Source organism: Pseudomonas sp. JQ36 (assembly GCF_053851495.1).
On the sequence record NZ_CM132642.1, the window covers coordinates 5,518,395 to 5,630,000 of the forward strand.

93 protein-coding genes (1 of these 93 cut by a window edge) are annotated in these 111,606 nt (G+C 61.6%); 42 read left to right on the forward strand and 51 right to left on the reverse strand.

Annotation, left to right across the window (positions count from 1 at the left end):
* The 9 genes from ACS4NR_RS24910 to cbiE all read right to left on the reverse strand — a co-directional run.
* On the reverse strand, positions 1-1,554 hold the 5' portion of the coding sequence (locus ACS4NR_RS24910) for a TonB-dependent receptor (RefSeq protein WP_456018579.1). Its footprint begins 570 nt before the window's first position; 1,554 of the gene's 2,124 nt are visible here — the first part of the coding sequence; it begins with the start codon at positions 1,552-1,554; its stop codon lies beyond the left edge, outside the window.
* Between the two features lie 219 nt (positions 1,555-1,773).
* Entirely contained in the window at positions 1,774-3,153 is a 1,380-nt protein-coding gene (locus tag ACS4NR_RS24915; RefSeq protein WP_456018580.1) for a PepSY-associated TM helix domain-containing protein, read from the reverse strand.
* 153 nt (positions 3,154-3,306) lie between these two features.
* Positions 3,307-5,427, reverse strand: coding sequence for a TonB-dependent copper receptor (locus ACS4NR_RS24920; protein ID WP_456018581.1), 2,121 nt, complete (start codon positions 5,425-5,427; stop codon positions 3,307-3,309).
* Between the two features lie 85 nt (positions 5,428-5,512).
* Positions 5,513-5,947: a DUF2946 domain-containing protein gene (locus ACS4NR_RS24925; RefSeq protein ID WP_456018582.1), complete on the reverse strand. Its 435-nt coding sequence runs from the start codon at positions 5,945-5,947 to the stop codon at positions 5,513-5,515.
* A gap of 21 nt (positions 5,948-5,968) precedes the next feature.
* Positions 5,969-6,448 (reverse strand): copper chaperone PCu(A)C, encoded by a 480-nt coding sequence (locus tag ACS4NR_RS24930; RefSeq protein ID WP_456018583.1) that lies wholly within the window; start codon positions 6,446-6,448, stop codon positions 5,969-5,971.
* Positions 6,449-6,495: 47 nt separating this feature from the next.
* Entirely contained in the window at positions 6,496-6,894 is a 399-nt protein-coding gene (locus tag ACS4NR_RS24935) for a DUF2946 domain-containing protein (protein WP_047600578.1), read from the reverse strand.
* A gap of 350 nt (positions 6,895-7,244) precedes the next feature.
* Positions 7,245-7,973 (reverse strand): cobalt-precorrin-6A reductase, encoded by a 729-nt coding sequence (locus ACS4NR_RS24940; RefSeq protein ID WP_456018584.1) that lies wholly within the window; start codon positions 7,971-7,973, stop codon positions 7,245-7,247.
* Positions 7,970-9,067 carry a cobalt-precorrin-5B (C(1))-methyltransferase gene (locus ACS4NR_RS24945; RefSeq protein ID WP_456018585.1) on the reverse strand — a complete coding sequence of 366 codons (1,098 nt, stop codon included), beginning with the start codon at positions 9,065-9,067 and terminating at the stop codon, positions 7,970-7,972. Before ACS4NR_RS24945 ends, ACS4NR_RS24940 begins: the two co-directional genes overlap by 4 nt.
* Positions 9,060-10,271, reverse strand: coding sequence for a precorrin-6y C5,15-methyltransferase (decarboxylating) subunit CbiE (gene cbiE, locus ACS4NR_RS24950; protein WP_456018586.1), 1,212 nt, complete (start codon positions 10,269-10,271; stop codon positions 9,060-9,062). Before cbiE ends, ACS4NR_RS24945 begins: the two co-directional genes overlap by 8 nt.
* Positions 10,272-10,503: 232 nt before the next feature.
* Here cbiE and ACS4NR_RS24955 point away from each other — a divergent pair, with 232 nt between their 5' ends.
* The 6 genes from ACS4NR_RS24955 to ACS4NR_RS24980 all read left to right on the forward strand — a co-directional run bounded on the left by ACS4NR_RS24955 (position 10,504) and on the right by ACS4NR_RS24980 (position 23,104).
* A complete protein-coding gene (locus tag ACS4NR_RS24955) occupies positions 10,504-11,160 on the forward strand; it encodes a hypothetical protein (protein ID WP_095138173.1) in 657 nt (218 codons plus the stop codon).
* A 119-nt stretch (positions 11,161-11,279) separates the two neighbouring features.
* Positions 11,280-12,578 (forward strand): precorrin-3B synthase, encoded by a 1,299-nt coding sequence (gene cobG / locus ACS4NR_RS24960; protein WP_456018587.1) that lies wholly within the window; start codon positions 11,280-11,282, stop codon positions 12,576-12,578.
* Entirely contained in the window at positions 12,571-13,197 is a 627-nt protein-coding gene (locus ACS4NR_RS24965; RefSeq protein WP_096794809.1) for a precorrin-8X methylmutase, read from the forward strand. Before cobG ends, ACS4NR_RS24965 begins: the two co-directional genes overlap by 8 nt.
* Positions 13,194-13,928 carry a precorrin-2 C(20)-methyltransferase gene (locus ACS4NR_RS24970; protein WP_095138175.1) on the forward strand — a complete coding sequence of 245 codons (735 nt, stop codon included), beginning with the start codon at positions 13,194-13,196 and terminating at the stop codon, positions 13,926-13,928. Before ACS4NR_RS24965 ends, ACS4NR_RS24970 begins: the two co-directional genes overlap by 4 nt.
* On the forward strand, positions 13,928-15,628 hold the full coding sequence (gene cobJ, locus ACS4NR_RS24975; protein WP_456018588.1) for a precorrin-3B C(17)-methyltransferase: 1,701 nt from the start codon (positions 13,928-13,930) through the stop codon (positions 15,626-15,628). Before ACS4NR_RS24970 ends, cobJ begins: the two co-directional genes overlap by 1 nt.
* Before the next feature lie 408 nt (positions 15,629-16,036).
* Positions 16,037-23,104 carry a TcdA/TcdB pore-forming domain-containing protein gene (locus ACS4NR_RS24980; protein WP_456018589.1) on the forward strand — a complete coding sequence of 2,356 codons (7,068 nt, stop codon included), beginning with the start codon at positions 16,037-16,039 and terminating at the stop codon, positions 23,102-23,104.
* Between the two features lie 98 nt (positions 23,105-23,202).
* On the opposite strand, the gene ACS4NR_RS24985 is transcribed toward ACS4NR_RS24980, so the two are convergent.
* A complete protein-coding gene (locus ACS4NR_RS24985; RefSeq protein ID WP_027613585.1) occupies positions 23,203-23,799 on the reverse strand; it encodes a MarC family protein in 597 nt (198 codons plus the stop codon).
* A gap of 258 nt (positions 23,800-24,057) precedes the next feature.
* Between ACS4NR_RS24985 and ACS4NR_RS24990 the strand changes: the two genes are divergently transcribed.
* Together ACS4NR_RS24990 and ACS4NR_RS24995 are read left to right on the forward strand one after the other, a co-directional pair.
* Positions 24,058-24,846 (forward strand): hypothetical protein, encoded by a 789-nt coding sequence (locus ACS4NR_RS24990; RefSeq protein ID WP_456018590.1) that lies wholly within the window; start codon positions 24,058-24,060, stop codon positions 24,844-24,846.
* Positions 24,827-25,621: a hypothetical protein gene (locus ACS4NR_RS24995; protein ID WP_456018591.1), complete on the forward strand. Its 795-nt coding sequence runs from the start codon at positions 24,827-24,829 to the stop codon at positions 25,619-25,621. Before ACS4NR_RS24990 ends, ACS4NR_RS24995 begins: the two co-directional genes overlap by 20 nt.
* Before the next feature lie 30 nt (positions 25,622-25,651).
* On the opposite strand, the gene ACS4NR_RS25000 is transcribed toward ACS4NR_RS24995, so the two are convergent.
* From ACS4NR_RS25000 to gcbA, 12 genes are all read right to left on the reverse strand, one after another.
* A complete protein-coding gene (locus tag ACS4NR_RS25000; protein WP_456018592.1) occupies positions 25,652-28,426 on the reverse strand; it encodes a response regulator in 2,775 nt (924 codons plus the stop codon).
* Positions 28,427-28,525: 99 nt separating this feature from the next.
* Entirely contained in the window at positions 28,526-29,821 is a 1,296-nt protein-coding gene (gene purD / locus ACS4NR_RS25005) for a phosphoribosylamine--glycine ligase (RefSeq protein ID WP_095138182.1), read from the reverse strand.
* A 149-nt stretch (positions 29,822-29,970) separates the two neighbouring features.
* Positions 29,971-31,578 carry a bifunctional phosphoribosylaminoimidazolecarboxamide formyltransferase/IMP cyclohydrolase gene (gene purH / locus ACS4NR_RS25010; RefSeq protein ID WP_253150113.1) on the reverse strand — a complete coding sequence of 536 codons (1,608 nt, stop codon included), beginning with the start codon at positions 31,576-31,578 and terminating at the stop codon, positions 29,971-29,973.
* 82 nt (positions 31,579-31,660) lie between these two features.
* A complete protein-coding gene (gene fis, locus ACS4NR_RS25015; protein WP_003221275.1) occupies positions 31,661-31,981 on the reverse strand; it encodes a DNA-binding transcriptional regulator Fis in 321 nt (106 codons plus the stop codon).
* Positions 31,978-32,988, reverse strand: a complete 1,011-nt coding sequence (gene dusB, locus ACS4NR_RS25020; RefSeq protein ID WP_253150112.1) for a tRNA dihydrouridine synthase DusB — start codon at positions 32,986-32,988, stop codon at positions 31,978-31,980. The genes fis and dusB overlap by 4 nt, the downstream gene beginning before the upstream one ends.
* 185 nt (positions 32,989-33,173) lie before the next feature.
* A complete protein-coding gene (locus tag ACS4NR_RS25025; RefSeq protein WP_456018593.1) occupies positions 33,174-34,466 on the reverse strand; it encodes a DUF3426 domain-containing protein in 1,293 nt (430 codons plus the stop codon).
* A 30-nt stretch (positions 34,467-34,496) separates the two neighbouring features.
* Positions 34,497-35,375 carry a 50S ribosomal protein L11 methyltransferase gene (gene prmA / locus ACS4NR_RS25030; protein ID WP_456018594.1) on the reverse strand — a complete coding sequence of 293 codons (879 nt, stop codon included), beginning with the start codon at positions 35,373-35,375 and terminating at the stop codon, positions 34,497-34,499.
* 266 nt (positions 35,376-35,641) lie between these two features.
* A complete protein-coding gene (gene accC / locus ACS4NR_RS25035; RefSeq protein WP_095138185.1) occupies positions 35,642-37,000 on the reverse strand; it encodes an acetyl-CoA carboxylase biotin carboxylase subunit in 1,359 nt (452 codons plus the stop codon).
* Positions 37,001-37,017: 17 nt separating this feature from the next.
* On the reverse strand, positions 37,018-37,479 hold the full coding sequence (gene accB / locus ACS4NR_RS25040; RefSeq protein ID WP_027613594.1) for an acetyl-CoA carboxylase biotin carboxyl carrier protein: 462 nt from the start codon (positions 37,477-37,479) through the stop codon (positions 37,018-37,020).
* A 48-nt stretch (positions 37,480-37,527) separates the two neighbouring features.
* Positions 37,528-37,980, reverse strand: coding sequence for a type II 3-dehydroquinate dehydratase (gene aroQ, locus ACS4NR_RS25045; protein WP_003221283.1), 453 nt, complete (start codon positions 37,978-37,980; stop codon positions 37,528-37,530).
* Between the two features lie 241 nt (positions 37,981-38,221).
* Positions 38,222-40,168: a methyl-accepting chemotaxis protein gene (locus tag ACS4NR_RS25050; RefSeq protein ID WP_456018595.1), complete on the reverse strand. Its 1,947-nt coding sequence runs from the start codon at positions 40,166-40,168 to the stop codon at positions 38,222-38,224.
* 51 nt (positions 40,169-40,219) lie between these two features.
* On the reverse strand, positions 40,220-41,890 hold the full coding sequence (gene gcbA, locus ACS4NR_RS25055; protein WP_095138187.1) for a diguanylate cyclase GcbA: 1,671 nt from the start codon (positions 41,888-41,890) through the stop codon (positions 40,220-40,222).
* A gap of 426 nt (positions 41,891-42,316) precedes the next feature.
* Here gcbA and ACS4NR_RS25060 point away from each other — a divergent pair, with 426 nt between their 5' ends.
* From ACS4NR_RS25060 to ACS4NR_RS25090, 7 genes are all read left to right on the forward strand, one after another.
* Positions 42,317-43,384, forward strand: coding sequence for a DUF2333 family protein (locus ACS4NR_RS25060; RefSeq protein WP_007963034.1), 1,068 nt, complete (start codon positions 42,317-42,319; stop codon positions 43,382-43,384).
* Between the two features lie 3 nt (positions 43,385-43,387).
* Positions 43,388-43,945: an NUDIX hydrolase gene (locus tag ACS4NR_RS25065; protein WP_456018596.1), complete on the forward strand. Its 558-nt coding sequence runs from the start codon at positions 43,388-43,390 to the stop codon at positions 43,943-43,945.
* A gap of 188 nt (positions 43,946-44,133) precedes the next feature.
* The gene (locus tag ACS4NR_RS25070; protein WP_007914613.1) at positions 44,134-44,505 is read left to right on the forward strand and encodes a translation initiation factor Sui1; all 372 of its coding nucleotides are present in this window, start codon (positions 44,134-44,136) and stop codon (positions 44,503-44,505) included.
* A 216-nt stretch (positions 44,506-44,721) separates the two neighbouring features.
* On the forward strand, positions 44,722-46,635 hold the full coding sequence (gene speA, locus ACS4NR_RS25075) for an arginine decarboxylase (protein ID WP_095138189.1): 1,914 nt from the start codon (positions 44,722-44,724) through the stop codon (positions 46,633-46,635).
* A 230-nt stretch (positions 46,636-46,865) separates the two neighbouring features.
* The gene (locus ACS4NR_RS25080; RefSeq protein ID WP_456018597.1) at positions 46,866-48,203 is read left to right on the forward strand and encodes a contractile injection system protein, VgrG/Pvc8 family; all 1,338 of its coding nucleotides are present in this window, start codon (positions 46,866-46,868) and stop codon (positions 48,201-48,203) included.
* On the forward strand, positions 48,200-48,994 hold the full coding sequence (locus tag ACS4NR_RS25085; protein WP_204894439.1) for a DUF4123 domain-containing protein: 795 nt from the start codon (positions 48,200-48,202) through the stop codon (positions 48,992-48,994). Before ACS4NR_RS25080 ends, ACS4NR_RS25085 begins: the two co-directional genes overlap by 4 nt.
* Positions 48,995-49,006: 12 nt before the next feature.
* Complete coding sequence (locus tag ACS4NR_RS25090) at positions 49,007-49,882, forward strand: alpha/beta hydrolase (RefSeq protein ID WP_456018598.1); 876 nt, start codon at positions 49,007-49,009, stop codon at positions 49,880-49,882.
* Here the strand turns inward: ACS4NR_RS25090 and ACS4NR_RS25095 are convergent.
* Both ACS4NR_RS25095 and ACS4NR_RS25100 read right to left on the reverse strand, forming a co-directional pair.
* Positions 49,876-51,225, reverse strand: a complete 1,350-nt coding sequence (locus tag ACS4NR_RS25095; protein WP_456018599.1) for an MATE family efflux transporter — start codon at positions 51,223-51,225, stop codon at positions 49,876-49,878. The two genes, ACS4NR_RS25090 and ACS4NR_RS25095, sit on opposite strands and share 7 nt — an antisense overlap.
* A 151-nt stretch (positions 51,226-51,376) precedes the next feature.
* Positions 51,377-51,670, reverse strand: a complete 294-nt coding sequence (locus ACS4NR_RS25100) for a hypothetical protein (protein WP_007963021.1) — start codon at positions 51,668-51,670, stop codon at positions 51,377-51,379.
* Positions 51,671-51,909: 239 nt separating this feature from the next.
* Here ACS4NR_RS25100 and ACS4NR_RS25105 point away from each other — a divergent pair, with 239 nt between their 5' ends.
* The 5 genes from ACS4NR_RS25105 (at position 51,910) to ACS4NR_RS25125 (ending at position 56,449) form a co-directional block, all read left to right on the forward strand.
* Positions 51,910-52,212, forward strand: coding sequence for a MazG-like family protein (locus tag ACS4NR_RS25105; RefSeq protein WP_007951009.1), 303 nt, complete (start codon positions 51,910-51,912; stop codon positions 52,210-52,212).
* On the forward strand, positions 52,212-52,961 hold the full coding sequence (locus ACS4NR_RS25110) for a methyltransferase (RefSeq protein WP_456018600.1): 750 nt from the start codon (positions 52,212-52,214) through the stop codon (positions 52,959-52,961). Before ACS4NR_RS25105 ends, ACS4NR_RS25110 begins: the two co-directional genes overlap by 1 nt.
* A 12-nt stretch (positions 52,962-52,973) precedes the next feature.
* Positions 52,974-53,588 carry a DUF4136 domain-containing protein gene (locus tag ACS4NR_RS25115; protein WP_456018601.1) on the forward strand — a complete coding sequence of 205 codons (615 nt, stop codon included), beginning with the start codon at positions 52,974-52,976 and terminating at the stop codon, positions 53,586-53,588.
* Positions 53,589-53,639: 51 nt separating this feature from the next.
* Complete coding sequence (locus tag ACS4NR_RS25120) at positions 53,640-54,197, forward strand: DUF4136 domain-containing protein (RefSeq protein ID WP_456018602.1); 558 nt, start codon at positions 53,640-53,642, stop codon at positions 54,195-54,197.
* A 254-nt stretch (positions 54,198-54,451) separates the two neighbouring features.
* Positions 54,452-56,449: a pilus assembly protein TadG-related protein gene (locus ACS4NR_RS25125; RefSeq protein WP_456018603.1), complete on the forward strand. Its 1,998-nt coding sequence runs from the start codon at positions 54,452-54,454 to the stop codon at positions 56,447-56,449.
* Here the strand turns inward: ACS4NR_RS25125 and ACS4NR_RS25130 are convergent.
* Positions 56,446-59,193 (reverse strand): PAS domain-containing protein, encoded by a 2,748-nt coding sequence (locus ACS4NR_RS25130; RefSeq protein WP_456018604.1) that lies wholly within the window; start codon positions 59,191-59,193, stop codon positions 56,446-56,448. The two genes, ACS4NR_RS25125 and ACS4NR_RS25130, sit on opposite strands and share 4 nt — an antisense overlap.
* The gene (locus ACS4NR_RS25135; protein ID WP_047600510.1) at positions 59,190-59,633 is read right to left on the reverse strand and encodes a TadE/TadG family type IV pilus assembly protein; all 444 of its coding nucleotides are present in this window, start codon (positions 59,631-59,633) and stop codon (positions 59,190-59,192) included. The genes ACS4NR_RS25130 and ACS4NR_RS25135 overlap by 4 nt, the downstream gene beginning before the upstream one ends.
* 75 nt (positions 59,634-59,708) lie before the next feature.
* On the opposite strand from ACS4NR_RS25135, the gene ACS4NR_RS25140 reads away from it, so the two are divergent.
* Both ACS4NR_RS25140 and ACS4NR_RS25145 read left to right on the forward strand, forming a co-directional pair.
* Positions 59,709-60,179 carry an A24 family peptidase gene (locus ACS4NR_RS25140; protein WP_456018605.1) on the forward strand — a complete coding sequence of 157 codons (471 nt, stop codon included), beginning with the start codon at positions 59,709-59,711 and terminating at the stop codon, positions 60,177-60,179.
* A gap of 119 nt (positions 60,180-60,298) precedes the next feature.
* Positions 60,299-61,084 (forward strand): response regulator, encoded by a 786-nt coding sequence (locus tag ACS4NR_RS25145; protein WP_456018606.1) that lies wholly within the window; start codon positions 60,299-60,301, stop codon positions 61,082-61,084.
* 60 nt (positions 61,085-61,144) lie between these two features.
* On the opposite strand, the gene ACS4NR_RS25150 is transcribed toward ACS4NR_RS25145, so the two are convergent.
* From ACS4NR_RS25150 to ACS4NR_RS25160, 3 genes are all read right to left on the reverse strand, one after another.
* Positions 61,145-61,552: a response regulator gene (locus ACS4NR_RS25150; RefSeq protein WP_095138201.1), complete on the reverse strand. Its 408-nt coding sequence runs from the start codon at positions 61,550-61,552 to the stop codon at positions 61,145-61,147.
* Positions 61,553-61,618: 66 nt separating this feature from the next.
* Positions 61,619-61,831, reverse strand: coding sequence for a Flp family type IVb pilin (locus ACS4NR_RS25155; protein WP_095138202.1), 213 nt, complete (start codon positions 61,829-61,831; stop codon positions 61,619-61,621).
* Positions 61,832-61,950: 119 nt separating this feature from the next.
* Positions 61,951-62,157: a Flp family type IVb pilin gene (locus ACS4NR_RS25160; RefSeq protein ID WP_047600497.1), complete on the reverse strand. Its 207-nt coding sequence runs from the start codon at positions 62,155-62,157 to the stop codon at positions 61,951-61,953.
* 336 nt (positions 62,158-62,493) lie between these two features.
* On the opposite strand from ACS4NR_RS25160, the gene cpaB reads away from it, so the two are divergent.
* The 9 genes from cpaB (at position 62,494) to ACS4NR_RS25205 (ending at position 72,579) form a co-directional block, all read left to right on the forward strand.
* Positions 62,494-63,429, forward strand: a complete 936-nt coding sequence (cpaB, locus tag ACS4NR_RS25165) for a Flp pilus assembly protein CpaB (protein WP_095138204.1) — start codon at positions 62,494-62,496, stop codon at positions 63,427-63,429.
* A gap of 20 nt (positions 63,430-63,449) precedes the next feature.
* Entirely contained in the window at positions 63,450-64,673 is a 1,224-nt protein-coding gene (locus ACS4NR_RS25170) for a type II and III secretion system protein family protein (protein WP_095138205.1), read from the forward strand.
* Positions 64,670-65,860 (forward strand): pilus assembly protein, encoded by a 1,191-nt coding sequence (locus ACS4NR_RS25175; RefSeq protein ID WP_456018607.1) that lies wholly within the window; start codon positions 64,670-64,672, stop codon positions 65,858-65,860. Before ACS4NR_RS25170 ends, ACS4NR_RS25175 begins: the two co-directional genes overlap by 4 nt.
* Positions 65,857-67,125 carry a CpaF family protein gene (locus ACS4NR_RS25180; RefSeq protein ID WP_202370059.1) on the forward strand — a complete coding sequence of 423 codons (1,269 nt, stop codon included), beginning with the start codon at positions 65,857-65,859 and terminating at the stop codon, positions 67,123-67,125. Before ACS4NR_RS25175 ends, ACS4NR_RS25180 begins: the two co-directional genes overlap by 4 nt.
* A gap of 18 nt (positions 67,126-67,143) precedes the next feature.
* Positions 67,144-68,028 (forward strand): type II secretion system F family protein, encoded by an 885-nt coding sequence (locus ACS4NR_RS25185; protein WP_166496082.1) that lies wholly within the window; start codon positions 67,144-67,146, stop codon positions 68,026-68,028.
* Position 68,029: 1 nt separating this feature from the next.
* Complete coding sequence (locus tag ACS4NR_RS25190; protein WP_166496083.1) at positions 68,030-68,914, forward strand: type II secretion system F family protein; 885 nt, start codon at positions 68,030-68,032, stop codon at positions 68,912-68,914.
* Positions 68,915-68,936: 22 nt separating this feature from the next.
* On the forward strand, positions 68,937-69,659 hold the full coding sequence (locus ACS4NR_RS25195) for a tetratricopeptide repeat protein (RefSeq protein ID WP_456018608.1): 723 nt from the start codon (positions 68,937-68,939) through the stop codon (positions 69,657-69,659).
* A 17-nt stretch (positions 69,660-69,676) separates the two neighbouring features.
* A complete protein-coding gene (locus tag ACS4NR_RS25200; RefSeq protein ID WP_095138211.1) occupies positions 69,677-69,949 on the forward strand; it encodes a DUF3613 domain-containing protein in 273 nt (90 codons plus the stop codon).
* A gap of 227 nt (positions 69,950-70,176) precedes the next feature.
* A complete protein-coding gene (locus ACS4NR_RS25205; protein WP_456018609.1) occupies positions 70,177-72,579 on the forward strand; it encodes an autotransporter outer membrane beta-barrel domain-containing protein in 2,403 nt (800 codons plus the stop codon).
* A gap of 223 nt (positions 72,580-72,802) precedes the next feature.
* Here the strand turns inward: ACS4NR_RS25205 and ACS4NR_RS25210 are convergent, their stop codons facing one another.
* The 4 genes from ACS4NR_RS25210 to ACS4NR_RS25225 form a co-directional block, all read right to left on the reverse strand.
* Complete coding sequence (locus ACS4NR_RS25210) at positions 72,803-74,473, reverse strand: ShlB/FhaC/HecB family hemolysin secretion/activation protein (RefSeq protein ID WP_456018610.1); 1,671 nt, start codon at positions 74,471-74,473, stop codon at positions 72,803-72,805.
* Between the two features lie 134 nt (positions 74,474-74,607).
* Positions 74,608-76,167 (reverse strand): collagen-like triple helix repeat-containing protein, encoded by a 1,560-nt coding sequence (locus ACS4NR_RS25215; protein ID WP_456018611.1) that lies wholly within the window; start codon positions 76,165-76,167, stop codon positions 74,608-74,610.
* Positions 76,168-76,473: 306 nt separating this feature from the next.
* On the reverse strand, positions 76,474-77,328 hold the full coding sequence (locus tag ACS4NR_RS25220; RefSeq protein WP_456018612.1) for a MaoC family dehydratase: 855 nt from the start codon (positions 77,326-77,328) through the stop codon (positions 76,474-76,476).
* Between the two features lie 2 nt (positions 77,329-77,330).
* Positions 77,331-78,683 (reverse strand): 3-oxoacyl-ACP reductase, encoded by a 1,353-nt coding sequence (locus ACS4NR_RS25225; RefSeq protein ID WP_456018613.1) that lies wholly within the window; start codon positions 78,681-78,683, stop codon positions 77,331-77,333.
* Positions 78,684-78,967: 284 nt separating this feature from the next.
* Here ACS4NR_RS25225 and ACS4NR_RS25230 point away from each other — a divergent pair, with 284 nt between their 5' ends.
* The 3 genes from ACS4NR_RS25230 to ACS4NR_RS25240 all read left to right on the forward strand — a co-directional run bounded on the left by ACS4NR_RS25230 (position 78,968) and on the right by ACS4NR_RS25240 (position 82,900).
* A complete protein-coding gene (locus ACS4NR_RS25230) occupies positions 78,968-80,245 on the forward strand; it encodes an acetyl-CoA C-acetyltransferase (protein ID WP_456018614.1) in 1,278 nt (425 codons plus the stop codon).
* Between the two features lie 324 nt (positions 80,246-80,569).
* Positions 80,570-81,466, forward strand: a complete 897-nt coding sequence (locus ACS4NR_RS25235) for a PA4780 family RIO1-like protein kinase (RefSeq protein WP_025111724.1) — start codon at positions 80,570-80,572, stop codon at positions 81,464-81,466.
* A gap of 231 nt (positions 81,467-81,697) precedes the next feature.
* On the forward strand, positions 81,698-82,900 hold the full coding sequence (locus ACS4NR_RS25240; protein ID WP_456018615.1) for an MFS transporter: 1,203 nt from the start codon (positions 81,698-81,700) through the stop codon (positions 82,898-82,900).
* Here ACS4NR_RS25240 and cueR read toward each other — a convergent pair.
* The 3 genes from cueR to ACS4NR_RS25255 form a co-directional block, all read right to left on the reverse strand.
* On the reverse strand, positions 82,854-83,267 hold the full coding sequence (cueR, locus tag ACS4NR_RS25245) for a Cu(I)-responsive transcriptional regulator (RefSeq protein ID WP_047600471.1): 414 nt from the start codon (positions 83,265-83,267) through the stop codon (positions 82,854-82,856). The genes ACS4NR_RS25240 and cueR overlap by 47 nt on opposite strands.
* On the reverse strand, positions 83,264-85,657 hold the full coding sequence (gene cueA, locus ACS4NR_RS25250) for a copper resistance metal-translocating P1-type ATPase CueA (RefSeq protein ID WP_456018616.1): 2,394 nt from the start codon (positions 85,655-85,657) through the stop codon (positions 83,264-83,266). The genes cueR and cueA overlap by 4 nt, the downstream gene beginning before the upstream one ends.
* A 69-nt stretch (positions 85,658-85,726) precedes the next feature.
* Positions 85,727-86,110 carry a hypothetical protein gene (locus ACS4NR_RS25255; protein ID WP_456018617.1) on the reverse strand — a complete coding sequence of 128 codons (384 nt, stop codon included), beginning with the start codon at positions 86,108-86,110 and terminating at the stop codon, positions 85,727-85,729.
* A gap of 149 nt (positions 86,111-86,259) precedes the next feature.
* On the opposite strand from ACS4NR_RS25255, the gene ACS4NR_RS25260 reads away from it, so the two are divergent.
* Both ACS4NR_RS25260 and ACS4NR_RS25265 read left to right on the forward strand, forming a co-directional pair.
* The gene (locus tag ACS4NR_RS25260) at positions 86,260-86,457 is read left to right on the forward strand and encodes a heavy-metal-associated domain-containing protein (protein WP_443531650.1); all 198 of its coding nucleotides are present in this window, start codon (positions 86,260-86,262) and stop codon (positions 86,455-86,457) included.
* A gap of 237 nt (positions 86,458-86,694) precedes the next feature.
* Complete coding sequence (locus ACS4NR_RS25265) at positions 86,695-87,897, forward strand: multidrug effflux MFS transporter (RefSeq protein ID WP_456018618.1); 1,203 nt, start codon at positions 86,695-86,697, stop codon at positions 87,895-87,897.
* A 5-nt stretch (positions 87,898-87,902) separates the two neighbouring features.
* On the opposite strand, the gene ACS4NR_RS25270 is transcribed toward ACS4NR_RS25265, so the two are convergent.
* From ACS4NR_RS25270 to ACS4NR_RS25280, 3 genes are all read right to left on the reverse strand, one after another.
* Entirely contained in the window at positions 87,903-88,076 is a 174-nt protein-coding gene (locus ACS4NR_RS25270) for a hypothetical protein (RefSeq protein WP_166496092.1), read from the reverse strand.
* Between the two features lie 153 nt (positions 88,077-88,229).
* The gene (locus tag ACS4NR_RS25275) at positions 88,230-89,243 is read right to left on the reverse strand and encodes a zinc-binding alcohol dehydrogenase family protein (protein WP_456018619.1); all 1,014 of its coding nucleotides are present in this window, start codon (positions 89,241-89,243) and stop codon (positions 88,230-88,232) included.
* 32 nt (positions 89,244-89,275) lie between these two features.
* Positions 89,276-89,569, reverse strand: a complete 294-nt coding sequence (locus tag ACS4NR_RS25280) for a putative quinol monooxygenase (protein WP_456018620.1) — start codon at positions 89,567-89,569, stop codon at positions 89,276-89,278.
* A gap of 118 nt (positions 89,570-89,687) precedes the next feature.
* On the opposite strand from ACS4NR_RS25280, the gene ACS4NR_RS25285 reads away from it, so the two are divergent.
* The 3 genes from ACS4NR_RS25285 (at position 89,688) to ACS4NR_RS25295 (ending at position 93,173) form a co-directional block, all read left to right on the forward strand.
* Complete coding sequence (locus ACS4NR_RS25285; RefSeq protein WP_456018621.1) at positions 89,688-90,617, forward strand: LysR family transcriptional regulator; 930 nt, start codon at positions 89,688-89,690, stop codon at positions 90,615-90,617.
* A gap of 315 nt (positions 90,618-90,932) precedes the next feature.
* Complete coding sequence (locus ACS4NR_RS25290; RefSeq protein ID WP_253149942.1) at positions 90,933-91,664, forward strand: ArsR/SmtB family transcription factor; 732 nt, start codon at positions 90,933-90,935, stop codon at positions 91,662-91,664.
* A 126-nt stretch (positions 91,665-91,790) separates the two neighbouring features.
* Positions 91,791-93,173, forward strand: coding sequence for an MFS transporter (locus ACS4NR_RS25295; protein ID WP_456018622.1), 1,383 nt, complete (start codon positions 91,791-91,793; stop codon positions 93,171-93,173).
* 120 nt (positions 93,174-93,293) lie between these two features.
* Here the strand turns inward: ACS4NR_RS25295 and ACS4NR_RS25300 are convergent, their stop codons facing one another.
* From ACS4NR_RS25300 to ACS4NR_RS25310, 3 genes are all read right to left on the reverse strand, one after another.
* Positions 93,294-94,247: an adenosine deaminase gene (locus tag ACS4NR_RS25300; protein ID WP_003221371.1), complete on the reverse strand. Its 954-nt coding sequence runs from the start codon at positions 94,245-94,247 to the stop codon at positions 93,294-93,296.
* Between the two features lie 82 nt (positions 94,248-94,329).
* Positions 94,330-95,295 (reverse strand): 2-oxoglutarate and iron-dependent oxygenase domain-containing protein, encoded by a 966-nt coding sequence (locus ACS4NR_RS25305; protein ID WP_456018623.1) that lies wholly within the window; start codon positions 95,293-95,295, stop codon positions 94,330-94,332.
* Between the two features lie 144 nt (positions 95,296-95,439).
* The gene (locus ACS4NR_RS25310) at positions 95,440-96,513 is read right to left on the reverse strand and encodes a BMP family ABC transporter substrate-binding protein (protein ID WP_166496097.1); all 1,074 of its coding nucleotides are present in this window, start codon (positions 96,511-96,513) and stop codon (positions 95,440-95,442) included.
* 287 nt (positions 96,514-96,800) lie between these two features.
* On the opposite strand from ACS4NR_RS25310, the gene ACS4NR_RS25315 reads away from it, so the two are divergent.
* Complete coding sequence (locus ACS4NR_RS25315) at positions 96,801-97,892, forward strand: calcium:proton antiporter (RefSeq protein ID WP_456018624.1); 1,092 nt, start codon at positions 96,801-96,803, stop codon at positions 97,890-97,892.
* A 125-nt stretch (positions 97,893-98,017) separates the two neighbouring features.
* Here ACS4NR_RS25315 and ACS4NR_RS25320 read toward each other — a convergent pair whose 3' ends face one another.
* From ACS4NR_RS25320 to ACS4NR_RS25360, 9 genes are all read right to left on the reverse strand, one after another.
* Entirely contained in the window at positions 98,018-99,376 is a 1,359-nt protein-coding gene (locus tag ACS4NR_RS25320) for an 8-oxoguanine deaminase (protein WP_204894466.1), read from the reverse strand.
* Positions 99,377-99,635: 259 nt separating this feature from the next.
* Positions 99,636-100,322, reverse strand: coding sequence for an SDR family oxidoreductase (locus ACS4NR_RS25325; protein WP_095138233.1), 687 nt, complete (start codon positions 100,320-100,322; stop codon positions 99,636-99,638).
* 248 nt (positions 100,323-100,570) lie between these two features.
* Positions 100,571-101,497: an ABC transporter permease gene (locus ACS4NR_RS25330; RefSeq protein ID WP_456018625.1), complete on the reverse strand. Its 927-nt coding sequence runs from the start codon at positions 101,495-101,497 to the stop codon at positions 100,571-100,573.
* On the reverse strand, positions 101,497-102,603 hold the full coding sequence (locus ACS4NR_RS25335; RefSeq protein ID WP_003221387.1) for an ABC transporter permease: 1,107 nt from the start codon (positions 102,601-102,603) through the stop codon (positions 101,497-101,499). Before ACS4NR_RS25335 ends, ACS4NR_RS25330 begins: the two co-directional genes overlap by 1 nt.
* A gap of 15 nt (positions 102,604-102,618) precedes the next feature.
* Positions 102,619-104,166: an ABC transporter ATP-binding protein gene (locus ACS4NR_RS25340; protein WP_456018626.1), complete on the reverse strand. Its 1,548-nt coding sequence runs from the start codon at positions 104,164-104,166 to the stop codon at positions 102,619-102,621.
* A 605-nt stretch (positions 104,167-104,771) separates the two neighbouring features.
* Positions 104,772-105,353 (reverse strand): IMPACT family protein, encoded by a 582-nt coding sequence (locus tag ACS4NR_RS25345; RefSeq protein WP_095138236.1) that lies wholly within the window; start codon positions 105,351-105,353, stop codon positions 104,772-104,774.
* A 7-nt stretch (positions 105,354-105,360) separates the two neighbouring features.
* On the reverse strand, positions 105,361-106,011 hold the full coding sequence (locus tag ACS4NR_RS25350) for a TetR/AcrR family transcriptional regulator (RefSeq protein ID WP_027613646.1): 651 nt from the start codon (positions 106,009-106,011) through the stop codon (positions 105,361-105,363).
* 87 nt (positions 106,012-106,098) lie between these two features.
* On the reverse strand, positions 106,099-107,487 hold the full coding sequence (locus ACS4NR_RS25355) for a uracil-xanthine permease family protein (RefSeq protein ID WP_456018627.1): 1,389 nt from the start codon (positions 107,485-107,487) through the stop codon (positions 106,099-106,101).
* A 130-nt stretch (positions 107,488-107,617) separates the two neighbouring features.
* Complete coding sequence (locus ACS4NR_RS25360; protein WP_095138239.1) at positions 107,618-108,538, reverse strand: LysR family transcriptional regulator; 921 nt, start codon at positions 108,536-108,538, stop codon at positions 107,618-107,620.
* Positions 108,539-108,676: 138 nt separating this feature from the next.
* On the opposite strand from ACS4NR_RS25360, the gene ACS4NR_RS25365 reads away from it, so the two are divergent.
* Both ACS4NR_RS25365 and ACS4NR_RS25370 read left to right on the forward strand, forming a co-directional pair.
* Complete coding sequence (locus ACS4NR_RS25365) at positions 108,677-110,026, forward strand: aminotransferase class III-fold pyridoxal phosphate-dependent enzyme (RefSeq protein ID WP_456018628.1); 1,350 nt, start codon at positions 108,677-108,679, stop codon at positions 110,024-110,026.
* Between the two features lie 77 nt (positions 110,027-110,103).
* Positions 110,104-111,597: a CoA-acylating methylmalonate-semialdehyde dehydrogenase gene (locus ACS4NR_RS25370; protein ID WP_003221397.1), complete on the forward strand. Its 1,494-nt coding sequence runs from the start codon at positions 110,104-110,106 to the stop codon at positions 111,595-111,597.
* Positions 111,598-111,606: the final 9 nt, after the last annotated feature.

The following is a 111,606-nucleotide window of genomic DNA, read 5'->3' on the forward strand; positions in this document are numbered from 1 at the left end:
TTTCAGGCCGACCTCGGTCTGGCGCGCGGTCGAGAGGTCGTATTGCTGCTGGCTCGGACTGAGGGATATCAGGCCGCCGATGCCGTCGGTGCTGGTCGCGACCTGACCGTAGAACGAAGTCTCGGGCGTCAGGGCAAACACCAGTCCGGCCTTCCAGTTGTTGCCGGTCAGAGTCTTGTCGCTCTGGCTGTCGTCGATCAGGTTGTTGCGATCCACGTGTACGTAATCGCGGCGCACTCCTGTCACCAACGACCAGCGCTCGCTCAGTTGCGTGCGGTTTTCGCCGAACACTGACATCTGCTTTGTGGTGCTGTCGAACTGGTCGCGGTACGGGTTGGCACTTTCGAAGTAACCCTGTTGCGGGTGATACAGATCCAGCGCCTGACCGTTTGGCAGCACATCGTTGAACGGTGAGTTGCTGTTGAGCTGGAAGCGGATGCGGTTGTAATCGACGCCAGTCACGGTCTGGCTGTCGAGGCCGAACAGCGAGTGCTTGAAGGTGAAGGTCTGGCGATCACCGACCTGCTCCTGCTGATGGCCGATGCCGAAGTAGCCGCTGCGGCTGAGTTGCTGGCTGTCGCGGTCGAAGTTGTAGTTCTCGGCGTTCTGCCAGCGGCGCTGGGCCTTGAGGTAGTACAGCTCGTTGCTGGCACTGACCGCGTCGTTGATCTGCCACTCGGTGGTCAGACGCGTCCACTGATCGTTGTAGTGCTGCTGGTCGTCACGCACGTTGTAGTTCTTGTTGCGCAGGCTGTCCTGCAATCGGCCGTTGATCAGCGGCGTGCCGAAGTAGTTCTGCGGGCGCTGATCGCCGTAGTCGTGGGCGAGGGTGAACGCCAGGTCGTCGGTGGCCTGCCAGCGCAGAGCGGCGCTGATGAAGTCGCTTGATGAATCACCGCGATCGATCCAGCCGTTGCTGCGCAGGCGATTGAGATTGAGGCGATAGCTCAGGGTGTCGCTCAGCGAGCCGCCGCTGTCGAACGCCTGCTGCTGGCTGTCGTAGGAGCCGTAGCCAACGCGCAGGTGATTTTCGATGTCGCCCTCGAACGGCTTCTTCGGAATCACGTTGACCACCGCACCGGTCGCGCCTTCGCCGTACAGCACCGAGGCGGGGCCGCGCAGCACGTCGACGCGCTGCACCGACCAGGTGTCGACCGGAAAGGTCACGGTGCCCATGCCGGTGTACATCCGATTGCCGTCATACAACTGCATCACCGAACTCTGCCCGGTAAAACCGCGTGCCTGCAACGAGGTACCGCCATCGCCCGGGGTGCCGGTGCGGCTGATGCCAGTGCTGCGCGACACGGCGTCCTGCACGCTGCGATCACCCCGGGCACGCACCTGCTCGCCGCTGAGGCTTTCGACGCTGGCCGGAGTTTCCATGGCCGTCAGGTTCAGGCGCGAGCCGGCGGTGGTCGGCGTGGTCAGGCTGACACTTTCTTCGTCAATCGCAGGCGCGGAGATGGTGCCGGTGGGCAGCGTCAGCGGCTGGCCGTCAGCGTTGGCGTTGTTCAGGGCGAACAGGCAGAGGCTGGACAAGAGGTACTTGTTCATCGGGGCGGTGAATCACTTCTTCAAAAGAAAGCCCGCAACTTGTGGCTGCGGGCAGAGCGGCAATTGTGGGAGCGGGCTTGCTCGCGAAGAGGGCGTGCCAGACACCATGTTCGTTGAATGATACTCCGCCTTCGCGAGCAAGCCCGCTCCCACAGGAATCTGCCGGAGTTTAAGTCCCGGCAGTTTAAAGATCTGTCTGAAACGCGCATCTCGCCTGCTTCACGATGAAGTTGAGGCAGATTCAGTTTGGCGGCCCAGACGCGACAACAGCAGGCGATCCAGCAGCCAGACCAGTACCAGCGAAGCGCCCACCAGCGGAAAGATCACGGCCAGCGCGAGCATGATCGCCACGCCGGTTTTCCATTTCGGCAGGTCATGGCGCAGGAGCGGCACGCCGAACTTGCCTTGCGGCCGCCGCTTCCACCAGATCACCACGCCGCTGACGGTGCTGAGCAGAATCATCAGGCAGATCAGCAGCACGATGATCTGGTTGAAGGTGCCGAACATCTTGCCTTCATGCAGCATCACGCCGATTTCCGTGGCCCGCGCCACTGCGCCGTACTGCTCGAAACGCACATCGGCGAGGACCTTGCCGGTGTACTGATCGACATGCAGGGTCGCATCGTTACGCGGGTCGTCGGCGAACACGGCAATGGTGAACACGCCGGTCGCGGTGGTCGGCAGAGTGATGCTGTAGCCGGGCTCGACCTTGCGCTCAATTGCGATGTTCTGCACCTCTTGCAGGCTGATCGCGGGAGCAGCGGGGCCGTGTTGCATGCCGCCGTGGGCCATGTGCTCGGCATGGTCACCGGACATCGGCATCGGCGTGTTTTCCATTGCCCACGGCACGGTCTGGCGCGCGGCGTTATTGAGGCTGCCGGCCTCGACGTCGGAGGTCGGCACGTTGTTCCACATCGCCGCCGGGAACACGTTCCACACCTGGGCGTACTGCTTGCCCCAGAAGCCGGTCCAGGTCATGCCGCTGAGCAGCATCACCAGCAACAATGCCGCGCCCCAGAACCCGGTGACCGCGTGCAGATCACGCCACAACACTCGACCGCGACTGCTCAGGCGTGGCCACAGAATTCCGGCGGCCTGACCGCGCGGCCACCACAGAAACACCCCCGACACCACCAGCACCACGCCCCAACCGGCGGCGAGTTCGATCAGGCGATCACCGAGCGTACCGATCATCAGTTCGCCGTGAATGGCGCGCGCGACGGCTTGCAGATTTTTCTTCGCATCCTGCTCGCCGAGGATGTCGCCGTGGTACGGATCGATGAACACATTGAGTTCGTGACCTTCATTCTTCACGACAAATTGCGCGCTGCGTTCGGCGTTGGCCGGCGGCAGGTATTGGGTGATCTGACCCTGTGGATAAGCGCTCTTGACCCGTTGCAGCAGATCATCGGCCGGCACCGTGTGATGCCCGGCGGGGACGTTGAGCAGGCTGCTGTACATCAGTGAATCGAGTTGCGGTTTGAACAGGTAGATGATGCCGGTCAGGGCCAGCATTACCATGAACGGCGCGACGAATAGGCCGGCATAGAAATGCCAGCGCCAGGCCAGGTTGTAGAAATTCGGTTTGGGCTTTTGCATCACGTTTGCTCCGCTTGGCTTGGATCTTTTAGTTGTTCTGCAACCCTTGTGGGAGCGAGCTTGCTCGCGAAGGCGTCGTATCAGGCTGCATCTATGTTGGATGTGCCGTCCCCTTCGCGAGCAAGCTCGCTCCCACAGGGTGGGATTTGACTGTTAGAAACTCATATCGACCTTGGTCCAGAGCGTGCGCCCCGGCTCGTTGATCGCTTGCGGGTCGTTGGCCGGGTAGCCGAAACCGGCGTTACCGGCCAGGTTCAGGTGCTCGGCGTAAGCCTTGCCGAACAGGTTGTCGACGCCGGTGCTGACCTTCCAGTTTTTGTTGATCCGGTAGGCGCCGTTGAGCGAGAACACGCCAAAGCCGCCGCTCTTGTCGTAGTCCTTGCCGACCACGTTGCCCTTGTTCTGGTCGATGCGCTTTTGCGCCGCGACCACGCGCCACAGCGCCCCGGCGCTCCAGTTGTCTTCGCTGTACGTCAGGCCGAAACGCGCATCCAGCGGCGGCATTTGCGGCAGGGCCTTGCCATCGCTGCTGTTCTTGCCCCAGGCGTAAGCCAGGGTCGCATCGGCTTTCCAGTTATCGGTGAGTTTGTAGGCGGCGCCGAGTTCGCCACCCATGATCCGTGCGTCGATGTTTTCCGCGCGCGAAGTACTCATGCCCATCATCGTTGGCGTGTAGTCGAACAGGATGTAGTCGCGCACCACACCGACGTAACCCGAGGCCCAGGCTTCGAGTTCGGCGGTCTTGTAGTTCACGCCGAAGTCGAACTGGGTGGTCTTCTCCGGTTTGACCGAGTCGAACGCATTCAGCGAACCGGCCGGGCCGGACTTCGGTGAAAACAGCTCCCAGTAATCCGGGAAGCGCTGCGCGTGACCGAGGCCGGCGTACAGCGTGGCGGGGCTGTCAGCAAGGTCATGCTCGTAACGCACGAAGCCACTCGGCAAGGTGTCGGCGCGGGTCTGGTCGGCGGTCGGGTTGGGGCGGCTCATCATTCCGGAGCCAATGCGCTGCCGGTAATCCTTGGCCGAGGCGCGGTCGACCCGGGCGCCGGTAATCAGTCGATCACGGTCGGCGGCGTACCAGGTCATTTCGCTGAACACGCCGTAGTTATGGAAATCGGCGTCCTTGGTGTAGGGCTGATCCTTGTAGGTGTCGATGCCCATGCCGCTGCGCTGGCGATGCTCGTTGGTCTGCGCATCGAGACCGGTGATCAGCTGGATGTCGGCCCAGCGCCAGGTCGCCTTGATCCGCGCGCCGAGGGTGCGACGGTCGACGTTGGAGGCCATGGGCCCGGCCATCATCCCGGTGCCGGATGGTGTGCGCAGGCTGTAGTTGTCCATCACGTGGTCGGCGTAGTTGTAGTAGACCTGTGCTTCGAGTTTCTCCAGCACATCAGTGATGTTGGATTTTTCGAAGCGCAGGCCGAGGCTTTCGCGCAGGAACTGCGAACCGTCCATGCCGCGTCCGGCGTAGCGCGCTTCGCCATCGCCCTTGCCGGCGGTGAGTTCGATCAGGGTATCGGCGTCCGGGGTCCAGCCGACGGCGATGTCACCGTTCCACTTGTCGTAGCGCGACGGCACGCTGTCGTTGTTGCCGTCGCGATAGTCGTCGGAGTGCGCAGTGTTGCCGATCACTCGCACGTAGCCCAATGGCCCGCCGGCAGCGGCGTCGACGACCTTGTCGAAACGTCCGTTGGAGCCGGCCAGCACGCTGGCATTCACCCGCGTGCCGAGTTCGCCGAAGCTTTCCGGCTCACGGTCGAAGAGGACCGTGCCGGCCGATGCGCCTGGCCCCCAGAGTACGGTTTGCGGGCCCTTGATCACCGTGAGTTTGTCGTAGGTTTCCGGCGAGATGTACGAGGTCGGTGCGTCCATCCGCCCCGGGCAGGCGCCGAGCAGCATGCTGCCGTTGGTGAGAATGTTCAGCCGCGAACCGAACATCCCGCGCAGCACCGGATCACCGTTGGTGCCGCCATTGCGCACCAGGGCGAAGCCGGGAATGGTCTTCAGATAATCGCCGCCGTCACTGGCCGGCACCGGTTGGCGTGGGTCTTTTGGATTGGTGACGATGGTCAGTGGCGAGCTCGGCGCAATTGCGGTGATCACCGTCGGACTCAGTTCTTGGTTGTGCCCGGCGTGGTCATCGGCCAGCACCAGCGGCGACAGCAGGACGCCGCAAAGGACGGCGGTGGCGTGCGAGAAACGAATGCGCGATGCGTTCAGCGCGAAAGACGCCTGGGCAGAACCCGAGCGTGGAACAGCAGAAAACCTGGACATGACAATTTCCATCAAACAGTCGTAAACGACACGGCCGGCAGCCTGAAGCTGTCTTCTCAACCGTGTGCAATCAAAGGTGCGGTGTTTACGCCGTGATGGGCGGGGCGCGGGTGCGGGCGCCGGGGAAGAAGGTCTGCCGGGCATGGCCCAGGCGTGGAGAGGATGGGGTGAAGGTGTTGACGTGGGCGACGCTGAACGTGGCGAAAGTGCCGCCCCCGGTCAGCGCCGGGCAGTTGAACAGCAGGCTGCAATAACCGCATTTTTCCCACAGGGCGTGGTGCGAGGATTGTGGCGGGCAGTGTTCGGCAGCCGGTTGTGCGCCGTGCGCGGCATGATCCATGCCCGGCATGTCCATGTCCATCGCCATGGAAGTCGAGGCGTGCTGATCCATCGGCATCGACTGAGAAATCAGCGGGCCGATGAAGATCATCAACATGGCGAACAGGGCGATCCAGCTACCGCGGGTCAGAGTCTGGCTCTGGCGATGCAGGCGGGACGCCCCGGCGCGTTGCGGGCGCACGGGCGTGGTCAGCCGGATCGGTTACTGGGCGTGATCGTGTGCCTGGGTGTCTTGCGGTGGTTTCTTCTGCACCGCGACTTCGACGGTCACGTCACCGGCCTTCTCGAAATGCAGGGTCAGCGGGAAGCGTTTGCCGTCGCTGAGCAGGCTGCGGTCTTTCGGGTTGAGCAGCATCACGTGATAGGCCATCGGCGCGAACGTGACCTTGCCGCCGGCAGGAATCACCACGTCGGGCACCTGCTGCATTTTCATCAGATCGCCCTGCATCACGTGCTCATGCAGTTGCGCTTCGGCGGTGATCGGCGAGTCGACGCCGAGCAGGCGGTCGTCGGTCTTGCCGGGATTGCTGATCACGAAATAAGCGGCGACGGTCGGCGCGTTGGGCGGCAGCTCCTGCGACCACGGGTGAGCGATTTCCAGCTCGCCGGCCTTGTATTCGTGGGCATGGGCGAAGCACGCAGGCAGCAACAGCGCAGCGATGACGAAGAGTTTGTTCAACATGGCAGTTCTCCAGAACGATGTGAAACGCAGGTCAATTGCGAGACAGATCAGACCAGAGGCGAGGCGCGGGGATTGAGGCTCGGCCATTGCTGGCGCGGTGTCGGTGTTTGCAACGAGGGCGGCGCCACGCTGCGATTGCTTTCGTAGCGGGCGAAATACAGCTGCGGCGTATGGCCCGGCAACGCCACCAGCGGCGCAGAACCCGAGCAGCACCAGCAATGCTGCATGTTGGAATGGCTGTCGTTGGACGGGGCTTTCTGCTCCGTGGTGCCGATGTTGATCGCTACCATCTTCGTCCCGCTGCCGGTGCAGAAACTGCTCCACAGCAATTGCTCGGCCGGTGAACTGGCCGCCTGCGCCATCGCCCCGGTCATCGGCATGGCGAGCATGTTGAACAGCACTGCGAAGCAGGCGATCCAGGCAAATGCAAGCCGGTGTCGGTTCATGGGACAGATCCGTTGGGTGGGCAATCAGGCGCGGGCTATTTAGCCTGATCAGGGCCGATAAGTAAAAAGGCGTCGTGCGGTTTGGTGTCGCAGATCAATTGAAAGGAGTGTAGCGGTGGAAATTCGCTACGCCATTCTCATCCGCCGATCCTGTAGGAGCTGACGAGTGGAACGAGGCTGCGATCTTTTGATCTGTCTTTTCAACGTTCAGCATACGAGCTGTCAGGGACGGCGCCTTCGCGAGCAAGCCCGCTCCCACAGGGTTTCTGGCATACACAGACTATGCAGTTGCCGCCGACCACTGTGGGAGCGGGCTTGCCCGCGAAGGCGTATTCGAGATCTGCGCCTGGCTAAAGCCGGGTGACGGCGGCAAGGGCAGCGAGGACTTCAGACGTCGTCAGAAACTCCCGATCAACCCTCGGCAACACCGGTCGCTTCAACACCATCACCGGCACGCGCAACTCCCGCGCCACTTCCAGTTTCGGCTCGGTCGCGGTGCTGCCGCTGTTCTTGCTGATCAACACATCGATCTGCCGGCGTTCAAACAGCGCGCGTTCTTCCTCAAGCAGAAACGGCCCACGGGCGCCGATCACTTCGCAGCGTTCGTTGCCGGGGTAGACGTCGAGGGCGCGCAGGGTCCAGAACTGGTTGGCAGGGATCTCGTCGAGGTGTTGCAGCGGTTCGCGGCCGAGGGTGAACAGCGGGCGGCGGAACGGTTTGAGGGCTTCGGTCAGTTCGGCCCAGTCGCTGACTTCACGCCAGTCATCGCCCGGTTGCGGCCGCCACGCGGGGCGGCGGAGGGCCCAGCAGCGAATGCTGGCGAGTTGCGCGGCACTGGCGGCGTTGCGGCTGATTTGCGCGGCGTAAGGGTGGGTCGCATCGAACAGCAGGTCGATGCCTTCAGCGCGAATGAATTGCGCCAGACCTTCGGCGCCGCCGTAGCCGCCGACGCGCACCTGACAGGTCAGGTCGGTCGGCACTCGGCCCACGCCGGCCAGACTGTAAATGTGTTCTGGCCCCAGCGTACGGGCGATGGCCAACGCCTCAGTGACGCCGCCGAGCAACAAGATGCGCTTCATGCAAAACCTCCGGCGTGGCCGACAATGCCGCCCTGACGATCAATCGCAAACACCTCGACCTGTACCTGCGCCGGCACCACGCTGCGGGCGAAATTCAGCGCATGGCGACAGACCTCGTCGCCGAGGGCAATGCCCGCCGCGCTGGCCATCGCCAGGGCCTGCTGACTGGTGTTCGCTTCACGAATGCTCTGCTGCAATGCCTGATCGGCACCCATCGCCGCCGCCCATTCAGCCAGTTGCGGCAGGTCGATGCTCGAATGCCGCGAGTGCAGATCCATGTGCCCGGCCGCCAGTTTGCTGATCTTGCCGAAGCCGCCACACAGGCTGAGTTTATCCACAGGCACTTTGCGCAGATGCTTGAGCACCGCGCCGACAAAGTCACCCATTTCGATCAAGGCAATTTCCGGCAGGTCGTAGACCCGGCGCATGGTGTCTTCGCTGGCGTTGCCGGTGCACGCGGCAATGTGCAGATAGCCATTGGTTTTGGCGACGTCGATGCCCTGATGGATCGAGGCGATATACGCCGCGCAGGAAAACGGCCGGACGATACCGCTGGTGCCGAGGATCGACAAACCACCGAGAATGCCCAGACGCGGATTCATGGTTTTCAACGCCAGCGCTTCGCCGCCCTCGACGTTGACCGTGACCTCGAAACCGCCGGCATAAGCGCTTTCGGTGGCGAGCAGCGTCAGGTGGTCGCTGATCATCTTGCGCGGTACCGGGTTGATCGCCGGTTCACCGACGCCGAGCACCAGCCCCGGTCGGGTCACGGTGCCGACACCTGCGCCCGCGACAAAGCGAATCCCCGGCTCGGCCAGCAGCCGCACGTGTGAATAGAGCAGCGCACCGTGAGTTACGTCCGGGTCGTCGCCGGCGTCCTTGATCGTTCCGGCCTCGGCGCCGCCTTCGGTCAGCCGGCAGAACTCCAGGCGCATCTGCACCTGTTTGCCTTTGGGCAGGACGATCTGCACCGCATCCGCCGACGTACCGCCGAGCAGCAGACGGGCGGCGGCGAGGCTGGTGGCGGTGGCGCAGCTGCCGGTGGTCAGACCGCTGCGCAGGGGCGCGGGTTGTTCGGCGGTTTCGTCACGCATCGAGGGGTTTGACCAGATCCAGCAGGGTAATCGGCAGCGCCTGACGCCAGGTGTCGAACTCGCCCAGCGGTTGCGCCTGGGCGACATGGATTCGGGTCAGTTCGCCGCCGTGGCGTTCGCGCCAGTGCATCAGGCTGATTTCACTTTGCAGGGTCACGGCGTTGGCGACCAGCCTGCCACCGGGCTTGAGTTGTTCCCAGCAGGTTTCAAACACGCCTTCGCGGGTCACGCCGCCGCCGATGAAGATCGCGTCGGGGCGCTCCAGTCCGGCGAGGGCTTGCGGCGCACGGCCACGCACCAAGTGCAGACCGGGCACGCCCAACGCGTCGCGGTTGTGTTCGATCAAGGCCTGTCGGCCTTCGTCCGCCTCGATGGCGATGGCGCGGCAGCTCGGGTGCGCGCGCATCCATTCGATGCCGATCGAGCCGCAACCACCGCCGACATCCCACAGCAGTTCGCCGGGAATCGGCGCGAGGCGGGCGAGGGTGATCGCGCGTACATCGCGTTTGGTCAGTTGACCGTCGTGCTGGAATGCCGAGTCGGGCAGTCCGGCAAGACGCGACAGGCGCGGCGTCTGCGCATCGGCCAGGCATTCGATGGCGATCACATTCAGATCGGCAATCGCCGGGTCATTCCATTCATTGGCAGTACTTTCGATGCGCCGTTCGGCATCGCCACCCAGGTGCTCAAGTACAGTCAGGCGACTGCCGCCAAAACCGCGCTCGCGCAGCAGCGCCGCGACGGCCGCCGGACTTTGCCGGTCATTACTCAGCAACAACAGACGCACCCCGCTGAACAGCTGCGCATTGAGTGCCGCCAGTGGTCGCGCCACCAGCGATAGGGTGACCACCTCTTGAAGCGGCCAGCCGAGTCGGGCGGCGGCCAGGGAACAAGAGGAGGGCGCGGGCAGGATCAGCATCTCGTTACTCGGCACGTGTCGCGCAAGGCTCGCGCCGACGCCGTAGAACATCGGATCACCACTGGCCAGCACGCACACCGCTTCGCCGCGCTGCTCCAATACCGGCGCGAGGGAAAACGGACTCGGCCACAAAGTGCGTTCGCCGCGAATGCACACCGGCAGCAAGTCCAGTTGCCGCTGGCCGCCGATGATCCGCGAGGCGCCCATCAGGGCCCGCCGGGCATTTTTGCCCAGGCCCTTGAAGCCGTCTTCACCGATTCCCACAACCGTCAGCCAGGGTGTCATGCCGTTCCTTAATTCCGAATAGATCTTCACGGGCGGCATGATAACGCGGCTGCCGGCATCTGACGCGGGTCTGTCGTCGCGGCGTGTCGAGAGCAACGCGGAAACTTAATGTCGAGTAATAGTGATTTTTTAAACTTCCGTTTTTGTTAGTTTGATTCAAGTCAGTTCTTTTTAATAAGTCTGGCGCAATGAAGCTATGAATTTAATACGTGCCAAGTTGGCAGGGAACGATATGGATATCAATTCAGCTACACGTTTAAGTCAGAATAATGCAGTTGCCGTTAATAATATGTTGTTCGTCGGGCTGGAGGGGCGGGCAGAGGCCGATAACAGATTTGTGAGGAACTGCATTTATCTCGCGCAGATTGCGGCGGACAGCCGTTGTGACAGCAGCCTGCAGCCTGCAGAGTGGTTCGATTACTTTGTCGGAGGCCTGTGGTCATGTGACTGGAAACAGGAGGAGAAACCGGTGGTGCTGGTCCAGGAGGCGTTTTCCGGAAGTGTGCAGGAGGCGTGGCGGCGGTCGACAGCACCCTTGCTCGCGAGCGTTCAATTAGCGCAGGTTGAAGCCGGGCTGGCAGCGCTTGAAAAAGATGTAGCGCTACTGCAAAAGTTTACCGCCCTGAGTGGCAAGGCCTTCACCTCGCACATTGTGCCGGTCAGTCAGAACGCCAACGGCGAGTTGGTTGTGGTGTTCAGCCAAATCCGCTTTTTCAAGTTGGTGTTGAGTACCAACTACCTGTTCTGGCAGGTCCATCAACCGATGTCGCAACTGGACATCCGCGCCAGAAGAATGGTGATCAATCGCCGGGACATCGACAAAAACCGGGACGTTGTAGATCAGGCGATTCGCGAGAGCGTGGTTGACCTTGAAGAGGTCGAACTCTGAAAAGCCGCAGTTTCCGACCGGCAGGCATTTTCATGCGCTCGGGCAAAGCAGGCATAATGGCGACCTTTCGCCCATCACAGCGCTGCCAGCCAGCCGGTCATCCCTTGAACGAACGCTCTATGTCCACCGCTCTGCGCCCCTCGGCTTGTCCGGGGTTGCTGCGTATTGTCCAGGCGCTGGATGGCGGTATCTGCCGGATCAAGCTCAATGGCGGCTCGATCACTGCTGATCAGGCCGACGCGGTGGCCGATGCCGCCGAGCGTTTTGCCGGTGGCGCGATCGAGGCGACCAACCGCGCCAATCTGCAGATTCGCGGCATCGGCGAGCAGTCAGCGGCATTGATCGACAGTTTGCTGGCCGCCGGCCTGGGGCCGCAAACCGCAGCGGGCGACGATGTGCGCAACCTGATGCTCAGCCCGAGTGCCGGTATCGATCAGCAGTCGCTGTTCGATACCCGGCCTCTGGCCGAACAGATTCTGGCGACTCTGCAGGCACATCCGCGCTTTCATGAGTTGAGCGCCAAGTTCGCCGTGCAACTGGACGGCGGTGAGGCGTTGGCGATGCTCGAGCATCCGCATGATCTGTGGCTGTCGGCGTTCGAACGTGACGGTGAAGTTTTGTTGGCGTTCGGTCTGGCCGGTAGTCCGATCGATCATGCGGCCGGTGTTGTGACACTGAGTAACGGCCATGCGCTGGTGGTCGCGGTGCTGGAGTTGTTCCTTGATCTGGCACGACCGGAGCAGACGCGCATGCGCCATTTGCTCGATGAACTGCCGCTGCAGGCGTTTCTCGAACAGTTGCGCGAACGCGTGGCGATCAAAGCTGCCGTCACCCGACAGCGCACGCCGCTGGCGGATGCTCTGCACATCGGTGTCCACCGGCAAAATGCTGACCACCGGGTGTATGTCGGTGCGGTGCCGGCGCTCGGCCGTCTCGATCCGGCCATGCTGCGGGGTGCGACCCGACTGGCCCGCGAGTTCGGTGATGGCAGCCTGCGTTTCACCCCTTGGCAAAGTCTGCTGCTGCCGAACGTGAAGCCCGCCGACGCGGCGCGAGTCCTGCAACACCTGACGCAATTGCACTGGCTGACCGACGCCGGCGAGCCGCTGTCCCGGCTGATTGCCTGCACCGGCTCCAGCGGCTGCGGCAAAGGCCTGGCCGATACCAAACACGACGCCCGGTTGCTGGCGACGCTGCTGCCACAGGCGCAGCACGTGCACCTGTCCGGTTGCCCGCGCTCTTGCGCGGCGGCCCATCGCGCAGCGGCGACATTGCTGGCGGTCAGCACCGGTCATTACGATCTCTATTTTCGCGATGTAGCGCTGCCGGGTTTCGGCACGCTGCACGCACGCAACCTTACTATTGAAGCGGCCGCGATTCTGCTCGACGCCCGCTCACGGAGCCCCCTTGATGCTTGATTACATCCGCGACGGTCAGGAGATTTATCGCAACTCCTTCGCGATCATTCGCAGCGAGGCCAATCTGGCGCGCATCCCGGCCGATCTGGAAAAACTCGCGGTGCGGGTGATTCACGCCTGCGGCATGGTCGAGGCCGTCGACGGTCTGCAGTTCTCCGAAGGTGCCGGCAAGGCCGGGCGCGATGCGCTGGCGGCCGGTGCGCCGATCCTGTGCGATGCGCGGATGGTCTCCGAAGGCGTGACCCGCGCCCGTCTGCCAGCCAACAACGAGGTGATCTGCACTTTGCGTGACGACAGCGTGCCGCAGCTGGCCCGTGAGCTGGGCAACACCCGCTCGGCGGCCGCGCTGGAACTGTGGCGTCCGCACCTGGAAGGCAGTGTGGTGGTGATCGGCAACGCGCCGACCGCACTGTTTTACCTGCTGGAAATGCTCGATGCCGGCGCACCGAAACCGGCGCTGATCCTCGGCTTCCCGGTGGGCTTCGTCGGCGCCGCCGAATCGAAAGCGGCGCTGGCGGCTGACAGTCGCGGCGTACCGTTCGTGATCATGCAAGGCCGGCTCGGCGGCAGCGCCATGGCCGCCGCAGCAGTCAATGCCCTCGCCACGGAGATCGAATGATGCAGGCCAAAGGACGTCTGATCGGCCTCGGTGTGGGCCCCGGTGATCCGGAACTGATCACCGTCAAAGCCCTGCGTCTGCTGCGCGAGTCGCCAGTGGTGGCGTACTTTGTCGCCAAGGGCAAGAAAGGCAACGCGTTCGGCATCATCGAAGCGCACCTGCAGGACGCGCAGAATCTGTTGCCGCTGGTGTACCCGGTGACCACCGAAGTGCTGCCGGCGCCACTGTCCTATGAACAGGTGATCAGCGACTTCTACGATGAAGCCTCCGAGACAGTGGCTGCGCATCTGGACGCCGGCCGCGATGTGGCGGTGATCTGTGAAGGCGATCCGTTCTTTTACGGCTCCTACATGTATCTGCACGATCGATTGTCCACGCGCTATGAAGCCGAAGTGGTGCCGGGCGTGTGCTCGATGCTCGGCGGTGCGTCGGTGCTGGGTGCGCCGCTGGTGTATCGCAACCAGAGCCTGTCGGTGCTCTCCGGCGTGCTGCCGCATGAGGATCTCAAGCGCCGTCTGGCCGACGCCGATGCGGCGGTGATCATGAAACTGGGACGCAATTTTCCCAAAGTCCGTGCAGTACTCGAAGAGCTCGGTCTGGCCGAGCGGGCGCTGTACGTCGAACGCGCGACCATGGCCAATCAGAAGATCGTGCCGCTGGATCAGGTCGAGCCGATGTCCTCGCCGTACTTCTCGCTGATCATCGTCCCGGGCGAACGGTGGCAAGGTTGATGACGCAATCCACACCGGCCATTGTCATCCTCGGACAGGGCGCGCTCGCCACCGCACGACGGATCCAGCAGTTGTATCCGACGGCGCAGATCCACGGCCTCGCCGGACGCGTCGAGGGCGCCGACCGCAACTATGAGGAATTCGGCGCGACCTTGCGTGAGCTGTACCAGCGAGACACGCCGATCATCGCCCTGTGTGCGGCCGGCATTGTCATTCGCACCCTGGCGCCGTTGCTGCTGGAGAAGGGCGCTGAACCGGCGGTACTCGCCGTTGCCGAAGACGGCAGCGCCGTGGTGCCGCTGCTCGGTGGCCTCGGCGGGGTGAATGTCATGGCCCGGGAAATCGGTGCCGCATTGCAGGTCGCCGCGGCGATCACCACCAGTGGCGAATTGCGCTTTGGCACTTGTCTGCTCAATCCACCCAGCGGTTATGCGCTGGCTGATCTGGAGCTGGGCAAGCGTTTCGTTTCCGATCTGCTGGCCGGGCACAGCGTGCGCATCGAAGGCGCCGCGCCGTGGCTGGATCAGGCGCAGTTGCCGCAAGACCCGCAGGCGCAGCGCTCGATTCATGTCGGCAGTGCCGAGCGTGTCGCGAGCGCTAATGAGTTGCTGATCTATCCGCGCAGCGCAGCGCTGGCGGTGAGCGCGCAGGTGGACGATCTGCCGCATGCCGTTCGCTTGGCGTTGCAACAGGCCGGGGTTGCGCAGCAATCGCTGGCCTGTCTGCTGGCGGCTGACACTGAAATGGCGTCGGCCAGACTCCGCGAAGCAGCCCTCGAACTGGGGGTGCCGCTGCGCTTTGTCGCGGCGCAGAAAGATCTTGGCGAGTTGGCTCGTCAGGCACTGCCGCAGGCCGCGATCAGCAATGCCAACGGTCTGGCGATTGCGCTCGCCGAACAGCCGCTGGACGTCGCGCAGATCGGTCGGCAGCGTGGGCGTCTGGCGGTGATCGGCCTCGGCCCCGGCGCTGCCGAACTGATGGCGCCAGCGGTCAAGGCCGAACTGGCGCGGGCCACCGATGTGCTCGGCTACGAGACCTATGTGCGCATGGCCGGTCCGTTCCGCGATGATCAGGTGCAGCACTGCACCGACAATCGCGAAGAAATGCAGCGCGCCCGCCACGCCTTCCGGCTGGCGGCCGAGGGCCGTTCGGTGATCGTGGTCTCGTCCGGCGACCCCGGCGTGTTCGCCATGGCCGCGGCGGTGCTTGAAGCGTTGCACGAGTCGACCGATCCGGCCTGGCACAGCGTCGAGCTGGAAATCCTGCCAGGTGTATCCGCTTCGCTTGCGACGGCTGCGCAAGCGGGGGCGCCACTGGGGCATGATTTCTGCGTGATGTCGCTGTCGGACAACCTCAAGCCGTGGTCGATCATTGAAAAGCGTCTGGATCTGGCGGCGGAGGCCGATCTGGCCCTGGCCTTCTACAACCCGATCTCCCGGGCGCGCCCGTGGCAATTGGGGCGTGCGCTGGAAATCGTCGCGCAGCATCGCACTGCGGCTACGCCAGTGGTGCTGGGGCGCGACATCGGTCGTCCGGGGCAAACCCTGCGCGTGACGACACTGGGGCAACTGACCCCGGATCAGGTGGACATGCGCACCATGGTCCTGATCGGTTCCTCGACCACTTGCACCTTTGCCAAAGCGGACGGTGGCGAGTGGGTCTACACGCCGCGCTGGTACGGCGAAAAGCCGCAGTCCTGACCGCAGGCGAGGGGGGCTGCTCCCTCGCCATGCCGGATATTGCGGGTAGAATGTTTCCGGATTTGCCGGTGTCGTATTTTTCAGCGGGACGTGTGTGATCTGCATCAGCCCCGCGTGGGATCTTTCTTGTTACTTACATCTTGTCGGACTTATTCTGAATCTTGACAGATCACAGCAACAGTCCGCGCGCAGTTGTGCCGCATATTCTTCAGCTGTGTTGATTTATATGTCAGGGTTGTCGCAATAACTTGTTGCTGTTACACGCGTTATCAGTTGTTTTTGAATTGTCTGTTTTGACATGTATTGAAAGTTCTGAAGTTTGAGCGATGGTTCGCCAGCCGTTAGCTTGTTCGTCATCCAAGTGCCCATCTGCACACATGATGTTGGTCAAGTAACGGAGGAACTTTCATGCACGATCAAAGACTTCAAGATGCCAGCGGTTATGTTGGTTTTATCAGCCTGTTCAAACAGGCTGATCTTGAGCGGGCCCTGTTGGTCTACCGGGACAGTGACGTTTATCAGTCAGTCTGGCGCTATTACTTTGCATGTATCGGGTTGCTCGATTCCCCGCGATTGATTGAACCCCTGACATTGCTCAAACATTCGCTGGAACAGTTGATTGGCGTGTCGCGTCTGCGTCGTGACTCCCATAGCCAGGCTGAACCGCCGAAAGATGCTTTATCGCGAATCTACAGCAGTATTCAGGCTTTCGAGACCCGCCTGCGAAACAGCGAGACTTACGCGAAGACTGCTGCAACAGCGGTTGTAAAGAACCTGCACTTTGTCTGGCTGGGCGGTGGTCTGGGCGCGATTCAGCATGATTACCTCAATCTGTGGAAGCAAGTATTGAGCGGGCAGGGCTACAGCCTCCATCTCTGGTATGACAGTGACGCGCTACTGGCCTGGCAAACCAACAAGTTGATTGTCGAGGCTGCCAAGGCTGACGCCATGCAGCACGGCGGCAGCGAGAATATTACCGACGCCAGGCTGGGTACGCTGTATGAAGAGCGGGTCATCGTCCTCAAGCAGCAGATGTTCCTGCACATCAATGCGGCGCTGGAGCGAGGGTTATCAGCGGATGAAGCGCGGGTCGACCTGTTGTCCCGTGCCTACGGCCAGGATGCGGCACAACTGGAAAGCCTGATCGAGCAAAACCGGCGCAGTCTGTTGGCTGTGGCAGGTGGTGATTTGCAGTTGCGCGACTTGCGTGACCTCGACGCACCGCTGCGATTGCAGGACATCTATGATCGCGAGACCCGGATGCGTGGCAATCTGGCTGCCGCCTCCGATGTGGTGCGGGTCGAGGCGGTGTTCGACGAAGGTGGCCGCTATGTCGATGTCGATAATCTGCCACCACTGGTCAAAACCATGGGCGGGATCGACATCAGTACGTTCGCTGGTGATGCGCGCCTTGGCGTTCTGCAACTGCTGCTCGATCACAACCCGCACTGGATGCCGGGACGCCAGGCATTGCGTGACCGATACACCGATTATCTAGACCGGATTCCCGAGGAATACCGCGCCGCGCTTGAGGTTTTTGCCCGACAGCAACCGGCGCTGAGCGAGGTGTTCCAGGCGCCGGCAGAGTTGCTTGTGCGTCCGCAGGACCTGCGCGCCGTTGCCGTGCAAAACACGTTGAGTAACTCGTTCCTGATGGCTCACGCGCAATCGCCGATGCTCAAAAGCGTGATCGAGCGGTTTCGGTTCAACTATGAGGCCATTGAACAGACGAGCCGCCTCGCCGCCAAGCGTGGCGTTGCACTGAGCGACTTTGAAGGCATGACGAGGTTGGCGCGCGAAGTGCTCGAGCAGACATTTGGCCCTCTGGCCGAACTGTCGATGACCGAGGACCTGGCGGCCAATTTTCTGATGCTCGCCATCGCGGGCTACTTCAGTGACGGCATCCGCCCGCAGAGCGAGGGAACGATTTATCTGACGGGGCCAGCCGCGATGCGCGATGGCATGGCCGATTACGAACGGCACAACTTCGTCCCGCGCGAAGCGGAAGCGTTACGTGTGGAGGCGGCTATCGAACCGCTGTGGATGGTCAACGACAAGACCGAGGAAGAGCTGGATCACTCTTGGAAAGACAACGCCATTGATACCCGGCAGTGGGTGCTCGACGAACAGCAACGCTGGCGTGAAGGGCAGTACAGCGCGCGCTACAGCGGCGATGTAACGGCATTGCTGACCCAGCAAAGCGTGGTGTTCGAGGAGGGTTGGCCGCTCATCGAGGGCCGGCCGGTGCTGTTGACGGATGTACTGCAACGGATGATCGACCGACTCGGTGCACCGTTTGTGGCGGCGATGAGACAAGGTCATAACGGTCCGCTGGTTTTTCCCGAAGGGCCGGGTCTGGGGTTCGATGATCGTCAGGCCATCAGGGCCCAGCCCGTCACTTTGCTAGCTCCGGCGTCGCTCAGCGATGCGCGGATTCAGGGGCTGGCGCTGGATGAGTTGCTAAGCGGGATTGCCGAGGGTTCGCTGCAGTTCTTCCAGATCAGTCCCTTGCAACGGGTAGTGTTGGGACAGATGCTCGGCGCACGCTCACTGGATAACTCAAGCTTCACGCAACTTGCCCCCGAACTGGAAAATCTGGCCAACAGCGTTGCCGAGGTAGGGGCGTCGGTGCGTTATGCGGCCATTGAACGCCATCTTTATCAGCATCGTGCGCCGCAATTCATGGCCGGTCTCGCCAGTCATGTCGACCAGCCGATGGTGTCGTCGGACAGCGCGTTGACGTTGAAACGAGCCGCGCTGTCGCAGGCGCACACGCTGTTTCAATGGGGGCGTCATGTTGCCCATATCCAGACCATCGCCACCCGCGAGCATCGTGAACAGGTGATCCTGCGGCTGGGTCAGGTACTGGGGCAAATCGAGGCCAGTGACGTCAAACTGGTGCCGCAGGATCTGTTGCTCCAGGGGGCGGGTGATCCCGGTGGCCGCTGTTACCCGCTGGCGCTGATCATGAGTGCTGCTCTGGAGCACGGCGTGGCGGCTTCGCGACGCTTGCGCGAGCGATTCTTCCTGGCCACTGCCGAGCCGCAGCAGCAAGATTCAATGGTGTTTCTGGAGGCACTCGAAGAGTTGCGTGGCGTGCAATTGCACGACATCGGCAAGCCGCTGGGGCGGGTCGATCTGCAGCAGCTCGGCACCACGCTGGAAGCGTTCGCCAGCTCGCGCACGCTGATGCTCAACTCGGACAACCACGCCATGCTGGTGGCGAAAATCTTCAATGGTGGGCACGCCACCTATCATTTCTATGACCCCAATTTCGGCGTGTTCGAGTTCAGCCAGCCTGACCAGTTCCAACTGGCACTGACCGACCTTTTCCAGAAACAGGGCATGGCGAAATACTATGCGGCCTATGGCGACGACGCGCGCCCGACGTTTGATCTGATCGAGCTGCAGGGACAAAAGATTTCGGCCCTGAATCTGTCCGGCGGATTGCGTGTCGGGCAATTGCTGGAGTCCGACAATGTCCTGCCGGAGCCTTCACAACGGCCGATCCGTCGGCGCTTGAACAGTGCCCGCGGCCATTCACTGGTCAGCAATCCGCATCTGGGGCGCAGCCTGCGCGATCTGGACAGCCAGTGGTGGGGACAGCAGATTGCCCAGACGACTGAGGCTTTACAGGATTTGCATGCTTCGGCAAAACCGCTGGTGCCGTTGTTCGAAACCCTGGAGATAACGCCCGCCGGCGAGTACCGGATCAACCTGATCGATCCCTCGCAGGCCGAGCATGTGGTGCAGGTGGTCAGCACCGATCATCGCCTGCTGCGCATCAGAAGTTATCTGTCGGAGCAGTTTTCGGTACTTGGCACCCGAGCCTCGCCACAGTTGACCGAGGCCGGGGCCGTACACACGCTCAATACCGGCTTCACCATCCAGGCACTGATGAACGTCTTGCGTGGACGAGAGGGAGAAGACCGCACCTTGACCACCGCCGTGAGGTTGCACGCTTACGTCAATTACGCGCAACTGGTGCACGGTAATGTCACGGATGTCGCTGGCCTGATCAGTCTGATCAAAACCGCACTCAATGAAGAGAAGATCATCGCCCGTACCTGTGCGCCGGTGGTTGGCGAGGCGCTGGGACATGTGGCCAACGAAGGTGTGGGCGCGGTGCTGGGGCTGGCCAATGTCGGCTTCGACATCTATCAATTGGCGACGGCAGACAGCGAGATCGAGCGCGCGCAGTTCGGCACCCAACTGGCCTTCGACTCCGCCAGTCTGGCGTTGACCGCCGGTGGTCTGGGAGCCGCCGCGGCAGGTGCGGCAACAGCGGCAGCCGTGCTCGGTGGAGCCGGGGTGATTCTGGGCGGACTGGCTGTGGGTGTGGCGGCCCTGGCCCAGGGGTTCGCCAGGATCGCTGAGCAGGCGCAGGAGGTCGGGCTGTTCTTCGATGATCTGGAGCGGGCCTGTCGGGGTGTCGGTTATCGCTATGACGACGGGCTCGGGGCGTGGGTCGCTCACCCCTCGCTGGTCGTCCAGAGCCTGGACTTCAATCGTGCGATGCTGGTGCTCGACAGTCCGAAGGTGTATCGGCTGCGCGACCATTTCGGGGTGCCGGATTTCAATCCGGATGATCAACAAGCGCTCGATCTGCGGCGTGAACTGGGGCTTCCCGGCTACATCCACTTCGATCCGCCGACTACGCAACTGGTCGTCCTGCCGTGTACGCCGACCACGTACTACGGTTACGAATACAAGGCGCTGCCATTCTCGACGCTGCGTCACGACACCGGCTTCGATACCGCCCGCAAGCTGGAAAAAAAGGATGCGGCTGGCCAATGGCGGTTTCTGTTTTCGTTCTACTCCTTTCCCGTGCACTACATCATCAACCGTCTCGCACCGTCGTATCGGCCCACCGTGATCGAGGTGCGGCTGGATGCCCACGAACGTGCACTGGCGGTGCCAATGACGCCACCGGTCTGGCACGACAAATTGTCGTACCGCATCGAAGGTGCGGGTGGCGCCTGTTCACTGATCCTCAATCGCGGGGTCAATGTCCAGTTGCAGTCTCCCAGCCTGCAGCAGTGCCGCTGGAATCTGGTAGCCGCCTGGGCCACCGAGAGGGATGTGCGGATCGACGTCGGCGGGGTTCTTTCTGTGGGTGGCGTGAAGGTGACGTTCAGCGGCAGAGGACGGCATGAGGTCATTCTGCAACTGACCGGGCGGCAATCGTTCAAGGTCAACCGCAGTGGCGGACGACTGGACATTATCGAGCAGAGCGCGCCAGCCGGGGAGAATGAGCAGTCACTCCTCACGCATTACCAGGCGCTGGCCCGGGAGCATCGACTGGTGCTGCCTTACACGCCGGTTCATCACTTTCCGATTCCTTTCGAACCCCAGGGACAACCGCGCCACACCACGGCCTGGTACGACGCTGCCGAGGATCGTTTTCTGTACATCCGCAGTGAAGAGGTTCTGGCGGCCGATGAAATGCTGCTGGCGGCGGTGGTCGACGATTCTGCGTTTTTCTATGAGGTGCGCAACTACGACATCTGGCAGGTCGATGCCGTCAGCGGTTTGCTCAAGTGCCGCTATCGTCTGCTTGTCATGGAGGGGCAGTGCAGCGTTCGGCGTATTGAGGTCGATGCGCAGGGCGTGATTCATATCGAACAGCAATGGTTGGGGGCTGATCGGCATGCCACGCAATTCAATTACCTGATCCATGAGGGCCAACTGCAGCTGGTTGCGGTTACCCGAGAGATGGACCGTGAGCTGGGCCGCCGAGTGTTCGCCAGTCCGACCTTGACGCATTGGTCGGTGGTGCTTGGTCACTATTTCACGTTACCGCCGGTGCCCGAACGCGCAGGCGTCAGCACCGTCGACTGGCAACCGGCCGCCTACGTGTCGGTCTGCTGGGCGTTCGATCCGGGCAAACGTGACCTGGTCTGGATTCGCAGCCGTGACCTGTTGTGCATTCATCCGTTTGCCTTCGGGCATGACCGCGGCTGGGTCGATTCGATCAAACAGCTTGGTGATCTGCTGCTTCTGCCGGTCAACGATGAGCAGGAGCTGTTTTTCATCTACGACCGGCTGGCGCAAAAACTGTGCAAGGTGCAAAAGAGCGCGCCTGCTGGCAGCGAGCGCTGGCCGGCGCAATGGACGCATCAATGGCTGCAACCCGACGGGCTCAATGACGTGGTGCCGGTGCAGGACGGGTATCTGGCACTGACCGACGACGGTCTGTTCTTCAACCTGACCGCAGAGGGTGAAGTGCACCTGGGTGGCTTGAGTGAGCGCTGGCTCAGGGGGCGCGCACAGTGGTGGCAGGCACTCGAAACGCTGGCAACGACGTACCCGGTCAACAGTTTCGCCATTCTGGGTCTGCGCAATGCCACCGGTGATCGCAGCCTGTGTGCCTGGTGTGTGGATAACCGCCTGCTGTTGTGCGATCCGGGGCACGAGCGGGAAATGCGTTTGCTCGGGGTCACACCGGACAACCAGGCGGCCTGGCTGTTTGACGTCGCCAGCGGTGAGATCTGCAGTCAGCTGTTCTTCGACAGTCGGCAGCTCGAACCAGCGTTCGGCAGCGGCGCACAGTTACTGGCAAGCGAGCTGCTGCCGGCACCGCAGGCCGAGTGGGACGACTGGCGGTTCAGTGCCGTGCGCAACGACGGCTCCGGTCTGTGCGGGACATCGGTCAACGGCGTGTCACTCAAGCTGCGATATCAGGAAGCTGAAAAGATCATTGGCGTTGATCGTCACTGGGCAAGCGAGCACGCGGAGCATTTGCCGGAGTCTCTGCAGGCATTGCTGGAGACCGCCGGGCATGAGTCCTACATCGCCGTGGAGTCTGGCGCGGGCAACCTGCAATGGTACGACGTGGCGAATGCACAACTGATTCGGGTAGCGGGCCAGGATCTGCCACACGATTGCGAATTGCTCGGTACCCGCCATCGGCATGTGCTGTTGCACGAGCGTCGGGCACACCGCGTGCACGTCTATCCCGGTCAGCAGAGCATCGGCCCTTTCGAATACGTGCGGCGCGACGCCGAGGTGTTGGTGGTCGAGGGGCAGAACAAGGTCGAAGACCTGTTGCCACTGATCGCTGATGACGTGAGCTGTCTGGTGTTGCGCCTGGGGCAGGGCGGCGTCACGTACCACCTGTCGAGGGCCTGCTGGTTGCGGCTGGACTCGGTGATTGTCGATTGTCGGCACCCACTGGGCGAGGTTCCGGCGATTCCCGGCAAGCTGGTCTGGGCGCTGGACGCACCGCAAAAACTGCAACTGTCGTTTGTCGACGAGCACTTGCTGATCGTCGACCCGGATCGCCAGCACAGCCTGATCCTGCGGGATGTGTGCTCGGCGGATCCGGCGATGCGCGGCGACGTCTTCCTCGGGTTCGAGGGCGGGCGTTCCTATGCGGTATCGAGCCTGGTGCAGAGGCTGCGGGAAATCGTCGAAGTCGATGATGCCGACGCTAGTGCAACGCTTGCGCAGTTGCTGGGAGCGGTGCCGGCTTAATGCAGAAGGGCAACTGAAAAGGCCTGCGCAGACTACTGCGCAGGCCTTTTTCCTGATTCTGTCTCGTCCTGAACAAGGTTTAAACCTGCTGAGTTCTCTCAGGACACCAGGTAGCCCTTGATCCCGGTAAAGATGATTTGCGCCGCCAGTGCGCAAACGAAAAGGCCCATCAGCCGGCTGACGATCTGCAGGCCCTGATCGCCGAGCACCCGTTCGATGTGATTGGACAGATACAGCACCACGCCGACGGTGAAACTGGCCAGGGTGATGCTCATGATCGCGGTCAGTTTGTCGTCCCAGTGCGGCTGACTGACGCCCATCACCAACAGGGCGCCGATGGTGCCCGGGCCGACGGTCAGCGGGATGGTCAGCGGGACGATCGTCACGTCCTGTTGCACGTTATCACTCTGCACCACCGGCTTGCCCTGAGCCATGCCCAATGCCGAGATGAACAGCACGCTGCCGGCACCGATGCGGAATGCGTCCGCAGTGATCCCGAAGACATCGAAAATCACCCTCCCGAACAGGTACAGCAAGACGCTGGAGATCAAAGTGGCGATTGCCACTTTCCAGGCCAGGCGCCGCTGTTCCTTGCGCGAGTAGCCACGGGTCAGGCTGATGAAGCAGGACAACACGAAGAACGGGCTGTAGAGCACCAGCATCTTCAGGTAAACGCTGAATAACACGTGGAGCATGAGGGCGACTCGCATCCGGAGAGTGATGACGGCAAGTCTATCAGTCGGTTAGTTGCTTGTGTGTGCAGAAGATGCTGCGCGAGGCCTTCGGTTTTTTCGTTTTTTATTTTGATAGTTGTTTTGTGCGATTTTGTTAGTTGTGTCGTGTTGGCTGGATAAGATGTTACAGATTTGGGTTTGTAGTGATGAGTTTGTTTGTTTATTGTTTTCTTGCAAGTTCAAGAGGGACTTGCCTGATAAATAACAAGGACTTTTATTGTGCATAGCCAAGTCGTTAATGAGCTTTATATCTCTTCCTGTATTAACGCGATTGAAGCATGTGATGTGGGTGGTAAGCCGGTTATTCGCTCTCGTGGCCTGTTGGCTGTAGGGGACGAAATCGAGGCACCGTCGACAGGTTCTGTTGTCGGCGAAGCCACAATGGGTTTTTCTGGCAAACTTTCGGATCAGAACAAGTCGGATGCCCAGAACGCTCTTCTGTTCGCCACACGTGCAGCGAACAAGCTATACCCCGAAGAGCATCAGGGCCGAGAGTGGTATAAGCGGTTCCGTGAGGTGATGACCCTCGCTGGCTGGACGCCCATCGATCAGTACTACAATGACCTCAATGTCGAAGGCACGAGTGTGCGGATGGACAAGCTGGTACTGGAGATTCTGGGTTCCGTGCTGGCTAACGTTGCACTGCCAGGGCCAACCAGCGTTCTGATGCTGAAGGTAGCGGGTGATGCAATCTCGGCCCTGCAAAAACGGGACACTGCTGCGTTGACCGCTTATGAGCGAAATTTGCTGGACCACGGCGTGGGTGGCATCTCGACCGGAGCGTGTGTCGAACTCGACGGTGAGGCAATCATGGCGCTGGGAACGGTACGTTTTCTGCGTAAGAACACCTCTACCAAAGTGATGTTCGTGGATGTCGATGTTCGTAATGTAAGTTTGTATCGAGCTCAAACTTTCTTTGCCAAAAATACCGACGTCGCCAACGCAGTGCGTGAGACGATCAAGAAAAAGCTGGTTGGTATCGATCAGATTGAAGATATTGATATCTGATAAATCGAAAAAAGCAGTCGAAGGTCGACTGCTTTTTTTTGGGGGCGATTATATGAATTGCAAATATTCCGTTTTGATCGTTGCGGGTGCCGTTGTACTGATTCCGCCGGCAGACAAACCGGAACGCTATCAGGATTTAATAAACTCTCTGTTGTTGGCGCAACTGGCGGCCAACAAGAAACTTGAGAAAAATCCGGGTATTGGCTGGTATGACGTCTACATGGAATTTCTGGACAAATATTGGCTGCGACATTTCAGAGCACGGTTGGATCTGTCCGTCGCACAGGGTAACAGCGTGTCTATCGTTGACTGGGTGGTCGCTCCTGAGTTCGAGGATGCTGTGGAGCAATGTGGCGTTGCGAACGCAGTCATGCGTCGACTGGCAGAACTTTCCGCAAGCGAACCGGCAATAGGGCTGCTGCGGGGTTACATGCAGAAAAGCGCCAGCGATGTATCGACGGATCAGTCAGATGTCGCCATGACTGTACGGCTGTTGGCGGTCGAGGCGCACTCGCCGATGTCGATGAGCAGCGTCTACATCGAGTTTGAGACTGGACGGCTTCTCGCTGACAACCCTTTGGCCGAGCTATTCCAGGCTGAGGATATTCGCGGCAGTGTTTGCAGGCGCTCTGCCAGTGCCAAGTTGTCCGAAGCGCTTTATGGGCCGGTTCGCGCAGCCATCGCCCTGAAAGTCCAGGACAGGCTTGAAGCGAACGTGGCGTTGTTGAGGCTGACTGAAGATGTTTCAGCCGAAGAGAACGGCGCAGCCGATTGAGTCACGCTCGAACTGGCGTGGTACACCTGCTTAAAAGGTCGACGCCGTACGGTTCTGCTGATCGCGCTGGGCTACCCAGTGTTCGATCAGCTCGCGCAGTTGCGATAGCTCCACCGGTTTGGCCATGTGGCCATCCATCCCGGCCTGACGTGCACGCTCCTTGTGTTCGGCGAGGATGTGCGCGGTCAGCGCGACGATCGGCGTGCGTATGCGCTGATTGCTGACTTCCCACGCGCGCAGTTGCTGGGTCGCCGAGAAACCGTCGAGGATCGGCATTTCGCAGTCCATCAGCACCAGATCGTAACGCTGGGCCTTCATCGCCTGCAGGGCCTCTTCGCCGTTGCTGGCGGTGTCCGGTTGCAGGTTGAGTTTACCGAGCATGCCGCGAATCACTTTGGTCGAAATCGTGTTGTCCTCAGCGACGAGGATGCGGAAGTCGCTCGGTACCTTGGCTGCCGTGGCCGGTGTGAGCACTTGCGGCTGGAACACCACCTGACCTTTATTGCGCTGGTTCAACTCGTCGGCGAGGGTGGTCTTGAGCGTATAGCCGGCCACCGGTTTGGCTAGGATGCGTTTGATCCCTGAGTTGCGCGCGATGATCTTGCTCGGCGCGTTGCTGATGCCGGTGAGCATGATCAACAGGATGTCGTGGTTCAGGCTCGGGTCTTCCTTGATCTTGGCCGCCAGTTGCATGCCGGTCATGCCGGGCATGTTCTGATCCAGCAGCACCACATCGAAATAGTCGCGCAGGTGCGCCTTGGTGCGCAGCAGCGCCAATGCTTCCTTGCCCGATGGCACGGCGCTGACGTTCAGGCCCCAGGCGCTGCATTGTTGCACCAGCACCTTGCGACAAGTGTCGTTGTCGTCCACCACCAGCACGCGTGCGCCTTGCAGCGGGCCGTCGAGGTCGGAGGTCGGGTGTTCGAGGCGATCCGGGTCCAGCGGCAGGGTCAGCCACAAGGTGCTGCCCTGATTGGCGCCGCTCTTGATCCCGAATTCACCGTTCATCAGGCGAATCAGTTGCCGCGCAATCACCAGCCCGAGGTTGCCACCCAGACGGTTGGCCGAGAGGAAGTGTTTGCTGTGCAGTTCGGCGTGCAGCAGTGCATCGCGTTCTTCCGCCTCCATCGGCTGGCCGCTGTCCTGTACGGCGATGCGCAGCCGTGGTTTGACGCTGCGCTCGTCGAGGGCGACGACGATCAGCACTTCGCCTTCGTCGGTTTTCTTCAAGGCGTTTTCCAGCAGGCTCAGCAGGGTCTGACGCAAGCGGGTCGGGTCGCCGCTGATCACGCGTGGCACTTGCGGCTGGATGAAGCTGATCAGTTCGACGTTCTGCTGTTCGGCCTTGGCGCGGTAGATGCTCAGGCAATCGTCGATCAGCGCGTTGAGGTCGAACTGCACGTCGTCCAGCTCGATCTGCCCGGATTCGAGCTTGGAGATGTCGAGGATCTCGTTGATCAGCGTCAGCAGTTCGTTGCCGGCACTGTGGATGGTTTGCACGTAATCGCGTTGCTTGACTGACAGCGGCGTGCCCAGCAGCAGTTCGGTCATGCCCAGCACGCCGTTCATCGGGGTGCGGATTTCGTGGCTGATCTTGGCGAGGAATTCGGCCTTGGCGTTGATCTCGGCATTGCTCGCGGCGAGGTCGCGGCTGATGCTGAAACGGCTTTCGGTGATGCTGCGCTGGCGTTCACCCAAGGCGATGCTCATCAGCAGGCCGCTGATGCAGATGAAGCCCATCAGGGTCATGATCAGGCCTTGTGGCGACACCAGGGTCAGCCCCAGCAACGCCGGCAGGATGATCAGCGTGCCGATGTTGAACACAACCATCCCGGCCACGAACAGTCGCGCCGGGCGATAACCTTTTTGCCAGTGATAGAAGCCGACCAGCAACATGCTCAGACCGGCCAGCGCCACCAGCGCGTAGGTGATGATGTTCAGCGGCAGAGTGTTGACGAACAACAGTAGCAGGCTGCAGATCACGATGAACAGAATGTCACCCAGCAACAGTTTGTTCAGCGGGTGCGGGCCGAGCGGGGCGAAGAAGCGCAGGGCGAACATCAGCCCGGCCGGGGCGGTCAGCAATAACGCCAGATAAGCGCCCGGGGTCTGGATCGCGTGCCAGTTCGGCAGCCAAGGCCCTGCGAGGTTGAGCAACAGCAACAGGCTCAGGCCCAGCAGGCCTTCGCAGACCGCCAGCCACAGGCTGCTGCGTGAGCGCGAGTAGGCGTAGCGCACGAGGTTGTGCAGCAGCAGCATGCCGAGGCAGCCGAACAGCAGACCGAAGATCAGCGTCTGGTTCTGGTCGGCGGCACTCATCACCGCCGATTGCAGGGTGATGTGCGGGCGCAGCTGATGGTCGGAAACCATCCGCAGATAAACATCGAGGGACTTGTCGCTCTGCGGCAAGGGCAGCAGAAAATCGCTGCTCGGCAGCGGCCGTTCGACTTGTGGCTGCTGGGTGCCGGAAGTGCGTTGTTCGATCAGCTTGTCGCCGTCGAGCACGTAGAGACTGAGGTTGGACAGGTCGGGGGCGAAGATCCGCAGCACTTGTTCGTGCTTGCCCGGCGCCAGTTTGAAGCGCAGCCACAGTGCGCCATCGGGCTCGGCCGCCGTGAGGCGATCAAGTTCGATGGGGCTGAATTGATTGGTGTAGCGAGCCGAGCGGATGTCGCTCAGTTGCAGATTGCCCTGATCGTCAAGCAATACCGACCAGCCACTGCCTTGCGCGGCCTGGGCCGGGAGCATGCAGAGCAAGGTCAGCATCGTGACGGTGAAACTTATGGCAATCCTGAGCCAGCGCACGGCGAAATCCCTTCGTAGGTTGATGCCAGAATATAACGATGCGCGGCGGCGGAACAGCCCGGCGAGGGACTGCATCCCGCGCCGGACGTGAAGGACAGCTTATTCCTGAGTTTCGCCACGTTCACGGGCAATGGCGCGGTAGCCAATGTCCTTGCGGTAGAAGCAGCCTTCCCAGTCGATGGCGGCGGCCAGCTTGTAGGCTTGCTGCTGCGCTTCGCTCACGCTGGCGCCCATGGCGGTGGCGCAGAGTACGCGACCACCGGCCGTTACCACGTTGCCATCCTTCAGCGCCGTACCGGCGTGGAAGACTTTGCCTTCCAGGACTGCGGCTGCGTCCAGACCGTTGATTGCCGCACCCTTGGCGTAGTCGCCCGGGTAGCCGCCAGCGGCCAGTACGATGCCGACGCTCGGACGCGGATCCCACTGTGCTTCAACCTTGTCCAGCGCTTGCGCCAGAGCGGCTTCGACCAGCAGCACCAGGCTCGACTGCAGACGCAGCATCACCGGTTGGGTCTCCGGGTCGCCGAAACGGCAGTTGAATTCGATGACTTTCGGGTTGCCGGCCTTGTCGATCATCAGACCGGCGTACAGGAAACCAGTGTAGACGTTGCCTTCTTCGGCCATGCCGCGCACGGTCGGCCAGATCACCTGATCCATCACGCGCTGGTGCACGTCGGCGGTGACCACCGGGGCAGGGGAGTAGGCACCCATGCCGCCGGTGTTCGGGCCGCTGTCGCCGTCGCCAACACGTTTGTGGTCCTGGCTGGTGGCCATCGGCAGCACGTTCTTGCCGTCGACCATGACGATGAACGAGGCTTCTTCGCCGTCGAGGAATTCTTCGATCACCACGCGCGAACCGGCATCGCCGAACGCGTTGCCGGCGAGCATGTCGCGCACGGCGTCTTCGGCTTCGGCCAGGGTCATGGCAACGATCACGCCTTTACCGGCGGCCAGGCCATCGGCCTTGATCACGATTGGTGCGCCTTTTTCACGCAGGTAAGCCAGGGCCGGCTCGATCTCGGTGAAGTTCTGGTAGTCGGCGGTCGGGATCTTGTGACGCGCCAGGAAATCCTTGGTGAAGGCTTTCGAGCCTTCCAACTGCGCAGCGCCAGCGGTCGGGCCGAAGCAGTCCAGGCCTCGGGAGCGGAACAGATCGACCACGCCAGCCACCAGCGGCACTTCCGGGCCGACGATGGTCAGGGAAACGTTTTTCTCGGCGAAGTCGGCCAGTTGCTCAAGGGCCAGCACGTCGATGGCGACGTTCTCGCACTTGGCTTCAATCGCGGTACCGGCGTTGCCCGGCGCGACGAAAACCTTCTGCACGCGCGGATCCTGAGCCACTTTCCAGGCCAGGGCGTGTTCACGGCCACCGCTGCCAATGATCAAAACATTCATTTCAAAAACCTCAAAAATCTGTCAGGCGCTGCTGGAGCGCTTTATGTGGGAGCGGGCTTGCTCGCGAAAGCGGTGTGTCAGGCAAAACGGCTGTTGCTGACAGATTGCATTCGCGAGCAAGCCCGCTCCCACATTTGGATCGAGTTGTATCAGTGACGGAAGTGGCGCATGCCGGTGAATACCATGGCGATACCGGCTTCGTCAGCTGCAGCGATCACTTCAGCGTCACGCATCGAGCCGCCTGGCTGGATCACCGCAGTGATACCGACCTTGGCCGCGTTGTCCAGACCATCGCGGAACGGGAAGAACGCGTCCGAGGCCATCACCGAACCGGCCACTTGCAGACCGGCGTGCTCAGCCTTGATCGCAGCGATACGTGCGGAGTTTACGCGGCTCATCTGGCCGGCGCCGACACCGATGGTCTGACGGTTCTTGGCGTAGACGATGGCGTTGGATTTAACGTACTTGGCCACTTTCCAGGCGAAGATCAGGTCGTTGATTTCCTGTTCGGTCGGTGCACGCTTGGTCACCACTTTCAGGTCGTCGGCGCCGATCATGCCGATGTCGCGGCTCTGCACCAGCAGGCCACCGTTGACGCGCTTGTAGTCCCAGGCCGCAGCGCGATCCGCCGACCACTCGCCACAGGCCAGCAGGCGCACGTTGGCTTTGGCGGCGACGATGGCGCGCGCCTCTTCGCTGACGCTTGGGGCAATGATCACTTCCACGAACTGACGCTCGACGATCGCCTTGGCGGTCTCGGCATCCAGTTCACGGTTGAAGGCGATGATGCCGCCGAAGGCCGACTCGGTGTCGGTGGCGTAGGCCAGTTCGTAGGCCTGACGGATACCGCCCTCGGCGTCCGGGCTCACCGCCACGCCGCACGGGTTGGCGTGCTTGACGATGACGCAGGCTGGCTTGACGAAGCTCTTCACGCACTCCAGCGCGGCGTCGGTGTCGGCCACGTTGTTGTACGACAGTTCTTTGCCTTGCAGTTGGGTCGCGGTGGCGATGCCGACTTCGGCAGGCTTGGCTTCCACATAGAACGCCGCGCTCTGGTGCGGGTTCTCGCCGTAGCGCATTTCCTGAGCCTTGATGAACTGGCTGTTGAAGGTGCGCGGGAATTCGCTGCGACCTTCAGTGCTCAGCACGTCGGCAGCCTGATTCACGGTTCCCATGTAGTTGGCGATCATGCCGTCGTAGGCGGCGGTGTGTTCGAACGCCTTGAGCATCAGGTCGAAACGCTGAGCGTAGGTCAGGCCGCCGGCCTTGAGGTTTTGCAGAACGTTGGCGTAGTCGCTGGCATTCACCACGATCGCCACGTCTTTATGGTTTTTCGCTGCCGAACGAACCATGGTCGGGCCGCCGATGTCGATGTTCTCGATCGCAGTCGGTAGGTCGCAGCCTGGCTTGTTGATGGTGGCTTCGAACGGGTACAAGTTGACCGCAACCAGGTCGATCGGCTGGATGCCGTGCTCGTTCATGATTGCATCGTCGATACCGCGACGACCGAGGATCCCGCCGTGGATTTTCGGGTGCAGGGTTTTCACCCGACCGTCCATCATTTCCGCGAAACCGGTGTAATCCGCGACTTCCACTGCGGCAACACCGTTGTCGCGCAGCAGCTTGAACGTCCCGCCGGTGGAGAGGATCTCGACGCCCAGAGCTTCAAGCTCCTTGGCGAATTCGAGGATCCCGGTCTTGTCGGAAACGCTGATCAAGGCGCGGCGGATCGGCAGGCGGGTAGTCTGGTCGGTCATCTCAATTTCCATCAAAAGCAAAGGAAGTCAGCAAAAAAGGCGACCGGTTTTACGCGGGCGCCTTTCTGGTTTGATTGAATGCTTACAGCAGATCGTACTGCTTGAGTTTCTTGCGCAGCGTGCCGCGGTTGAGTCCCAGCAGCTCACTGGCCTTGGTCTGGTTGCCCTTGACGTAGTTCATCACGCTTTCGAGCAGGGGAGCCTCGACTTCGGAGAGCACCAGGTTGTACACATCCGTGACGGACGCGCCCTCAAGGTGGGCGAAATAATTGTGCAGCGCCTTCTCGACACTCCCGCGAAGGGTCTGACCTTCTTCGCTCGGGGTATTGAGGTGCTGTTTCAAATTCACGTTGTCGCTCACGGGTGCTGTTCCACTCACTAAAGTCTCGGTCATCATCGTCATGCGGCCACCCCTTCTTCGTCCCCTGTCAGGCTCTTGTAACGCTCGGCGAAAAACTCCCGAACGTTGGCGCATTGTGTTTCCGTACCATCCAAACGATTGAAGTGGGCGCGAAACTCCCTGGCGCCCGGCAAGGTTGCGAGATACCAGCCCACATGCTTGCGGGCAATGCGCACGCCCATCACATCCCCATAGAAGGCGTGAAGTGCGGCCAGATGCTCCAGCAGGATGCGTTCCACTTCGCTCAGCTCCGGCGTCGGCAATTTCTCGCCGGTACGCAGGAAGTGTTCGATCTCGCGAAAAATCCATGGCCGCCCCTGGGCAGCCCGGCCTATCAGCAGGCCATCGGCACCGGTCGCGTCAAGCACGTAGCGGGCCTTTTCCGGCGAATCGATATCGCCATTGGCAAACACCGGGATCGACACCGCCTGCTTGATCGCGGCAATCGTGTCGTACTCGGCTTCGCCGGTGTACAGATCGGCGCGAGTGCGGCCATGCACTGCCAGCGCGGTGATCCCGGCCTGCTCGGCGATCTTCGCCACGGTCAGGCCGTTCTTGTTGTCGCGATCCCATCCGGTGCGGATCTTCAGGGTCACCGGCACATCCACTGCAGCGACGACAGCCTGCAGGATCTCGGTAACCAGTGCTTCGTCTTTCAATAACGCGGAGCCGGCGGCCTTGTTGCAGACCTTTTTTGCCGGGCAACCCATGTTGATATCAATAATCTGTGCGCCCAGTTCGACGTTGGCCCGTGCCGCGTCCGCCAGCATCTGCGCATCGCCACCGGCAATCTGCACCGAGCGCGGCTCGGGATCGCCTTCGTGGATCATGCGCATGCGCGACTTGCGGGTGTTCCACAGGCTCATGTCACTGGTGACCATTTCCGAGACTACAAGCCCTGCGCCCAAACGCTTGCACAGCTGACGAAAGGGCTGGTCGGTGACGCCCGCCATCGGGGCGAGAATCAAACCGTTCTGCAATGTATATGGGCCGATGCGTACCGCCGACATAGGACTTCCCTGAAGTGGGGCCGGATCATGAGAGTTCGAAAAAGGGTTGGCATGATACCCGCTCTCGATGACTGGATAAAGGCTGAATTGAACAAAATCTGAACAGTTATTCTGTTATTACCAGCGGTTTGGTTGCCGTGGACAAAGTCAGAAAACTGCCGTCAAACCTGAAGCGATGAAGCGGTTCACTCGGGCGAGTGGAAACTCAGGCTGTAATTCACCGCTTTGGGGCCTGGATCGAGGATATCCAGCGCGATGTGGATCGGCGTCTGCGGCGGCATTTCCGCCAGGCCTTCGAGATCGCCATTGAGGTATTCGCCGGGTTTGAAGCGACGACTGGCGATCAGATGACCATTAAGGTCGGCGAAACGCAATTCCAGTAGCGGAAACGGCTGGGAGAACGTCGCGCGGTTGTAGATGATCGCATCCACCACCAGCGCCCCGCTGAACTCCGGATGGCTGCGCACCACCAGGTTGCTGCTCTTGACCTTGGCGATGTCGACCTTGGACGGCACCGTGCAGCCGATCTGCGGACAGAACTGCTGAAACCATGGGCGGTACTGATCTTGGCGCGCCAGTTCATCGAAGTGATAGGCGATGTACTGGCCGGCCAGACCGGCGGCGGCCAACAGCACCAGCAAACCCCAGAGCAGGCGCCGGCCCCAGGGCGAGCGGCGTTTCTGCCAATCCAGTTGCAGCGGGTCGTCGGTCAGATCCTGCAGCACTTCGGCGCGCACGCCGGGTTCGGCACGTTCACGTTTTTTGCGCAGCGGTTCGACCGAGGGCAACTCGTCATCGTCCGGTTCGACGTTGGCCGACAGGCGTTCGCGGCGGGCATTCGGATCGATCGGGTCGTGCAGGCGCAGTTGCGGGATCGGCGGCTCGTCATCCAGATCCACCGGCTCCAGCGACAACGAAGGCTCGGTGCGCGCGGTTTTTACCGGTTCAGGTTCGACGATCTCGGGTTCGACTTGATCTTCGGGCTCGGGCAGGCGTTCATCGTCGCGGGCGCTGAACAGGCTGTCGCGCCACACCGTTTCATCGGCTTCAGGGCTGTCGCGGCGGGCGCTCAGGGACTCTTCGCGCTGACGACCGAATTCGGTGGTTGGCTGGATTTCCCGTTGTTCGAGGCGGGCGAGTTCTTCGTCCAGATCGAGGCTGTCCAGGTCCAGCTCACTGGCGCTCCATTGCTTTTGGCTGATGGCGCGCGGCGCTGGCGGTTCGTCATTGACGGGTGCTTCGACCACCGGCGGCGGCTCGCTGACCACCGCCTGAGACGGTGCTGGCTGGACAATGGACGGCGCCACCGGCGTGACCGCTTCCTTGCCGGCGTGTTGTTCCAGCAGCTGTTTGGCGGCGTTGAACACTTGCAGGCAGGAGCCACAGCGAACCACTCCGCGGGCCACGCTCAATTGCGCATGGCTGACGCGGAAGCTGGTTTGGCAATGCGGGCACTGGGTGACGAAACTGTCGGTCATGCGGCGATCCGGTTTATGCAGGCGGTCATTCTAGCGCCGACGGCCGGTGATACGCACCCAGCCGTCGCGATTGGCGATCGGGTCCAGATCGAAGTCCTGCGCATAGGCGGCAGCGACTTCTTCACCTTGTTCGGCGAGGATGCCCGACAGCGCCAGACGACCGCCGGTTTTCACCAGGCCGGACAGTTGCGGCGCCAGGGAAACCAGCGGGCCGGCCAGAATGTTGGCGACCAGCACGTCGGCTTTGACCTGCGGCAAATCTTCCGGCAGGTACAGCGGGAACAGCTCATCGGCGATGTTGTTGCGCCCGGCGTTATCGCGGGAGGCTTCCAGCGCCTGCACGTCGATGTCGGTACCGACGGCTTCTTTCGCACCGAGCAGCAGCGCGGCGATCGCCAGAATCCCCGAGCCGCAGCCGAAGTCCAGGACGTTGCAGTCTTTCAGATCCTGACCGTCGAGCCATTCCAGGCACAGGGCGGTGGTCGGGTGGGTGCCGGTGCCGAACGCCAGGCCCGGATCCAGCAGCAAATTGACTGCATCGGGCTCGGGGGCGGCGTGCCAGCTCGGCACGATCCACAGGCGCTGGCCGAAACGCATTGGCTGGAAACCGTCCATCCAGCTGCGCTCCCAGTCCTGGTCTTCGATGACTTCACTGTGATGCTCGGGCAGCGGGCTGCCGGTCAGCAGTTCCAGATGGGCCAGCACCGGCGCAGGCTCGGTGCCGCCCTCGAACAGGGCCAGCAGGTGCGTGTGCGCCCACAGTGGGGTGGTGTTGAGTTCCGGCTCGAAGATCGGCTGATCTTCGGCGTCCATGAAGGTCACCGAAACGGCGCCGACTTTAAGGAAAGCGTCTTCGTAGGTTTCGGCTTGTTCCGGGCTGATGGCGAGACGTACTTGCAGCCAAGGCATGGCGGGCACCTTTGAAAAAAATATGATTGCAGCCTAGCGGCCAGCGAGAAGCGCGCAAGTTTACGCGAGCGCAGGCGGTTTGTGGGAGAGACTTGAAACGCCATCCCTTGTAGGAGTGAGCCTGCTCGCGATGGCGATGGTGCTGTCGACACATATGCTGGATGTGCCGGCCTCATCGCGAGCAGGCTCACTCCTACAGGGTTTTATGAAACCTGTAGAAACAACAAAGCCGCCCGAAGGCGGCCTTGTCAGGTGCGGGCTGAAGCTTAGTGCTTGTCGCCAGCCAGCTTGTGCTCTAGGTAGTGAATGTTCACGCCCCCTTTGCAGAAGCCTTCGTCACGAACCAGATCACGGTGCAGCGGGATGTTGGTCTTGATCCCGTCAACCACGATTTCGTCCAGGGCATTGCGCATGCGCGCCATGGCTTCGTCGCGGGTGGCGCCGTAAGTGATCAGCTTGCCGATCAGTGAGTCGTAGTTCGGCGGAACCGCATAACCGCTGTACAGGTGCGAATCGACGCGAACGCCGTTGCCGCCTGGGGCGTGGAAATGCTTGACCGTGCCCGGGCTCGGCATGAAGGTTTTCGGATCTTCAGCGTTGATCCGGCACTCCAGCGAGTGACCGCGGATCACCACGTCATCCTGCGTGAACGACAGCTTGTTGCCAGCGGCGATGCTGAGCATCTCCTTGACGATGTCGATACCGGTGACCATTTCCGAAACCGGGTGCTCCACCTGAACACGGGTGTTCATTTCGATGAAGTAGAAACGACCGTTCTCGTACAGGAACTCGAACGTGCCGGCGCCACGGTAGCCGATGTCGATGCACGCCTTGACGCAGCGAGCCAGAACTTCCTGGCGGGCCTGCTCGTCGATGCCCGGTGCCGGCGCTTCTTCGAGAACCTTCTGGTGACGACGTTGCAGCGAGCAGTCGCGGTCACCCAGATGGATCGCGTGGCCCTGGCCGTCGGACAGTACCTGAACTTCGACGTGACGCGGGTTGGTCAGGAATTTTTCCAGATAGACCATCGGGTTGCCGAACGCCGCGCCAGCTTCGGAGCGGGTCAGTTTCGCCGAGGCGATCAGGTCTTCTTCCTTGTGCACCACGCGCATGCCGCGACCACCACCGCCGCCGGCGGCCTTGATGATCACCGGGTAGCCGACTTCACGACCGATGCGCAGCGCCGTTTCCTCGTCTTCCGGCAGTGGGCCGTCGGAACCTGGAACGGTTGGCACACCCGCTTCGATCATCGCGTGCTTGGCCGATACCTTGTCGCCCATCAGGCGAATGGTTTCGGCTTTCGGGCCGATGAAGGCGAAGCCGGAATTCTCGACCTGCTCGGCAAAATCGGCGTTTTCCGCGAGGAAACCGTAGCCTGGGTGAATGGCGGTAGCGCCAGTCACTTCAGCGGCAGCGATGATGGCCGGGATGTGCAGGTAGGACTGAGCGGCAGAAGCCGGGCCGATGCAGACGGATTCGTCTGCCAGACCCAGGTGCATCAGCTCTTTGTCGGCCTTGGAGTAAACGGCGACGGTCTTGATGCCCATCTCTTTGCAGGCACGCAGAATCCGCAGGGCGATCTCACCGCGGTTAGCGATCAGAACTTTTTCCAACTTCGCAGTCATCAAAGGCTCTCCGCAGTTCAAACGATGGTGAACAGCGGTTGGTCGTACTCAACCGGCTGGCCGTCTTCGACGAGGATGGATTCGATCACACCGCTGGTTTCAGCTTCGATGTGGTTCATCATCTTCATGGCTTCGACGATGCACAGGGTGTCGCCTTTCTTCACGGTCTGGCCGACTTCAACGAAGGCTGGCGAGGTTGGCGAAGATTTACGGTAGAAGGTGCCTACCATTGGCGAGCGGGCCACGGTGCCGTTCAGTGCAGGAGCAGCAGCGGCAGCCGGAGCGGCAGCAGCCACTGGAGCAGCGGCGGCAGGTGCGGCGGCCGGAGCCTGCATCGGCGCCGGAGCGTAGTACTGCTGAGCCGGGGTCTTGCTGTGACGGCTGATACGTACGGACTCTTCGCCTTCCTTGATCTCGAGCTCGTCGATGCCGGACTCTTCCAGCAATTCGATCAGTTTCTTAACTTTACGGATATCCATGAATCATCAACTCCCAAGGGTCGGTCAGGGGCGTTTAACGCTTGTGGTTCAAGCTGTTGCCTGTGTTTCAAGCTGCTCTAGTGCGGCCTCCAGGGCCAGTCGGTAACCGCTGGCGCCAAGGCCGCAGATCACTCCCACCGCTACATCGGAGAAGTAAGAGTGATGGCGGAAAGGTTCGCGCTTGTGCACGTTGGACAAATGCACTTCGATGAATGGGATGCTCACTCCCAGCAGCGCGTCACGTAATGCGACGCTTGTGTGCGTAAAAGCTGCTGGATTGATCAGAATGAAATCGACACCTTCACCGCGAGCGGCGTGGATGCGGTCGATCAATTCGTACTCGGCATTGCTTTGCAGGTGCAGCAGATGATGGCCGGCTTCACGGGCGCGGCGCTCCAGATCCTGATTGATCTGCGCCAGGGTCGTTGAACCGTAAGTGCCGGGTTCACGGGTGCCGAGCAGGTTCAGGTTGGGGCCGTGCAGCACTAGTAGCGTCGCCATCTGCGTGTTCCTTGTTATGAATGAGCAGTCGTCAGAACCCGGCGACTATGCCGCAAAGGCTTTGTGACTGTCCAGTTCTCTGCAATAGCCAGCACGATGACCGATGTTTGCGCGAAATTTATGACTGAGTGATTTGATCCGGTCATTTGTGGGGACAGGAATACCGCCTTCGCGAGCAAGCCCGCTCCCACAGGGGTACGCATTCCAATGTGGGAGCGGGCTTGCTCGCGAAGGCGATTTTTCAGACGCGGAAGGCTTGCACGGCGGTATGCAGTTGCCCACCCAATACCAGCAGGTTCTCGCCCTGTTCGCGACCTTCGCCAATGCGCAGCAGGTTATCCCCGCCCAATTGATGGATCCGCTCGCTGTGATCACGGATCTCGCTGACCGCGCCGCTTTGCTGGGCGGTGATGTCGGCGATGCGGATCGCCGTGTCGGAAATGGTCTGGATCGCGCCAACGATCTTGTCCAGCGCGCCGTCCGCCGCTTGTGCCTGACTGGCCGTGGCTTCGGCGTGTTCGACTTGCGCACGCATGCCTTCAACCGATTGTCGGGCAGCAGTTTGCAGGCCGGCGATCAACGTCTGGATCTCCGCCGTGGCACCCGCCGTGCGTTGTGCCAGTGAGCGCACTTCCTCGGCCACCACCGCAAAACCACGGCCCATTTCCCCGGCCCGCGCCGCTTCGATCGCCGCATTCAGCGCCAGCAGGTTGGTCTGGTCGGCGATTGAGCGGATCACCGTCAGCACGCCGCCGATGGTCGCCGACTCTTCGGCCAGATGCTCGATCATCTGCGCGTTGCCTTGCACCTCGCCGACCAGCGCATGCAGGCCGGTGAGGCTCTGGCCGATCACGGCTTGTCCGTGCTCGACGGCAAGACCCGCATGGCGACTGGCATCGGCTGCCTGTCGCGCATCGCCAGCGACCTGCTGAATCGTCGCTTCAAGCTCACCCAGCGAATCGCGGATCAGCGCGGTGTCGCCGGCCTGATGCTCGGCGCCGGTGTGCAGGTCATTGCTCAGCTCGGCCAGGGTGCGGCTGCTGCCCGCGACCTGTTCGGCGTTGCCGCGAATCGTTCCGACCAGATCCACCAGATACGCGCGCAAGCGGTTGAGCGAAGCCTCGATGTCATGCAGTTCGCGGTTGGTCTCGCCCAACTGAATGTCGCGACTGAAATCGCCTTCAGCCCAGGTCGATAGCGCTGGAGCAAGGTTGGTCAGGGTGTGCGACAGGCGCCGTTGCAGGGTGTCGATCAACAGCGCGATCAGCAGAATCAGGCCGATCATCACGCCTTGCATCAGGCGCACTTCGCCCTGGATCTGCCCGTGCTGGGCACGTACCACCGGCTCGAGTCCGGCGATGGCATGTTGCACGGCTGCGATTTTCAGGTGGGTCGCGGTGCTCAGGTCGGTGCGTTTCTGGATCTGCTCGCGGGTGCGTGCCAGCTCCGCCGGGTAACGACCGAGCAGGCTGTTGAGTTCGCGCTTGAGGCCGACCCCGGCGTCTTCGGCGGCGGCTTTTTCGGTGCTTTCGATGCCCATCATTGCGGCGAAATCATCACTGCCGGATTCGTTCCTGGCGACCACGCCGAGCAGGGGCAGGGCGTCGATGGCCTGAGCCTGGATGCGGATATTGTCGACTTCGCGCTCGACGTCGGCGGCCAATTCACTGCGGCCGCTGCTGACCAGTTTGTCGCGGGCCAGCGACAGCTTGCCCAAGTGTTGCGAAGCGACGAGCAGCGGCGTCAGGTAAGACGCGTTGCCATTGGCGTAGGTGCTGAGTTGGTCGAGGCTGGCGCTCAGTTCGCGTTCGGCCTGCAACAGCAACGCCTGCGGATCACCGGCCAGTTTGCCGGCCGCGAGCAGGTCGGTTTTGCTGAATTCTTCGAGGCTCGACAGACTTGGTCGCAGGGTGTCGGCCAGTGCCGGCGGCAGTTCGCCGAGTTCCTTCTGCAAGCCGTCGATGGCCTGGCTGGCACTGCTCAGGCGCAGGGCGTCGCCGCTGGCGAGGTAGTCCTCGACATTGCGCGCCACGTCATTCTGAAATTGCTGCGACAGACCGAGGTAGCGCTCCATCAACAGATACGGACGCTCCAGGGCTTTTTGCGACCACCACAGCGTCGCGCCGAGGGCCACGCAGACGGCGACCAGCAGCAGAGTGTTGAGATTGGTGAGCAACTTCAGGCGCATGACGGCTACCAACGGCAGAAATGGTAAGCGCCTGAATTTATTGCGGTTCTGTTACAGGGTTATGACCGAATCGGTGGATTCCGATGAAAAAGTGGCACTTTGCTTTGAGTCGCGCGCGGTCTGCACCCGATTGCGTCCGGCGCCTTTGGCGCGGTACAGCGCTTCGTCGGCCTGACTGGCCATCATCAGGCTGTCGGAGTCTTCGTGCATTTCCACTACGCCGGCGCTGAAGGTGCACCACAAATCGTGCGGCTGCGCCGGGTAGTGGATTTCGGCGAAGCGCTGGCGGATCTCGTCGAGCACTTTGTGCGCCGCTTCTATATCGGTGTCGGGCATGACGATGGCGAATTCTTCGCCGCCGTAACGGCCGATGAAATCGGTCTTGCGCAGGCGTTGCTTGAGGAACAGCGCCAGGCTCTTGATCACTCGGTCGCCCATCGGGTGGCCGTGGCTGTCGTTGACTCGTTTGAAGTGGTCGATGTCGAGCATGGCAAAGCTCAGTGGCTTGTTCTCGCGACGGGCGCGGAACGAGCAGTCTTCGAGCAATTGCAGGATGTGCGTGTGGTTGTACAGGCCGGTGAGACTGTCGCGGACCATCCGCGCCTTGAGGTTGCGCGCACGGGCGGCGCGGTTGCGCACGGTGGTGATCAGATGTCGCGGCTTGATCGGTTTGGTCAGGAAGTCGTCGCCGCCCTCGCTCATGGCGTCGAGCTGTTTATCCAGATCGTCCTCGGCCGAAAGATAAATGATCGGCACACTGACGTAGCGGTCGTTGTGGCGGATGACCTTGGCCAGTTCGGTGCCGGTGCAGGCCGGCATGTACATGTCGAGGATGATCAGATCCGGCTGGAAATCCGCCAGTTCGGCCATCGCCTGGATCGGTTCGATCAAGGTGCGGGTGACGATCCCGGCGCTGTTGAGCAGGCGCTCGGTGTGCAAGGCCTGGGCGCGAGAGTCGTCAATGATCAGCACTTTATAAGGTTCGTACTGGGCGACGCAGGTCAGGACTTCGATCTTCTCCAGCAGGCTCGACGCTTCGAGGGTGCCGGTGAGAAATTCCTGGCCGCCGGCGCGCACGGCGGCGAGGCGGGTCGGGGTGTCGGTTTCGTGCAGGCTGAAAAACAGCAGCGGCAGCGGTTCTTCCAGGCCGACCTGGGCTTCGGCAGCCAGTTGCAGGCCGACGCCGGGCCCGCTGAAGTCCACGTCCATGACGATCGCGGCGGGCAAGCGCTCAACCATCGAGGAACGAAACGCCGAGACACTGTCCAGCGCCTGCGCGGTCAGGCCGAAAAATTCCAGCTGCTTGGCCAGCCGCTCGGCGCGGTCGTGATCCTGCAACATGACGTAGATCGGTTTGCGCAGCGGCGGCAGGAAGGTCTGGTCGAGTTGATCGCCATGGCGCAGACCGGTGCGCGACAGGCGCTGCATCAAGCGATTGAGATCGGTGATAAGGCCGCTGCTCAGGCGCCCACGATTGGCGTCCACCGCTTCCAGTGATTGGCCGATATGACGCGCGAGTTGCGTGTGTTCGGGCTGTTCGAAGCGCTCGGCAAAACGCAGCAGACGCAAATTGGCCTCGCTCAGTTCGGCGAGGTCGGCGGTGGACCACTCACTGCGTTGCAGGCGCTGCCATATCTCAAGAATCTGACGTGCCTGATGAATTACCCGCTGGGCAAAGTGGTGCTTGAGGCGCTCACGGCTGGGGTCTTCTGGCTCGGTCATATCCTGACTACTAGTTAGGGCGCATGCTGAGATCGACTGGTGGCTCTATGCTAGCACCTCTTTTCCCTTATATGAGTGTCGTGCGTCAATAATCTGCGGTGCTGCACAATTCAGTTTCTGACCGGGTGGTATCGGATTGGACCTGTTCGTCGGTGAGCCTCCCGTAAACCGGGCGTATGGCGCTGATCGACGGGTCAAAACGCCTGTGTGTGCAACGCTGCGCTGCAGACAGGCGCCGATCTGCAATTGCCTGTTCCGGGGCGTCTTTGGTGATAGTTCATCAGGGAAACCCCTAGAGAGTTCGCGGGGCAATGCCGCGCGTTCCGTGGATTTTCTGCTTCTCTTCAATGGCGGGTGCCGGCCTTGGCACGTTGTTGTATGGTTGTGGTCGAACCGTTGAACCCAAGTGATTGAAAGGATATCGCCATGCTGGACTGGAAGAACCGCGCGGGCAGCGCGCCTGAACGTGCCGCTGAGCCGAAGTCGGCCACCCGCAGCTATGTGGGCGGGCTGTTGTTCAGCCGCGCGCTGGCCACGCTGATCGGCATTTATCTGCTGGTGACCATCGGCCTGGGCTGGTACTGGAGCCAGGAGCCGGCGCTGTTTCCGGTGGCGCAAAATGCCCAGGCGGCTGCCGAGAAAGAAGGCAAGCAAATGGTCGTCGGCTACACCACGGTCGAAACCCTCAAGACCGTTGCCGGTACGTTGCTGAACAAACCGGGCGGCTACATTTCCAACGACCGTTTCCCGCCTGGCCTGTGGATGGACAACACGCCAAGCTGGGAATACGGCGTGCTGGTGCAGGTACGTGACCTGACCCGTGCCCTGCGTAAAGACTTCGCCCGTTCGCAGTCGCAGTCGGCCGAAGATGCCGATCTGGCCAAGGCCGAACCGCGTTTCAACTTCGACAACAAGAGCTGGATTCTGCCGTCGAGCGAATCGGAGTATCAGGAAGGCATCAACTCCCTGAGCCGTTATCAGGCGCGTTTGTCTGATCCGACGCAGAAAAACGCCTTGTTCTACGCCCGCGCCGACAACCTCAACAATTGGCTGGGCGATGTCGGCACCCGTCTGGGTTCGCTGTCGCAACGCCTTTCGGCCAGTGTCGGCCGGGTCAAGCTCAACACCGCGCTGAAAACCGAAGTGCCGGCGGTTGGCGAAGTACCGCAGGTTGACGAGGAAGTCGTCGAAACCCCGTGGATGCAGATCGACAACGTGTTCTACGAAGCGCGCGGCCAGGCCTGGGCGTTGTCGCACCTGTTGCGCGCCATCGAAGTGGACTTCGCCGATGTGCTGGCGAAAAAGAACGCTACGGTCAGCGTGCGCCAGATCATCCGTGAGCTGGAAGCGTCGCAGGAGCCGGTCTGGAGCCCGATGATTCTCAATGGCAGCGGCTTCGGCGTGCTGGCCAACCACTCGCTGGTCATGGCCAACTACATTTCCCGGGCCAACGCCGCGGTGATCGATCTGCGCCAACTGCTCAATCAGGGCTGAGTCATGGTCGATAGCGCCAAAGAGGCGGCGCACCGGGCCGCCTCCGATGCCGAACAGATCGCCTGGGTCGATGAGCAGGACAACCTGCTGGGCGCCCTGGTGCGGGCAGAATTGCGTGAGCGTGGCCTGATCGGTCGCGGTACCTACATCATGCTGTTCAACTCTGCCGGCGAACTCTGCGTACATCGGCGCACCTTGAGCAAGGCCATTTACCCCGGTTACTGGGACGTGGCTGCCGGCGGCATGGTGCAGGCCGATGAGACCTACGCCGAATCGGCCGCCCGCGAGCTGGAAGAGGAGTTGGGCGTGAGCGGGGTGGAACTGACCGCCCACGATCATTTCTTCTTCGAGGACACCGGCAATCGCCTCTGGTGCTCGGCGTTTTCCGCGGTGTGGGACGGTCCGTTGAAACTGCAGCCGGAAGAAGTGCTGGAAGCACGCTTTATTCCGGTCGATCAGGTAATGCTGGAAATCCAGCAAAAGCCTTACTGCCCGGACTCTCTGGCCGCGTTGATGCGCTATCTGAAGGCCCAGCAGAGCGGCGTCGCAAAGAACACATAAATTGGCGCCGATTGGCTCTTAGCAATTGCGCTTTTTGCCGTTACACTGCGCGACCTTTTCAAGCTGCACCGACCTGCTTTTGTTCAAGTCCACGGTGCAGTAGCGCTGCCCCTGCCTGAGTGGGGCTTCGCGGTCGATGACCTTGCCCAAGGTCGCGATCAGTCTTTGTCCTCCCAAGAGGATTGCCGGTGGCCAAAAAAGCCGCATCCTTCGCCGCCCTTGGTGGCCTGGTATTTTCCACCGACGCAGGTCGTCATTGCCCGGAATGCAGTAAACCGGTGGACGCTTGTATCTGCAAACAAACCGTGATCCCGGCCGGAGACGGCATTGCCCGCGTGCGTCGCGAGAGCAAGGGCCGTGGCGGCAAGACGGTGACCACCATCACCGGCGTGCCACTGGCCGAAGACGCCCTCAAAGAGTTGGCGACAACGTTGAAGAAACGTTGCGGCACCGGCGGGGCGTTGAAGGACGGGATCATCGAAATCCAGGGCGATCATGTCGAGCTACTCTTGGCAGAGCTGATCAAACACGGTTTCAAAGCGAAGAAGTCCGGCGGCTAGCAGCCTCTGTGAAAACCACCCGCGGCTTGATCCGGTTCTGCATGTTCAGCGCCGGCGTCGTCTCCATGGTTTTCACAGAGCCTGTTCATACCGGTTTCTAAACTCCACGCAGTCAGTGCGGTCTACCGCCGCACTGACGAACCGTCATTTTCATTCTTTAGACTGCGCCGGCCTGCGATCAGGCGACGCACTATGACTTCTTTATAGGGGACTTCGATGTCCGTACGACGCACACGTAAAGACGATGGCAGCCAATGGACAGTTGCGGACAGCCGCAGTGTTTACGGGATTCGCCATTGGGGGGCCGGGTATTTCGCGATCAATGACGCCGGTCGCGTCGAAGTTCGTCCGAACGGCCCGAGCAGCTCGCCCATCGACCTGTTCGAACAAGTCGACCAACTGCGCAAGAGCGGCTTGTCCCTGCCGTTGCTGGTACGTTTCCCCGACATCCTGCAAGACCGTGTCCGTCAGCTGACCGGTGCTTTCGACTCGAACATCGAGCGCCTGGAATACCAGAGCAAGTACACCGCGCTGTACCCGATCAAGGTCAACCAGCAAGAAGCGGTGATCGAGAACATCATCGCCACCCAGAACGTTTCCATCGGTCTGGAAGCCGGCTCCAAGCCTGAGCTGCTGGCGGTGCTGGCACTGGCGCCGAAGGGCGGCACCATCGTCTGCAACGGTTACAAGGACCGCGAGTTCATCCGTCTGGCGCTGATGGGCCAGAAGCTCGGCCACAACGTGTTCATCGTGATCGAGAAAGAATCCGAAGTCGGCCTGGTGATCGAAGAAGCTGCCTCGCTGAAGGTCAAGCCACAGGTCGGCCTGCGCGTGCGTCTGTCGTCGCTGGCGTCGTCGAAGTGGGCGGACACCGGTGGCGAGAAATCCAAGTTCGGTCTGTCGGCGGCGCAACTGCTGTCGGTGGTCGAGCGCTTCCGCGCCGCCGGCCTCGATCAGGGCATTCGTCTGCTGCACTTCCACATGGGTTCGCAGATCGCCAACCTGGCTGACTACCAGCACGGCTTCAAGGAAGCGATCCGTTACTACGGCGAGCTGCGCAACCTCGGTCTGCCGGTCGATCACATCGACGTCGGCGGCGGTCTGGGTGTCGACTACGACGGTACCCACTCGCGCAATGCCAGTTCGATCAACTACGACATGGACGATTACGCTGGTGTCGTGGTCGGCATGCTCAAGGAATTCTGCGACGCGCAGAGCCTGCCGCATCCGCACATCTTCTCCGAAAGCGGCCGCTCGCTGACCGCGCACCACGCGATGCTGGTGGTGCAGGTGACCGACGTCGAGAAACACAACGACGAAATCCCGCTGATCGAAAACAAGGAAAACCTGCCGGAAACCGTGCAGTGGCTGGTGGATCTGCTTGGCCCGACCGATATCGAAATGGTCACCGAGACCTACTGGCGCGCTACCCACTACATGAGCGACGTGGCCGCCCAGTATGCCGACGGCAAACTGACCCTGGCGGAAAAAGCCCTGGCCGAGCAGTGCTACTTTGCCGTGTGCCGTCGCCTGCACAACTCGTTGAAGGCACGTCAGCGTTCGCACCGCCAGGTGCTCGACGAACTGAACGACAAGCTGGCCGACAAGTACATCTGCAACTTCTCGGTTTTCCAGAGCCTGCCGGACACCTGGGCGATCGATCAGGTACTGCCGATCATCCCGCTGCATCGTCTGGATGAAGAGCCGCTGCGTCGCGCCGTGCTGCAAGACCTGACCTGCGACTCCGACGGCAAGATCAACCAATACGTCGACGAGCAGAGCATCGAGACCAGCCTGCCGGTGCACGGTCTGAACGAAGGTGAAGACTATCTGCTGGGCGTGTTCCTGGTCGGCGCCTATCAGGAAATCCTCGGCGACATGCACAACTTGTTCGGTGACACCGACTCGGTGAATATCTACCAGAACGCCGATGGCAGCGTGTACCACGCCGGTATCGAGACCCACGACACCATCGAAGACATGCTGCGTTACGTGCACTTGTCGCCGGAAGAACTGATGACCCACTACCGCGACAAGTGCGCCAGTGCCCGCATCAGTGCCAGCGAACGCACGCAGTTCCTCGATGCGTTGCGTCTGGGTCTGACCCGTTCCTCTTACCTGTCTTCCTGAGTCAGGTCTGTTGCACCGGGTTGTCTGAAATTTTCCCTCAAGCTGTGGAAAATTCGGATGACCCGGTGGGACATTTCCCAAATCCCCTGCGAAATAATTGCCTGCCGCAGCCGGAGAAGTGATCCGGTCTGCTTTTCGCGTAGGTCATTTCCTAAGTTGTACTTCAGCTCTCTACTCGGCCATGGCTCTCGGCGAGAATCCCCGGCCGCCCCTCCTGTAGAGATCCGCCCATGTTCGAATCAGTCAACGAGCCGTCGTTTCGTCTCGATGTAACGGGGCTGCCCGAGCCCTTCGAGGTGCTGGCCTTTACCGGAAGTGAGGGCATCAGCGAACCCTTCGCCTTTGATATCGATCTGTTGATCGATGACCCGCAACTGGACCTTGCCGGTCTGCTTTACCGCTCGGCGTTCTTGCAGTTCGGTCCCGGGCACAATGGCCTGAGCGGGCAATTGCAGAGTGTCGTCCAGCATGAGCACGATCAGGACACCCGCTTGTGTCGAGTGACACTGGGACCGAAGCTGAGTTATCTGGCGCTGCGTTTCAGTCAGCGGATTTTCAGCAGCCATTGCGTACCGAAGATTCTCGCGCAGGTGCTCAAGGAGCACGGCATCGTGGGCGCGCAACGGCGTTTTGATTTGCAATGCGAATACCCGGTGCACACTTTTTGCACCCAGTACCGTGAGTCGGACCTGCAGTTCGTGCAGCGGCTGTGTGCGCAGGCCCGAATACACTATTACTTCGAGCACCGGCCGGACGGACATTGTCTGGTCTTTGTCGATGATCCTGCGCGGTTTCCCGTGGCCGGCGCGGCATCTGTGGACGATGGCGCGAGCACCCCGGCGGTAAGACGCTGGCAGATGCAGGTGGACGCCAGCGACGTGGACGCGTGTTCGGCGCAGCCCGGCAAAGCTTATGGCCACAGCGATCTGCCGACCTTGCGCGCCGCACAGTGGTTGGCGTTGACTGCGCATCCGTTTGCCGAATGCGACCGCCGCTGGTTGCTGAGCCGGATCGAGCATCGTGCTGATCCCGCCAGCGAGCCGTCTTACAGCAACCGGATCGTCGCCGCCGCTCAGGCGCCACTGCCCGCACTGACGAGCACGTGTGCCAGGCCGCGCATGCACAGTCTGCAACGTGCGTGGGTGGTGACGGTCGATGAACCGCAGCCCGACGATCGGCGGCCGGTGGCGGTGCAGTTCGACTGGCTTTATCAGGGTGAAGGCGCTGCCGCCAGCCATTGTTGGCTGCCGCTCGCAGCAGCGTTGAGCGACGCCTCACTGACATCGTTGCGCGAAGGTGTTGAGGTGGTGGTGAGTTTTCATGAAGGCGATCCGGATCAGCCGGTGATCAGTGGCGTGCTGCAGGAACCGGCGGTGATCGAAGACTGCGAAGCGCCATTGGCGCTGCCGGACGTGCTGGCAAGTGCGGGTCTGGCGCAATGGCTCAAGTCCGCCGAACCGCTGTTGCTGTTGTGCCTGATGCCCGGCGGCGGCAGTTACAACCACTGCACGGCGTCGATCTGCAGTTGCCGACTGCTCGCGTCTCTGGATCAGGGCGGCGCCGCTTGAGCGGCGTGGGGTTTGCCCCGCAGGCACAGTGGCTGTTGCTCGATGGCGCCGATGCGCAGCAGGCGCTGGCGACTCTGCGTCAGGGGTTCGCCAGCGTACGTTGCACGCGGCTGTTCGAGGGCACCGAGTTTCAGGCGGTAAGCGAGCACGGGCCGCTCTTGGTCGACCTGCATGAGAGCCCGGCACTGGCTGCGCTGTGCCACCGCGATCCGCAGACCTGGCGGGGGCTGTTGCTCGCCAGCGATGCCTCGTCGCCGATACTTCTGCGTCACTTGCGGCGGATGCTCAGCGTCTCGTTCGACCTCAACCACCGTGCCTTGCTGGGTTACTACAATCGGCAGACAGCGAGTTATTTCTTCGACGCCTGTGACGCCGCCGACTTGAGCCGCTGGCTCGGGCCGATTCGTCTGCTGCGCTGGTTCGGCGGCACCTGGGCCGACCTCGCCATCGGCAGTCAGGGTTGGCAGCAACTGCGCAACCCGCAGTGGGCGGTCGAGCCGCTGGGGATTGACGAAAGCCTCACCCATCGTCAGCGCGAACGTTTGCAAAGCTGCCTGCTGGAGCAACACATCTGGCGCTGGTGCCAATCAATGGGAACCGACTACGCACGCATGGCCTCCCATGTGCAGGAGGGGCTGAACCTGGGTTTCAGCGACCGCAGGGTGCTGGATGACTGGTTGTGGCTACGCTTGCAGCATCCGCGGGCGCAACTGCCCGGCGTGCCGGACGGACTGAGCCAGCAGGAACGCCTCGATCATGTGCGACAGCACTGGCAGACAGATCAACCCTGAGGTGCGGCATCCATGGCAAACCCTCTGTGGCAACGATTCGGCGCAATGCTCGGCGGGTTCCTGCTGCTGGTGCTGACCGGGTGCTCTCCAGTCAAGGTGCTGAATGCGCTGACCCCCGATGACACGTTTCACAGCACCACCGGCATCGCCTACGGCGATGATCCGCGACAGAAGCTCGACGTCTACGTGCCTCGCCAGCCGCTGAAGGATGCGCCGGTGGTGGTGTTCTTCTACGGCGGCAGCTGGAACAGCGGCGCTCGCGGCGATTACGCGTTTGTCGGCGAGGCGCTGGCGTCGCGGGGGATTGTCGCGGTGCTGGCGGATTATCGGCTGTACCCGCAAGTGCGCTATCCGCTGTTTCTTGAAGACTCGGCGCGGGCGGTGGCCTGGACCCGGGCGCATATCCGCGAGTTCTCCGGCAATCCGCAACGCTTGTACCTGATGGGCCACAGTTCCGGCGCTTACAACGCGGCGATGCTGGCGCTGGATCCGGGTCTGCTCGGTGCGGTGGGCATGTCGCCCGAAGACCTCAGCGGCTGGATCGGTTTGGCCGGGCCGTATGATTTTCTGCCGATCGAGAATCCGCAGGTGCGTCCGGTGTTCTTCTGGCCCGACTCACCGCCGCAATCGCAGCCGATCAACCATGTCCGTAGCGGTGAACCCCCGGCGCTGCTGATTGCCGCGACCAAGGACAATTTGGTCAACCCGGCACGCAACACCGCAGGCCTGGCGCGCAAACTGCGCGAGGCAGGCGTCCCGGTGCAGGATCTGTACTACTCGCGCCCCAATCATGTGACGCTGGTGGCGAGCCTGTCGCGGCCGCTTCGACGGCTGGCGCCGGTGCTCGATCAGGTCGTCGCGTTCGTCAAACACACGCCGGCTCAGTGAACGGTACCGCTGAACCAGCCGTTGTTACGCCGCAGCCACAGGGCCAGTGCGCCGAGGGTCAGGCTGCGCAACACCATGAATAGCAGGAACGTTATCCACAGCCCATGATTGCCCAGCCCTTGCAGCGCCCAGGCGAACGGCAGCAGCAGGGCGACGGTCAGCAGCATGCCGTTGCGCATTTCCCGGGCGCGGGTGGCGCCGATGAACAGACCGTCGAGCAAGTAGCTCCAGACCGCAATCAGCGGCAATACCGCCAGATAGGGCAGGTAGATGAACGCGGTGTCGCGCACGCTCTGGATGTCGGTTTGCATCTCGACGAACAGGTGTCCGCCCAACAGAAACAGTGCGGCAAAACCGAGGCTGGCCAGCAACGACCAGCCGCCGGCCACCACCAGCGAGCGACGCAGGGCGAGCCGGTCACGGGCACCGATGGCATGGCCGCACAAGGCTTCGACCGCATGTGCCAGACCGTCCAGCGCATGCGCGGTCAACAGCAAACCGTTGAGCAGCAGGGCGTTGGCTGCCACCGTGGCATCGCCGAGTCGCGCGCCTTGCACGGTGATCAGGAAAAACACCGATTGCAGCGCCAGGCTGCGGATGAAAATGTCGCGGTTGACCGCCAGCAACGGGCGCCAGCTCTGCCACACCTTCAAGGCCGCCCAGGCGATGTGCCCGGGATAGGCGCGCAAAGCGCCACGGGTCAGCCACAGGCCGAGCAGGGCGCCGCTCCACTCGGCAATCACCGAGGCCCGGGCCGAGCCGACCACACCCCATTCCAGACCAATCACGAACCACAGGTTGAGAGCGATGTTGATCAGGTTGGTGCTCAGCAGAATCGCCAGCGGCGCCCGGGCGTTCTGGGTACCGAGGAACCAGCCGACCAGGGCGTAACTGGCCAGCGCTGCCGGCAACCCGAATAACCGGGTGTGGAAGAACTCGCGGGTCAGTTGATCGAGTTCGGCCGACGGCTGCATGAAGTGCAGGGCCACGCCGCTCAACGGTACGCCGAGAGTGCCGAGCACGATTGCCAGTCCCAGTGCCAGCAGCAAACCCTGCAGCAGGATCTGCCGCAACGCCGCGCCATCGCTGCGCCCGGCGGCCTGCGCGGCAAACCCGGTGGTGCCCATGCGCAGAAAACCCATGGCCCAGGCGAGAAATGTGTAAAGGCTGGCGCCGACCGCCACCGCGCCCAACTGATGGGCATGGGGCAGGTGGCCGATGACGGTGCTGTCGACCAGCGCCACCAGCGGCACGGAAATATTGGAAAGAATCATCGGCGCGGCGAGCGCCCAGACCTTGCGGTGAGTCGGGCGGTCGCGCCAGTCGGCAATCAGGTTGGACATGCGGGCTCCTTGGGGGAGCGGGGATTGTAGCGATTCGTGCGATCTATTGTGGGAGCGGGCTTGCTCGCGAAGGCAGTGTGTCAGTCAAAACAGCTTTTACTGATCTGACGCTTTCGCGAGTAAGCCCGCTCCCACAGGGGAAGAGGGGGTGTCAGTGAATAATCCAGCTTAACAACCACAACCCCAACAGCAGCCAGATGATCCCGGCAATGATCGACGCATTCATGAACGCGCGAATTGCCGACCACAGCAGCATCAGGCCGACGATCAGCGCGAGGATGCTGATGATCGAAGTGTCCATGCCCAGCGTCTTGGCCAGGCCATCGACAAAGTTGCCGCCGGCGTTGCTCAGAATGTTGAACAGGCCGCTGAGCCCATCGACGATGAAACGGATGATCGAACCGAGTGCCTGGCCGAGCCATTCGAAAAAGCTTTCTACCTGCATGAGTGCATCCTGATGAAAGAGCTGAGCCTTGGGCCACAAAGCGGGTGGCCGAGTTCCCTGTCAGGAGTATGGCCCATTGCTGCGCCGAACGGAAAATCTGTAGGAGCTGCCGCAGGCTGCGATCTTTTGCCGTTGATTTTCAAGGGCAAGATCAAAAGATCGCAGCCTGCGGCAGCTCCAACATGGGCCTTGCCTTCAACGCGTATCCCCCCGAAGCTATACGCCTTCAGGAGAGCCCGATGAACCTTGTTGAACTGACCGAACGCCTGCACGCCATTCGCGACCGCAATGACTGGCGGCAATTTCACAGCCCGAAAAACCTCGCCATGGCCGCCAGCGTCGAGATGTCCGAGTTGGTGGAGATTTTCCAGTGGCTGACGGAAGACCAGTCGCGCCAGTTGCCGGCGGACAAACTGGCGCATGCCGGGCAGGAAGTCGGCGACATCGTTCTGTATCTGTTGCTGCTGTGCAGCGAGTTGGGGCTGGACATGAATGAAGTGGTGCGCAGCAAGCTCGCCGACAGCGAACGGCGGTTCAGCTGATGAGCGACCGGCATTTCGATCAGTTGGCGACCCGTTTCGCCGAAAAAATCTACGGCGGCGCCAAAGGCGCGATTCGCCTCGCGGTGTTGCAGGCCGATCTTACCGAAGCGTTGCCGGATCGACCATTGCGCGTGCTGGACATCGGTGGCGGTCTGGGCCACATGTCGCTGTGGCTGGCCGAGCGTGGCCATGACGTGACCTTCACCGAGCCGGCCGAACCGATGCTCGAAGGTGCCCGCCAGCGCTTCGCCGAAGCCGGGCAGAGCGCGACGTTCATTCAGGCGCCGTGGCAGGAGCTGCTCGGTCAGCTCACCGAGCCGTACGATCTGGTGATCTGCCACGCCGTGCTCGAATGGCTGGCCGAACCCCACGCGATCCTGCCGGTGCTGCATCAATTGACCAAACCCGGTGGCTGGCTGTCGCTGGCGTTCTACAACCGTGATGCGCTGATTTATCGCAACCTGCTCAAAGGCCATTTCAAGAAAATGCGCAAAAACACCATGGCCGGTGAAAAGCAGAGCCTGACCCCGCAGCAACCGCTCGATCCGCGGGAACTGGCAACGCAACTCGCAGGCTTGTGGCAGGTCGAAAGCCAGAGCGGGATCCGGGTTTTCCACGACTACATGCCGGTGGAATTTCAGGCCCGCGCCGAACTGGTGGACTTGCTGGAGATGGAACTCGCGCACCGTCGTCACCCAAGCTTCGCCGGGCTTGGGCGTTACTTGCACTGGATCTGCCGGCCGATCTGATCGGAGCACGCTATGAAAGCTCAATCCGGATTATTGCTGATCTGTCTGGGGTTGGCCGCCTGCCAGGGCAGCAACCCCTACGTGGCGCAGTCGCGGCCTTTGCCGCCAGCGCCAGCGCAAGCCGCCAACACCTTTGATCGCAGCGCCTATCCGGCGCCACCGCGTGATTACGGGCGCTACCGCAGTTGGGCCTGGCTCGACGGGCAGTTGCCGCCGGGCACGGCGTGGGCCGATTCGGCGCAAGTGGCCGAAGCGGTGAGCAATGCGCTGGATCAGCGCGGGCTGCGCCCGTTGCACGACAATCGTCCGGCCGATCTGCTGGTCAGCGCCAACCTGCGTCTGGAAACCCGCTTGCGTCAGGTACGGGACGATTACGGTTACGGCTACGGCGGATACAGTGGCTACGATCGCTACGGGCACGGTTACGGCATGTACAACAGCGTGCCGATTGTTCGCACCTATCAGGAGCAGGTCGTGGTGGTGCAGGTCAATCTGTTCGACGCCGGCACCGGTCAACCGGTGTGGAGCGCCAGCGCCGAAACGGCCAATCAGGGTAGTCAGCTCGTGCGCACCGACGCCATTCGCGAGGCTCTGGAAAAAGCCCTGTCGGCCTATCCGCCGAGCTAAACTCCCTGTGACAACGCTTCGCAGGTTCAGGCCTTCAACCGGAGAACAACCATGTTCCGTCGTCTCGCTTTACTGGCCATGGCCGCGCTTCTCAGCGCTTGTGCCGCCAACCAGGTCAATCACGACTTTGACGCCAGCCGCGACTTTGCCGCGTATCGCAACTGGAGCTGGAAAGACCCCGCCCTGCAATACCGTCCCGATGATCCACGGATCAAAAGCGACCTGACCGAACAACGCATCCGCCAGGCCGTCACCGATCAACTGGACCAGCGCGGTTTGCGCCCTGCCGCTGCGGGCGCCAAGGGTGATTTGAGCGTGCAGACCTACCTGATCGTCGAGGATCGTCAGCAGCAAGTGACCACCAACTACGGCGGCGGTTGGGGCGGCCCGTGGAACGGTTACTGGGGCGCGCCGATGTACAACGAAACCCGCAACATCACCTACAAGGTGGCAACGATCCAGATCGACCTGCTCGACGGCAAGGACGGCAAACTGGTGTGGCGTGGCAGCGACGAGCAAATGCTCAGCAGCACGCCCAATCCACAGGATCGCAGCAACGCGGTGCGCGAAACCGTCAGCCGGATATTGGCCAACTATCCACCGCACTAAGCCGCTTTACAAAACGGGAGCCCCAGCGGCTCCCATTTTTTTGCCCCACCACAAATCCCCATTGTGGGAGCGGGCTTGCTCGCGAAGACGGCGTGTCAGCCACATCCCTGTTGAATGACACAGCGCATTCGCGAGCAGGCGAAGACCATCAGGGTTTTGTGCAGCACCAAATGGCGCGTTGCCACTAGCGCCGTCTACACTCAAATTCACCATCGGAGGTAGCGCTCGGCAACGCGCCGGCAAAGGAGTGCGCCATGTCGCCTCGTTCGCAGTTCAACGGCCCGGCCCGGCAACGCGGGGCGATCAGCTTGATGGCGGCTGCCACCCTCAGTCTGGCGCTGGTGTTGATGCTGTTGGTGGTCGACACCGGTCGGCTGTACATGGAGCAGCGCAAGTTGCAGCGAGTGGTCGACAGTGCGGCGCTGGAGGCGGTCAGCCGTGGCGGCAATTGTCAGTCAGGCCTCAGCGCGGCCACGTATGCCGGGCAAAGCGCAGTGCGCAATGGCTACACCGTCGATACCAACAACACTCTGACGACCACCTGCGGCAGCGTGCAGACCGCGGCCAGCGGGTTGCGCGCGTTCACCGCCGATGCAACCCGGTCGAGCGCAATCAAAGTGGACGCCAGCCGCACAGTCACCACCAGTTTTGCCGGTGGCGTGCAGGCCTTGTTCAGCGGTTCGGCGGTCAGCCTGAACACCACGCTCAACGCCTCGGCCGTCGCCGCGCAACCGACGCCGACGGTTGCTCAACTGAACATCCGCAGTACGCTGGCGAGCATCAACACCGCCCAGTCAAACATTCTCAATCCGCTGTTTTCCGGGCTGCTCGGCGGCAACGTCAACCTCACGGCACTGGGTTGGGACGGTCTGCTCAATACCGACATCAACCTGCTCAGCTACCTCAATCAACTGGCAATCAACCTCAACGTCGCCGCCGGCAACTACACGCAACTGCTCAACACTCAGGCCACGGTCACCCAACTGATTCAGGCGGCCGCGACGGTGGTGCAGCTCAATGGTGCGACCGCCACGGTGATCACTGCGCTGGGGCAGTTGCAGGTCGCGGCGATCAACGCCGCACCGGTCAAACTCGGCGACATCCTGCAGTTGCAGACCGGCACCACGGCGGCCGGACTGGATGCCAACCTGCAACTGCTGCAACTGATTCAGGGCGTGGTGCAACTGGCCAACAGCAAAAGCGCGGTGGCCGCGACCTTGCCGATCAGCGTGCTGGGGCTGGCGAATGTCACGGTGCGGGTCAAGGTGATCGAGCCGCCGCAGTTCTCGGCGATTGGTGATCCGGCGCGGGCCAAGGCCAACCCATTGGGGGCGGACCGGATTTATGTGCGCACGGCGCAGATTCGCACGATGCTCTCGGTGAATCTGCCGGTGTTGTCCGGGGTGACCGGGCTGGCCAATGCGGTGCTGGGATTGGTCGGCACATTGACCCCGACCCTCAATGCGCTGCTGAGTCTGAATCTGGTCGACACGCTCAACTCCGTGCTCTGTCTGCTGGGCGCCGGTTGCGAGCAACTCGATCCGAAACTGCTGCCGAGCCCGCAAATCGATATCGCGCTGGATGCCGGCGGCGCGAAAAGTTATGTCACGGACTACAGCTGTCCGACCGGGACTACCGGCACCAAAAGCCTGACAGCCCACACCGTCACGTCGATTGCAGACCTCAAACTTGGCAAGATTGATCCGACCAACGCCTTTTCATCGGCGGCCGAGCCTGTGGTCACGCCTTTACCGCTGGTGGATCTGGGCATCGTGACCTGCCACAAGATTCTCGGCCTCGGCAGTTGCGACGCCGCAACCCGTGTTCAATACGGTGCTGGCGGCATCGCGATCAAACTCGATACCTCTGTCGCGCAAAATTCACAGGACCTGGTGTTTTCCAGTGGCACGCCGTTCGCGACTCCGCCCAACCTCAAATTGCCCTCCAGCGTGCAATCGGCGATCCCCACCAACAATATCGTCGGTAGCCTAAGCAACACCCTGGCGGGTATCAACCTGATCGTTTACCAACCGGTCGGCAGCAACCCGCTCGGCGCCATTGTCACCGGAGTGGCCTCGTTGATCAGTGATGTCAGCAGCCGTTTGTTGCCCGTGGTGACCGGCGTGCTCAGCCCCTTGCTCGACCCCTTGCTCAACAACCTGCTGAAAAGCCTGGGCATCAACCTGATGGACGTCGACGTCGGCGCCAACATGACCTGCGGCCAGACCGGCAAGGCCTATCTGGTGATCTAGGCGTCCGGGGCAATCGGCAACTCGATGCAGAAACGTGCACCCTCCAGCGAGTTGCGCACGCTCAAATGGCCACCCATGTTTTCGATGATGCCGTAGCTCACCGACAGCCCCAGCCCGGTGCCGACGCCGACCGGTTTGGTGGTGAAGAACGGTTCGAAAATCCGCTCCAGCAAGCGCGGGTCGATGCCGCCGCCGTTGTCCTCGACCCACAGCCGCACCTTATGCTCGTCGCGCTCGGCATAAATCGAGATCCATGGCTTGAACGATGAGTCTTTCTCGCGTTTGCCGAGCAGCGCATCGCGGGCGTTGACCATCAGGTTGATCAGCACCTGCTCCAGCTGATCGACGTAACCGCGCACCTGCACGCTGAAAGCGGTTTCGCTGATCCGCAGGTCGACGCCCTTGCCGCGCATGCCTTCGGCCAGCAGCGACAGCGTGCCTTCGATAGCCGATGCCGGGTTGAACAGTTGCTGCTCGATCTCCGAGCGGCGGCCGAACACGCGCATGTGATCGACCACTTTTGCCGCGCGCTGCACCTGGGCATCGATGCGGTTGAGTTTGTCGGTCAGGTAGTCGATCTGCACATCGCCGTTGCCCAGACGCTTGAGCACGTTGACGATGGCCATGCGCATCACGTTCAGCGGCTGATTGATTTCGTGGGCGAGGCCGGTAGCCATTTCGCCGAGGGTGGCCATTTTTGCGCTTTGTGTGAGTTGCTGCTGCGAGCGCCGCACCTCGGTGTTGTCGCGGCCCACGGCCTGCACCTCAAGCAGGCGCCCGTGTTCATCGAACACCCCGCGATCAGACCACACCCACCAGGCGTGCTCGCGCCCGGGTAATTGCAGGCTGATTTCGGCAGTGCTCACCGGCAGCTCCGGCGTCAGCAGTGCCAGACGCTGGACGAAGGCGGCGCGTTGTTCGTCGGACATCCAGCTGCCCAGATCGACCCCCGGCAATTGCTCCGGCGTGCATTCCAGGTAGGTCGCCAGCGGCCGGTTGCCGAAGGTCAGGATCAGGTTCGGGCGATAACGGCAGATCATCGCCGGAGAGTCTTCCACCAGAATCCGGTAACGCTCTTCGCTGTGTCTGACCTGTTCGGCGGCGAGCGTCGCTTCGGTGACGTCCAGCCACAGCCCGACAGCTTCGACCGGCAGGCCAAGATCGTTGCGCAGCAGCTTGGCTTCGTCGAGCATCCAGTGGTATTCGCCGCGTGCGTCGCGCAAGCGAAAACGTGCGCGCGCCGATCCTTCGCGCAACAGCTGTCGGGTGCGGGCGAAATACAGTTCGCGGTCTTCGGGGTGAATCAGTTGCACCCAGTCGGCGGCGCAGCCCTCGGCCGGCGTCCAGCCCAGCAGCGGCTGCAGGCTGGCGCTGAAAAAGTCCGGAAGCAACGCGCCCTCGACGTAGCGCTGCACATAAATCACCGCCGGCGAACTGGCGATCAGATTATCCAGCCGCGCATGGGCGGCTTCGGCGCGTTGCTGCTGGTTCTGGATGTCGCTGATGTCGAGCATGAATCCCACCAGTCGCCGCTGTTCACCGCTGCCGGCGACCTGGCCCTGAACGCGATACCACAGGGGCGTTTGTCCGGGGCCGCTGCGGTGCAGGCGAACGCACAGGGTCAGGGGCTCGCCGTGCAATTGCAGGGCATGCAGACGACTGCGCAGTTCTTCGCGGTCGGCCGGATGAATCAGTGCCAGCCAGTCTTGCAGCGAGATGCGAGCAGGTTCCGCCGGCAACACATCGAGCAGCGGGGGCGCCAGCAGCACGTCGTCTCCAAGCATTTCCCACCAACCGGTGCCGAGCAGGGTCTGCAGCGATTCCAGGCGTTCGGTGTAGTGATGATGTTGCTGTTCTCGCAGGCGGCTGAGCAGCGGGCCGGCGAGGGCGCTGGTCAGTGCCATCCAGTCGCGGTCGCTGAGGTGCGGCGCGGCAACGTCCACGGTATAGAAGCCGCAGAGCAGCCACGCCACCACCCCGCGATCATCGCTGTAGGGCACGGCGAACCCGTCGGCGTTGCCGAACGTGGCCTCCACCCGCGCGTGTTCGTACAAGCCGTGATGGGCGCCAAGGCGCTGCGGCGCGCTGCCGTTGAGGCTGTCGAGCGGCGTGCCCAGACGCTGGCCGTCCTGCCACAGCATGGGCGCATCGTGGGCGCGATATTGCTCGTAGATCTGCCAGCCCTGTGCCTGTTCGTCGAGCAGGGCGATGGCCAGACACGGGATATGCCAGCGCTGGGCGATGGCCTGCAATTGCTCGCTGACCACCCTTGGCAAACGCGTCAGGCTACAGACGCGCAGGTGTTCGCTGATCTGCCCGGCAAGTGCCTGGCAGGCTTCGCGGTGGCGCGCTTGCTGGCGCTCCAGCAGCAGGTCGCCGATGTCCATCAGTTGCAGCACCCAGCCCGCCGCCGAAGGCTGCACCCAACCGCGCAGGTGCAAGGTCTGATCGCTGAGGCCGGGAAAATCCAGATCGAGCATTTGCCCCTGCCAATCTTGCGGGCAGCCCTCGATGGCCAGCGTGCTGTGCGCCAGCAAATAAGTCGACAGCGGCAACGGCGAGTTGTGGGGCGGTTGTTGTGCCAGTTGGTGACGCAACGGCCCGGCGATTTGCAACACGCAGCCGTCGTGATCCAGTTGCAGGTGCAAGCCCAGCGGCGGTGCGCCGAGATGATCGGGCAGTTCGTTGGCCGGCGGTGGCGCACGCTTGAGCAGGCGTCCGAACAGATTGTCGCCGGCGGTCAAAATTTCAGGCTCGACGAGGCGGTGAGGTTGGCGGGCAGGCTGGGCACCGCGCCCACCCCCGGCAGCACCAGAAACGGCATGATCTGATTGAGCTTGCTGGTGGGGTAATTGACGCTGACCGTCAACGTGCCCTGAGCGGCGTCATAGACCGCTGAGGTGTCGACGCCGACCACCAGATTCAACGTTGATGTCCACTGCAACTGATCGGCCAATACGGCGTTGGCGGTGCTCACCACCACCGAGGCATAACCGGGGGTATTCGGATCCACCGCGACGCTGCGGCGCACCGCTTCGGACGTCGCCTCATTGAAGCTCTGCATCAATAAAAACGGCAGGCTGTAACTGACCAGCGCGTAGAACACGGCGAAAAAAATCACGAATACCAAGGCGAATTCGATCGCCACTGCGCCTGCCTGTGATTTTGCGAAGCCGGTTTTCATGAGTGCGTCTACCCTGACTTTCACTGCGTAGTATCAGCATAGAATCAATCAGCAAAATCGGATGGATTTAACCGGATGCACAGTTTAGTTCTCCTGATCTGGCTGGCCCTGTGCGCCGCCCAGGATGCCCGGCAACGGCGCATCTCTAATGTGCTGACGTTCGGTGCGGGAGCGCTGGCGCTGATCCATCTGTGGGTGACCGGCACCACTTGGTTCGGGGCTGATGCGCAGCAGGGATGGTGGGCCGCCGCGATCGCCCTGGGGTTAACTGTTCCAGGATATTTCATGGGCCGGATGGGCGCGGGCGATGTGAAATTAATGACAGCCATGGGCCTTGCGACGAACGGTTTATTCATTCTGTGTGCGTTTATCGGCGCGGGTATCGCCAGTTTGCTCTGGCTGCTGATTGCGCCAAGAGTCTGGCTTCATATGAGTCAACGACTTAGAGAACATCTTCGATATATGGAGCCTGGAACGTCAAAAAAGCTGTCATTTGCACCGTTCGTGCTGCTGGGGGTACTGGCTTCGATTCATTGGATCCATTAGTCGCCAGGCGCCACTAGTCCTATGTACATAGTCGGAAAGTGCGTCTACTTTCAAATGAAGTCTTTACACCGCCAAAGTGCAGAAAAAGTCAGCTTTGGCCTCGAGCAATGGAGTGGTTCGTGAACAAGCTTACGTCGGCGGTAAAAGTGCTCGTGGTCGATGATCAACCCTTGATCGTCGAAGAATTGTGCGAGTTTCTCGAAAGCAGCGGCTACCGCTGTGTGCCGTGTGAATCCAGCACTCAGGCGATCGAACGGTTTAGCGAAGACGCGGAAGTCGGCCTGGTGCTCAGTGATCTGCACATGCCGGACATGGATGGCATTCAGCTGGTGCAGGAACTGCAACGTATCTGCGGCAAACACCGGGTGTTCGAAGCGATCATGCTCACCGGTCGCGCCGACAAACAGGACGTGATCAAGGCGCTGCGCGCCGGGATTGCCGACTATTACCAGAAACCGATCCAGCTCGATGAGCTGCTCGAAGGCGTGAAGCGTCAGGAAGCGGCGCTGCACGAGCGGCACAAGAATGTGCAGTTGGGGCACCTGAACCAGAAGCTGCAATTTCTCTCGGAGTCCATCGACGATCTCTACCAGGATCTGGACAAGGTCCGACGCAATCCGGCGGCGGTGGTCAAAGACATGCTCGGCGGCGACAGCGCCGAAGCCGAGCAGGAGATTCCGGAGATCTTCAGTCAATTGTCGCCACGACAGCTGGATGTGGCTCGGCTGGTGGGCAAGGGGCAGACCAACTATCAGATCGCCTGCGAGTTGGGCATCACCGAAAACACCGTGAAACTGTATGTCTCGCAGGTCTTGCGCCTGACTCACATGCACAACCGTACGCAGTTGGCATTGGCGCTGTCGCCCAGTGCTTCGGCCGCCCGTCAGCGTGTAACCGCACACTGATCGCGATTGCCTGTCCCACGCGGACAGGCAGTCAATTCTGCCAAAAACACCTCGTCCGTATTACCCGGCCTGCGTCTTCGGTTTGGGGAACAGATTGTCCAGGGTTTCCAGCAGGCGCACGTGGTAGATCGGCTTGCGAAACAGATCCAGCACCTGCAGGCGCAGCATGTCGCTGACGTCCTCCATGTCGGCATGTCCGGAGGTCACGATCACCGGCAGATGCTGGCGCGACGTGTGCTCGCGCAAGCGCTTGATCAGCGACATGCCGGACTCTTCCGGCATGCGCAGATCGGTAATCACCAGGGCGATATCCGGAAAGCGGGTGAGGTGATGCAGGGCGAGTTTCACCGAGGTAGCGGTGTGGCAGACAAAGCCCTCGCCCTCCAGTAACTCGGCCAGCTCAAGCAACGCGTCCTCTTCGTCGTCAACCAGAAGCAACTGTTGGCGGGGGAGCGAGGAGGCAGTCATGGGCAGTCCCTGAAAAGCTGGAAGTGAGATCGAGTGTAGCGCGACATTCGCCGGACGCGACTCACATCAGGGGGTTTGTACCGGAGCGGTTTGTGCAGTGCCGCCGAGGGATACCAGCACGCTGTTGAAAATCGCCAGCACCTGGGCGCCAACCGGCGTCACGAATACCACGACCACTACCGCCACCATGGCCACCACAATCGCGTACTCGATGGCCGAAGCGCCTTCGGTATTTGCCAGAAACGCCCGCGCACGCAGCAACAGATATTCAAGCACCATGAGCATTCTCCTTTGCGTCAGCCCTCGGCCGCACGCTGGAAATTCAATGGCCTCGTCAATGCCCGGGCGCGCGATTGCTCACCCGCGCGCGGGCATTGAAAGGGGACGAGCGGGGGGTATCAAGGCGTAGGTCGGACCTGAGCCGTTCCGCCGAGACTGGTCAGGACTGTGTTGAAAATCGACAGCACCTTGTTGCCGACAGGTGTCACGAACACCACGACAACCACGGCCACCATGGCCACCACGATTGCGTACTCGATTGCCGACGCCCCTTCCTCGCTTTTGAGAAAAAGACGGGCCCTGGCCAGCAGATATTCGAGAATCATACGTCCACTCCTTTGCGCCTCTGGCGCCGATCCAACGCTACAGCGGCATGCTTTCACCGTGCTATCAGAGCATTGTCAACAAACCCCCGGTCAACAACTGTAAGAACGGATTAATCACAAAGGATTAACCAGAACGTTAGTCGAGCCAAACCCTACAGTTAATTGGCCAGGACTCATACTTTAGTGAGTTATTTTGCTGTCAGAAATGGCGTTTTGGCTCGGATCAGCTAGCTTGGAAATAGCGAAATCGTTGCATGTTCATAGCTGCCTGATCGCGAAAAATTCTCTCGGCAGGAAGTACAGGCTGTCGGTGCAGTGAGGAAAGGGAGAGCCGTCATGAACAGTCGCGTCACCATGGGGCTTGCGGCAGTGTTGTTGCTTGGGGCAATCATCGTCGGTTACTGGGGCCTGGTCCTCAGTCGACAGCCGGCTCCCGTTGCCCCGGCGCCTGCCGCTTCAGCAGTGGTGGTGGAAAAAACCGTGGCCGCCGCCGAGGATCAGACCCGTCAGCCCGTGGTCGTGCTGTTGCACGATGTGCCGCCGTTCACCCCGTTGACCGCTGCCGATGTGGCCGTGGAAAAATTGCGCAGTGCGCCGGCCGGCAGCCTGACCAGTGTTGATCAGGTCGTGGGGCGTAAACCGTGGCGCCATTTGAGCGCCGGCACCTGGCTCAACGATGAAAGCTTCGAAGCCGGCGGAGCGCTGGCGCGGATGATCCGCAGTGACGAGCGCGCGCTCACCGTGGCCGTGGACGAAGTGATCGGCGCTGCCGGGCAACTGGTGCCCGGCGACTACGTTGATGTGCTGCTCTACCTGCGTCAGGACGCGAGCAATCTGCAGCAGTCGGCGCAGATCGTCGTGCCGGCCATGCGCGTGCTCGGCGTCGGTGAGCAATACGGCCTGACCAACGATGGGCAGCCCGCCAGCCCGGCCCTGAGCGCCGACGAAAAACTCAAACAGGATCAGCGCCGGATCGCCGCGCGCACCGTGGTGTTGGCCGTGCCTGAACAATTGCTCAGCCGGATGATGCTCGCCACTCAGGTCGGTACCCTGCGCCTGGCCGTGCGCAGCAGCGAGGAACAGCGTCTGGCCAAATACTGGGCCGGTGAAAAGCAGGCGCCGGCGCATCTGGACAACGCCAACAGCCAACTCTTCCAGTTCACCCAACTGGCCCTCGGTGCCGCGCCGAAAGCGCCGGCCACTGGCGGCCACGGCGGTGCGCGGCCGATGGAAGTGATCCGCGGCAATCAGCTTTCCCAACAAGCCCCATGACTGAGCAAGGATCCACGTGCATGCAGAGTCGATTCAGGCCGCTATTAACACCTGTCGTCCGGGCCTTGATACTGATGGGACTGTCGATCAACGCCGCCATCGCGGCCACCGGCAATTGCTCGGCACTCGGCCGTATGCCGCCGGTGATCGAGATTGGCGAAGGGTTCCAGCAGGATATCCAGTCACCCGTGGCGATCACCCGTGTGGCCATCGGCGACCCGAAGATCGCCGACGTGCATGACACCGGCAGCGCCTCGTTTCTACTCACCGGGGTGGCTCCCGGCGCCACCAGCCTGATGGTCTGGACCTCGTGCTCCAGTGAACCGCGGCAGAGCATGGTGTTCGTCAAGGGCAGTGCCACCGCCGCACTGACCAGCGCCAGCAGACTGCCTTCCGATGATCCGACGCTGCCCTCGCAAGTGCAGACCGACATTCGTTTCGTCGAAGTCAGCCGCACCAAACTCAAGGAAGCGACCGCTTCGCTGATCGGCACTCGGGGCAATTTCCTCTTCGGATCGCCCGGTACTTTGCCACCCATCGACGGCGTGCCGACGCCGAGACTGCCGGTGGATAACGGCCTGTTCAATTTCTCGTGGGTCGGCGGCAAGACCATGGCGATCATCAACGCCCTGGAAACCAGCGGTTTCGCCTACACCCTCGCGCGCCCCAGCCTGGTGGCGCTGAGCGGGCAAAGCGCAAGCTTTCTGGCCGGCGGTGAAATCCCGATTCCGGTGCCCAGCGCCGGCAGCGACACGGTGACTATCGAGTACAAGGAGTTCGGCATCCGCCTGACCCTGACGCCGACCGTGATCGACCGCAATCGCGTGGCACTGAAGGTCGCACCGGAAGTCAGTGAACTGGATTACGCCAACGCCATCAGTATCGCCGGCACCCCGGTGCCGGCCCTTACCGTACGCCGTACCGACACCAGCATCTCGCTGGCCGACGGCGAAAGCTTTGTCATCAGTGGCTTGATCAGCACCAGCAACACCTCGCAAGTGAACAAGTTTCCGGGGCTGGGCGACATTCCGGTGCTTGGCGCCTTTTTCAAAGGCTCTCAGATCAGACGCGAAGAGCGTGAACTGCTGATGATCGTCACCCCGCATCTGGTGCAGCCACTGGCGGCAGACGCGCAACTGCCGTCGCTGCCGGGGGAAAAACTGCGCAACTACGATCCGAATTTCTACCGCATGTTCTTCCTCGAAAACGGCAATTTCGACAAGCGCAGTGGACTGTCCCAATGAACCAGAACCTGAGCCAGACCTTTCTCGCGATCACCCGTAACAGCACCGATCTGGAGTGGCTGCAAGGCGCACTCGCGCCGCTGGGTCAGGTGGTGAGCGCCGGGGCCGGGAGCCTGGATGAGTTGCTGGCGCTGGTCGACGTCACCTTCGCCAGTCTGGTGTTCGTCGGCCTCGATCGAGACCACGTGGTCGCGCAGAGTGCGTTGATCGAAGGCGCGCTGGAAGCCAAACCGATGCTCGCCATCGTCGCGCTCGGCGACGGCATGGACAATCAATTGGTGCTCAACGCCATGCGTGCCGGCGCCCGGGATTTCGTCGCCTACGGTTCGCGGGCCAGTGAAGTCGCCGGGCTGGTGCGGCGCTTGAACAAGCGCCTGCCACCGGTGGCGGCCAACACCCAGCTTGGCGGCCTTACGGTGTTGTACGGCACGCAGAGCTATTGCGATGGCGCGCTGCTGGCCAACCATATGGCGCAGGTGGTGCAAAAGAGCGGACAGCAGACCCTGCTGCTGGATCTGGGCCTGCCGCGCGGCGACAGCCTGGCGTTGCTCGGGCTCGAGAGTTCGTTCCATTTCGGCGATGCCTTGCGTCACTTGCGCAGGCTCGACGCGACCCTGATCGACAGTGCCTTCACCAGCGCTGAAGCGGGGCTGCGGATTCTGGCGTATGCCAGCAGCGACGAGCCGCTGGAAAGCACCAGTGCCGCCGAGCTGTACATGTTGCTCAGCGCCTTGCGCCAACACTTCCAGCACATCGTCGTGAACCTCACCGGGCAGTCCGACAGTGAAGCCTTGCGCACCTTTGTCAGCCATTGCGACAAGTTGCTGTGGTACACCGATCAGAACGTGCTCAACTGCCGGCGCAACCTCGCTGTACTCAACTTGTGGCGCGAGAAGGGCATGAAGCTCGACCACGCGCGTTTGCTGGTGGACGGCTATCTGGGCAGCGTTGCCCCGGATGCTGAAACCCTGGGCAAAACCTTCAACCTCGAAGTGATCGCGGTATTGGCGGCCAACGCCGAAGTGCGCCTGAACGCCAAGAACCAGGGCGTCAGCCTGTTCGAACTGGCCCCGCGGGAAAAACTCACGCAAAGCCTGCGTGCTCTCGGCGAGCGTCTGGCCAAGCGCTCCGAAGGCCTGGCCAAACCCAAGGTCACCTGGTTCGACCGTTTGCGAGGCACCTCATGAGCGCGGAAAAACTGTTCGGCGCGGTGCAGCGCGGCGCGACCGGCAATACCGATCACGAAGGCCTGAAACTGGTTCTGCATCGCTACATCATCGACGCCATCGAAGAGTCGGGGAAAAACCTGCTGGAGGGCTCGCGCCAATTGCTGGCGCAGTTTGTCACCGACAAGGTTGCCGAATACATTGCCCGCCTGCACCTGGCGATTTCCCGTTACGAGATGGAGCGGCTGGCCGAAGAAATCGTCGATGAACTCACCGGTTTCGGTCCGCTGGAAGTGCTGCTGCGCGATCCGTCGGTGACCGAGATTCTGGTCAACGGCCCGCACCGGGTGTTCATTGAGCGCGATGGCGTGCTGCATCAGAGTGACCTGCGTTTTATCGACGCGCACCACGTCGAGCGGGTCATGCAACGGATTCTCGCGCCACTCGGGCGGCGTCTCGACGAGTCTTCGCCGATGGTCGATGCACGTCTGCCGGACGGCAGCCGGGTCAACGCGATCATCCCGCCGATCGCGCTCGACGGCCCATGCCTGTCGATTCGCAAGTTTCGCAAGGACATGCTCAAGAGCAGCGACCTGATGGCGATGCAGACCATCGATCTGGCGATTTTCGAGTTCCTCCAAGAGGCGGTAGGCAAGCGCTGCAACGTGCTGATCAGCGGCGGTACCGGCACCGGCAAGACCACGCTGCTGAACATCCTCAGCCAATTGATCAACCCCCACGAGCGTCTGGTGACCATCGAAGACGTCGCCGAATTGCAGCTCGGCCACCCGCACGTGGTGCGCCTGGAAACCCGTCCGCCGAACGCCGAGGGCCACGGCGAAGTCAAGGCCAGCGACCTGATCCGCAACGCCCTGCGCATGCGTCCCGACCGGATCATCCTCGGCGAGATTCGTGGGGTCGAAGTGGTCGATGTGCTGACCGCGATGAACACCGGTCACGACGGCTCGATGAGCACCGTGCACGCCAACAATGCGCAGGATGCGTTGCTGAGGTTGGAGACGCTGGTGGGGCTGACCGGTCGCTCGATCGCCGAGCGCACCTTGCGCCAGATGATCTGCGCCGCCCTCGACGTGATCATCCAGCTGACCCGCATGCCCGACGGCCGTCGCTGTGTCAGCGAGGTGGTGGAAGTGGTCGGCATCCGCGAAGACGTCTACGTCACCAACACCTTGTTTCGCCTTGATCGGCGTACCGGTTTCGGCTTCCTGCGCGAAGCGGTCAATCCGGCCGGCGACAAGTTGCGCCACGAGACCCACCTGGGCTGACCGCATGGGACTTGCATCATGATCGGACCGGCCATTCTCATCCTGCTTTGTCTGATTCTGCTCGGGCTGTCGATCTGGTTGTTCGTGCACGGCATCCACAAGACCGCTAACGAACGGGTGCTCAATCGCCTGGCGGCGGGGCAGCCACAACTGGTCGCGCAGAAGCCGACCTGGGTCGGGCTTGAACGGATGTTTCTCCGCGCCGGGCTTGGTCGTCCGACCGAACGTTTCGGGCTGTGGCTGACCCTGTGGGGCGTGGCGATTGTCCTCGGCTATCTGCTGGCGGACTGGATCGGTTTACTGGCGATGCTGCTGGCGCCGCCGCTGATCCTGCGTCTGTACATTTCCTGGCTGTACCAACGCCGGATCAAACGCATGATCGAGCAGTTGCCGCAGTTGCTCGACTACACCGTGCGCAGCCTGAAATCTGGGCGCACCTTGAGCGACGCGGTCATGGGCGGCATCGAATCGAGCGACGATCCGCTGAAAAAAGCCATGGGCCGGGTGCAGCGCAACGTGCAACTGGGCGTCAACCTGCCGGATGCGGTCAGCGATTTCGCCGAACTCTACGAGCAGGACGAACTGCGCATGTTTGCCCTCGGCCTCAAGGTCAACCATCGCTACGGTGGCAATGCCAGTGAGCTGCTGGAGAACCTGATCAAGCTGATCCGCGAGCGTGACCAGGGCGCCCGGCAACTGCGCGCGCTCACTGGCGAAACACGCATGACGGCCTGGGTGCTGGGTTCGCTGCCGGTGATTCTGGTGAGCTACTTCATGCTGACCAACCCCGGCTACATGCTCGGCATGTGGCACGACTCCGGTGGTCGGACCATGTTGATCATCGCTGTGGTGTTGCAAGTGACCGGTTGCCTGGCGCTGTGGCGCATGTTGCGGAGTATTTGAAATGGTCTATCTCGCCGCTCTGATGCTGCTGCTCGGCGCGCTGTTGCTGGTGGTCAATCACCTGCTGACCGAGCGCCGCCGGGTGCGCCAGGTCAACCAACGGTTGCAGGGGCATCTGGTGCGCGAGAACCGTTTTGGTAGCTGGCTGCGGGCTCTGGGCAACAGCAGGTTCGGTCAGCGCTCGGTGAGCATCGACAGCGAAACCCAGACCCTGCTCAGTCGCCTCGGCTGGCGCCGTGCCAACGAGCGAGCGCTATTCGCCGCCTGCCAGATCGGCACGCCGCTACTGACGCTGGGGTTGGCGATCTTTCTGCAGGAGGTGTTCTTCCCTCAAGCAACCAACCGCTGGATCGTGCCGATGCTCGCCACCGGGGCCGGTTACCTGCTGCCCAAGCGGCTGCTGGCCTATGCCGCCGGACGCCGGCAGAAAACCATCGCGGTGGAAATCTCCACGTTCATTCCGCTGCTGCGCATCCTGTTCGAGTCAGGCATGGCAGTCGAACAAGCCTTGCGCGTGCTCAGCACCGAAGGGCAGAAACTGCTGCCGGAATTGACCCGCGAACTGCGCCTGATTCTGGCCCGGGTCGACTCGGGACTGGAGCTGGGACAGGAATTGAACAAGGCCTCGGTGATGCTCGCGGTCGATGAGTTCACCGACACCTGCGTGATTTTGCAGCAACTGATCCAGCAGGGTGGCGGGGCGATGAAATCACTGCTGGCGCTCAAACAATTACTCGACGACCGCCGCCTGACCCGGCTGCAGGAATACATCTCGAAGATGTCAGCGAAGATGTCGGTGGTGATGATGCTGTTTCTGTTTCCTGCCTTGCTGATCGTATTGGCCGGCCCGGGGTTCACCGCGATTACCCGGGCATTTGCAAGCTAACGTGGCTCATGGAGAGCGTTTGATGAAAGCATTGATTGTCCTGGCAAGTGTGTTGTTGCTCGGCGGTTGCGCCACTGACGGCCAGGCGCCGTGGTCGGCGATGCTCGCACCGAGCAGTTGCAGCAAACTCGATTCCGAACAGGAACTGGCGCTGAACCTGGCGGACGATCTGGCCAACGACGGCAAGCTGCACGCCAGCCTCGCCAACCTGCAAAGTCTGCCCGACAAACTGGTCGAGGTACGCCTGCGCAAGGCCAAGGTCTACCGCTTGCTCGGGCGCAACGAAGCCGAGCCGCTGTATCGCGGTTTGCTCGGCACCTGTCTGACGGCGGACGCCGAACATGGCCTGGGCCAGATCTATGCCGCCCGTGGCGACAACGGTCAGGCCCAGGCGCACCTGCAGCGCGCGGTGCGCCTGGCGCCAACCAATGAAAAGATCCGCAACGACCTGGGCGTGGTCTACCTCAACCAGTTGCGTCTTGAAGATGCGCGCTTCGAATTCCTTACCGCTATTGAACTCAAGCAGAACGACCAACTGGCCACGCTGAATCTGGTGAGCTTGCTGCTGTACCAGAACAACTGGCAGCAAGCCGCCGAAATCGTCAGCCGCGCGCACCTGACGCCGGAGCAGTTCGCCGATGCCCAGGCCCGCGCAGAAAAACTCAAGGTTCCGGCCAAGGCCCCGACTGCGGCCGGTAATCAGGTGGCGGTGGTGGCTGACCCACAACCGTCGGCGCTCAAGTGACACTCCGGGAGATGACCATGAATACCTTGCACAGCGTGTGCTGCCTGGCCCTGCTCAGCCTGCCGTTCGCCGCCCAGGCAATCGATGCCGGCCCGGCCTCGGCGCAGCAACAGGAAACCGAAGGCTGGCTGTTGCTGCAAAGCCGCAACCACGCCGCTTCGCCCAAACCGCAAACCGCCACCGCGGCAGAGCGGGAGCTGGCGCTGCAACGCTGGTTGAAGAAATACAGCTACGAGATTCCGGACTTATACGATCCGGATGCGGGCGGCAAGATCGAGAGCAAAAACTAGGTTGATCGCAAAGCTCAAGCGCGCAGGAGAATGCGGCCTGAGCGGATACTCGATGTATTGCCCTGAAAATTGACGTCATCACTTTGACTTTTGTGTGGTGTCAAAATGATGGCTCGTGTACATTCCCCGCGCCCGAACCAGGACGACCTGGCGGGACGGTAGGGATGCCTGAATCATGTAATGAACCCTGCTGAAACTGTTTCTCATGTTTTGGAAGGGAATCTCGCGTGACTATCGTTTGCCTGCGCCGCTCTGTCCTGGCGCTTTCCATCTCCGCCGCCACTGTTTTGCACACCTCTATGGCTGTCGCCGCTGGCGCGAGCCTGAACCACGACCTGAGTGGCGGCCCGCTGACCAGTAATCTGCAGAACTGGGGGCTGATCACTCTAAGCGGTAACGGCAACATCGCGCCCGTTTCCCAGGTGAGTATGAACTACGGCGCACAACTCACTGGCGTGACGGCGGATCAACTGCGTAACACCGGCAATATCCGGATTGATGGTGCCAAGTTCGGAACCGGTATCAGTCTGTGGACCGCTGGAGTGGTGCCGAACAACATCGCCGGCGCGCTGATCAACGAAGGCTCTATTTCGGTTCATGGCCTGAGCGATGCAGGTACCTCCAGCGGTATTTCCGATATCGGCAGCACGCTGGGCAACTCATTCGTCAATAACGGCAGCATCGATGTCAGCGGCGAGACCGCCAGTGGCCTGTTGCTGGTGCATACCACCATGACCGGGCTGAGCAACCGAGGCACCATCAGCGCAAGCGGTACCGACGCATTGGGCGTATTGCTCGACGGCGCGACGCTGAGCCTGTCGGTCAACAACACAGGGACTATCCGTGCGACCGGTGCCAATGCCGAGGCATTGGTGTTCGAGGGAGTCAAGTTCAGCGCTCCGGCGAGCGCCAATTCCACCGCGCTGTGGAACGGCGGAACCATCTCCGGTGAGGACATCGGTGTGCATGTCAGTGGCCAGGCCAATGGCGCCCTGCCTTTCGGCATTTATCAAATGAACGGATTGATCGAGGGTGGCAAGGCGGCGATCCAGGTCGATGACGGGGCGAGCTATTTCTACTTCTATGGCGGCGCGGTGAAGGGTGATCTGCTCGGCCTGTCCGGGGTCAAGGTCGACGGTGACGCGATTTTCGATGGCTCGACCATCCGCTCCGGCTACGTCACCATCGAGGAGGGCACGCTGACCCTGATGAAACCGCACACCACCTTCATCGGCGACTTCGACATGGAAGAGTCGAACTCGGTGCTGGAGATGTACCTGGGCAATGACACCAACCCGGCGCTGCCTGTGCTGAAAGTCACCGGCACCACCGATATCGCCCCGGGCGCGCAACTGCGTCTGCTGGCGCGCTCCAGTGATTTTCGCGTGAGCCCCGGTGGCACGCGTTACACCCTGATCAGCTCGGGGAATCTGGTCGGTGGCAACAACCTGACCGTGACCTCGACCTCCGCGCTGCTGGACGTGAAGAGCTTCGGCGTGAGCGGCAATGACATCACCAGCGTGGTAACAACCAAGTCGAGTGAGGTACTGGCCGAGAACACCCTGGCAGTTGGCGGCAGTGATAATGCGGCGACGGCGGTTGGGCATGTGCCAGGACTGTTGGCACGCCTCGATGAACAGGATCCGGTGTTCCAGGCATTCGCCAACGCCAGCACCGATGCCGAACTGGCGCGCCTGAGTGAAACCCTCAGCCCGGATGTCAGCCGTGGTGTACTGCACGCGGCGACCAACAGCCAGACGCTGGTCTCGGGCGTGATCAATGATCGCTCCAGTCGCGCACGCTCAGCCACCGGCGCCCCGGAGAAAGGTGTGTGGCTGCAAGCCCTGAGCAGCGATGCCAACCAGGACGAGCGTCGCGGTGTGGCCGGTTATGACGCCGACAGCCACGGGATCGCGGTCGGTGCCGATGGTCAGTTGAATGCCGATACCACGCTCGGTCTGGCCTACAGCTACCTCGATACCGATGTGAAATCCGATCTCGGCAACAAGACCAAAGTCACCGGGCATGCGCTGACGCTGTACAGCAACTGGGTGCATGACAACTGGTTCGTCGACTCGTCGCTGATGTACGGCTGGAACGACAACGAATCCAAACGTCATATCGCCGGCACTCAAGCCAAGGCTGATTACGACAGTGACGTATTCGGCGTGAGCGCTCTGGCCGGTTACAGCCTGCGGCTGATGCCTGATGTGGTGCTGGAACCCCAAGTCGGCGCGCGCTATGCCAATGTGGGCATGGATGCGTATCGCGAGAAGGGCAGCTCGGCGTCGCTGAATGTCGGCAGTCAGCATTATGAAGTCGGTGAGATGGGCGTCGGTGCACGTCTGGCGGCGGCATTCGATGTCGGCAGCGGCAGCCTGGAACCGGAAGCTAAGCTGATGGCCTGGCATGACTTCATCGGTGACAAGGTCAGCACCACATCGGCCTTCGTGCTGGGGGGCGAGTCGTCCGTCAGCCGCGGTACCACTCCGGTGCGTGACAGCTATGAACTGGGCCTGGGCGCCAACTACCGCATGGGCGCCTGGAGCGTCGGCGGCTCCTACAACTATCTGACCTCCAGCGGTTTCGATGCCGACAGCTTCACCGCGAAGGTGCGTTACGCGTTCTGATCCGCATCGCGTAAAAACTGTGGGAGCGAGCTTGCTCGCGAAGGCGTAGTGTCAGTCGATAAAAATGCTGACTGATCCACCGCTTTCGCGAGCAAGCCCGCTCCCACAGGGATATGCGCTGCAATGTGAGAGCAAGCCCGCTCCCACAGGGATGTGCATTCCAATGTGGGAGCGGGCTTGCTCGCGAAAGCGGTCTGCCTGCTCAGTTGATTGATCTGACACCCTACAGTTGATAGCTGAAACTGATGCTGTAACGCGCCCGACGATTGAACGTATCCAGTGCTTCATCGGACATCGGCTTGGCAGCCTCCAACGCAATGTTGTAGTACTTGGCGTCGCCAAAGCGCAGCCCCACTGCTGCCGATGACAGGTCGCTGCTCTGCACCTGCAGCTTGTTGAACCAGGTTTTCGAACGGTCCAGCACCACATACGGTTGCAGGATGCGCACCCAGTTGCCGTCGCGATTGAAACTGTAGTTGACCTCGTAAGCCGCGCCCCAGCCTTTGTCGCCCGATGCCTGATCGTCAGGGTAACCACGGCCGAAATTCTGCCCGCCGAACACCGTACGCTCGCTGTCAGGCAGGGTGTCATCACTCCAGTACAGCGCGGCCGACAGCACGCCTTGCCAGTTGTCGAAGAACTTGTCGCTCTGCACGCCGGAAAGGCGCAGGCGCAGGAAGTTCAGGTCCAGCGCCGGGTTGTTGGAATGCGCGCCCATGCTGTCCAGACCTTGATACACGCCGCCGCTGAGAATCCGCAATTGCCGCGCATCGCTCTTGCGCCAGTCACCTTCGAATGCGAGGGCACGCACGTTGGTGCGCTCTTCGATGCTGATCGGATAGCCGACCACGTCGTAGCGGTTCTTGTTATCCACTGCATACAGCCGCGCTCCCGCGTTAAGCAGCTCATTGGAGGCGGCAATAAACGGGTGGCTGATGCCGATGGAGTAACGATCGTCCTCCTTGTGCGGCTTGAGTTCGAAGCCGTCGCTGGTGAGCACATTGGTGCCCGGATCCGCGCGATAGCGTGAGGCAAACAGGCTCAGTTGCGTGCCTTCACTGTTGAGAAACTGGTTGTAGTCCACACGGTAGTAGCGCTCGTGATCGTCGCCCGGTGGAAACAGACCGCTCAGGGTCAGTTGCTCGCCCATCGCCGTTTGCGAATTACTGCTGACCCCCAGCAACGCCTGCGTACCGTTGCGGTTGTCTTCGGTGGTGCTCATGGTGCTGGTGAACGGTTTGCGGCTGGCCTGGGCCACCAGTGTTGTTGCACCGTCGGTGGTACCGGGCGGCGGCACTTGCGCCTGGATGGTCACCCCGGGGATGCGGGTCATCAGGGTGGTGTAGCGTTCGAAGGTCTTGCGGGTCAGCGGGCGTTCGGCCTGGATCTTGGCTGCCAGTTCGTCGAGCAGGCCTTTGACCCGGCCGACATCGCCCTGCACCTGCACATCGCGCACATAGCCTTCCACCAACACCACCCGGGCCACGCCATCGTCGAAACGCTGTTGCGGCAGGAAGGCATAGGACAGTAGATAGCCGTCCTTCTGGTAGCGCCGGGTGATGTCGCGTGTGGCTTCGATCAGGTCGGCGAGGCTGCTCTGGTGGCCGATCAGGGGTTTGTAGACTTCGGCCAGTTCGTTGAGCGGGTAGATCGTGCCGCCTTCGATCTGCACGGTTTTCAGGTTGATTTTGGTCTCCATCAACAGCGGCTGCGCCGTGGCCGCGCCGGGGTCGGGCACTTGCAGGGGCGTGGCGGCGGGGCGATAGGCATCCGCCGGCAGGTTCGGCACGGGCAGGTTACGCGTGGTTTCGTTGCTGTTGAGAAAGCTGGGCAGGGTGTCGGCGAGGGCGGCGGAACTGAGACTGAGGAACAGCAGGGATGCCATTACGCGCATAGGACACTCCATGGTCAGATCACAGCGCTGGGCTGAATTTTTCCTAAGAAAAAAGCGGAAGACTCGTGGGAATCTTCCGCCCTCAACCAAGCGTAGGCGCTGTAGGTGAGGCCGTCGAATCGGCCAGGTGCAATTTAGCGATTGTTACCTCCAAGGGAACCGGTCAGACCACCGAGCACGCCGCCCAGACCTCCGGTTGCGGTGCCGCCGGTGCTGGTGCCACCGTTGAGCAGGCCACCGACCGCACCGACGGTAGCGCCGACGTTGCTGACCACTCCACCGACGGCGGTAGTGACCGGGTTGTTGGTGGCGGCAATGGTGTTGCCGATGCTGCTGACGGCGCCGCCAACCTGGCCGGTGAGACCGGCGACCGGCGCGCCCAGACCCGTTGCGGCGCCGACTTGTTGGGTAACGCTGGTGACCGCACTGGTGACCGGGTTAAGCCCGGCACCGACGGTGGCGCCGACCGTGGCCAGTGGCGAGGTGGTGGCGGTGATCGGCGTGCCCGAGCCACCGAGTACGGTGTTGAGCGAGGCGATGGTGTTGCCCAGTCCGCCAGCAGTGACACCGCCGGCACTGACCACGCCGTTGGTGCTGCCGGCATTCAGGCCGGAGCCGACATTGACCACGGCGCCACCAACGGTTTGCAGCAGACCGGTACCGCCCAGGCCGCCACCCAGACCACCGCCGGTGCTGGTACCGTTATCCACCAGCCCGCCGGCTTTGCCGACGGCGGTGCCGACATTGGTCAAGGCGCCGCCAACAGTGTTGGTCAAGGCGTTGCCACTACCGGCACCGGTCACTTGACCACCCAGGCCTTTGACGGCGCCGCCGACCTGGCCGATCACGCCATTGAGCGGAGCGCCGAGGCCGGTCGCATCGCCTACTTTGTCGGTGGTGCTTTCCACCATCGCAATCACTGGCACCAGACCGTTGCCGACACTCTTGGTCACTGAACCGAGTGGGCCGGTGGTGGTAGCCAGGCTCAGGGTGTCGCCGAGCATGGTGACTTTCTCGCCGACGCCGTCGAGTACCGGGGCGACTTTGGTCACCACGCCGCCGACGACCGGAACGCTGCCGGTGGCGGTCGCCAGTTTGCCGCTCAGGTCCGAGACGCCGGTACCGACATCTGAAACCACGCCGCCGACCGAGGCCGCGGTGACGCCCAGGCCATTGTCGACCGTGCCCAGTTTGCCGATGCCGTTGGCCACGCCATCACCCAAAGTGCTGACCACATTGCCAGCGGTGTTGGCCGCGCTTTGCACGACGCCACCGACCACCGGAACGGTGCTCAGCGAATCACCGATCTGACCGACGCCATCGCCGACACCCGCGACGGTGTTACCGACATCCTGCACCAGGGTGGTGGTCACCAGTGGTGTCGTGGTCGGGTTGGTCGGATTGGTTGGATCCGTAGGGTCTGTCGGATTGGTAGGATTGGTTGGGTTCGTCGGATTGGTCGGGTTGGTCGTGCCGGTACCGCCAGTGCCACCGGTACCACCTGTGCCAGCGGTATCGGTGCCGCCAGTACCGCCACTGCCACTAGTGCCGCCAGTGCCCGACGTTGCGCCGTCTGGCGAAGAACTGCCGGAGCTGCTGTGATGGCCGCCACCGCCGCTGCTGCAGCCAGCCAGACCGAGAGAGAGGATCAATGCCAGAGCTGTTGCCGATTTGCACCACACTTGAGTTTTCATGATTGAGATTCCTTGCACCTGTAACAACATTCGTCGTTTTCGATGGCTCACCGATCTGTCGCCGGTGATGCCTCGTCCGTGGTGCCAATCTCGATCGCGCGGTGCTTTTCCACCATTCTCAAGTTGGTATTAACGCCTTTATATATAAGGCGCCGCGCCGTGCCTAAGCACTAATACCCAAGATATAGACGCATAAAAAAAGGCCTTGAAAATCAAGGCCTGGAGTTTTTCAGAGTGCGGCGCCAAGGCCGGAATAACTTAAGTGATATATACACAATTTACAGGCTTGTCCCAGGGGCCGGTGAATCAGGCAATCGGTTGCCATTGCCCGACCATGTGTTCCAGATCGCCGTTGCCGATCAGGCGCAACTCGCCGCTGGACCCCGGCGCACTCGCCAGCAATGAAACCTCACTGGGCAAGCGCACCGGTTTGCGAAAGTGCACGGCGATTTCAAGGTTGGCCTTGGGCAGATGATCCGCCAGTGCGGCGAGGGTTCGCGCCTTGTTCCACAACCCGTGAGCAATCGCCGTGGGGAAACCGAACAGTTTGGCGCTGGCGGCGCTCAGGTGAATCGGGTTGTAGTCGCCCGAGACTTTGGCGTACTGCCGACCGATATCGGCGGGGGCTTTCCATTGCGCCACTTGCGTCAACACCTGGGACGGTTCCCAGTGTTGCTCGACAGTTTCGCCGTCGAGTTTCACTGCGCGACAGAGCATCTGGCTTTCGGCTTCCCATAGCGGCCCGAGTTGATCATCCAGAGTGGTCAACACCTCGAAAGTCGCCCCTTTGGGATGTGGCTGCAGGTTGTGCACACGGACGCTGATTTGTGCACGGTTGATCCCGCCCATCGGCCGCAACACGCGAATGCGGTTGCTCAGGTGAATCAGCCCCAGCAACGGGAACGGAAACTCCTTGGCCGTGAGCAATTGCATCTGCAGGGCGAACGCGAGGATGTGTGGATAAGTCGGCGGCAGCAGACCGTCATCGGCAAAGCCGCAGACCTTGCGATAGGCCGCCAGTTTCTGCGGGTCGACATCGACCCAGCAACGCAAACCCGTTTCGGGCAGTCGGGTGCCGGTGATCTTGCGCCGCGTCGCGGCTCGCGTGTACAACCCGGGCAGGCTCGGTTCTCGGTCGAGGGTGTGCCATTCAATGCTCATGTCTACGCCCCCAGAACACTTTGGCCACAGACCCGCAGCGCCTGGCCGGTAAAAGCGCCGGTGCCCGGTTGCGCCAGCCACGCGACGGCTTCGGCGACGTCTTGCGGCAAACCGCCTTGGCCTAGCGAACTCATGCGCCGTCCGGCCTCACGCAGGCCGAACGGGATGTGCGCGGTCATCTGGGTTTCGATGAAGCCCGGAGCTACCGCGTTGATGCTGATACCGCGTTCGTGCAGCGTCGGCGCCCAGGCCTGAGCCAGGCCGATCAGTCCGGCCTTGCTCGCGGCGTAGTTGGTCTGTCCGCGATTGCCGGCGATGCCACTGATCGAGGCCAGCAGAATCACCCGCGCATTGTCGTGCAGGGTGCCACTGTCGAGCAGGGCCTTGGTCAGCACCTGCGGGGCATTGAGGTTGACCGCCAGCACCGCATCCCAGAATTCCGGGGTCATGTTGGCCAGGGTCTTGTCGCGGGTGATCCCGGCGTTGTGCACCAGAATGTCGAGGCCGTCCGGCAGCTGTTCGATCAGTTGCGCTGCGGCGTCGTCGGCGCAGATGTCGAGGGTGATCGCCCGGCCACCGAGGCGCGCGGCGAGGGCTTCCAGATCGGTCTTGGCCGGCGGCACATCGAGCAGAATCACCTCGGCGCCGTCGCGGGCCAGGGTTTCGGCGATTGATGCGCCGATCCCGCGTGCCGCGCCGGTGACCAGCGCCTTGCGTCCGGCCAATGGCCGGGTCCAGTCGCTGACGGGTGTAGTGCACGCGGTCAGGCGAATCACCTGCCCGGAGACAAAAGCACTTTTCGGCGAAAGGAAAAACCGCAACGGCCCCTCAAGCTGATCTTCGGCGCCCTCACCGACATAGATCAGTTGCAGCGTGCCGCCGCTGCGCAGCTCCTTGGCCAGCGAACGCGAAAAGCCTTCGAGTGCCCGTTGCGCACTGGAAGCGAAGGGATCGCGCAGGGTCTCCGGGGCGCGGCCGAGAATCACCAGATGTGCGCTGTGGTCGAGGTTTTTCATCAGTGGCTGGAAGAACTCGCGCAGCTGTTTGAGCTGGTCGGTGTGCTGCAGGTCGCTGGCATCGAACACCACGGCCTTGAGTTTCGGCCCGTGCCCGGGAATCCACGCGGTGGCCATTGAAGGTTCGGTGCCGTAGCTGTAGATAGCATCGGTCAGGCGGTTGGCGAACGCATTGACCTGTTCAGCCAGCGGCCCGCCCCCGATCAGCAGCGCACCGTCCACCGGCCGCAGGCGTCCGGCCTGCCAGCGTTCCAGCCGCACCGGCGACGGCAGGCCCAAAGCCCCGACCAGACGGTGGCCGATGGATGAGTTGGCGAAGTCGATATAGCGGTCAGACATGGAACGCTCTCCAAAAGTTGGGGTTCAAAGTGTGGACTACCAACGGCAATCAATCGTTCGATCCACGCAATAAGGCCTACGCTAGAACAGCAGAGTAGTCGGCCGCTGATGGTTGTGTGGCCAAACACAAATTCAGTAACAACGCTGAACCTTGTAGGAGTGAGCCTGCTCGCGATAGGGATTTGTCAGATACAGACGTTTCGACTGACACGATGCCATCGCGAGCAGGCTCACTCCTACCAGGGGATTCCGGTGAATTCGACCATTTGGAAAAGGAGCTTTTCATGAGTCAGCTGCGCCGCGTCGCCATCATCGGTGGTAACCGTATTCCTTTCGCCCGTTCCAACGGGCAGTACGCCACTGCCAGCAATCAGGTGATGCTCACCGCTGCCCTTGAAGGCCTGATCGAACGTTACAACCTGCACGGTCTGCGCATCGGTGAAGTGGTGGCCGGTGCGGTGCTTAAATTTTCACGGGATATGAGTCTGACCCGCGAATGCGTGCTCGGCTCACGGCTGTCACCGGCCACCCCGGCCTATGACATCCAGCAAGCCTGCGGTACCGGGCTGGAAGCGGCGCTGCTGGTGGCGAACAAAATTGCCCTTGGCCAGATCGACTGCGGCATTGCCGGTGGCGTCGACACCACCTCGGACGCGCCGATCGGCGTCAGCGAAGGCCTGCGCAAAATTCTTCTGCAGGCCAACCGCGCCAAGACCACCGGCGACAAGCTGAAAACCTTCCTGCAACTGCGACCACGGCACCTGATCCCGGAACTCCCGGGTATCGGCGAGCCGCGCACCGGTCTGTCGATGGGGCAGCACTGTGAGCTGATGGCCCAGACCTGGAATATCCCTCGCGAAGAGCAGGATCAACTGGCGCTCGAAAGCCATCACAAACTCGCCGCCTCCTACAGCGAAGGCTGGCACAACGACCTGATGACACCGTTCCTCGGCCTGACCCGTGACAACAACCTGCGCCCGGACCTGACTCTGGAAAAACTCGCCACGCTAAAACCCGCGTTCGAAAAAAGCGCCAAGGGCACGCTGACGGCGGGCAACTCCACGCCGCTCACCGACGGGGCCGCGGTGGTGTTGCTGGCGAGTGAGGAATGGGCAAAGGAGCGTGGTTTGCCGATCCTCGCCTATCTGCGCGATGGCGAAGCGGCAGCGGTGGATTTCGTCAACGGCGCCGAAGGGTTGTTGATGGCGCCGGTGTATGCCGTGCCGCGCCTGTTGGCGCGCAACGGGCTGACCTTGCAGGACTTCGACTACTACGAAATTCACGAAGCATTCGCCGCGCAGGTGCTGTGCACGCTCAAGGCCTGGGAAGACCCGGAATACTGCAAGACGCGCTTGGGGCTGGACGCACCGCTGGGTTCGATCGACCGCAGCCGGTTGAATGTCAAAGGCAGCTCGCTGGCCGCGGGGCATCCGTTTGCCGCGACCGGCGGGCGGATTGTCGCCAACCTGGCGAAACTGCTGGATGCGGCAGGCAAGGGCAGGGGGCTGATCTCGATCTGTGCCGCTGGTGGCCAGGGTGTCACCGCGATTATCGAACGTTGAGCGCAATCCCCCTGTGGGAGCGGGCTTGCTCGCGAAGGTGCCGTGTCAGTTACTGTAATTTTGGCTGACATACCGCCTTCGCGAGCAAGCCCGCTCCCACAGGAGGGAAATGCATGCGATGTCAGATTCTGTCGCAAATGCCCTCGACGCTGATTGCCAACATTTCAAACGGGCTCGGCTATGATCGGCAATAGTCGATTATTTCGGCATAGTGTGTGCATCCACAGGGTTCACAGGTCGGCAACCCCTCCCCGTAGCGCGAGGATTGCCGTATAACGAGTGACATTCGCGTGTTTGGTAATAAAGGACCCACAATAAAAGCTGATGAAGACTCCAAAACGCATTGAACCCCTGATCGAAGACGGTCTGGTCGACGAAGTGCTGCGCCCACTCATGAGTGGTAAAGAAGCAGCTGTTTATGTGGTGCGCTGCGGTAACCAGTTACGTTGCGCGAAGGTTTACAAGGAGGCGAACAAACGCAGTTTCCGCCAGGCGGCCGAGTATCAGGAAGGCCGCAAGGTGCGAAACAGCCGGCAGGCCCGGGCGATGGCCAAGGGTTCGAAATTCGGTCGCAAAGAGACCGAAGACGCTTGGCAGAACGCCGAAGTCGCGGCGCTGTTCCGTCTGGCCGGTGCCGGTGTGCGAGTGCCCAAGCCATACGATTTTCTCGATGGCGTGCTGCTGATGGAACTGGTGGCCGATGAGTACGGCGATGCCGCGCCGCGTCTGAACGACGTGGTGCTGGAGCCGGATCAGGCCCGTGAATATCACGCGTTCCTGATCTCGCAGATCGTGCTGATGTTGTGTACCGGTCTGGTGCACGGTGACCTCTCGGAGTTCAACGTGCTGCTGACCCCGACCGGCCCGGTGATCATCGACCTGCCGCAGGCGGTGGATGCGGCGGGCAACAACCACGCGTTCAGCATGCTCGAGCGCGATGTGGGCAACATGGCTTCGTACTTCGGGCGCTTTGCCCCGGAGCTGAAACAGACCCGCTACGCGAAGGAAATGTGGGCGCTGTACGAAGCCGGCACCTTGCACCCCAACAGCGTGCTGACTGGCGAGTTCGACGATCCGCAAGATCTGGCCGACGTTGGCGGTGTATTGCGCGAGATTGAAGCGGCGCGGCTCGACGAAGAGCGCAAGCAGGCGATCCGTGCGGCGGATGACGAGCCCAAAGGCAAGTCCGACGAACCGCCTCCGCCACCTTGGATGCAGTAAGCGCTTGAACAGAAACCCGGCTTCGGCCGGGTTTTTTTGTGCCTGCCGCATTTCCAGCACCACCGCAGATCCCCTGTGGGAGCGGGCTTGCTCGCGAAGGGGCCGTATCAGCCGCCATCCTTGTTGGCTGACACACTGCCTTCGCGGGCAAGCCCGCTCCCACAGGGATGTGTGGTGTTCTTGAAATGTGTGTGGGAATCTTGTCCGCCCTCGCACACTCAAGGATTGAATGTGAACGCCCGCCTCATCATCACCGCCCGGCTGATCTCCGACTTCGGCGCCTTCCTCAACATGGTCGCGCTGGCGACTTACGTTTACCTGCTGAGCAACAGCGCCATGAGCGTCGGGATCTTTCTCGCCAGCCGGGTTGGCGGGGGGATCTTTGCCAGTCTGATCGGTACGCGTTTCTACCGGCGCTGGTATGGCCGGATGCCGCTGATTGCCTTCGATCTGCTGCGCGCGGCGCTGCTCGGTCTGCTGTTGATCCTGCCGGTGAGCCAGCAGGCGTTGCTGTTGCCGGTGATTGCCTTCGGTTTGGGCTTTGGCAACTCGATGTTCGCCATCGGCCTCAACAGTCAGTTGCCACGGCTGATCGACCCGGCGCAGCTATTGAAAACCAATGCCTGGATTACCTCGGCATCCTCGGCGGCGATGGTCGGCGGCAGTCTGGTTTCCGGTTTGCTGGTGGCGGCCTTCGGTTTCGAAACGGTATTCGCGCTCAACGCATTGACCTACTTGCTGGCGGCGTTGTTGATTACGCCGTTGCGCTTTGACGCTGCAGACGTCAGCGAACAATCGGCCAGCGAACGCGGCGAATGGTCAGCCCTGAAACATGGCCTGCGCAGTGCTCCGGTGGTGGCCGCGATGCTCGCTGTGACCATGGCCGATACCTTGGGCAGCGCCGCGCACAACGTCGGCTTTCCGATCCTTTCCAAATTGCTCACACCCGATTCGGCCAGCACCACGCTGGGCCTGATGCTGGCGGTGTGGGCCAGCGGCAAACTGCTCGGCGCACGGATTGCCAGTCGCCTCAAAGGCACGGATAACCGTGATTTGGAGCGACGGTATTTCTTCGGTGTGGCGTTGATGTCCTTCGGCTTTATCCTGATGTTTCAGCAGCACAGCCTTTTCGGGCTGCTGCTGTTTTCCCTGCCCGCGGGGTTGGGTGACGGCGTTTCCGAAGTCGGCCTGATGTCGCGCCTGCAACGTGAACCGGAGCATTTGCGTCTGCCGATTTTCAGTTTCCTGACCTTGCTGCAAATGACCGGGTTCGGCGTCGGCATGCTGATTGCCGCGCCGTTTTACGGCTGGTGGACACCGGGTGCCGTGGTCATGCTGTTCCACGGCATCCCGCTCGGCACCTTGTTGACCGTGAAGTGGCTGGCGCTCAAGCGCGGGCGGGTTGCGCGCAGCAGCCCGACGCCAGTTCCTTGAGGATCGGACAGTCGGGGCGATGGTCGCCATTACAGTGTTCGACCAGATCCTGCAGGGTGTCGCGCAATTCGCCGAGCTCGCGGATCTTCTGATTCAGCTCGTCGATGTGCTGACGGGCCAGCGCTTTCACATCGGCACTGGCGCGCTGGCGATCCTGCCACAGCGTCAGCAGCTTGCCGACTTCCTCCAGGGAAAAACCCAGATCCCGAGAACGCTTGATGAACGCCAGGGTGTGCAGATCATCGTCGCTGTAGATCCGGTAGCCGCTGTCAGTGCGATGGGCAGCCTTGAGCAGGCCGATCGACTCGTAATAGCGGATCATCTTCGCGCTCAGGCCACTGTGCCGGGCCGCTTGGCCGATGTTCATCGGTGCTCCTCCAGATCCTTCGGTTTCCAGGTTTTCAACAGTAGCGCATTGCTCACCACGCTGACGCTCGACAGCGCCATCGCCGCACCGGCCAGCACCGGATTGAGGAAGCCGAACGCCGCCAGCGGAATGCCGATCAGGTTGTAGACGAAGGCCCAGAACAGGTTCTGGCGGATCTTCGCGTAGGTCTTGCGGCTGATCTCCAGTGCTGCCGGCACCAGCCGTGGATCGCCGCGCATCAGAGTGATGCCGGCGGCGTGCATGGCCACATCGGTGCCGCCACCCATGGCGATGCCGATATCGGCAGCGGCCAGTGCGGGGGCGTCGTTGATGCCGTCGCCGACCATCGCCACCACACCGGTCTTCTTCAGTTCCGCGACCGTCGCGGCTTTGTCGGCGGGGAGCACTTCGGCGTGGACATTGCTGATACCCAGAGCCTCGGCGACCACTTTTGCGCTGCCACGGTTGTCGCCGGTCAGCAGATGGCTGTGGATACCTCGGGCGGCCAGTTGCTGCACGGCTTGCAGTGCGCCGTGCTTGAGCGTGTCGCCGAAGGCGAACAAGCCGAGTACACGCGGTTCCGGGCTTTGCTCGATCAGCCACGACAGGGTTCGGCCTTGGCTTTCCCAAGCCTTGGCGGACTCGGCGAGATTGCCCGCGCTCAGGCCACTTTCTTCCAGCAAGCGCCGATTGCCCAGCGCCAGGCGCCGACCATCAAGCGTGCCAGCGATACCGCGTCCGGTCAGGGACTGACTGTCGCTGACATCCGGCACCTGCAAGCCACGCTCGGCAGCAGCGTCCAGCACGGCTTTGGCCAGCGGATGCTCGCTGCCGCGTTGCAGGGCGCCGGCCAGTGTCAGCAGGGTATTTTCATCGCCATCCAGCGCACTGAAATGGGCGATACGCGGGGTGCCGGAAGTCAGCGTGCCGGTCTTGTCGAAGACCACGTTGTCGACTTCATGGGCACGTTCCAGCGCTTCGGCATCCTTGATCAGAATCCCATGGCGCGCAGCCACGCCGGTGCCGGCCATGATTGCCGTCGGGGTAGCGAGGCCCAGGGCACACGGACAGGCGATCACCAGCACGGCGACGGCGTTGATCAACGCGGTTTCCATGGGTGCGCCGTACAGCCACCAGCCAATCAGGGTGGCGAGGGCAATCAGCAACACGGTGGGCACGAACACCTGGCTGACTTTATCCACCAGTTTCTGGATCGGCGCTTTCGCTGCCTGAGCGTCCTCGACCAGACGGATGATCCGCGCCAGCACGCTTTCTGCACCGAGGGCAGTGGTGCGCACCAGCAGCCGACCTTCACCGTTGATCGCACCGCCGGTGACTTTGTCGCCCGGCTGTTTTGGCACTGGCAGGCTTTCGCCGCTGATCAGCGCTTCGTCGGCTTGGCTCTGGCCTTCAAGCACTTCGCCGTCTACCGGGAAACGTTCACCGGGTTTGACCAAGACCTGATCGTTCAGACGCAGGGCGCTGATCGCCACGTCCTGCTCGCGACCGTCGATGACCTGAATCGCCCGTTCCGGGCGCAAGGCTTCGAGGGCGCGGATGGCGCTGGCGGTCTGACGCTTGGCGCGGCTTTCCAGATATTTGCCGAGCAGCACCAGGGCGATCACCACGGCTGAAGCTTCGAAATACAGATGCGGCATGCGCCCGGCGGCGGTGGCCCATTCGTACAGGCTCAAGCCATAACCGGCGCTGGTGCCGAGGGCCACCAGCAAGTCCATGTTACCGGCGCCGGCGCGCACGGCTTTCCACGCGGCCACGTAGAAACGTGCTCCGAAAATGAATTGCACCGGGGTGGCGAGGGCGAATTGCGCCCAGGCCGGAAGCATCCAGTGAATGCCGAACGGTTGCAGCAGCATTGGCAACACCAGCGGCAAGGCCAGGGCGATGGCGCAGATCAGCGCCCAGCGCTCATGTTGCAGGCGCTGTTGCTGTTTATCGGTGGCGGGGTGTTCGGCTTGCCAGACGCTGGCCGAGTAGCCGGCCTTGCTCACAGCATCGAGCAGCGACTGAATATCGACCTGACCGAGCCATTCGAGGTGCGCGCGTTCGTTGGCGAGGTTGACGCTGACGCTCTTCACCCCGGGGACCTTGTTCAGGGCGCGCTCGACGCGACCGACGCACGAGGCGCAGGTCATGCCGTCGATGCTCAGTTCCACAGTCTGCTGCGGCACGCTGTAACCGGCGCGTTCAACCGCCTCCATCAACGCCGGCAAGCTGTCGCCGGGCGCCTGGACGCGGGCCTGTTCAGTGGCGAGATTGACGCTGACGGCACTGGCGCCGCTGACTTTGCGCAATGCCCGCTCGACACGTCCGGCGCAACTGGCGCAGGTCATGCCGGCAATCGGCAGATCGAAGGTGATGGAATCGGACATCGGTCTTACTCCCTGTAGAAGATGTCTACAAGGATCAACCTTGCCACGCGGGCAAGGTCAAGCGCCAACTTAATACCCGAGATCGGCGCGCTTGAGGTACATGCCTTCCTGGGTCATCGCGATCCGATACTTCTGCACATCACCAGCCTGCAGTTTGATCTCCTGCGAACCTGGCGCCAGCAAACCCGGATTACAGCCCGGCACTTGCCCCGGCAATAGTTTCAGACGCAGCGACACAGTGCCCGGGGGCAGGTTGAACGAGGTGCTTTGCTCCTGGAAAAGTCGTGCCGACAACTGATCCTGGAGGTACACGCCGATCTCGCAGGAGGTCGACACTTCCAGACGCTCGCGGGAAATGATCAGCACCGCAAAATCCTCGCCGGCGGCTTGTACTTGAGGAACGGCAGCAAAGAGGCTGAGCAAGCCAAACAGGCTGAAAGCTGACCAGCGCATGGCTGAATCTCCTGAATTTGAGTCATTGATGCACGCAGCTTGGCTGAGCGCGACGCCGATTGCCAGCCCGGCAGGTTTCTGCAGAACTTGACCTTGCCATGGTGGCAAGCTCGACACTGCCGGCAACCTCACTCAAAGGAGTCAAATCCATGCAAGTGTTCAACGTTCAAGGCATGTCCTGCGGCCACTGTGTCAAAGCCATCACCAGCGCGGTGCAAGCGAAGGATCCGGCGGCCAGCGTGCGGGTCGATCTGGCCGCGAAAGAAGTCGGCGTCGAGAGTTCGCTCAGCCCCGAGCAGGTGATCGAGGTGATCAGCGAAGAGGGCTACCCGGTAAAACTCGCCTGATAACGATAAATCCCCTGTGGCGAGGGAGCTTGCTCCCGCCGGGTCGCGAAGCGGCCCTTTTTTCCAATTGAAAAACACTGGGTCTGCTGCGCAGTCCAGCGGGAGCAAGCTCCCTCGCCACAGGTTTCAGATGTAGGTCATCTGATTTCTAATAGTTAGCGAGCTATCGGAATGTTCAAGGTGTCTCAGCGCGGCTAGACTGTCGGGCTGCTGACTCCTATCCCACCTGGATGCCTGATGAACTTCCGTACCATTCTCATTCTCGGTGCCTTGAGCGCCTTCGGTCCGCTGGCGATCGACTTTTATTTGCCGGCGTTCCCGTCGATGGCGCTGGCCTTTGGCACCGATGAAAAGCACGTCCAGCTGACCCTGGCAGCCTATTTCGCCGGTCTGTCGATCGGGCAGTTGCTGTATGGCCCGGTGGCCGACCGGTTTGGGCGGCGCCTGCCGCTGCTGGTCGGTGTCGGGCTGTTTACCCTGGCCTCGCTGGCCTGCGCCTACGCGCCGAATCTGGAATGGCTGATCGGCGCGCGCTTCGTTCAGGCGCTGGGCGGCTGCGCGGGGATGGTGATTTCACGAGCGGTGGTCAGCGACAAGTGTGATGCGGTCGGTTCGGCGAAAGTCTTTTCGCAACTGATGCTGGTGATGGGCCTGGCGCCGATTCTCGCGCCGTTGCTCGGCGGTCTGTTGGTCAACACCACGGGCTGGCAGTCGATCTTCCTCGCACTGACGGGCTTCAGCGCACTGGCCGGCCTGGCTGTGGCGTTGGGGCTGCCGGAAAGTCTGCCGGCCCACGTGCCGCGCCAGCCATTGTCCGGTGCGTTGCGCCAATACGGCCGGTTGTTCGGCGACCGGGTATTTCTCGGCCACGCGCTGACCGGCGGTATCGCGGTTGCCGGGATGTTTTCCTACATCGCCGGATCACCGTTCGTCTTCATCAAACTCTACGGCGTGCCGGCCGAGCATTTCGGCTGGCTGTTCGGCGCCAATGCGGCGGGTTTCATTCTGGTGGCCCAGGTCAATGCGCGGCTGTTGGCCAAGCGCGGTCCGGCGTTCCTGCTGGCACGGGCGGTGTGGGTGTATCTGTTGGCCGGGGTTTCTTTGCTCGCGGTCAGCTCGCTGCACACCGAAGCGTTGTGGCCGCTGTTGATTCCGTTGTTCGTGTGTATCGCCAGCCTCGGCTGCATCCTGCCCAACACAGCGGCGTGTGCAATGAACGGCCAAGGTGCGCGTGCCGGAAGTGCGTCGGCACTGATGGGCTGCCTGCAGTTCAGCGTGGCGTCCGGCGCGGCTTCGCTGGTGGGCGTTCTGCACGATGGCAGCGCCATGCCGATGGCCATGGTTATCAGCCTGTGCGGGTTGCTGGTGGTGAGCGTCGCGATGTACACCCGGCATTTGCAGAATGCCCGGGCACTGGCGCAAGCACAGGCCGAAGCCTGATTGCCTTAGCCGACGGCGCGTTGCTGTCCGGGGTCGGGAATCCGATGGGGTGCGTGCAGGCGCGCTTCGAGGGTACGGGTGAAGGCGAGCGCCTCGGCTTCACTGCGAAAGGTCACGGCGTGCTGGTCCAGACGAACCTGCCATTGGGACTTTGCCACTTCTTTTATCAGGATCTTCATTACTGACCTCCCTTGTGTAAAAGATGCATCGCAGAGGCTTCGAGTGTAGACCTGAATACGATCGGATTTGTGACAACGAGCGAGCATCTGACTGACGGCAAACAACAGCGCCAGCCCTTGAAAGGACTGGCGCCGATGACGACGTTCGGATTTTCAGAAACTTTCTAAAACAATTTTGCCCTTGGCCTTGCCGCTTTCCAGCAGCTCATGCGCCCGTCGCAGGTTCGCCGCGTTGATCGTGCCGAAATGCTCGCCGACGGTGGTCTTCAACGTCCCCGCATCAATCAGCTCGGCCACGCGGTTGAGCAGTTTGTGCTGCTCGATCATGTCCGGGGTTTCGAACAGCGAGCGGGTGTACATGAACTCCCAGTGCAGCGACAGGCTCTTGCGCTTGAGCTTGCTCACGTCCAGCGACTTCGGATCGTCGATCAGCGCGAGTTTGCCTTGCGGCGCCAGCGCCTCGACCAGTTGCTCCAGGTGCAGATCGGTCTGGGTCAGGCTGGCGACGTGGGTCACCTGATCAATGCCGGCGCGTTTCAGTTCTTCGCTCAACGGCTGGCTGTGGTCGATCACCAGGTCGGCGCCCAGCTCGGTCACCCAGTCGCGAGTCTGTGCACGGGACGCGGTGCCGATGACCTTGAGCCCGGTCAACTGCCTGGCCAGTTGGGTGAGAATCGAACCAACGCCGCCGGCGGCACCGACGATCAGCAGACTCTGCCCTTCATCCGCTTTGCCCTCACGAATCTGCAGGCGTTCGAACAGCAGTTCCCACGCGGTGATCGCGGTCAGCGGCAGCGCGGCGGCTTCGGCAAAACCGAGAGATTTGGGCATGTGGCCCACAATGCGCTCATCAACCACGTGCAGTTCGCTGTTGCCACCGGCACGGGCGATGGAGCCGGCGTAGAACACTTTGTCGCCGGCCTTGAACAGCGTCACTTCACTGCCGACAGCCTTGACCACACCGGCAACGTCCCAGCCCAGCACTTTCGCCGCGCCGTTCTCCGGCGCCACGTTCTGCCGCACCTTGGTGTCGACCGGGTTGACCGAGATGGCTTTGACTTCCACCAGCAGGTCGCGCGGGCCGGCGACCGGCTCCGGCAGTTCGATGTCTTGCAGGGATTTTTCGTCGCTGATCGGCAGGGAGGCGTAATAGGCGATGGCTTTCATGACTTGCTCCGTAACGGTAATAAAAGAAGGGCTCAGGCGATGGCGCCCAGGCGTTTCAGTTGGAAGTGTTCGATGCAGTGGCCGGCTGCGGCCTGGAAGTTCTGAAAATGCGCGCTGGCGTTGTGCGCCGAAAGGATTTCCTCGCTGGCCCAGTGTTCGATCACATAAAAGGTCAGCGGATCGGCCAGGTCGCGGTGCAGGTCATACTGGCCGCAGCCCGCCTCGGCGCGACTCGGATCAACCAGTGCGCGCAAGGCGTTTTCGAGGGTGTCTTGCTGGCCGGGTTTGGCGATCAGCGTGGCGATGGCGGTGAATGCTTGGGACATGTTTGGCTCCAGTCGCTGGGTAAATTTGCTTGAACCCATCATTGGCTATTTATCGGCGCGATAAAACCGGCTAAAAGAGCAGTCTCTTTCAATATTATTTTGATAATCGGGGCCGGAGATGCTGCGTTTCGACGATTTGCAGTTGTTCGTTCGCGCGGCGGATCTGGGCAGTCTGTCTGCAGCGGCGCGGGTGATGGACATGTCTGCCGCTGTCGCCAGCGCGGCGCTCAAACGCATCGAACAGCAACTGGGCGTGCGCTTGCTGGCGCGCTCGACCCGCAGCCTGCGTCTGACCGCCGAGGGCGAAGGTTTTCTCGAATACGCGCGGGTCGCGTTGAGTTCGCTGGACGAAGGCCGGCGTTTTCTGTCCAGCGCGCAGGATCAGGTCAGCGGCATCCTGCAGTTGTCGGCGCCTTCGGATTTCGGGCGCAACCTGTTGTTGCCATGGCTCGACGATTTTCAGCGCGAGCATCCGAAGCTGACCGTGCGCCTGTTACTCGGTGATCGCATCGCCGACCTGTTCCGCCAGCCGGTGGACATCGCCCTGCGCTATGGCGAGCCGGAAGATTCGAGCCTGGTGGCCCTGCCCATCGCCCCGGACAATCGCCGCGTGCTCTGCGCATCGCCGGCGTACCTGGCGCGCCACGGCGAACCGCGTCAGCTCGAACAACTGGCGCAGCACAATTGCCTGCTGTACATGCTCGGCAGCCGCGTGCACGACCATTGGAGTTTCCATGACGGCAAACGTGAAGTCGGCCTGACGGTCAGTGGCGATCGCTTCAGTGATGACGCCGACGTCGTGCGGTTGTGGGCGGTGGCGGGGGCGGGGATCGCCTACAAATCGTGGCTCGATGTCGGCGCGGATGTCCTCGCCGGACGCCTCAAAGTGTTGCTGCCGGAGCTGCTCTGTGAGCGTGCTCCGCTGAATCTGTTGTGCGCCCATCGCGCACAATTGAGTAAGCCGGTGAACCTTTTGAGGGAAATGCTCGCCAGCCGATGCGCCGAATTGAGTAGTCAATTTCCCCATTTCCCGAAAGTTGATCATTAGTCGCAGGCAATTAGCGAAATTTCACTCAGGAACTATCACCATTCGTGTCAGCCACGGCGCAGGAAGCAGCGTGCATCCCGCTTATACTAGCGACCGCCTCAAACCTGCACCGATAACCGGTCAGGACTGAATCCGGCCGGTTTTCCAGGGCCGGGCGAGCGCCGCACAAACGCCGCGGACACTCCATCGACGGGTGCCGCAGCACCGGCCTGGCTTGCTCCGGTTCATGGCGTTTTACCCGTCTTGGCCGATGACCCATTACTGGTCAAGATGTCTTCGAGCAGTAGACGATACGATTCAACAGGGAGTGAATACATGGAACATGCACCTTGCATCAGCCAGATCGCCACGCTGCTGGCCGATCCCAAGCGCAGTGCGATGATGTGGGCGTTGATGGATGGCTCGGCCCGCCAGACCGAAGAGCTGGCGCTGCTGGCAGGGTTGTCGCCATCCTCGGCCAGTGCGCATCTGGGGCGTTTGTCCGCCGGGGGGCTGTTGAAAGTCGAGGTCCGTGGGCGCAAGCGCTTTTTCCGCCTGGCAGCCCCGGAGATCGCGGCGGCCATCGAGGCCCTGGCCAGTGCCACGATCGCCAGCGCACCACGGGAAATTCCTCACGTATTCAAACGCTCGACGCCCAGCGCCAACCCCCGGACTGCGCCGTCTTCACTGCTGCGTGCGCGCTTTTGCGATGACCATTTGGGGGGCACGCTGGCCGCCGATCTTTATCAGCGTCTGCTCGATGCCGGATGGCTCGAACAGATCGAGCAGCGGGTCGTGGTGACCCTCAAAGGCTCGACGCAACTGGCCAGCCGCGGGGTATTCATCCAGGCCCTCGCTCATCGCAAGGCTCAGGTGGCGTGTGCCTGTCCGGACTGGAGCGAGCGTCGCCCGCACTTGGGCGGTTCACTGGGCGCGGCGGTGCTGCAACTGTTCATGCAGTCCGGCTGGCTGGCATTGCCCAAGGATTCCCGAGCCTTGCAAGTGACTCCGGCCGGGCAGCGGGAAATTCACCGGTTCGCCAAGGAAACCGAGCTGGAATTGGCGTAGTAGAGCGGTCGCCGGCCGACACTTCGACGCTGGCGTCGCCTGTGACTGCGAACAGGTCGTATCCAGAAAAAGCGCTGAGGCGTTATCGCGCACACTCGATCCGCACACATTGCGGAGGGGATGGGCATGGATACGCGAAACTTCAGCGCGGCAGAACGCCTGGAACGGCTGCCGCTCAGCGGTTATCACCGGGTCATTTTCATCATCATTGCCCTGGCGTTCTTTTTCGACTCCATGGACCTGGCCATGATGACGTTCCTGCTCGGCTCGATCAAAACCGAGTTCGGCTTGAGCAGTGCACAGGCTGGCCTGCTCGCCAGTTCGAGTTTTTTCGGCATGGTGCTGGGGGCTTCGCTGTCGGGCATGCTCGCCGACCGCTTCGGGCGCAAACCGGTGTTTCAGTGGAGCATCGTGCTGTGGGGCGTGGCCAGTTACCTGTGTTCGACCGCGCAAACGGTCGAGAGCTTGACATTGTTCCGCATCCTGCTGGGGATCGGCATGGGCATGGAGTTTCCGATTGCACAATCGATGCTTTCCGAATTGATCCCGGCGCAACGGCGCGGGCGTTACATTGCATTGATGGACGGTTTCTGGCCGCTGGGTTTTGTCGCCGCCGGGGTGCTGTCGTACTTTCTGCTGCCGTTGATTGGCTGGCGCGACATCTTCCTGGTGTTGGCGGTGCCGGCGGTGTTTGTGCTGGCGATCCGGTTCTTTATCCCCGAATCACCGCGCTGGCTGGAGCAAGCCGGACGCCATGAGGCGGCGGACAAAGTACTGAGCGCTATCGAGGCGCGCGTGCGCACCTCGCTCGGGGTCGCGACGCTGCCTGAGCCGGTGCGCCTGCCAAGAACAGTGACGCCGCCCGGCAATTTTTTCTCGGCCCTCAAGCAGATCTGGTCGCCGCAATATCGCCAGCGCACGACGATGATCTGGAGCCTGTGGTTTTTCGCCTTGCTCGGTTTTTACGGGCTGACGTCGTGGCTCAGTGCGTTGTTGCAACAGTCGGGTTTTGCCGTGACCCAGTCGGTGTATTACACCGTGCTGATTTCTCTGGGCGGGATTCCCGGATTTCTGATGGCGGCGTGGCTGGTGGAGCGCTGGGGGCGCAAGCCGGTGTGCATCGTGACGCTGCTTGGCGGCGGGGTGATGGCGTTTCTCTACGGGCAGAGCGCGGTGTTCGGCGGCAACGTCGCCTTGCTGATCAGCTCGGGGCTGCTGATGCAGTTTTTCCTGTTCGGCATGTGGGCGGTGCTCTACACCTATACGCCGGAGTTGTACCCGACTTCGGCGCGCGCCACAGGCTCGGGCTTTGCCTCGGCGATTGGCCGTGTCGGCTCGTTGCTCGGGCCGTTGGTGACCGGGCTGGTGTTCCCGATTACCGGGCAGGGCGGGGTGTTTGCGCTGGGCGCGCTGTGCTTTGCGATTGCGGCGGGGGTGGTGTGGCTGTTCGGGATGGAGACGCGCGGTAAAACCCTGGAAGAGCTGACTGAAGCAGAGATCGCTGGCTGAACACAGATCCAATTGTAGGAGTGAGCCTGCTCGCGATAGCGGTGTGTCAGTTAAAAGATGTGTATCTGACACTCCGCTATCGCGAGCAGGCTCACTCCTACAGAGGTTATGCGGTGTTGCTTACGGTTTTACCAGACGCGCATCCAAGCTGTTCTGCGCCAGACGCTTGGCCTGATCCTGGGTCATGCCCAGGTGTTCATGCAGCGCATGGAAGTTCTCGGTGACGTAACCACCGAAGTACGCCGGGTCGTCGGAGTTGACGGTGACCTTCACCCCACGCTCGAGCATGTCGAGGATGTTGTGCTGCGACATGTGATCGAACACGCAGAGCTTGGTGTTCGACAGCGGGCACACGGTCAACGGAATCTGCTCGTCGATGATCCGCTGCATCAGGCGCTCGTCTTCGATGGCGCGTACGCCATGGTCGATGCGCTGGATTTTCAGCAGGTCGATGGCTTCCCAGATGTACTCCGGCGGGCCTTCTTCACCGGCGTGGGCAACAGTCAGGAAGCCTTCGTGGCGGGCACGGTCGAACACACGCTGGAACTTGCTTGGCGGGTGACCCATCTCCGAGCTGTCGAGACCGACGGCGACAAACGCATCACGGAACGGCAGCGCCTGATCGAGGGTTTTCTGTGCTTCGTCTTCGCTCAGATGACGCAGGAAGCTCAGGATCAAACCGCTGGTGATGCCCAGTTGCTGCTCGCCATCCTTGAGTGCGGCGGCGATGCCGTTGAGCACCACTTCGAACGGGATGCCCCGGTCGGTGTGGGTCTGCGGATCGAAGAACGGTTCGGTGTGAATCACGTTCTGCGCTTTGCAGCGCAGCAGGTAGGCCCAGGTCAGGTCGTAGAAATCCTGGGAGGTGCGCAGCACGTCAGCGCCCTGGTAATACAGGTCGAGAAATTCCTGCAGGTTGTTGAAGGCGTAAGCCTTGCGCAGGGTTTCGACATCGCTCCACGGCAGGGCGATCTTGTTGCGTTCGGCCAGGGCGAACAGCAACTCAGGCTCCAGCGAGCCTTCCAGATGCAGGTGCAGTTCGGCCTTGGGCAGGGCGTTGAGCCAATCGTACATATTCTTTTCTCATCAGGTGCAGATGGCGGCCATTCTACAGATGCGCGACGAAACAATTGGCAAAACCTGACCAAGCGATCCATCACACCGCTTGCGGCTCGCGCCGATAGGCGTAGGTATCGGCGAAGCGCGACAGCAGGAATTCGGCGCAGGTGGTGGTCGGATATTTCGCCGGATGCTGTGCGTCCTGGCAACCGGGAAGGCATTCGATGCGGGTGTCCGGGTGCGGCTCGGCGAAGAACGGCATCGAATAGCGATCCACCCCCAGCGGGCTGATCACCCGATGCGGGGTCGAGCGATAACGGTCATTGCTCCAGCGCGCCATCATGTCACCGAGGTTGACCACGAAGGTGCCGTCAATCGGTGGCGCGTCGATCCATTCACCCTTGACGTTCTTTACTTGCAGGCCGCCGGCGCTGTCCTGGTAGAGCAGGGTGATGCAGCCGTAGTCGGTGTGCGCTCCGGCGCCTTGTTGGTCGGCGGAACTGGCGGTGTGGCGCGGTGGGTAGTGGATCATTCGCAAGACGCTGACCGGCTCAGTGAAACGGCTGTCGAAGAAATCCCGTTCGATGCCAAGCGCAATGGTCATGGCGCGAAGCAGGGTTTGCGCAAGGGCCTGCATGTCGAGGTAGTGCTGTTCCATCAGCGCCTCCCAGCCTGCTTGCGCCGGATGGCGATTCGGCCCGCGCAGCGGTTTTTCCGCGAGCACGTCGGGATGATCCGCCGGCAAGTGCAGGCCCATGTCGAAGGTTTCTTTCAGATCGCTGGGCTTGCTCGGATCGAGTTGCTCGGTGGCGATGGCGCCGTAGCCGCGGTGGTGGCGGGTTTGGGTGATGTCGATTTTGAGTTTTTCTTCTGCCGGTTGCGCGAAGAAGCGCTGGGCGTGGTCGAGCAGCGAGTCGATGCGCTGCGCGGAAATCGGGTGGCCCGTGATGTAGAAAAAGCCCCATTCGCGGCAGGCCTGGTCGATCTGTGCGGCGACGGCGGGCCAGGCGTTTCGGTCGGTGGAATAGAGCGGGCTGATGTCGATGATCGGGAGCTGATCCATACACAATCCTTGAGAACACTGAAGATCCAAATGTGGGAGCGGGCTTGCTCGCGAAGGGGTCGCGTCAGTCGATACATGCGTTGGCTGATACACCGCTTTCGCGAGCAAGCCCGCTCCCACAGGGGAATGGTGGTGGGGCCGGAATTACTTCGGCATCTCGGCCTTCATCCCTTCCACGTAATAGTTCATCGACGCCAGTTCCGCATTCGTCGCACTCACGCCCGCCGGGATTTTCTCCACGCCGGCCTGATCCTTGATCGGCCCGGTGAACGGTTGCAGCGCACCGCTCTTGATGTCGGCAATGATCTGCTCGGCCTCGGCTTTCACCGGTGCCGGCACCAGGTCGCTGATCGGCAGTTCAACCGTGCCTTCCTTCAGCCCGCCCCAGTAATCCTGGGACTTCCAGTTGTGGTCGATCACGCTCTGTGTCGCCTGAATGTAGTGTGGCGCCCAGTCGTTGACGATCGAAGTCAGCACCGCTTTCGGGCCGAAGTGCGCCATGTCCGAGGCGTAACCCACGGCGTACACGCCACGCCGTTCGGCGGCCTGGATCGGCGCCGGGCTGTCGGTGTGCTGGAACACCACGTCCACACCCTGATCGATCAGCGCGTTGGCGGCGTCGGCTTCCTTGCCCGGGTCGAACCACGAGTTGACCCACACCACTTTGATCTCGGTGCCAGGGTTGTACTTGTTCAGCGCCAGCTGGATGGCGTTGATGTCGCGGATCACTTCCGGAATCGGGAACGAGGCGACGTAACCGATCTTCTTGGTCTTGGTCATCTTCGCTGCAAGGAAACCGCCGACATAACGCCCCTCATAAGTGCGCGCCAGATAGGTGCCGAGGTTCTTGTCCTGCTTGTAGCCGGTGGCGTGTTCGAAGGTCACCTTGGGAAACTGTTTGGCGACTTTCAGCGTCGGGTTCATGTAGCCGAAGGAGGTGGTGAAGATCAGGTCGTAGTTGTCCTTGGCCATGTTGCGGATCACCCGCTCCGCGTCGGCGCCCTCGGCCACGTTCTCGACGTAATTGGTGGTGATCTGCGGGCCGAATTTCTCCGCCAGCGCCTTGCGCCCCTGTTCATGCTGATACGTCCAGCCGTGGTCGCCAATCGGGCCGATGTAGACAAAACCGACCTTCAGCGGATCGGCAGCGCTGGCGCTCAGGCTGATCCCCAGACCGATGGCGGCGCACAGCAGTTTGTGCAGCGGACGTATTTGCATGAATTCGAACTCCATTTTGTTGTGTGTGGTCAGGGGCAATGCAAATTGCTGACCAACAGGACAACAAACTGGTTTGAAACCGTGTGATGGCCTTCGCGAGCAGGCTCACTCCTACAAAGGATCGCATTCCTCTGTAGGAGTGAGCCTGCTCGCGATAGGGTCTTCAAGGCCAATAAAAGTGCACCTGCCAAAGGACCGCTATCAGTTGGTGCGCTAAGGTGTAACGAAACGTTAGCGCCGCGCCGCAGTCAGTAGCTCATTCGAACCTCTAGGCAAAAAGGCCCGCCATGCTCACGATCCTCAAGCAAGAAAGCTTTCTGCTGCTGGCAGTGATTGCCGCGTGCGTCGCCTATCCGCTGGAACACTGGATGCTCCACAGCGGCCAGATCGTCGCGCTGATCTGCGGGCTGGCATTGATCGCCTTCATCGTCGCTGCCTCGATGCGCGTTGCCCATCATGCTGAACTGCTCGCCGAAAAAGTCGGCGACCCCTACGGCACGATGATCCTGACCTTGGCAGCAGTGCTGGTGGAAGTGGTGATCCTGGCGATCATGATGAGCAATGAAGCGTCGGCCACGCTGGTGCGGGACACGATCTATTCGGCGGTGATGCTCGACATCAACGGCATCCTCGGCCTCGCCGCGTTGATGGGCGGACTCAAGCATGGCGAGCAGTCGTACAACGATGACTCGGCACGCAGCTACAGCGTGATGATCCTCACCGCCATGGGCGTGTCGATGGTGGTGCCGGAGTTTATTCCGGCGGCGAACTGGAAGATTTATTCAGCGTTCACCATCGGCGCGATGGTGGTGCTTTATGCGTTGTTCCTGCGGATGCAGGTCGGGCCGCACAGTTACTTTTTCAGCTACAGCTACCCGGACAAACGCCGCAAGAAAGAACCGGTGGAAGATGAACCGAAACCGCTGAGCCTGGCGTGGTCGATCGGCATTCTGGTGTTTGGCGTGGTGGTGATCGGCGCACTGGCCGAAGTGATGTCCAAGACCCTCGATCTGGGCCTGGAAGGCACGGGCGCGCCGCCGGTGATCACGGCGATTCTGGTGGCGGCGATTTCCGCAGCGCCGGAGATTCTGACGGCGTTGCGTGCCGCGTTGGCCAACCGCATGCAGTCGGTGGTGAACATTGCGATGGGCGCGTCACTGTCGACGGTGATTCTGACGGTGCCGGTGATGGAAGCGATGGCGCTGTACACCGGTCAGCCGTTTCAGATGGCGATGACCCCGGTGCAGACGGTGATGATCTTCATCACGCTGATCGTCAGTGCGATCAACCTGAATGACGGCGAGACCAATGCCATCGAAGGCATGACCCACTTCGTGCTGTTTGCGACGTTTATCATGCTCTCCCTGCTCGGCCTTTAAGCCCACCACAAAACAATTGTAGGAGTGAGCCTGCTCGCGATAGCTGAGTGTCAGTCGAGATATTCTTCTCTGACACACCGCTATCGCGAGCAGGCTCACTCCTACAGGGTTTCATCGGCGGTGGATCAAGTACCGGCGATCAACTGCCGAGCCGCCTGGCTGTGATCGGCGATCAGGCCTTTGAGATCAAGCCCCTCAACCTGGCCGTCCACCACCCGCCACTTGCCGCCAATCATCACTCGATCCGCACGATCGGCACCGCACAACAACAGCGCCGAAATCGGATCATGGCTGCCCGAGAAGCGCAGCTCATCGAGCTTGAACAACGCCAGATCTGCCTGCTTGCCCACCGCCAGTTCACCAATGTCGGTACGTCCCAACAGGCTCGCCGACCCCTTGGTCGCCCAACCGAGCACGCGCTCCGGGGTGATCTTTTCGGCGCCGTAACGCAGGCGCTGGATGTACAACGCCTGCCGCGCTTCGAGAATCATGTTCGACGCGTCGTTGGAGGCCGAACCATCCACGCCCAGACCAAACAGTGCGCCCGCATCGGTCAGATCGATGCTCGGGCAGATGCCGGAGGCCAGACGCATGTTCGAACTCGGGCAATGGCAGATACCGGTGCCGGCCTGGCCGAGGCGGGCGATTTCGTCCGGGTTGAAGTGGATGCCATGGGCCAGCCACGTGCGCGGGCCGAGCCAGCCGACGCTGTCCAGATAATCCACGGTGCGCAGGCCGAAACGCTGCAGGCAGAAATCCTCTTCGTCGAGGGTTTCCGCCAAGTGCGTATGCAGACGCACGTCGAGTTTGGTCGCCAGTTCGGCGCTGGCCGACATGATTTCCGGGGTCACCGAGAACGGCGAGCACGGTGCCAGAGCGATCTGGATTTGCGCACCGTCGCCGCGCTCGTGGTACTCGTGAATCAGGCGCTGGCTGTCGTCGAGAATCACCTGACCTTCCTGCACGGTCTGCTGCGGTGGCAGGCCGCCGTCCTTCTCGCCGAGGCTCATCGAGCCGCGGGTGAGCATGGCGCGCATGCCCAGTTCACGCACGGTGTCGACTTGCACGTCGATGGCGTTTTCCAGACCGTCCGGGAACAGGTAGTGGTGGTCGGCGGCGGTGGTGCAACCCGACAGCAGCAGTTCAGCCAAAGCCACTTTTGTCGCGAGGGCGAGTTTTTCCGGGGTCAGCCGCGCCCATACCGGGTACAGGGTTTTCAGCCACGGGAACAACGGCTGATTGACCACCGGCGCCCAGGCGCGAGTCAGGGTTTGATAGAAATGGTGATGGGTGTTGATCAGGCCCGGCAGGATCACATGCTCGCGGGCATCGAACACTTCATTGCACGGCGCCGACGGTTGCTGACCGGCTGCCAGCACTTCGACGATCACGCCGTCTTGCAGGACCAGACCGCCACGGGCATCGAGCGCGTTGGCCGTGAAAATGGCGAGGGGATTTTTTAACCAGGTACGGGTCGCAGGCATTGTGGCCGGCTCCTCTGAAAGTGGGGTTCAGGGTTGCCAGCTCAGTGTTGCCCTGTCTGCTGATCCAGGGTCGCCGCGATGGACGAGGTGCGGAGTTTCAAACAAATCGCCGGATCGGGCAAGCCCAACCCGACAGGACACCACCATCCCCTTGTAGGAGTGAGCCTGCTCGCGATAGCGGTCTTTCATTCAAGATCATCGGTGACGGACACACTGCGATCGCGAGCAGGCTCACTCCTACAGGGAAGATCTGTGGTGCTTACCAGGGAATGGTTTCACCCTTGTAGTTGATGAAGTGATGCCCGCCCTTGCCGGTGTACGCATTCACCTGATCAATCAGCCCGCGCGTGCTGGTCTCTACATCCAGGTCAGCACCTTCACCGCCCATATCCGTCTTCACCCAGCCCGGGTGCAGCGACAGCACGGTGAGTTTCTGCTCACCCAACTGGGTGACAAAACTGTTGGTCATCGAATTCAGCGCGGCCTTGCTCGCCTTGTACAGCGCCAGCTCCGGGGCGTCGGGTACGGTGACGCTGCCCAGGCCGGAACTCATGAACGCCAGCACGCCGCTGCCATCGCGGATCTGCCCGACGAAGCGTTGCGCCAGGTTGATCGGCGCCACGGCGTTGGTGAAAAACAGTTGCCCGACTTCGGCCAGTGTCGCGCCGCCCGGGGTTTGCACTTCAGGGCCTTTGACCCCGGCGTTGACGAACAGCAGGTCGAAGGTCTCGCCCTTGAGCTGTTGGCTCAGGGCGATCACCGCCTGCTGGTCGTCCATGTCGAGTTTCTCGATCCGCACCTTGCCCAGCGCTTGCAGCGCCTCGGCCTTTTGCGGATTACGCACGGTGGCGGTCACTTGCCAGCCGTCGGCCAGCAGGGTTTTCACCAGCCCGAGGCCCAAGCCACGGGAGGCGCCGATGATCAGTGCGTTTTTTGCCTGGGACATGACGGGGTTCCTTGAAGATTACGGTTCACGGAGTCAATGGACACGCCTGACCCAGCCGTAGTTGCAACACTCGTCGCAACACATCGAGCCGGGTCTCAAGAGAGCTGCTGACCCCGGAGCATACTCCAGGCTTTAGCGCGGTTGCTTGTCAAATTCGCAGGACCCTCAGCGGTGTTCGCAAATCAGGTACACAACACGGACACTGTGGGAGCGGGCTTGCTCGCGAAGAGGCCGGCAGGGTCATCGCTTTAATGCCCCGCCTGCCACGGCTGCCCCAACGACACCGGCGCATACAACCGAGTCCGAACGGCATCGCGCGACAACAGCACCAACACCACAATCGTCGCCACATACGGCAGCATCGCCAGCAGACTCGACGGAATCGCCAGCCCCAAGCCCTGCGCCACCAGATGCAGGATGCTGGCGAGGCCAAACAGATATGCCCCGAGCAACAAACGCCATACCCGCCAACTGGCAAACACCACCAGCGCCAAGGCAATCCAGCCACGTCCGGCGGTCATGTTCTCGGCCCACATCGGCGTGTATGCCAGCGACAGATACGCCCCCGCCAACCCGGCCATCGCCCCGCCAAACAGCACTGCCAGCGTGCGCACGGTCAGTACCGGCAGGCCCATCGCACTGGCCGCGTCCGGGTTCTCGCCAACGGCCTGAATGATCAACCCGACACGGCTTTTGATGATCACCCAAGCCACCAGCGCAAACAGCGCGAATGACAGATACACCAGCAAGTCCTGAGCAAACAGCATGCGCCCGATCAGCGGAATATCACTCAAGTACGGAATCGCCAACGGCTCGAATCCGGCCAGTGGCTTGCCGATCCACGCGGCACCGACAAAGGTCGACAGACCCACACCGAAGATCGTCAGCGCCAACCCGGTCGCCACCTGATTCGCATTGAACACCAGTGCCACCAGGGCAAACAGCGAAGACAAGAGCATCCCCGCGAGCATCGCCAACAACACGCCGAGCCACAGGTTGCCGCTGTTCAGCGCAACGATAAAACCGATCACCGCGCCAAACAGCATCATCCCTTCCTGGCCGAGGTTGAGCACGCCGCTCTTCTCGCAGATCAACTCACCCAGCGCCACCAACAACAGCGGTGTGCCGCAACGCACCATGGCGTAGAAAATATTGCTCAGCAGATCGATATCCATCACAGCGCTCCGGCGGTTACGGCGGTGGTCGATGCGCGCCGTGCCCAGCGCAGTTTCAGGCGTGGCCGATAGAGAATCAGCACGTCGCAGGCCAGCAGGAAAAACAGCATCATCCCCTGGAACAGTTGGGTGATCGCTTGGGGCAGATTCAGGGTCATTTGCGCGCTTTCACCGCCGATGTACAGCAGCGCCATCAGCAAGCTTGAGAACAGAATGCCAATCGGGTTCAACCGCCCGAGAAACGCCACGGTGATTGCCGCATAGCCATAGCCCGGCGAGACTTGCGGCACCAATTGCCCGATCGGCCCGGTCACTTCGCAGACCCCGGCCAGCCCGGCCAGGCCGCCGCTGATCAACAGCGCGAGCCAGATCAGGCGCTTCTCGCGAAAGCCGACAAAACCTGCGGCACGTTTATCCAGACCGAGCACTTTGATCTGGAAACCGACAAAGCTTTTCTGCAACAACACCCACACCGCAACCAGTGCGAGCAGGGCGAAATACACCCCGGCATGCACCCGGCCATCCTCCATCAGCAGCGGCAGGCGACTGGCGTCGCCGAACATCGCCGACTCGGGAAAGTTGTAGCCGGCCGGATCCTTCAGCGGCCCGTGCACGCAGAACAGCAACAGGTTCAGCGCGATGTAATTGAGCATGATGCTGGTGAGGATTTCGTTGGCGTTGAAGCGCGTGCGCAGCCATGCCGTCAGCCCGGCCCAAGCGGCGCCGGCGAAGGTGCCGGTGAGTAGAATCAGCACCAGCGCCCAACGGCTTTGCAGGTCGATGATGTTCACCGCCAAGGCACTGCCGGCGAGTGCACCGAGGAGCAACTGACCTTCGGCGCCGATGTTCCAGATTCGCGCCTGATACGCCACCGCCAGGCCCAATGCGCAGAGCAGAATCGGCAGCGCCTTGACCAGCAGTTCGGAGACGCCATAAAGATCGCTGACCGGTGCGATCAACAGCGTGTGCAAGGTTTGCAGCGGATCATGGCCAAGGGCGATGAACAACAGCGAGCCGCAACCAAGTGTCAGCAGTGCTGCCAGCAACGGCGAGCACCACAACATCAGGCGCGATTGCTGGCCACGGGGTTCGAGGGAAAGCAGCATGTTGGGGAAACTCCGTCAGGCCGTGGCCGATGAATGCGTGGGGTTGATGTGCCCGGCCATCCAGCCGCCGACATCGCTCAGCAGGGTGTCGGTGGTGTTCTGCAGCGGCGACAGACGCCCCGCGCACAGGGCGCCGAGGCGGTCGCTGATCTGGAACAGTTCGTCGAGGTCTTCGGAAATCACCAGGATCGCCGCGCCGGCATCGCGCAGGACAATCAGCGCGCGGTGAATGGTCGCCGCCGCGCCAACGTCGACGCCCCAGGTCGGGTGCGCGGCGATCAGCAATTTCGGTTGCTGGAGGATTTCCCGGCCAAGAATGAATTTCTGCAGATTGCCGCCGGAAAGGCTGCGCGCGGCAGCGTAAGTGCCCGGGGTTTTCACCCCGAAGCGCTGAATGATGGTTTGTGCGAGGGTTTCGACTTTGCCGCGCTGGATCAAGCCGTTGCTCACTAGCCCTTGTTGAAAGGCCGTGAGCAAGCCGTTGTCGGCAAGGCTCAGTTCAGGCACCGCGCCGTGACCCAGGCGTTCTGCCGGGACGAACGCCAGACCCAGTTGGCGCCGCGCATCCGGGCGCAAATCGGCGACCGCTTGCCCGGCGAAACGAATCGTTGTCGCGCCGTTGCGGGGCAGGGTTTGTTCACCGCTGAGCAGGGCGAGCAGCTCATCCTGGCCATTGCCCGCGACCCCGGCGATACCGACGATTTCCCCGCTGCGTACTTGCAGGTTGATGTCGCTCAACGAGCAGCCGAAGGGATCCGGGTTGTGCCAACTCAGGCCGTTTACCTGTAGAAAGTCCGCGCCGCCACTGACCTTCGGGTATTCGCCGATCAGTGCCGCCGCTTCGCCGACCATCATCTGCGCCAACTGCTGATCCGAGCATTCGGCCGGCAGGCAATGCCCGGCGACCCGTCCGCCGCGCAAGACCGTGGCGCTATGGCACAGTGCGCGCACTTCCGCGAGCTTGTGGCTGATAAACAGAATGCTGCAGCCCTCGGCGGCCAGACGGCGCAGGGTGATGAACAGCTCGTCCGCCTCTTGCGGCGTCAGCACCGACGTCGGCTCGTCGAGAATCAGCAGGCGAATGTCCTGCATCAGGCAGCGAATGATCTCCACCCGTTGCCGCTCGCCGATCGACAGGCTGTGGACAAGTCGCTCCGGCTCCAGCGCCATGCCGTAGCGGCGCGACACTTGGCGAATCTTCGGCTCCAGTTGTTTCGGCGTGCCGGCCTTGGCCCCCATGGCCAGGGCAATGTTCTGCGCGACGCTGAGCGTTTCGAAGAGCGAGAAATGCTGGAACACCATGCCGATCCCCAACTGCCGGGCCTGCGCCGGGCTGCGGATGTTCACCCGCTGGCCCTCCCAGAGCATCTCGCCGGAATCGGCCTGGGTAACGCCGTAGATGATCTTCATCAGTGTGCTTTTGCCTGCGCCGTTCTCACCGAGCAGGGCGTGGATTTCCCCCGGCGCGATGCTCAGGTCGATGGCGTCATTGGCCAGACAACCGGGGTAGCGTTTGCTGATCTGGCGCAGTTGCAGGCGCGGCGTTGAATCTGGGCTTGGCATGACAGGCTCGACTGACTTGGAGTTGTGCCTGTGGATAAAGCAATTTCCTGGCCATTGAGTCAGGAACCTTGTCGGGCCTTGCGCGCCCACGGTTGCCGTAGAGCGTCGAAGGGGAGATGCTCGAGAAGTACGGCACCAATTGAGAGCAAAGCCGTTGATCAGGCTCCAGTTTTGCCCGTGGACAACTGATCAAAAAACGAGCAAATGCGTGGGGCCTATGCAGAACCTGCGGCTGCGCCAGCCATAAACGGGTTATCCACAGGTTGCTCCACAGTATTTGTGCGCAATTGGAAATCCTTGGCATAAGCGCTGAGGTGCTATCTCCCAATAGTGATAAACAGCGCTAACTATCTGTTTTTACGTGGGATTTATCTTTTTTCAGACGCAGTGGACGAAAAGTGAGCAAATCGCGCAAAGCCACGTGACAGAAGGGTTACAGCCATATGTGCTCAGGTTATCCACAGTCGGGTGCACAGCAGATGTGGGCAAGTTGCTGGAATAAAGAAATCCGTCGACGCCCTAAAAGATCGCAGCCTTCGGCAGCTCCTACAGGGAGAGCACATTTTCAATGTAGGAGCTGCGGCACGCTGCGATCTTTTGCTCTACTAACGCTGCAGCACAATCCGCCCCCGACTCAAATCCGCCAGCTGCGTTTGCAGCAACTCGATCTGCGCCTCACCCACCGCCAACTGCAACTCAACACCATTGGCGGTGAAGTTTTCTTCCACCACCAGACCACCCAGATCCGCCACCCGCAGCTTCACCAGCGCCAACTCGGCAAAGCCGCAGGCGCAACTGAGCGGCACACGGCTGATCAACTCCACTTTTTCCGCATTCTGCAGGCACTTGTTCGCGCCGCCGCCATAAGCCCTGGCCAAACCGCCGGTGCCCAATTGAATGCCGCCATACCAGCGGATCACCAGCACCGCGACCTGATCGCAATCCTGCGCCTCAATGGCCGCCAGAATCGGTCGTCCGGCGGTGCCGCCGGGTTCGCCGTCGTCGTTGCTGCGGTATTGCGCACCGAGTTTCCACGCCCAGCAGTTGTGCGAGGCATTCAAGTCGCTGTGTTGTTCGAAGAACGCCTGCGCGTCGGCGGGGCTGCCGATCGGCGCGGCGAAGGTGATGAAGCGGCTTTTACGAATCTCTTCGCGGTACTCGCAAAAACCGCTGAGGGTGAAAGGCATAAACGTCTTAAATAGTCGGGGTGAGGCCGCAGCCTTTGAGAATGATGCGGATCAGGTTGTTGCCGGCGTCTTCCATGTCCTGCTTGGTCAGCTTACTGCGACCGCTGACGCGACAGATCTGCGTGGCGAAGTCGGCGTAATGCTGGGTGCTGCCCCACAGCAGGAAAATCAGGTGCACCGGATCCACCGGGTCCATCTTGCCGGCATCGATCCAGGCCTGGAACACTGCTGCGCGGCCCTGGAACCAGGCGCGGTAATCCTGGTTGAAATACTCGGTCAGGCATTCGCCACCGCTGATCACTTCCATCGCAAAAATCCGCGAGGCTTGCGGTTGGCGGCGGGAGAATTCCATCTTGGCGCGAATGTAGCGGGTCAGCGCTTCGGCCGGATCGTCCTCGGCGGTCAAGGTGTTGAAGGTGCTGTCCCACAGCTCGATGATGTTGCTCAGCACCGCCACGTACAACCCCAACTTGTTGGTGAAGTAGTAATGCAGGTTCGCCTTGGGCAACCCGGCATTCTGTGCAATGGTGTTCATGCTGGTGCCTTTGTAACCGTGACGGGCGAACTCGTCTTCGGCGGCTTTGAGGATGGTCTCTTCGTTCTTCTGACGAATGCGGCTGGCGGGTTTGCCGCCATGAGCGGGGACTTCAAAGGTCATAGGCACTTCCGGTTTGTCTGTGGGTGCAACCAGTTGCGTTGATAACGCACCCACAGGCATCCGACAAGTCCTGATGCAATAAAACCGTTACGCCTGTTCGATCTTGTTCAGCGCTGCGGCGGATTCGACAGTGGCGGTTTTCGCCTCCGGCAGTAACAGGCAGAGGATGATCGCAGTCAGGCCGCCGCTGGTGATCGCCGAGTCGAACAGGTTCTGCACCAGTTTCGGCAACAGGTGCAGCAGGTTCGGTTGCGCGGCAATGCCCAGGCCGACGCCGAGCGAGGTGGCGATGATCAGCATGCTGCGTCGGTCCAGCGGCGACTGCGCGAGGATCCGCACCCCGGCCGCCGCCACGCTGCCGAACATCACCAGGGTGGCGCCGCCGAGCACCGGTTTCGGGATCTGCTGCAGCACCGCGCCGATCATGGGGAACAGGCCGAGACAAACCAGGATCGCGCCGATGTACAGCCCGACATAGCGGCTGGCCACGCCGGTCAACTGGATCACGCCGTTGTTCTGCGCAAACGTGGTGTTGGGGAAGGCGCTGAAAGTAGCGGCGATCATGCAGCTCACGCCGTCACCGAGTACGCCGCCGCGCAGTCGGCTTATATAAGAAGGGCCGCTGATCGGCTGGCGGGCCAGCATGCAATTTGCCGTCAGGTCACCGACGGTTTCGATGGTGCTGATCAGATAAATCAGCGCGACCGGCAGGAAAGCCGTCCAGTCGAAGTTGAAACCGAACTTGAACGGTGCAGGAAGACTCACCAGCGGCAAGTCAGGCAATGCCTGCGGAACCAGTTTTCCGCTGAACCATGCGGCCAGACTGCCGAGCAGCAGTCCGATAATGATGGCCGACAACCGCACCCACGGCGTGTTCGAGCGGTTGAGCAGGATGATCGTCAGCAACACGAACACCCCCAGCGCCAGATTGCCCGGCGCGCCGAAGTCCGGCGCATTGAATCCACCGCCCAGATCGGTGATGCCGACCTTGATCAGGCTGATGCCGATCAGGGTGATGACGATCCCGGTCACCAGCGGCGTAACAACCCGGCGTAATTGACCGATGAAACGGCTGAGGACGATCTGCACCACGGCGCCGAAAAAGCACACGCCGAAGATCATCGCCAGAATGTCTTCCGGGCTGCCGCCACGCTGCTTGACCAGAAACCCGGCCGACAGCACCGCGCCGAGAAAGGCGAAACTGGTGCCCTGCAAACAGATCATCCCGGCGCCGATGCCGAACGGCCGTCGCGCCTGAATAAAGGTGCCGACCCCGGAAACCATCAGCGCCATGCTGATCAGATACGGCAAATGCGCGGTCAGCCCGAGGGCCGAGCCGATCACCAGCGGCGGGGTGATGATGCCGACGAAACTGGCGAGCACGTGTTGCAGGGCGGCGAGGATTGCGGCGGGTGGATTTGGGCGGTCGTCGAGGCCGTAGATCAGGTCGCTGGACGGTTCAGAATCTGGCTGCATGGCTTAAGGCTTCTTGTTCAGGGATCGAGTTCACCCTTCACTGCAAAAACCTGTCCACTTGCTCAGCTTTCAGGGATTGCGATCGCCAAATGTAGGAGCTGCCGCAGGCTGCGATCTGTTGATCTTGCTTTCAACGCGTCGCAGCGAGGCTCTCCAGAAAGCTCTCCAGCACCAAATGAGGGCGCCGCCCCTTGCGCGTGACCGATGCCAGACTCAAATCATAAAAACGCGTCGTCGATTTCAGCGCACGCAAGCGACCTTGCTGCACCCACAGGCTGGCGTAATGATCCGGCAGATAACCGATGTAACGCCCGGTCAAAATCAAAAACGCCATGCCCTCACGGTCGGACGCGCTGGCGGTGCAATTGAGCGCCTGGTAATGCGCCTGAATCTCCGCCGGCAAGCGAAAGGTCGGCGCAATCGCGTCTTGGCTATTAAGACGCTCGTCATCCAGTTGCTTGTCATCGACATAAAATAGCGGATGGCCCACCGCGCAATAAAGCAGCGAGCGTTCGCTGTACAACGGCTGATATTCCAGCCCCGACAGTGCGCTGGCCTGCGGCACCACGCCGACATGCAGGCGACCGTCGAGCACGCCTTGTTCGACTTCGTTGGGGGCGATCATACGAATCTGGATCTGCACGTCCGGCCCGCGTTCCTTCAACTGGGCGAGGGCATGGGTGATGCGCATGTGGGGCAGGGTGACGAGGTTGTCGGTCAGGCCGATGATCAACTCGCCACGCAGGTGCTGGTGCAGGCCATTGACCTCGGTGCGGAAACTTTCCAGCGCACTTAACAGTTGCAGCGCTGACTGATAAACCTCACGGCCTTCTTCGGTCAACGAGAACCCGGCGCGGCCGCGTTGGCACAAACGCAGGCCGAGGCGCTGTTCGAGATCGCTCATTTGCTGGCTGATCGCCGAGCGTCCGATGCCGAGCACGGTTTCCGCCGCCGAGAAGCCGCCGCACTCCACCACGCTGCGGAAAATCCGCAGCAGGCGAATATCAAAGTCACTGACCTGGGCCAGCGGATCGGCGCGGCGGCTGCTCATTTTATTGTTCTCATTGTTTAGCAAAGTTCTAACTGAAGGTTAGAAGAGTTGAATTTCACCGACTTTATCCCCGTGGCAACTTAGCTGCAACAACGCTTTTTATCTCCCTGATGCTTATGCCCTGCGAGGTTTTGCCCGATGAACATGCCTGAAAACGCGCCGTCGCCACTGGCCAGCCAACTGAAGCTGGACGCGCACTGGATGCCGTACACCGCCAACCGCAACTTCCAGCGCGACCCGCGTCTGATCGTTGGTGCCGAAGGCAGCTGGCTGTTCGATGACAAGGGCCGCAAGATCTACGATTCGCTGTCCGGTCTGTGGACCTGCGGCGCCGGGCACACCCGCAAGGAAATCCAGGAAGCGGTATCCAGACAACTGGGCACCCTCGATTACTCGCCAGGCTTTCAGTACGGTCATCCGCTGTCATTCCAGTTGGCCGAGAAAATCACTGAGCTGACTCCGGGTAATCTGAATCACGTGTTTTTCACCGACTCCGGCTCCGAATGCGCCGACACTGCGGTGAAGATGGTTCGTGCCTACTGGCGTCTGAAAGGTCAGTCGACCAAGACCAAAATGATCGGCCGTGCCCGTGGTTATCACGGCGTGAACATCGCCGGCACCAGCCTTGGCGGCGTCAACGGCAACCGCAAGCTGTTCGGTCAGGCGATGATGGACGTCGATCACCTGCCGCACACTCTGCTGGCCAGCAACGCATTCTCCCGTGGCATGCCGGAGCAGGGCGGTATTGCTCTGGCCGATGAACTGCTGAAGTTGATCGAACTGCACGACGCGTCAAACATCGCGGCGGTCTTCGTTGAGCCAATGGCCGGTTCCGCTGGCGTACTGGTTCCACCGCAGGGTTATCTGAAGCGTCTGCGCGAGATCTGCGATCAACACAACATCCTGCTGGTGTTCGATGAAGTGATCACCGGCTTCGGCCGCACCGGTTCGATGTTCGGCGCCGAGAGCTTTGGCGTGACCCCGGATCTGATGTGCATCGCCAAGCAAGTCACCAACGGCGCGATCCCGATGGGCGCGGTGATTGCCAGCTCCGAGATCTACCAGACCTTCATGAATCAGCCGACTCCGGAATATGCGGTGGAATTCCCCCACGGCTACACCTACTCGGCGCACCCGGTGGCGTGCGCCGCTGGCCTTGCGGCACTCGACCTGCTGCAAAAGGAAAACCTGGTGCAGAGCGTGGCCGAGGTTGCCCCGCATTTCGAAAATGCGCTGCACGGCCTGAAAGGTTCGAAGAACGTCATCGACATCCGTAACTACGGCTTGGCCGGTGCGATCCAGATCGCGGCCCGTGACGGCGACGCCATCGTGCGTCCGTTCGAAGCCGGTATGGCCCTGTGGAAAGCCGGGTTCTACGTGCGCTTCGGCGGCGACACCCTGCAGTTCGGCCCAACCTTCAACAGCAAGCCGCAAGACCTCGATCGTCTGTTCGACGCGGTTGGCGAAGTGCTGAACAAGCTCGACTGATTTTTCCCTCTATATATACCTGCGAATAACAGGCGCCCCATGTGGGCGTCTGTACACAAGAATTCAGGAGTTATTCGATGAGCGTTATCCCGCATTTGATCAATGGCGAACTGGTGACCGAGAACGGTCGCGCGGTTGATGTGTTCAACCCGTCCACCGGTCAGGCGATCCACAAGCTGCCGCTGGCCACCCGCGAAACCATTCAACACGCGATCGACGCCGCCAAGGCTGCGTTCCCGGCATGGCGCAACACCCCTCCGGCCAAACGTGCCCAGGTGATGTTCCGTTTCAAGCAATTGCTGGAGCAGAACGAAGCACGCATCTCGCAATTGATCAGCGAAGAGCACGGCAAGACCCTCGAAGACGCCGCCGGTGAACTCAAGCGCGGTATCGAGAACGTCGAGTTTGCCTGCGCCGCCCCGGAAATCCTCAAGGGCGAATACAGCCGCAACGTCGGCCCGAACATCGACGCCTGGTCGGACTTCCAGCCACTGGGCGTGGTTGCCGGCATCACGCCGTTCAACTTCCCGGCGATGGTGCCACTGTGGATGTACCCGCTGGCGATCGTTTGCGGTAACTGCTTCATCCTCAAACCGTCCGAGCGTGATCCAAGCTCGACGCTGCTGATTGCTCAATTGCTGATCGAAGCCGGTCTGCCGAAAGGTGTATTGAGCGTGGTGCATGGCGACAAGACCGCAGTGGACGCGCTGATCGAAGCGCCGGAAGTCAAAGCCCTGAGCTTCGTTGGCTCGACGCCGATTGCCGAGTACATCTATGCCGAAGGCACCAAGCGCGGCAAACGCGTTCAGGCACTGGGCGGGGCGAAGAACCATGCGGTGCTGATGCCGGATGCGGATCTGGACAACGCGGTCAGCGCGCTGATGGGGGCGGCCTATGGTTCTTGCGGTGAGCGCTGCATGGCGATTTCGGTCGCAGTGTGTGTCGGCGATCAGGTAGCGGATGCGCTGGTGGCGAAACTGGTTCCACAGATCAAGGCGCTGAAAATCGGTGCTGGCACTTCCTGCGGTCTGGACATGGGCCCACTGGTAACCGGTCAGGCGCGGGACAAGGTCAGCGGCTATGTCGATGACGGCGTGGCAGCGGGCGCAACCCTGGTGGTCGATGGTCGCGGCTTGAGCATTCCGGGTCATGAAGAGGGCTTCTTCCTCGGCGGCTGCCTGTTCGACAACGTCACCCCTGAAATGCGCATCTATAAGGAAGAGATCTTCGGGCCGGTGTTGTGCGTGGTTCGGGTCAACAGCCTGGAAGAGGCGATGAAGCTGATCAACGATCATGAATACGGCAACGGCACCTGCATCTTCACTCGTGACGGTGAGGCGGCGCGTCTGTTCTGCGACGAGATCGAAGTCGGCATGGTCGGCGTCAACGTACCGCTGCCGGTTCCGGTGGCTTACCACAGCTTCGGCGGCTGGAAGCGTTCGCTGTTCGGCGACCTGCATGCTTATGGCCCGGATGGTGTGCGCTTCTATACCCGTCGCAAGGCCATCACTCAGCGCTGGCCGCAGCGTGCGAGCCATGAGGCTTCGCAGTTCGCTTTCCCTAGCTTGTAAATAGAAGAG

Excerpts from the sequence above, each read along its gene's own strand:
- ACS4NR_RS24915 (WP_456018580.1), bottom strand. The coding sequence starts at position 3,153 with ATGCAAAAGCCCAAACCGAATTTCTACAACCTGGCCTGGCGCTGGCAT.
- ACS4NR_RS24920 (WP_456018581.1), bottom strand. The coding sequence starts at position 5,427 with ATGTCCAGGTTTTCTGCTGTTCCACGCTCGGGTTCTGCCCAGGCGTCT.
- ACS4NR_RS24930 (WP_456018583.1), bottom strand. The coding sequence starts at position 6,448 with ATGTTGAACAAACTCTTCGTCATCGCTGCGCTGTTGCTGCCTGCGTGC.
- ACS4NR_RS24935 (WP_047600578.1), bottom strand. The coding sequence starts at position 6,894 with ATGAACCGACACCGGCTTGCATTTGCCTGGATCGCCTGCTTCGCAGTG.
- ACS4NR_RS24940 (WP_456018584.1), bottom strand. The coding sequence starts at position 7,973 with ATGAAGCGCATCTTGTTGCTCGGCGGCGTCACTGAGGCGTTGGCCATC.
- ACS4NR_RS24945 (WP_456018585.1), bottom strand. The coding sequence starts at position 9,067 with ATGCGTGACGAAACCGCCGAACAACCCGCGCCCCTGCGCAGCGGTCTG.
- cbiE (WP_456018586.1), bottom strand. The coding sequence starts at position 10,271 with ATGACACCCTGGCTGACGGTTGTGGGAATCGGTGAAGACGGCTTCAAG.
- ACS4NR_RS24955 (WP_095138173.1), top strand. The coding sequence starts at position 10,504 with ATGGATATCAATTCAGCTACACGTTTAAGTCAGAATAATGCAGTTGCC.
- cobG (WP_456018587.1), top strand. The coding sequence starts at position 11,280 with ATGTCCACCGCTCTGCGCCCCTCGGCTTGTCCGGGGTTGCTGCGTATT.
- ACS4NR_RS24965 (WP_096794809.1), top strand. The coding sequence starts at position 12,571 with ATGCTTGATTACATCCGCGACGGTCAGGAGATTTATCGCAACTCCTTC.
- ACS4NR_RS24970 (WP_095138175.1), top strand. The coding sequence starts at position 13,194 with ATGATGCAGGCCAAAGGACGTCTGATCGGCCTCGGTGTGGGCCCCGGT.
- cobJ (WP_456018588.1), top strand. The coding sequence starts at position 13,928 with ATGACGCAATCCACACCGGCCATTGTCATCCTCGGACAGGGCGCGCTC.
- ACS4NR_RS24980 (WP_456018589.1), top strand. The coding sequence starts at position 16,037 with ATGCACGATCAAAGACTTCAAGATGCCAGCGGTTATGTTGGTTTTATC.
- ACS4NR_RS24985 (WP_027613585.1), bottom strand. The coding sequence starts at position 23,799 with ATGCTCCACGTGTTATTCAGCGTTTACCTGAAGATGCTGGTGCTCTAC.
- purD (WP_095138182.1), bottom strand. The coding sequence starts at position 29,821 with ATGAATGTTTTGATCATTGGCAGCGGTGGCCGTGAACACGCCCTGGCC.
- purH (WP_253150113.1), bottom strand. The coding sequence starts at position 31,578 with ATGACCGACCAGACTACCCGCCTGCCGATCCGCCGCGCCTTGATCAGC.
- fis (WP_003221275.1), bottom strand. The coding sequence starts at position 31,981 with ATGACGATGATGACCGAGACTTTAGTGAGTGGAACAGCACCCGTGAGC.
- dusB (WP_253150112.1), bottom strand. The coding sequence starts at position 32,988 with ATGTCGGCGGTACGCATCGGCCCATATACATTGCAGAACGGTTTGATT.
- ACS4NR_RS25025 (WP_456018593.1), bottom strand. The coding sequence starts at position 34,466 with ATGACCGACAGTTTCGTCACCCAGTGCCCGCATTGCCAAACCAGCTTC.
- prmA (WP_456018594.1), bottom strand. The coding sequence starts at position 35,375 with ATGCCTTGGCTGCAAGTACGTCTCGCCATCAGCCCGGAACAAGCCGAA.
- accC (WP_095138185.1), bottom strand. The coding sequence starts at position 37,000 with ATGACTGCGAAGTTGGAAAAAGTTCTGATCGCTAACCGCGGTGAGATC.
- accB (WP_027613594.1), bottom strand. The coding sequence starts at position 37,479 with ATGGATATCCGTAAAGTTAAGAAACTGATCGAATTGCTGGAAGAGTCC.
- aroQ (WP_003221283.1), bottom strand. The coding sequence starts at position 37,980 with ATGGCGACGCTACTAGTGCTGCACGGCCCCAACCTGAACCTGCTCGGC.
- ACS4NR_RS25050 (WP_456018595.1), bottom strand. The coding sequence starts at position 40,168 with ATGCGCCTGAAGTTGCTCACCAATCTCAACACTCTGCTGCTGGTCGCC.
- gcbA (WP_095138187.1), bottom strand. The coding sequence starts at position 41,890 with ATGACCGAGCCAGAAGACCCCAGCCGTGAGCGCCTCAAGCACCACTTT.
- ACS4NR_RS25060 (WP_007963034.1), top strand. The coding sequence starts at position 42,317 with ATGCTGGACTGGAAGAACCGCGCGGGCAGCGCGCCTGAACGTGCCGCT.
- ACS4NR_RS25065 (WP_456018596.1), top strand. The coding sequence starts at position 43,388 with ATGGTCGATAGCGCCAAAGAGGCGGCGCACCGGGCCGCCTCCGATGCC.
- speA (WP_095138189.1), top strand. The coding sequence starts at position 44,722 with ATGTCCGTACGACGCACACGTAAAGACGATGGCAGCCAATGGACAGTT.
- ACS4NR_RS25080 (WP_456018597.1), top strand. The coding sequence starts at position 46,866 with ATGTTCGAATCAGTCAACGAGCCGTCGTTTCGTCTCGATGTAACGGGG.
- ACS4NR_RS25090 (WP_456018598.1), top strand. The coding sequence starts at position 49,007 with ATGGCAAACCCTCTGTGGCAACGATTCGGCGCAATGCTCGGCGGGTTC.
- ACS4NR_RS25095 (WP_456018599.1), bottom strand. The coding sequence starts at position 51,225 with ATGTCCAACCTGATTGCCGACTGGCGCGACCGCCCGACTCACCGCAAG.
- ACS4NR_RS25100 (WP_007963021.1), bottom strand. The coding sequence starts at position 51,670 with ATGCAGGTAGAAAGCTTTTTCGAATGGCTCGGCCAGGCACTCGGTTCG.
- ACS4NR_RS25105 (WP_007951009.1), top strand. The coding sequence starts at position 51,910 with ATGAACCTTGTTGAACTGACCGAACGCCTGCACGCCATTCGCGACCGC.
- ACS4NR_RS25110 (WP_456018600.1), top strand. The coding sequence starts at position 52,212 with ATGAGCGACCGGCATTTCGATCAGTTGGCGACCCGTTTCGCCGAAAAA.
- ACS4NR_RS25115 (WP_456018601.1), top strand. The coding sequence starts at position 52,974 with ATGAAAGCTCAATCCGGATTATTGCTGATCTGTCTGGGGTTGGCCGCC.
- ACS4NR_RS25120 (WP_456018602.1), top strand. The coding sequence starts at position 53,640 with ATGTTCCGTCGTCTCGCTTTACTGGCCATGGCCGCGCTTCTCAGCGCT.
- ACS4NR_RS25125 (WP_456018603.1), top strand. The coding sequence starts at position 54,452 with ATGTCGCCTCGTTCGCAGTTCAACGGCCCGGCCCGGCAACGCGGGGCG.
- ACS4NR_RS25135 (WP_047600510.1), bottom strand. The coding sequence starts at position 59,633 with ATGAAAACCGGCTTCGCAAAATCACAGGCAGGCGCAGTGGCGATCGAA.
- ACS4NR_RS25140 (WP_456018605.1), top strand. The coding sequence starts at position 59,709 with ATGCACAGTTTAGTTCTCCTGATCTGGCTGGCCCTGTGCGCCGCCCAG.
- ACS4NR_RS25150 (WP_095138201.1), bottom strand. The coding sequence starts at position 61,552 with ATGACTGCCTCCTCGCTCCCCCGCCAACAGTTGCTTCTGGTTGACGAC.
- ACS4NR_RS25155 (WP_095138202.1), bottom strand. The coding sequence starts at position 61,831 with ATGGTGCTTGAATATCTGTTGCTGCGTGCGCGGGCGTTTCTGGCAAAT.
- ACS4NR_RS25160 (WP_047600497.1), bottom strand. The coding sequence starts at position 62,157 with ATGATTCTCGAATATCTGCTGGCCAGGGCCCGTCTTTTTCTCAAAAGC.
- cpaB (WP_095138204.1), top strand. The coding sequence starts at position 62,494 with ATGAACAGTCGCGTCACCATGGGGCTTGCGGCAGTGTTGTTGCTTGGG.
- ACS4NR_RS25170 (WP_095138205.1), top strand. The coding sequence starts at position 63,450 with ATGCAGAGTCGATTCAGGCCGCTATTAACACCTGTCGTCCGGGCCTTG.
- ACS4NR_RS25175 (WP_456018607.1), top strand. The coding sequence starts at position 64,670 with ATGAACCAGAACCTGAGCCAGACCTTTCTCGCGATCACCCGTAACAGC.
- ACS4NR_RS25180 (WP_202370059.1), top strand. The coding sequence starts at position 65,857 with ATGAGCGCGGAAAAACTGTTCGGCGCGGTGCAGCGCGGCGCGACCGGC.
- ACS4NR_RS25185 (WP_166496082.1), top strand. The coding sequence starts at position 67,144 with ATGATCGGACCGGCCATTCTCATCCTGCTTTGTCTGATTCTGCTCGGG.
- ACS4NR_RS25190 (WP_166496083.1), top strand. The coding sequence starts at position 68,030 with ATGGTCTATCTCGCCGCTCTGATGCTGCTGCTCGGCGCGCTGTTGCTG.
- ACS4NR_RS25195 (WP_456018608.1), top strand. The coding sequence starts at position 68,937 with ATGAAAGCATTGATTGTCCTGGCAAGTGTGTTGTTGCTCGGCGGTTGC.
- ACS4NR_RS25200 (WP_095138211.1), top strand. The coding sequence starts at position 69,677 with ATGAATACCTTGCACAGCGTGTGCTGCCTGGCCCTGCTCAGCCTGCCG.
- ACS4NR_RS25210 (WP_456018610.1), bottom strand. The coding sequence starts at position 74,473 with ATGCGCGTAATGGCATCCCTGCTGTTCCTCAGTCTCAGTTCCGCCGCC.
- ACS4NR_RS25215 (WP_456018611.1), bottom strand. The coding sequence starts at position 76,167 with ATGAAAACTCAAGTGTGGTGCAAATCGGCAACAGCTCTGGCATTGATC.
- ACS4NR_RS25220 (WP_456018612.1), bottom strand. The coding sequence starts at position 77,328 with ATGAGCATTGAATGGCACACCCTCGACCGAGAACCGAGCCTGCCCGGG.
- ACS4NR_RS25225 (WP_456018613.1), bottom strand. The coding sequence starts at position 78,683 with ATGTCTGACCGCTATATCGACTTCGCCAACTCATCCATCGGCCACCGT.
- ACS4NR_RS25230 (WP_456018614.1), top strand. The coding sequence starts at position 78,968 with ATGAGTCAGCTGCGCCGCGTCGCCATCATCGGTGGTAACCGTATTCCT.
- ACS4NR_RS25235 (WP_025111724.1), top strand. The coding sequence starts at position 80,570 with ATGAAGACTCCAAAACGCATTGAACCCCTGATCGAAGACGGTCTGGTC.
- cueR (WP_047600471.1), bottom strand. The coding sequence starts at position 83,267 with ATGAACATCGGCCAAGCGGCCCGGCACAGTGGCCTGAGCGCGAAGATG.
- cueA (WP_456018616.1), bottom strand. The coding sequence starts at position 85,657 with ATGTCCGATTCCATCACCTTCGATCTGCCGATTGCCGGCATGACCTGC.
- ACS4NR_RS25255 (WP_456018617.1), bottom strand. The coding sequence starts at position 86,110 with ATGCGCTGGTCAGCTTTCAGCCTGTTTGGCTTGCTCAGCCTCTTTGCT.
- ACS4NR_RS25260 (WP_443531650.1), top strand. The coding sequence starts at position 86,260 with ATGCAAGTGTTCAACGTTCAAGGCATGTCCTGCGGCCACTGTGTCAAA.
- ACS4NR_RS25265 (WP_456018618.1), top strand. The coding sequence starts at position 86,695 with ATGAACTTCCGTACCATTCTCATTCTCGGTGCCTTGAGCGCCTTCGGT.
- ACS4NR_RS25270 (WP_166496092.1), bottom strand. The coding sequence starts at position 88,076 with ATGAAGATCCTGATAAAAGAAGTGGCAAAGTCCCAATGGCAGGTTCGT.
- ACS4NR_RS25275 (WP_456018619.1), bottom strand. The coding sequence starts at position 89,243 with ATGAAAGCCATCGCCTATTACGCCTCCCTGCCGATCAGCGACGAAAAA.
- ACS4NR_RS25280 (WP_456018620.1), bottom strand. The coding sequence starts at position 89,569 with ATGTCCCAAGCATTCACCGCCATCGCCACGCTGATCGCCAAACCCGGC.
- ACS4NR_RS25285 (WP_456018621.1), top strand. The coding sequence starts at position 89,688 with ATGCTGCGTTTCGACGATTTGCAGTTGTTCGTTCGCGCGGCGGATCTG.
- ACS4NR_RS25290 (WP_253149942.1), top strand. The coding sequence starts at position 90,933 with ATGGAACATGCACCTTGCATCAGCCAGATCGCCACGCTGCTGGCCGAT.
- ACS4NR_RS25295 (WP_456018622.1), top strand. The coding sequence starts at position 91,791 with ATGGATACGCGAAACTTCAGCGCGGCAGAACGCCTGGAACGGCTGCCG.
- ACS4NR_RS25300 (WP_003221371.1), bottom strand. The coding sequence starts at position 94,247 with ATGTACGATTGGCTCAACGCCCTGCCCAAGGCCGAACTGCACCTGCAT.
- ACS4NR_RS25305 (WP_456018623.1), bottom strand. The coding sequence starts at position 95,295 with ATGGATCAGCTCCCGATCATCGACATCAGCCCGCTCTATTCCACCGAC.
- ACS4NR_RS25310 (WP_166496097.1), bottom strand. The coding sequence starts at position 96,513 with ATGCAAATACGTCCGCTGCACAAACTGCTGTGCGCCGCCATCGGTCTG.
- ACS4NR_RS25315 (WP_456018624.1), top strand. The coding sequence starts at position 96,801 with ATGCTCACGATCCTCAAGCAAGAAAGCTTTCTGCTGCTGGCAGTGATT.
- ACS4NR_RS25320 (WP_204894466.1), bottom strand. The coding sequence starts at position 99,376 with ATGCCTGCGACCCGTACCTGGTTAAAAAATCCCCTCGCCATTTTCACG.
- ACS4NR_RS25325 (WP_095138233.1), bottom strand. The coding sequence starts at position 100,322 with ATGTCCCAGGCAAAAAACGCACTGATCATCGGCGCCTCCCGTGGCTTG.
- ACS4NR_RS25330 (WP_456018625.1), bottom strand. The coding sequence starts at position 101,497 with ATGGATATCGATCTGCTGAGCAATATTTTCTACGCCATGGTGCGTTGC.
- ACS4NR_RS25335 (WP_003221387.1), bottom strand. The coding sequence starts at position 102,603 with ATGCTGCTTTCCCTCGAACCCCGTGGCCAGCAATCGCGCCTGATGTTG.
- ACS4NR_RS25340 (WP_456018626.1), bottom strand. The coding sequence starts at position 104,166 with ATGCCAAGCCCAGATTCAACGCCGCGCCTGCAACTGCGCCAGATCAGC.
- ACS4NR_RS25345 (WP_095138236.1), bottom strand. The coding sequence starts at position 105,353 with ATGCCTTTCACCCTCAGCGGTTTTTGCGAGTACCGCGAAGAGATTCGT.
- ACS4NR_RS25350 (WP_027613646.1), bottom strand. The coding sequence starts at position 106,011 with ATGACCTTTGAAGTCCCCGCTCATGGCGGCAAACCCGCCAGCCGCATT.
- ACS4NR_RS25355 (WP_456018627.1), bottom strand. The coding sequence starts at position 107,487 with ATGCAGCCAGATTCTGAACCGTCCAGCGACCTGATCTACGGCCTCGAC.
- ACS4NR_RS25360 (WP_095138239.1), bottom strand. The coding sequence starts at position 108,538 with ATGAGCAGCCGCCGCGCCGATCCGCTGGCCCAGGTCAGTGACTTTGAT.
- ACS4NR_RS25365 (WP_456018628.1), top strand. The coding sequence starts at position 108,677 with ATGAACATGCCTGAAAACGCGCCGTCGCCACTGGCCAGCCAACTGAAG.
- ACS4NR_RS25370 (WP_003221397.1), top strand. The coding sequence starts at position 110,104 with ATGAGCGTTATCCCGCATTTGATCAATGGCGAACTGGTGACCGAGAAC.